A 115,343-nucleotide genomic window follows, 5' to 3' on the forward strand; every position below is an offset into this window, starting at 1 on the left:
CCGGTGACGGGTGCAGAACGATCACGGCTGCCACGATTGCGCCGATGACGACGAGAGCGCCGCCGGCGGCAAGATACTTGAGTTTCTTGGAGCTGGACGGGTTCGACGTGTGAGGTCTTTGGGTGGTGGCGTTGAGAGTGAAGGCGGGTTGCATCTGCCCGGGGGCGGGTTGGGCGTTCGGGCTTGCTCCGCTGCCAGGCGCAGCGAGCCGCGGGTTGGGGTAATCACGTCGAACCCCAGCACCGATGAGCGCGCCCTGGGCGACAACTGTTTTCGGGTCGTCGAGCGTCGCGATCGGCCCGAGGGCAGCGAGTCGTTGATGGACCAGTGGGATCCGTGACGAACCACCAGTCAGGTACAGGGCCGAGAGCTGACTCGGATGAGTGATGCCCGCATCGGTGAGTGTTTGTCGCGTCAAGGCGACTGCACGGTCGACGGCTGCGGCGATGAGGGATTCGAATTCCGGGCGGGTGATGGACAGTGTTTCCTGATGTCCGTTTCCGTTGACCGTGATCGTCGCTGACGGGCTCGAGGAGAGCAGTTCCTTGGCTCGCTGGATGGAGTCGTCGAGACTTCGGGTGACGTGCAAGGGCGCGGAGGTGCGGATGAAGTGCAGCAGGTCGGGATTGCGGTCATTGAGCATGTGATCGACCCACCCTCGTAGTACCGCGTCGAGGTTCTTTCCGCCGAGGCTGTTGTCGCCGCGGGCGGCGATGATGTCGAACGAATTGGCATCTGTTGCAGTGAGGACGGCGATGTCGAGGGTCCCGCCGCCGAAGTCGAACACCGCGATCTTCGTTCCTGCGGGCATGGTTTCGGTGCGTGAGTAGTAGTGCGCGGCGGCCCGGGGTTCGGAGACGGTACTGACGTGTCCGGATCCGTAGCCGACCCTGGCTGCAGCGTCGAGCAGCACCCCGACCTCGCGTGGTGACCAACCCTCGGGATGGGTCAGGACCAGATGGGAGGGCGCTTGGTCACGGTGGGCGGCGGTGGCGCGCCCGATCACGGTGTGCAGGACAGCAGCGACTGGCAACGAGGCGGGGATGTCGTAGCCGTTGACGTGCACCATGCCTTGGCCGACGACGCGTTTGGGGGAGGGGATGAACGCTGCTGGGTTCGTTTCGGCCCGGTTCAGGGCGACGTCGCCGACATCGATGGTCGCTGGTGATTCCACGAATACGGCCGAACTCATCAGGTTGCCTTGGTGGGTCAGAGAGAGAGTTTCCACTGCTCCGGTGACAACACCGGTGTGCGCGGCGGCGGTATTCGATGTTCCGAAGTCGACGCTCAGCATCCAACCCGACATGATGTGTCTCTTTCCTGTGATTTCTTCTGTGCCGCGCTGCGGTCAGTCTTGGCTTGTGGGTGTGGGCGTTATTGGTCGGTGACGGAACAGAACATCCACTGGCCGTCTTCGCGGACGTATTCGACCAGGACCACACCTTCGTCGGTCGTGCCATTTTTTTCTGTGATGATCCGCAGACGGACGGAGGCGTTGTCGCCGACGACGTTCGAGGAGATGAATTCCTTGACCGTGATCGTCACAGTGCCCGTTGCGGGGGCTTCGTCCGGGGTCGTTGTCACGGTGACGTAGCCGGCGCAACGCATGGATTCGACTGTGGCTTTGTCCCCGGCACTGACGGCGGCGAGGTATTCGGTGGTCCGGTCCTGGACCGCTGTGATGTCGTCAGCGGTGCCGGGCGCGGTGTTCACCGTGCGGATGGGCGAGGCGTTGTGCGTGGTGGTGTCGTTGTTCGACCAGGCCGACAGCCATACCGCTGCTCCGACAGCGCAGAGTACGACGAGCATTCCGGCACCGATGAGGACACCGCGTGAGCGGGACTTCGACGACTGCGACGCGGGGGTTACCGCGGGCTCGAATGGCGAGGACTGCGAGCTGTGCGGATTGTGAGTGGGAACGCTGCCGGTACGGGCAGATTCCCCGAACAACGGCGCTCGTGTGGGCGATTGCACACCTGCACCAGCGGAAGTGCCCGAGGAAACCGCACCGGTCGGTGCAGCAGACGATCGTGTGGTGGCGATTAGTGCACCTTGAACAACCACTGTTTTCGGATCGTCGAGAGTTGCGATCGGACCGAGCGCGGCGATCCGGCTCTGCACCAGTGGGATCCGGGATGATCCGCCGGTCAGGTACAGCGCCGTCAACCCTTGTGGTCCGCTCAGCCCTGCGTCCACCAGAGCGGCATGGGTCAAGGCGGCTGCGCGCTCGATTTCCGGAGCGATGATCGATTCGAACTCGCCGCGGGTCAGGGTGAGGGATTCGCGGCGGTCGTGCCGGCTGTCCACTACGGAGATCGTCGCGGACTCGGTGGAGGAGAGGAGTTCTTTGGCGCGGCGGATGGAGTCGTCGAGGGTCCGCAGGATGTGTGCCGGTGCGGCGGTCCGCAGAAAGTGCAGCAGCTCGGGGTTCTCGTCCTGCAGTTGAATATCGACCCAACGGCGCACGAGCGCATCGAGATTCTTTCCGCCGAGGCTGTTGTCACCGCGCGCAGCAATGACCTCGAACGTGTCGGCGCTGGTGGCGGTGAGGACGGCGACATCCAGGGTTCCACCGCCGAAGTCGAAGACCGCGATCTTCGCGCCTGGCGCGAGGTGTTCGGTGCGGGTGTAGAAGTGGGCGGCCGCACGCGGCTCGGACACTGTTACCACCGAGTCGTTCTGGTATCCCAGGGCTGCGGCCGCCTCGCGGAGAACCTCGATTTCGCGCGGCGCCCATCCTTCTGGGTGAGTCAAGACCAGCCTGGCCGGTGGTTGGCCGCGGTGTACTCCGGTCGCTCGATCGAGGGCGAACCGCAGCACTGCCGCGACGGGCAACGAGGCGGGAATGTCGTAGCCGTTGACGTGCACCGTGCCTTGGCCGACGACGCGTTTGGGGGAGGAGATGAACGCTGCTGGGTTCGTTTCGGCACGGTTCAAGGCGACGTCGCCGACATCGATTGCGGTCGGCGATTCCACGAATACGGCCGAGCTCATCAGGTTGCCCTGGTGCGTCAGGGGCAGAGTTTCCGGTGCTCCGGAGCGGATTCCGGTGTGCGCGGCAGCAGTATTGGAGGTTCCGAAGTCGACTGCCAGAACCCACCCTGGCGCCGGGGGTGGGTTGTCGTGTGGTGTGTTCATGCCTGCCTCCGCATGCTCGTGTACGTGCGAACCAGTTCCGCCAAAGCGGCGTCCTCTGCGGCGGTGCGCGTGGAAATCGCCTGCCGCTGAACGTGAACCAATCGTTCCCCGGCATAGTGGGCGAGCTGCCCGGGGCTGGTCTCGGGGTGCACACCGAGCCGTTCGGCGTCGGTCCGGCCGGAGAGTAGTCGCGTCAGTTCGTTGACGACGGGCGCGTGCGGGTCAGCGAGCAGCATCCCGCGCAGTGCTCGATACAACAGCACAGGGTGCATCGCCGGATCGTTGCGCACCCAGTCGGTGATGGTGCGGACGTGCTCGCGGGCAGGATGATTGACGGCGAGGAGATCGAGTTCGGTGAGGATCCGATCCGCGCGGTGCAGCGCCGCGAAATCCTGTAGTGCACTCTCGAGTAGGTACTTCACTTGCGTGATCCCGGAATGTTCGGTGAGCCATCGGTTCACCGCGTGCGCGCCCTGCCCCGCGACGGTGCGGGCGCCGAGGACGCCGTATTCGCCGAGGAGATCGAGTAGGCGATCGCGCATCACTGGCCCGAGCCGTTCGGGGCTTTCCGATTCGAGGACGTCCATCAACTCCAAGGTGTTCATCGATGCGAGGGTGTGCAGGGCGATTGCGTCGGCTTCGGTGACCTGCCCGGTGTGGCTGCTCTCTGCCAGAAGACCCGCGACCGGCACCACGGTGGCCACCGACTGCGCCAGGCGCTGCGCGAGCTTCTGAGCGTGAGCGTGTGCGTGTTCGATCGGGTTACGTTGCCCCAGTGCGCCTTCGCCGAAACTGTCTGCGCGGGAGAGCACACCGAGGGTGTTGAGTGGGGTGAACCCGAGTTGGCGCAGGAATTCGATCTCGTCGGCTCGCGGGGCGCTGTCGAAGAGGAACACGGCACCGTCTGCGTCGACGGACGCGGCGCGGGTTTGGGCGAACCCGTCGATCAAGGCCGCCCTGGTGCGGTTTTCGTTCGCCACGGTCAGTGTCGCGAGCCCGGGAGTATCGACGAGGGTCAGATTCGCCAGTGACTGCGTAGGCAGGTACCGGTGCACGTAGGCGATGTCCGCAGCATCGGCATCGATGCTCACGGAGGTACCGGCGGCGAGTGGGATCGGGCGGCGCTCACCGTCGAGGTCGACGAGTTCGGCACGTGAGGGTGCCCCCGCTTGGTAGACGGTAACGACGTGGGTTGCTTCCAAGGCTGCGGTTTCAGCAACCGGCGCCCCGATCAGGGCGTTGACCAGTGTCGATTTACCTGCCTTGAGGCGGCCGACGATCACCACCCGCGGCGGCGACCACAAGATCGCACCGATGCGGTTGGCGTGATCGACGAGATCCCCACCGAGTCCGGCGAGGGAGTGCAGGCCGCGGTCTAGAGCAGTGCGGACCGCTTGTTGCCGGTCGAACTGCGCGGCATTCGGCGGGTACGACGTACTCATACGGGCATCGGGTCCGTCGGCGCGATGTAGACAACGACTTCGGCGAACCGAATGATCCCAGCGGGGCCGACCCAGCCGGGCCGGACCAGGGCAGCGACGGTGCCGACCTGCTCCGGGGTGGCCGCGACCGCGCCGGAGACTGCCTTGTGGTGCGCAGAGTCGAAGAGGGCACCAGGGGCGGCGTCGAGCATGTGGACGTCTACCTGCGCGAGGTCTTCGCGGATCCGTTCACGGGCGGAGATGCCGCCGTCGAGGTCGTGGATACCGATCAGAGAGTTGACCAGGCGCCGATCCGCATCTATCGACATCCCGTGTGGGACCGCAGCAGGTGCGGGCGCGGTGACAACAAGTGGGCCATACCCGGCGCCGTTGTCATGGTCGGCGGTGGCGGGTGTTCGGGCGGTGCGCAGCATCCAGCCGGCGGCGACGCCTCCGGCACCCACCAGCACAATCAAGACGAATGCCAGCGTTGAGTTCATGAAATCGTCGCCTTCTCCGAGTCGGACACCGCTGTGGCCGGTGCGGATGCTGATGTGGGCGTGGACAGTCGGGTGATGAGGTTCTCCACTTCCGAGGACCGCGCCGTCACCACCCGCAAGTTGTTGTTGAGGCGCTTGAGCGTCGCATCACGCGTCGCGCCGTCCAGACGCGCAGCTTCCTTCGCGTCGGTCATCTGTTGCTGCACCTCGTCGATGCTGGCGCGCAGGTGCTCGCGGTAGCGGATCACAATTTCTGGCCGCGAGAGCGCCAACGCCCCCTCGAGCATCCGCGAAGTACTGACTTTCGCGGTCGCCACGGTCTCTCGCAGCCATGTCAGCAGGTTCGTCTTTCCTGCTCGCATCGCTTTGTAACCGAGGTTCACCCCGACCCACACGACGCCGGCGATCGCCCCGACTCCGATCAGAGCGCCGAGCATCGAGGTACCGATCATGCCCATTGTCAACACACTCGGGTCGAGTAGGCCTTGCTTCTTGCTACCGACCTGACCGGTCGTGAGGGGGTCGGATTGCATGGAGGCGATGACATCGACTTCGATGCTCTGCCACACGGTTTCGGAATCGAAGAGCGGCATCACGATGCCCCGCAGCTGATCGAGGAACACCTGCACCGCCGCGGTCATCGCGGCAAGGAGATCCGCTTCGATCTCACTCGTGAAGACCTGCGGGTTCTTGCGCAGTACTTCCATGCCGGAGGAGTTGATCCGGTCTGTCCACTTCGATTTCACGCCGTCGAGTTGTTCCTCGAGGCTCGTCAAGGCAGCTTGGCGGGCGAAGACGAGGTCTCGGCCGAGGTACTGCTCCCACTGCGTCGACTGCGCTTTCAGTTCGGTGAGCCGGTCCCGCTGCGCCTCCAATTCCGGTAGCGCGCCGGCGCCTTCTTCGGTGACGGCGATGTCCGCGGTGATCTTCGCGTGCACTTTCCGCAGCCCTTCGAGCGCGGTCCGCAGGCCGTCGACCTGGGCGCGGTGGTCCGAATTTAGTGAGCTCTGAATGAGGGTGCGGAGAGCGGTGATCCCGGAGGCGTCCTCGGCGGCGCCTCGGCGTATCGGATCTGCAATGTCGGCGGCCGCGAGAGCGCGCACACTCGAGACCCCGAGCACGGGGATGGTGCGGCGCAGATGAATACGAAGCAGGCGGCGGTTTTCTTCCACGATCGGCTTCCACCGGCGCAGATTCTTGTCCGTTTTCGTCACCACCACGATCACCGCTTCCACGGTCGCAGTGCAGGTTCGAACGAACTCCATCTCCGGTGCGGTCAGCGGGGAGGTGGCATCGCAGACGACCACGATGACACCGGCCTGCTGCGCCGACTGCACCGACAGTTGCGCACGGACTGCATCGAGTCCACCGGATCCGGGGGTGTCGACGACGACGAAACCTTGCAGATGAGGGGAGGAAACGGGCACGATCGCCCGGGTCGGGAGCACCTCGCCTTGTGTGTCGGCGACATGACGGCCCACGGCGCTGACCCAGTCCGCGACCTCGTCGAATCCGATGCGGCGTACCGCGCCGGGGAACACCAGATCCGCCGAACCTGGCGGATGTTCAGCACCAGCGGGCACCAGTGAGATCGTTGCAGACGTGGTGACATCGACATCGACAGGTGAGACACCCCGAACCCCGGCGAGGGCGTTGACCAGTGAACTCTTACCTCGATTGACCTCACCGACCACCACCACGGTCCGCTGATCGTGCCCGCCGGACGTTTTCGCAGCCGCGGCATCGGCTGTCGCCGTGAAGCCGTACGTGCGCAGGATTTTCGTCGCACCGGCCAAGGTGGATTCCGTCTGGCTGCTCATGTCGCTGCCAGCGTCCGCTGCGACAACCGCAGATTCGTCGGACTCCGCCACCTTCTGCCCCCTCCATCGCTCGTCCCACCCGGTGCACGACGTGTCATCGCCCAACCACCCGCCCAGGGAAGCGAGCCGTCCGCCTCGCGGACAAAACCTTATCCGAGGTGAGCGCACAGTTTGTGCGGTGCATTCACAAAGTCAGATGCGCACAACGAGCGGAAAGTTCCCCCGAAACCCGAACGAAATTCAGCAGCCACATCCAGGCGGGTGATCGCACACCTGACGAACGCGGATCACACCCGCCGCGCAGCGGATCCCCACCTTCGATTCGGAAGGCGCTGAGAAGGCCTGTGTTCGGATGGATCCTCCGCGACGGCGCCGATGGGAGATTTCTGCTGCATACTGCCCGTATGACTGATCGCTTCGATGAAGAGCTGATGATGTTGGCTGATATCCGAGCGTATCTCCGCACCGCAGAAGGCCCGGATTTCCCCATCTCGACATCTGTGATCGACCGAGTGCTCGACGAACGCAACAACGCCCGCCTCGGACGATCCGCGGAATCCGAGATCGGCCTGCCGGTCGACGAGCAGCAAGGATGAGTGCTCTCCACGAGAGACATCACTGAAGCAGATGAACAAATTTCGGGGCAGTGGGAACAAAACCCGCCGCCGTCCCATCTGATTGTCGAGGTTCCTTACCTGGTCGGTTCGGCCGGTTCAGGTCGATCACGCGGTAATGAGTGGGGACATGACAGTTCTGAGAGAGGGAAAGATGCGCCCGAAAATCTTTGCGCCGTTGGCAGCAACGGTAGCGGCAATCGTGTTGGTGACTGGATGCTCGCGCACCAGCGAAGGTCAGGCGAACGCCGAAAGTGAGAGCGGAAGCAGCGCGACCGTCGCTGCCCAGGGCGCAGCACCTGGGGAGATGGACCCCGGAACGTACCGCACCACTCCTCAAGCCGACTTCGGAACCGTGACCAGCGTCAACTCCGGCCGCTACGTCGAAGGGCAGCGGATGGCCGAATTCGTCGTCCTCCCCACCGAACTCGACCCGCTGCTGACGGGCCCAGTGGGGATGTCTACGTACGTCATCAAATCCGGCACCGCACTGAGCGTCCTGCTGACAGGTAAGTCGCCGGACATCGCCGAACGCGAAGGCATGTTGACCGGGTTCTCCACCTCCCGCTCCTACGAAGACAAGAAAGCGGACAAGTCCATCGTGCACGCTGTATTGCGGTTCCCGGACGCAGAATCAGCGCAACGTGCAGCGGCAGATATGTCCGCCGATGACGCGCTTCCCAGCGAGTACTTGCCTGGCGGGGTACCTACGAGCATCGACATCCTGCCGGACACACTGACCACCACTCGTGAGAGCTCCGACGGTACGTTCAGCTCGAATTCGTTCACCCCGCACGGGCAGTACATCATCTACACCTGGGCCAGCGCTCCGATCGCAGAAAAGGACTGGACGGCGCAGATCACCGCGAAAGCCCTCGAACAACAGGGCCCGATGATCGACAACTTCCCCGCGACCGCAGCCGATAAGTTCGCCGAACTGCCGATGGACATCGACAACGTGTTGGTGCTGACGATCCCGGAGGACGACGGCAACCGCACCACCAGCTCCGACGCCGTCTATGGGCCTCGTGGGTCGGCGCACTTCTCGACCAATCCGACACTGACGCTGGACTTCATGGACAAATCCGAGACGACGTTGATGGCACGTTCGGGAAGCAATGTCTATCGATCTGAAAGCGCTGACGGCGCAGCGACACTGTTCGATTTGTTCAAAGGAGACATCGTCGACTCCGAAGGGTTCACTCCATCCGCCAACCCACCCGGTGTCCCGAACGCGGCCTGCTTCACCAAGGACAGTCCGCAAGGAACGTACAACTACTGCATCGTCCACCAAGGACGGTACCTCGGTGAAATCAGTGCTCTCGACGACGAGACGAAGGTCCACCAGATGACCACCGCGCAGTACAAGATCCTCGAATCCGCGAAATAGTAGCTACAGCAACAATATCCGGCGTACCCCTTGGGAGGTGTACGCCGGATATTGGTTTCGAGGTGACGGGGGCACAGACCCATTTGGGGTGGTGAAGAATACGAGCCGACCTCCGCCACGACACAGCTTCAACTATTCGGGGGGTTTGCGTTGCCGCCGGGCACCATGGGTGCGGAGAACAATCTACACAGTCACAGCTGCTCCGGATGAGCCGTGATGCTGCCTCAGGAACACGGTGATGCACGCGGGGGTGTCAGCAAAAGAACTTATCGTCCTTCACATTTCGCGGCAGCAGCGATGCGGTGGTGTGCCGAAAGTGCAATGGCTTCGCGTTCAACGGTTGATCAGTGAACGAAGATAGAGGGAAACCTCATTAGTCATCGATGCTGTCGACCCATTTGTTCTTCCTAGCCAGAACACCCGAAGGGCCCGGACACAGATCGGCATGACGATCGTCGCGGTGCCGTTCACTCCGAGCTAGTCGGGTACATCCCCGACCCGGGCGCGAGGAGTCTTCGGGCAGGGACAGTCCCCTTGGCGAAATGGCGGTCAGCGGGTGGGCGCGAGCGCGGTGACGAGTTGTTTCCGGGCGCGGTTGATGCGGCTTTTCACTGTCTGGACGCCGACACCTTGATGTTCGGCGATGTCCGCATAGGAAAGTTCAGCGAATTCGCGGAGCACGATCGCGACCCTGAAATCTTCCGGAAGCTCAGCAAGGGCTGTACGGACCGCGTCGACGTCGGCGACGCGGTCTGCAGTCAGCGAGGCGGGGTCGTGCAGTTCGACGAGATCGTCCGGTGCAGTCGGGTCTGGGGTGCGCCGTCGAATTGTTGCCAAGGCTGCGTTCGCGGCGATGCGGTGCAGCCAGGTGCTGAATCTGGCGTCTCCGCGGAAGCGGTGCAGGTTCTGCCAGGCCGCGGTGATGGCGTCCTGGAATGCGTCCTCCGCGTCGTGATGGTTCCCGGTGATCTGCAGGCATACAGCCCACGCGTGGGTGCGATGTCTGCCGACTAATTCACCGAAGGCGCGGCTGTCGCCTTCGCGGCACAGCTGCAGTAGCGCAGTGTCGTCCATCGGTCCCCTCGGTTGGTCAGCGGTCAGAATATATGCCACAGGTTGCCGAGGCATGACACGGCCGATCACCTGTCCTTTTTGTGAGGATTCAGTCGGCGCGAGAGACGTCCTGGGTGGCTGACGCCGCGGGCGGCGCTGATGTCACACGCCGTCTCCGAGATCGATGTCATCGTTGATGTCCTCGTCGTCGCTGTCGTCGGGGAGATCAACGTCTCCGAAGTGCTCGAGGTCCGGGTGAGCATCGCCGCTGTCGCTGCTCACGGTGTTGTCGTCGAACGTCCCGATGTAGTCAACATCGTTTCCGGGGCGTGCGGTGTCGTCCATCGGAGGGGCGAGTGTGTCGTCGGTAGGGGCGCTGTCGGGGTCGAGCGCATGCACGAGGGCCGCGGACCACACGTCTTCGGGCGGTTCCGGCAGCAACGACTCGCGTGGAATGCCGAGTTCGTCGAACAGACTGCCTTCGTCACCGGACATTGCGGATCTCACTTTCTTTGATCATTCGGCCGCGGCGTGCGTGCGGTGAGTCATCGATGCGTCAGGGTAATGATCGCCCACGGCCTCGGAGTCAACGCAGCGACGGTCGGATCTACGGTGGAATCGGCGAGGTCAGCATCCGGAGCATCGGCAACGAGCATCTCGTGCCCGGAGTCGGACCACGCATCCTCGAACCTGTCGATGGGCACCTCGAGTTGGTTGCCGTCGGGATGGCCAGGGTCGGAGAGGATGACCACGCCACGTTCGGTGTCGATGCCGGCGACCACGAGAGCATGATCCGGGGTGTCGTCTTCGACGGTTTCCTCACCGGGATACCAGATCTCACCGGAATCGACCATCGTGACCACCCCGTACCCGTCGGACAGTTTCTCTTCCAGATCGCTGATCGAACTGCTTTCGAGATGGCACGGCACCCCTTGGTCCTCCATGAGGATTTCCATGCTCTTCGACGTCATCCCTTGCGACGGATCACCGTTCGGGAACAAACCGAGCTCGAGTGCACGATCGACGAGCTGCTGCGGGTCGCTGATGTCGAGGCCCGTGTATTCGGAAACGATCTGAGCAACAGAGGACGGGCCGCAGTATCCGTCGACCTCCTGGTAAAACCAATCCGCCGTCCATGCGGTGGGCGTTCCGTATGTTCCGTCGTCAGGGGCTGGGGTTTCGTCGGTCTCTGGCGCCGGTGCCTCGGACGGGTCGGGAAGTGAGGCATCGTCACGAGGCGGGGTCGGAGCGGGCGGCTCGGGCGAGGGTTCGATGTCTATGTCGAGTTCGGGGACAGTCATCGTAGGCATGGCTGGCATCGCATTCGGACTCGTCACCGAGTCGGGAGTGTCGTCCCACATGGTCGGCATCGCAGGCATGTCGATCCCTGCACTGTCCCCGAGGAAATCGGCCCCGTCATCCGTCGGCGTCGGGTCGCCGGCGTAATCGGTGTCGGCTAGGTCGGTGCCGAAATTCTCGTCCATGTCTTTCCCATCAGATGTCGGCACCGAAGTGCGAATAACGAATTGCCCTGCAGAACAGCGAAACCGCAATCAGACTTCAGTCAGAGATCTATCGCGTCGGGAGCTGGTGGCGCCGTGTCAGGGGTCTCGGCGGGATCAGTGAAATCGGGGACCGGATTCCACTCACCGGTCTGACCTGGATCAGTGACGAACTCGTCGGCGAAGCCGTCGCCGTCCACGTCGATGCCCGCGAAGTCGAGAATTCCGTCACCGTTGGTGTCCACGATGACGGTGTCTACTCGGCCGTCGCCATCGGAATCGAAGTCCGCTTCGTCTGCGAGACCGTCGAAGTTGGTATCGAGGACGACCCCGTCGATGCGGCCGTCGTTGTCGACGTCGATCTGGGTGATGTCGGCGTAACCGTCGCCGTTGCTGTCGATATCGATCACATCGAAACGTCCATCACCCGCAGTGGATGTTTCCACCACATCCGCCATGCCATTACCGTCGAGGTCGTGCGTGATCTGATCGATGTCACCGTCACCGTCAAGATCGATCTCGATGGTGTCGACGATGCCGTCGCCGTCGAGGTCGCGCGCTGACCCGTATCCGCTATCGACGCCGGAATTCGACGTCGGAACAGAGGATGGGGTGGCTGTATCGGCGCCGGTGAACTGGGCATCTTCCGGGTTGCCGGTGACCTGAGGGTTGATGGAGATGTCATTCGGAGTAGTCATCGCAGAAGTCCCTTTCGCCGTGGTGACACAGCGACCGTTCGCTGGTGTCGACAATCAGATGCACCACAACCCCAGAAAGTTCCCGAGGAGTGCAAACTGGTTCATTCCTCTGGCTGAGTTAGCGGGAACACGTTCGCCTTCGAACATTGATGAGACGCTTCCTTTCGGAGCTCTGCTCGGGCGAGGAGTGCCCCGGACGGTGGATTCCGCGATTCAACTTCGCCCTGAGCTGCGGCGTGAGGCCGTCGGTGGGGTCGATCGTGGAGAACCCGACGCCGAGTCCGAGGAATGCTGCGGCGTTGTCGGTCATCCGGATTGTGAGCATGTCCTCATGCTTCCAGTGACCGCGGAATTCCGCTGGCAGGTGATCCTGTGGTGCGGCGCACGTCGGGCCGAGCGCACTTGGTGAGCGTTACGGTCTGACGATGACTCCGATTGAAATCGACCTTCCGGATCCGGCTGCAGCACATCGGATGCTCGCGGGATGGGCGGCAGCGTACGCGGCAGTTTTCTCCTTCTCTGACCTCCATTCGACCTTCACCATCGAAAACAATCGAGTCACCTACCGCGACGGCGGCGGATCGCACTTCGACGTCATTTTGCTGCCGGGTGGCCGTGCTGCGATCTTCGGTTTCGATCGGCACGACCCTGATCCTGCTTTGGAGGGCGGCCGCGCCGTCTTGTGCGATCACGGTGCCGAACCCTGGTGGCTCGACACCGCAAGCAACGACGAAATCCTGAACTTCGCTTACGGATACGAGGTGGGGAGGTGGAGAGCTGTTGGCCATGATCCGACACGCGTTGTGCCTTTCGTCCTCGCACCGGGTTCGTCTGGGGAGCCGAATTCAGCGCTCTCATCCCTCGCGGATTTCCTTGAGCAGGCTTCGGAAGACCTTCTCGGGGAATCGGTACGCGGAGATGAGACAGCCCTCCGCGCGCTGTTGAATGCTGGATCGGACCTCGACGAGCTGACTCTGCGCGCAGCGCTGGTGGGGGAGTACGAGTACCTGCAGGATGGGCTCGAAGCGGCAGCTCTGTTTCGGCTCCGCGACGCTCCGCGGTGACCGTCAACTCAACGCGGTCAGACGAATGTTGCCGGTCCAGTTGTGCACCAACGGACGTGCGGTCAGACCGGCTCCAATAGTGACGGGTTGTTGTTGCGAGGGCTGTTCACCGTAGTCGAAACTTCGTAGGGCGCGAGATGCGGCTCCGAAACCGAGTTGATCATGGCCTGGACCTCGCCTATGTCGGTGAGGTTCGGATCGAGCCAGTGTCCCCAGAACGATTCGAGCAGGATCAGCGGGGATCTGTCGTGTATGTGCCCCAAGGAATCTGAGGCTGGCCGAGTCAAAACTGTGCAGGTCAATACCCACTTGTTCGGATCATCTTCGGGCAGTACAGGATCGGACCACAACTCGTACAGTCCGGCCATCGCGAGAATGTTGTCCTCGCCGTGAAGGAATAGGGAATTTTCGTCCCTGCTTCACTTTTCATTCACTCGTAGTATTCGGCGGCCGGGATGATGGCGCGCCGTTTGGAGGCACCATTTCTGAATGACGGCTTCTCCGTGACGGTTTCGCTGCGGGCGTTGATAAGCTTGGATGCCATCTTTCGATCCTTAGACCAACCGGCAACAAGCTCTATTTGACCGTCCTGAGCTGGCGCTCGGGCTCGGCGTCGGGTTCCTCGCGGGGGTTCGTTCGATGATCACACGCACGGGCTGGGTGGGTGCGACGTTGTAGGACGGTGGGAGTTCGTCGCCGACGGTGTGCATGGTGTCGAAAAACGACTGCAATTCCTTATCTGAGCTTCGGTTGGCGTAGCGCCCACACATGGCCTGACCTCCTGTTACCGGTTCCTGTCCCACTGAACAGTCCTGTACCACTGAACAGTGTGGGTCCGACTTCCACGCGCGGATGGCATGTGATGATCTCTGCAAATGCGTCAAACTCAGGGAAGGGGTAGCGCGATCAACGGTCCCCGGCCGGCACCTGCCGATGTCGCGTTGGCGGTCGCGTCCGCCACAGTTCTCGGTGTCACCGTGGGGGTTCTCCTTGCGGAGGTGGTGACCGGCGTTGTGGTCGGAGCCGGCACCGCGGTGGTCTTCCGCTTCGTACTGCGCTCGATCATCACCAGGAAATGAGCTACGGCGCTGGTCAGCGGGGCGGAATAAGTTGGCGCATCGTCTCGTTGTAGAGGTTGTCGGTGTTCGGTTCTTTGCCCCGGGTACCACCCCAGAAATGCCGCTTCGAGCGGCCACTTGCCGAGAGGCGCAAGACGGGCACCGACCCTGTGAAGCCGCTGGACGCCTTTTCGGTGCCGGCGGCTTCGTCATATCCGGTGGCGATCAGTGGCGACCGGGGAGGTCTACTGGCGGTTGTGCAGTATTCGAAACGTGCAATATTCATCAGCCCCGGGACGGACCGCTGTGAATCTGTCCACCTTGATCCGGTGTGTTCTCAGGTCGACCAGAATGGACGACATGGCGCAGTACTGGAGCGAGTATCCGTGGTCCGAGGTCGACGGTCAGGTGCCCAGTGTCCTGCCTGTGGGTCGCTACGTCAGCGTCGTTTCGAATGGACACGGAGCGCTGACTGCGTGGGTTGCGGGGCCAGGCCGGTGCTACCGGACACCGTATCCGGCATCCGCGCACCCGCCGGTACGGGTTACTCGCAGTGACCCGAGCAGAGAATCCGAGGAAGTCTGGTTCGAGCCCTTTACCGAGGAAGACCTGCGGATGGTCAACGACGACGTCAACTCCTACCTCGCTGAGGCCGGAGTTCGGTTGCAACCCCGGGGGTACAAATGGCACGTGCTGGTCCCTGAGCGCGTCCGCGATGGCGAAGCGTTGGAGCACGCTCTGCGTGAGAAGAACCAATACCTCGAACCGGCCGAAATCCTAAGAGCAATAGAGCGATTGTACGAATCGCTGGTCAGCCAGATACCGCCGACTTCCTGACTAGTCCCACCAGTCTGCGGTCTCAGCCAGACCGAATTTGTTGCACGATCACACAGCCAGTCGCGAACAGGCTGCGGAAACGGGCTCCAGTACAACCACCAATTGTCCATAGTGAACCTTCCTCAATTGTGCTGTTGCACTGACTCAGTGACGACCTGGCAGGTTGACCTCATCGGCGGTCTTGTCGTTTCGCAGCCCTCGATCGTCTCGGTGCGGACACAAGGGTTGCTAGGGTTACCCGGTCATTGGAGAGATTCCTATCGAATTGGAGACGATGTTGCATGGCTGAGAGAGTTATTCGCCAACTTATCGACGATCTCGACGGTAAGCCGATCGACGACGGGTTCGGCGAACGCATCCAATTCTCGTATCAGGGGTCGGACTACCTGATCGATTTGCGGCCGACGAACGTCGACAAGTTCAACGCCGCCCTCGAGCCTTTCGTGAAGGTCGCCGAGAAAGTCGGAAAGGCACGCCGCGGCAGTAAAGCTGATGTGACGGCGAAGGATACCGGTTCCGGGCGCTCGAAAGAGCAGCTGCAGGCAGTGCGGGACTGGGCAGTCAAGAACGGCTACGACGTGGCGCCACGGGGGCGGATCAAAGCGGAGATCCTCGACGCCTTCGACGCTGCGCACTGATTCGATCCGATTGATACGGCACGACATTCAAAGCTGATGCGCAATCGGGTGTGAGGGGAACCGTTTCCTCGCACACCCGTATCTTCCTAACCCGGCGTAGATTCCGCCACCGGCCGTCAGCTGTTGCGAACTGCGGGTGTTTCCAACAGAAAACACCCACGAATTACTCGTTTTCCGCAGTGAAGGACGTCGAAGCGCATCGCCGTCTGCGCTCGGCCGCCGACTGCCACTGCGAACAGCAGAGATTAGACGCAGTCATCTCCGGGTACAGTTCCGCAAGCAGCCTGCGGAGTGCGCGCATACACAATCCAGTCGGTCCACCGTCGACGTCTTGCGCTCATTCTGCAGGCTGCACCCGCAACCGTCAGTCCAGATCATTCCCCGAGTTCCCTTGCAGACGAGTAGGCCCGGCAACGGAAGCATCGTCGACGGCCTCACACAGTTCACTCCTCGTTGAGCCAGACACCTTCTGCGGCTTGAATCTTGCGGATCATCGAGGGACCTGCGGTCTATCGAACCTGCTGATCGCCAGCACTATCGGCGACGGCTCAGGCGGAATAGAGCGACTGGAACGTAGTCACGAAGCCGTCGATGGTTTCGTGCACTTCGGCCTCGTCTTGCGGTGCGCGGCTCGGGTCATCGTGTCGTAGAGCGTTCATGATTTCGATCTGCCCCCATGCCCAGCGTAGGTCTTCGTGGCGATCGTGTTGTTCGTGCTCGTACGTGTCGACGATCGATTCGTAGACGGTTACCAAGGCGTGCAGGGAAGTTCGGCCGTGATCGTAGTCGTCGGCTACCTCGAGGATCAGAGTGTGAAGATCTGGTGATTCGGGTGAAGGATCGTGCGGGTTGTCCGAAGTCATGAGTCTTGTCCTCGCGATTGACGGCCGGGGAAGGTTCCGGCGGGGATGAAGTGTGCGACAAGTTTGTGGTCTCGGGAGTAGCGCTCGGGCGTCGGTCCCGGTATTCATGGAGAGCCATGTCAGTCGGTGCTGGGCCAGTTCCACGCTGCGATCGTGCCGCCAGGTGTCGAGACGACGAGCACGTTCCCGGGCGCGGAGACGTTCCAACTTTCGAAATCCGGCGACGGTGGCACCGACAGTACGGTGCCGGTGTCGAACAGTACGACGAGTGATCCGTCTGCGGTGCAGGTGCTGAGTTCGATTGTCGCGCCGGTCAGTTCCGCTGCGATGTCTGTTCCGGATGCAGGTGCCGGAAGGCTGATGGTGACTTCGGTGTCGTCAGGAAGGGTGAGGACAGGGTTCTCCTCGACGAAGTATCGAACGTGCGCGTCAGTTTCGAACTGTAGGGCGTGACCGACCTCGGTGCGGACAACCCGCTGTCCGGCACCTGGAAGTTTCATCGCGTTCACGTCAGAAGGATATGACGGCACTCTCGGCAACACCGCCCCGACGGTCAGCGGCAGGCATACTTAGGTGCCATGAGCTACAACCTGGCGTTCTGGGCCGGAGGCGATGATCTCGACCCCGGCAGCGTCTACACGCGTCTGAACGACGAGCAACACGTCGACAGCGTCGACATGGTGGACCGCGACCGTGTCTTGCGGTTGTTTGCGGAGGATCTCCCAGGCTGGACGTGGGACGGGCAGTTCCTGCGCCCGCCCGGGTCTGACCCCGAAGGAACACCGGCCTACGACGTATCCATCGGTGAGCAGTTGGTCGAGTTCATCGGCTACAAATTCCGAGGAGAGCATGCAAACGAGATCATCGGCGCGATGCACTCACTCGGCCACCGCCTCTACGACCCGCAGATCCTCGAACGATTCGCCTGAGTCCCGACGGGAGAGATTGAAGTTCAGCCTTCGCAGGTCGCCGTGTTGTTGTGGCACGCGGCCGCATGAGCGGCGAAACAACAGCTCGCTTGGGGGACTGCGAGCGTCAGGGCACACCGACTACACCAGGCTCTCTTGGCGGCGGCCGACGTTCTGGAGGCGCCCACAATGGCGATCTCACCTTCGTACGGAGATGGCGCCGACAAGGGCGCCTGACCCTCAACCCGGATGTCGACGTCAGCTGCATGGACACAATTGAAGCGTGGAGCCTGCATTTCTGTCACGAAAATTGCGGACGAGCTAGACGGAGAAGAACCGGAAGTACACCGGAAAATTGGGGGAGCGAAACCTCCAGCCCTCCTTGTGGATCCGGGGTAACGCGACGAGGCGAGGAATGAGCATCGAATACGGCGAGGAGCGATGCTGATCACCATGACCGACAAGATTCCACCGAACGGCCCGTACTATCGGATCGATATCGAAAATTCTGCCCCAGGCGTGCGGGCTGGACAGATGCACTTGCAGGACGATCGCGGTGGGAAGTACTACTACAACTTCAACACCCAAGAATTCGAAGGCGCACCCCAGTCTTTGATCAAGAAGATCCAGGGCGACAACGCCTACCAGAACGCGTTGAACAAAGGCGCACGCTTCCTAGGAGCGAACTGATGTTGGTCGAAAGCAAGCCCTGGCCGAGTATGCCTGCCTTCGACCTGGAAGTTCACGCGCCTCGGCTGGTCACGGGGCAGGAGATTCGTGTCATTGGAGTTTCCTTCGGCTCAGAAGGTGATTCCCTTGTCATCAATGCCCTTCTATGTGGTGCGCCCAGAATCTTGTTCAACGTGGCGTCGATGCCGTTGGCAGTGGTGTCCAAGGAATCGGATGGGCATCCGATCGTCTATGGCGTCGACGGAATGCTCCCCGACGGCGGTATCGGCGAAATCCCCCTATTGCCGGGGCTTCTCGACGGGCCGATGTCCTTGTACTGCGCTGGGCTGGTGTTGAGCGGCGACTTCCGCGTCCAAGCCCAGACCCACCGTGTGGTGGACGGGATCGTGTACTTCTCGCTGCACTGCCGCACCGAGAACGGGGCGCTGGTGGACTACGACGTCGCCTCCGTCGCGGTCGATCTCATCCGCCGCCGTCTCGACGGCGCCCTCGACATCGACGTCGACGACACCACCGACGCCGGAGACACCCACGCGCAATAGTACCAGATTGGCCCCCGAAAACTGTTGCAACGGAGCATTTTCGATGCTCACTTGAGGCGAACGGAATGCTGATTTTCGGAACAAACACGAAAACAACCTTCATCGCGGCACTGTTCTTCGCCCCCCAGTTGTGCCGGGTCACCGCAGCGCAGCGCCTGCACCGTCGCCGCACCTGGTTCACCCTGTTCTTCCTTTGGATTCGTGTTCGTTGTGCCGCAATAGTGCGTCGGCGTCCCGCATCGACGATGCCGCGGTACCGTCGACCGTCCGCAGGCTAGTTCCATCCGAGTGCGAGGCGGACGACGCATCTGTAGAAAAGTTGCGTCTATGGGGTGAAACCGCACCGCGGCCCCCGAAGACCCCAAACCACCACGGTCGGCCACACCGAAACGCGAACATGACCTCGGCAGAGACTGAAAACCTTCGGACAAAAAGCGCACCGAGTGTTGTATGCGGGCGTGGCAGTTCGCGATTGTGCTCACGCTGCCGCCGCTCGCGCCCCGTTGCGCTCAGGCAGATGGTGGGACGGTCGATGGACGCCGTCAACTGCCGTAGCCCGTCCCTCTGTTACCGTCTAACTGTTACCGTCTAATCAATTAAGACGGTAACAATGAAGGGGTGCTCCATGAGTGATTGGTCGCTCCCCGAGTGGTTCGACGTTGGCGACGGCACGGTGCGATGGAACTCGGTCGGCGACGGACCAGCGCTCGTCCTGATGCACGGCACACCCTTCTCGTCGTACATCTGGCGGGACATCGCCCCGGTGCTCGCTCGTGATCACCGGGTCTACGTCTGGGACATGCTCGGATTCGGACAGTCGACCCGCACCGCGCCAGATGTGAGCCTCCGTCAGCAGGCGACGATCTTCGTCGATCTCCTCGAGCACTGGGGAGTATCCGTGCCTCGGGTCGTGGCGCACGATGTCGGCGGCGCGGTCGCGCTGCGGGCGACGCTCCTGCACGGCGTGGCCTTCGAGTCGCTCACGCTCATCGATGCCGCCACGGTAAGCGGGTGGGGCGCCGGCGGGTTCTTCCAGACCGTCCACCAGCACCCCGAGGTCTTCGAGGCGCTCCCCGACTGGGCGAGCGCTGCCCTGATCGATGCCAAGATCCGGTCCGGCAGCCACGTGGGTCTGCGCGCGGAGGCCCTGGCTTCGTACACGGGCCAGTGGACAGGCACTGATGGGGCACGGGCGTTCTACCGGCAGTACGCCCAGGGCGGCGAGGACAACACCGACGAGCTGCAGGGCCGACTCCGGTTGCTGGACATACCGATTCACGTGATCTGGGGTGCGGACGATGCGTGGCTCGGTGTCGACTACGCTCAGCGGCTCGTCACGGCACTTCCGGATCACGCGCGGTTCTCGATCATCGACGGAGCCGGGCACATGGTGCCGGAGGATCGGCCCGGCGAACTCCTCAGACTGCTGAGCGCGTGAGCGCCGCCCAGTCCGCCGTGCCCGAAGAGCTGCGTGTCGTCGAAAAGTTCTGCAACAGCGCCACGCTGCTGCACGGCATTGACGCATTGGCGACCATCCGTGGCGGGCGGGAGTGGCTCGTCCGGCACGGATGGGGCGGGGAACCCACGCTCGAGCATCTCGACTCGTTGCGTGGCGCGCGCGAGGTCATTCGCGCCTTCCTGGCCGACCGCACTGATACGGCAGCGCGGTCCGCCCTGAACCGGCTCGCGCAGGAGCACTGGGCGGGGCCCCACGTCGACGACGACGGTCGGCTCGCGCTGATCCCGTCGGGTGCGCAGCCGGTCTCGCCCGCAGGAGCGGCGGTCGGGGCGCTCCTGCTCCACGGCCTGACCGGGTCGGGGCTGCGGCTCAGGACCTGCGCGTCGGATGCGTGCCGGTGGGTGTTCTACGACAGTTCACGGTCCCGGACGCGGACCTGGTGCGACATGAACACGTGCGGTTCGCGGAGCAAGATGCGCCAGTACCGCGATCGGCTCGCATGAATCTGAGCCAACCCGACGGGTTTGGCTTGCAGGGCTGGCCACCTCCGAAGGCAGGGTAAGGGTCTCGAACGCGGCAGCCTCAATGCTCGGTGTGAGCTGGTCTGCCGTCAGCCGAGAACACCTTGATGCGGACGCGAGACCGCACCCCCTTTGAGTGTCAACCAGATCCGATCATAGAGAGTGCTTTCCGGCAGAAGTCCGGGGCGGCCACTGCAACGCAATCGGACGCCGCTTAGTGGAAGTATTGCAGCAATCTCCTCGTGCAGATTCAACGAAACGTGTTTGGGTAGTCGATCTTTCGAGCGCAGTGTGGATGTGTTAGATGCTGTGAACGGCTGACGCCGGAGGGTCATTCGCGCTAAAGTTGGCGGGTACGCTGAGATGGGCACTCAACTTGAGTCTTCATGTTCGCAACGAACCCCAATGTTCTAGGAATCTAGAACGCGGGGGTTCGCTGTTTGGTAGGTGTCGGGCGTTCTGATCGACCGAACATGCACGGCGTCATGCCGGCCGACTTGCGGTTTGTCTCGTTTCGAGAGCTGTCTAGTTGGGGAAATCTGTTGAACGTGAAAGGGTTTCGTTAGCGCGGATGTCCGCCAGTGCCCCCTCTAGCGTGTCGGTCACGGCGTCAAAACCGCCGTTGCCTAGGACCAGTCGTCGGGGTGGTGGGTCCTGAGCCATCGCCGCGATCACTGCACGGGCACCGCGGCGCGGATCGCCGGGTTGCGCACCGTCCATGCCCACGAATGTTGCGCGGACCTGCTTGAGCATCTCGTGGTATTCCGGGATCGGCTCTGACACTGGTTCGTGAGCGAAGCCGGCGTAGGCGTTGGTGCGGGTCGCTCCTGGCTGGACTGCCAGTACGGAGATGCCCTGTGCGGCGACCTCATCGCGTAGCGTCTCGGTGACCGCTTCGACGGCGAACTTCGTCGCGCTGTAGTAGCCGAATCCGGGTGCCGCCACGAGCCCGGCGACCGAGGACACGTTGACGATCCACCCGTCGCCGCGGGCGCGCATCCCGGGCAGTACCGCGCGTGTCACCGACAGCACGGCGAAGAAGTTCAGCTCGAACATTGCCCGCATCGAGGTATCGTTCATGCCCTCGATCGATCCGAACCAGCCGCGGCCGGCGCTGTTGACCAGCACGTCGATCCCGCCGAACTGCTCTTCGGCCGCACGCACCGCGCGCTGTACCTGCGCGGTATTAGTGACATCGAGCGACACGACCAGAACGCGGTCACCGTACTGCTCGGCCCACGCCGCCAACTCATGGGGACGCCGGGAGGTAAGCACTACGCGGTCCCCCGTCTCCAGTGCGGCCTCGGCAAACGCGACCCCGAAACCGCCGGGCGTGCCTCCTGTGATGAACCATCGTCGCGTCACGGCTCGATCACCAACTGGCTGATCAGCGCGCCGTCCAACGTGAAGCGGTAGTGCAGGTCGGCGACTCCGCCGGGGAAGTTGCCGTCCAGGTGCTGCTCGACATCGACAGTGGTGGCGGTCGTGGTGGCGCCGGTGAATTCGGATGTATAGGTGTACTCACTGCCGCTCACAGAGGCGGCCAGCCAGGCTCCGATCTCGTCGCGGCCCGTGTAGCCGCGGCCGTCGTCGGTCACGACCGCATCGGCGGTGAAGGTGGCCAGCGCTCGAGCGTCCTCTCGGTCGTTGAGGGCGGTCATAAACGTCTTTACTGTGTTCGGGAGTCCATCCCATGCTGTTGTCATGACCCCACGATGGAACTTCCCGTAAGGGGAATGTCAACCCAGGGTGCGATCTCGCATGCCTGGCTGCAAGTGGGATCGGTTCGGTCTCGAACGGGACCTCTCGGACTTGCCCTGCAGTGTTGACCTTGCTCTAGGGGGAGACTGCAGGATGCCCCTACAGCCCGCCAGCGCGCAGAGGAGGATGCCATGAGTGCACAGGTCTCGATCGGTGACTTCGCAGTGATGACCAGCCTGAGCAGGAAAGCGCTCCGGCATTACCACGACATCGGCATTCTCGAACCAGCCCATATCGATTCCCGCACGGGCTACCGCTTCTACGACACCAGCCAGGTCGATCATGCACACATCATCCGACGGTTCCGATCGCTGGGCATGTCCATTCCCGACATCAAAGCGCTGCTGAGCACCAACGACGCCGAAACTCGCACCGAGATCATCACGACTCATCTCGAACAGATGGAAGTGCGGCTGCAACAGACCCGCGACACCGTGAGCGCGCTGCGCGAGTTGCTGTCTCCAGTGCAGACCCCCGCCTTCGTGGCGGTGCGCCATGAAGCTGCGCTCGCCGTGTGGTCAATCGGCGCTATCCTCGAGGTTTCCGAGATCGACACCTGGTTCGCGGCGACGCTGAAGACTTTGCTGGACGCAGTTGCCGCTGTAGCAGGCGCACCATCCGCAGTGGTGCCTGGTGGTCTCTACGAGCGAGCGCTCTTCCTCGAATCGCGCGGTAAAGCAACTCTCTTTGTCCCCGCGCTGCACTCCATCGAACCTCCGGAAGGCGTCCGTGCCGAGGTCTTACCTCAGGCTGAGTTCGCGGTGCTCACCCACTCCGGCGGACACGAAGGCATCGACCGCAGTTACGCGGCCCTGGGCACATACGTCAACGAGCAACTAATCAGCCGACAGGGGCCAATCCGCGAACACTACTTCGGCGGCACGCCCTCAGCTCCCACAATGTTCACCGCTACAGAAATCTGCTGGCCGATCTTCAACACCACCCCACCGTCACCATGACAACAGCCCGTGGCCGAAATAGCCCCCCGGGGGGCGGGGCCCGTAGCCTCCAAGCGGCGCCATGGTCGAGAACCGGTGTCAGGGCCCCGGCGATCATCGTCTCAGTGCCAGCAGCACGCCTAGACCTCGCCGCCGCAGTGGTCGCAGCCATCGTCAAAACCATCCTCGGGTCGCCACCGACGCCGAACGCCGAACGAGTCGTCCCGACTCGTCGAGACCGCACATCAACGCACGGCCACCTGGCCGGCATTCGCCTAAACAATCGCAGCAGACGACGTGCTGCAAAGCCGACCACTGAGGATCGGCCAATCGACGGGCGATTGACACTGATCACCACGTGATAGTGGATGAGATAATTTGCAACACAAATGATTGCACCTGGTAATGAATGTTACGTATTCGGTCGATGAAATACGTTGTGATGTAACGAAATATGTTCGCCGTGCATGTGCATCGAGGATGCCGCCCTTAAGCGTGGGCGTCAAAATGGACCGCTTGCCGCCTTCAGTTCCAGGTGAGTAAATGCCTGTCACTCAACCCGGTCGGTCGGATCTGCCACTGCATCCGCCTGTCCGGCGACGTTGCCACCTGCGGTGTCCTCCGAAGAGAACTCCGCTTCGCTCCGAGGGCGCGGACGCGACCAAGTTCTATAATCCGTCGATTTACCTCGGTTGATCGTGAAAGGGCCGTGACGCCGACGTGCGCCCTTTGCTCAGTCATTCCAAGCTTCCTGACCCGAGAAAGTCGCGAATGTCCTTGATGTCTCGGCGCGTATCTGTTCACAGGGGCATGATCGTCACGGGCGGTCTTCGTAGCGATCTGGGCGCGCCGGGCTGGTCTTACAGTCGGCACAGGGTCTTTCCGATGTTATGGCCGTTGAGCATTCCGACGAGCGCGGCGGGGGCTTGTTCGAGCCCCTCGAATACCGTCTCCTGGCAGGTCAGCCTTCTCGCGTTGAGGTGTCCGCCGACTTCCGAACGGAAGTCAGTGTAGAGCTCGTCATAGGTTCCTGCGCGAAAACCCTTTATTTGCAGGCTCTTTGCGGTGACTTGAAAGAGATTGGCAGGCCCGGGTACGGGGGAGTCGGTGTCGTAGGTCGAGACGGCGCCACACATTGCGACGCGTCCCCCTGGCCGTAGGTGATCCAAGGCCGCCCCCAGGTGATCTCCGCCGACGTTGTCGAAGTAGGCGTCGATACCGTCGGGGACGAACTCGGTCAGTTGCTTTTTCAGGTCGTCGGCGCGATAGTCGATCGCGTGCGAAGCCCCGAGCGTATTCCTGAGGTACTCGACTTTTTCCGGGCCTCCCGCCGAGGCGACAACCGTGTTGCCTCGCAAAGTTGCCAATTGCACCGCAATACTCCCGACGGCGCCAGCCGCTGCCGAAACCCACAGCACGTCTTCGGGTTTGAGCTCGAGGATCTCGAAAATCCCTACGTAAGCGGTCAGCCCTGCACTGCCCAACGGACCTAGGTACCATTCCGGGGCGAACTCGCCTGGGTCGATCCTCGTCAATCCGCCGGCACCACCGAGAGTTTCACCGCCTGCGGTGACCACTGCATAGTCGCGGTAGCCGAACATGTGCGAGACCAGCTCACCGGCAGCGAATTCTGGACTTCGCGATTCGATGACGGTACCGAGCGCCAGACCGACCAATGGATCTCCGGGGGTCAGCGGTGGTAGGTATCCCGGTGTTGTTGCTGCATTGAGTCGCAGTCGGATCGACGGGTCGATTGACAGCCACGTGTTTCGGATCAAAACCTCGCCTGGCGCCAACGGGGGCACTTCGGCATGGACGATCGCGAGATTGTCCGGCACCAGACGGCCAGCCGGGCGCGAGGAGAGACACACAACTCGATTGTGAATGGTGATGACAGAGGCCTTTCGCGCAGATGGGAACTACCGCAGTCCGGGTGATGCCAGTTCGATGACGATGCCGAAACTAGCACGAATTTCGCCTAACTGAATTAAGTTTAGGTTATTGTTCATTGATCGAGAGGGGCATCATGGATTGCGGTCGGTCAGTGAGCATCTTTGCGCCACTGCGCATTGGGCGACTCCGCATGATGCTTGGCTTCCAACTGTGCGTAAGCGTCGGGGTATGGATTCTGGTACTTGCGGTGCAGTGGACGTTCACCGAAGCCGGGGAGTCTGCGACGACGGTATCGATGGTTCAGTTCGCCGCCAGCTTGCCGTTCTTCGTGTTGGCGTTGCCGATCGGCGCGATGGCCGAGTTCGTCAGCCATCGTCTACTGCTTGTCGGTACCGCAATGGTGTTGACTGGGTCGACGATCGTGCTGGCGGTACTGCAGCAGTTGGGTTTGGCGAAAACTCCGATTTTGATGCTTGCGGTCTTCGTCGGCGGCGCAGGTCTGGCGTCCGTCGCTATCGTCTGGCAGGCGTTGCTGCCCAACATAGTCAGCCGCGAGATGATGGCGGTGGTTCCTGCGATCGACGGTGCCGTCTTCAATGGTGCGCGCGCGATCGGGCCGGTTATCGGTGGTGCCGTTCTCGCCGGCTGGGGATCGACTTCGGCTTTCGCCTTGACTGCCGCTCTGTTCGCCGTCTGCGTCTTCGTCGCGGCGCGGACGGTACCCGCATCGACCGGGCGGGTCGAAGTGCACAATTCGATAGGCCAGGCGGTGGCAGGAAGCGTGCGCTTCATTCGCCATTCCCGCTGGACCAGGCGATTGCTGCTGCGACTGACCATGTTCGGGATCCCGGCGAGTTGTCTGTGGGGGCTTCTGCCGCTGGTCGCGCATGATCGGTTGCAGGTGAGCACGTCCGGGTTCGGAATCCTCTCTGGCGCAATCGGAATCGGCGCTGTGCTCGGTACGATCCTGCTGATGCCGCTGCGCGCGCGGATGAGTTGGAATCACTTCGTGGCGCTAGGCTCGGGTGCATATGCGCTCGCTCTGGTCGGTTTGGTCGTGATCCCGTGGGTCAGCGCGATGTTTGCCGTTCTTGTAGTGGTTGGCGCCGCGTGGGTCGGGGTTCAGAGCACCTGGATGATCGCCGCTCATGCCGTGGTTCCCCGATGGATCAAGGCGCGTCTTATCGCCTTCGTCATGTTGATGTTTCAGGGGAGCCAGGCGATCGGCGCCCTGTTATGGGGCGTCCTTGCCGACTCGCTCGGCCTCGTTCCCGCCGTGCTACTGGCCGCACTGTTGATGTTCGTCTCGGTGTTCGAGACACTTCGCCGCGGGATCATGCCGAGTGAGGCGATTGCCCCCGAACTGACCGGGGCACCGGATCCCTTGGCCCCTAATGCCGAATACTCCGGTCTGCGCGTGATCGTCGAGACCACCTATCACGTGCTCCCTGGCCGTACGGAAGAATTTCTCGACAACGTGCACGAACTCAAACTCTCCCGGCGGCGTCTTGGTGCACTGCGCTGGAGCGTGTCGCGATCGGCAAACGAGCCCGACATCTACGTTGAACACTGCACGTTCCGTGATTGGTCTGAGTACCTCGCTCAGGAGACCGAGCGACTGACCGTTCCGGAGAACCGGGTGCGGACGAAATTGGCCAAATATCTTGTCTTAGCGCCGCAAACCCGAGTACTCGTCGAGCCGAAGCTATTTTGACAAAGCACGATGCCCGGTTTTGCACGTCTTCGGAAGACGTGCAAAACCGGGCATTACTACGGAACTGACCCCGATCAGACGGTGAATCTACCACCGTTGCTCAGTAGTACGGCCCCGACGACGTTGGCGGCACCCGGCGACGCCAGGTACAGGATGTTATCTGCCAATTCCTCGGCGGTTGCGTAACCGCGGAATCCGTCCTGTGTCATCGCAGCGCGAAGGTTGGCCGGAGTGCGACTGGCCATCCCTGTGTCGACCGGTCCCGGAGCGATCGTGTTAACCCGGATGCCAAAGGGTGCAACCTCTTTAGCTACAGCCTGGCTTACCGCATGAACTCCGGCCTTCGAAGCTGAGTAGTGTGGGTAGCCGACAAGCGTGTCGAACGCCGAGGACGAGCCGACCGTCACGATGGCGCCGCTGCGGGCTGGTTTCATCGCCCGGACTGCTTCGCGGAGTATGAAGAACGTACCGTCGAGGTTGATCGACATGACGCGTCGCCAATCTTCGTCTTCGAGGCGAGTGAGAACGTCAACCGGTTCACTACGCTCAGCTGCCTCGTAGATGCGCTGTTTACTCTTCGGGTCGTCGACGCCGGCGGCATGGACGACGATGTCAACCCGCCCCTGCTCGGCGATCACTCTCGTGAAAGCCTGGGTCACCTGCGCCGAATTGCCGACATCCAAACCGATGGCCTGGCCACCGACCACAGACGCTGCTACCTCGGTTACCGCGGCTTCGTTGACGTCGCACAGATACACCGCCACGGCGCCCCGGTCAGCGAGCAGACGCGCTGTGGCAGCGCCGATTCCGGAACCTGCTCCGGTTACCACTGCGACCTGGCCCTCGAACTGCCGATCAGACATCGAATACACCTTTCAGTCCCGTCGATCCGCTTGGCGGCCGCGGGTATTACGAGTAGAACACGTGCACGTGGAACGGTTGTCAAGCAGTTCAGTTGAACAGGGCTTGGAGGTCGTCGCGGTAACGCGCGGCGCCGTCACCCGTGGTCACCTCGGTGTTCTGATCGGGAACCTCTTGAGCATTCGCGATCGAACCTTCGATGTCGGGCAACACCGAGCTGTAACCGACCGACGTGGCCTCCTGGCCGGGTCGGGTGACCATGAAGTCGGCCAATACCTGCGCGGCATTGGGATGCGGTGACGAGCCGAGAGTCAGGCCGTACCAACGCGCTCCCCAGATATGTTCTCCGGCAGACCATTCAACCGGTGCCCCGGACTCCTTGGATGCCAACATCGGATCGGCCATCAAGCCGGCGGCGATCTCACCGGAAGCGAGTGCCTGAGCGAGCGGCTGATTGCTCGGATAGATGCGTGGGTTCTGGTCGGCAAGCTTCTCCAGATACTCCCTGCCGCCGTAGTATTTCTCGATGTGGGAGTAGAAGTCCAGGTATGTCGGTGACGTTGACGGACTGACGATTCCGACCTTGCCCTTGAGCGCAGGAGCGAGAAGATCTGCCGGGGAAGAGACACCGCCGGGCAGCTGGTCGGTGTTCCAGCCGAATCCCAGGATCACTGCCCCTTCGAGGAAGTACTTGTCCGAGACGATGCTTGTATCCCGGCGATAGTCCGGGTTGTCGAAACTCGGGCCGATCGGCTTGGTCGCCTTGCCTGTATCCTTGACAGTATTCATCCACGACACGTCGGTGATCACCGCGAGGTCTCCGATTCCCTTGCCGGACTTGCTTTCGGCATCGATCTTGGAAAGCAGATCCGAATCGACTCCGCGGACTACCTCGAGATCGATTGCGGGGTAGGCCTTTTCGAAGGCAGTTTCCAGGGCTGCGAGTCGGGGCGCCGCCTGGGTCGAGTAAATCGTGACCTTTCCCTCGTCATTGGCCGCAGCAACGACGTCGTCCCACGAACCTGAAACCGGCTCTGACGGGGCAGCGGGAGCGTTGCTACACGCCGTCAACGCGAGCGCCACCGCGGCGAGTGCCACGGTTGTTCTGAAAACCTGAGGGATCATGCGAACTGCTCCGTTTCTGGTACCTGCCGACGCAGAATCAAACCTAATTCAGTTCATATTAGAGTGACTCAGCCCACAGTGCAACCGTCATGACGGCAGTGACATCGATTGACTCACTCCTCGCTGCGCTTCTACTGTAATCAAATTGAGGTCAGTTCAATTTGAACGGGAGGCGCTCACCGGCGCCGGACAATTGGAGTGAATTTGAGTAGCAATGAATACGATCTGCTGGTAATCGGGGCTGGAATGGCCGGATTGACTGCTGGGGCAAAAGCTTCCGCAGCAGGCAGGCGAGTGTGTGTGATCGAGATCAGCTCCGATGTCGGAGGTTCTGCGCGATTCGCTGGATACGCCTGGACTGCACCGAATCACGACGTCATGGCCCAACAGAATCCGAGGGGCGACGAATCTCTCAAGCGCCACCTCGTCGACAGCTTCGATGGCGGGGTCGAGTGGATCCGCTCGATTGGCATTGATGTCGACCCGGCGCAGCCCATTCTTAGCTTCGGCCGCGGGCACAGATTCGACACCAATCACTATGTCGACACCTGCAAGCGAATCGTGCTCGACGCCGGTGGATCGGTCGTGTTCAATACCGCGACCGAAGGGCTCCTGTTCGAGGACGGTGCCGTCCGCGGCGCCGTGGTGCGTACGGATGCCGAGCCTGCGCGCGAGATTCGGGCCGGCCAGATCCTCCTGGCAACCGGCGGATTCCAAGGCAACAAGGAGTTGCTCGCTCAGTACGTCCACCCGGACGCGGGCCGGATGGCTTTGCGCTCGAATCCCTACAGTTGCGGCGAAGGTTACCGCCTTGCGGTCGAGGTCGGCGCGTCGACCGGGGTCGAGGATGCAGGCTTCTACGGGCATCTGATTCCGAGCGGTGTGGAACTTGCCGATCCCGCGGACTTCGTCGACATGTCGCTGTACTACAGCGAGCACGCTCTTCTCTTCAGTCTTGACAACGAACGGTTCGTCGACGAAACGCTCGGGGATCACCTCACCACGATGGCTCTTCTCGAACAGCCGCAGGGCCGAGGCCTGCTGATTGCCGACGCGCGCGTGCACCGCGACTGGATGGTCGCGTCGTATGTCGAAGGTGCTGTGGCCGTTGACAAATTCGAACTTGCCAGCAGGCGTGGCGGCAGGGTCGGCCTCGCCGAGGACCTCGAGGAACTCGAGTATTTGCCGGAGGAATGGGGATACGACGGAGCGGCGATCGCTGCGGCGATCAGGAAGTTCAACGAGGCGGCCTCCCAGGGTGCAGAACTGGTTCCAGGCCGTAAACTCGATCGCGCTCCCGTACTCGAGGGGCCCTACTACGTGATCGAAACGGTTCCCGCGGTCACCTTCCCGTTTCACGGGATTCGGATCGACACGCAAGCCCGAGTTCTGGGCGCCGCCGGACTGCCCATCCCCGGACTGTTTGCGGCCGGCTCCGACACCGGCGGATTGTGGAACCGGGCGTACGCCGGTGGCCTCGCCTCGGCTCTGGTGTTCGGTCTGTCCGCAGCCTCCGCTGCCGTCGGCTGACTCGTTCCGTTGACGGTGTCGAGCCGTCGCCCGGTTTCTTCGAAGCAATTTCGACGTCCGCGAACTTCGTGATTGACATCACAAGCTACGGGCACTACCTTCGAACTGACATCAGTTCAGTTTAAGCGGGTGGCTCTCGATTCGGCAGCCTCCGCCCGAGACCAGGCGCGATGACACACCGCGCAGGGTCAGCTTCAGAAATGCCGACGCGAGAACATCTCTCACTGGAGTGCCCACGACATGTCGATACATCGACGTCCGACGGCATGCCCGAAAGGAAGCCATGAAGTCATTCGTCCGCACCCTGGTGGCGTTGAGCGCCGCCGCAGCCATGGTCGGCATCTCGGGATGTGGCAGTAGTGAACCCGCGTCTGCTGCCGTCGACGGCAGCTGGGAAGATGTGGTCGCCGCAGCGAACGAAGAGGGCAAGGTGATGCTCTATTCGAGCCAGAAGCCGGCCAACCTCGATGCGCTCAAGGTCGCATTCCACGCTGAGTACCCGCAAATCGAATTGGAATACGTTCGCGGTACCGATCCGGATATCAATCCCCGGGTCGAGACCGAACACAAGATCGGTAAGGGTACCGCCGACGTCCACATGCTCACCGACTCGGCGTGGATCCAGAACGCCGCCAAGTCCGGTACCTATTCCGCCGAATTGGTCGGGCCCGCACTCGAAGCCCCCGAATTCGATCCAGCGGCGAGCGTGCTCGACAACCGGTTCTTCCTCACCAGCGCGGCCGTCTTTGCGCTCGGCTGGAATACCGATGCGGTACCGAACGGACTGAAGACGCCGCAGGACATCCTCAATCCGGCCTACCGCGGCAAGATCGGCATCGTCAACCCTGTGGGGATCGCTTCGTACGTTGACATGTACCGGCACTTCGCGAACACATACGGGGAGGACTACTGGAACAAGCTTGCGGAGCTGCAACCCCGCATCTACCCGAGCGCGCTCGGTGTGGCCCAGGCCCTGACGTCCGGCGAGATCGTCGTCAGCCCCTCGGTGCAGCCGCTGGTGACCGAAATGAACTCAGGCGCGCCTGTCGACTGGGTGCTGCCGCAGCAGCCGTGGGGAACCCCGTGGTACTCCCACGTTTTGAACACGGCGCCGCATCCGAACGCCGCCCAGGTGTTGGCCAACTTCCTGGTAACTGTCGCAGGTCAGACCGCCCTCAACGACGGATACGCTGCTGCACTCCCGAATATCCCTGGGGCTGTCGCCCGGGCTCAGGACATCGCGCTGCCCAATCCCGAAGACTTGACACCGGAAAAGGTCGAGCAGTACTCCCAGCAGTGGCAAAAGCTCTTCCAGTAACACCGAAACATGGCTCCGCAGAACATAAGCGCCGATCAACAAGTGGAAGGCTGACCTTGAACCACCTCACGGATTCGATGCGGGGAACGAATGTTCTTGTCACGGGAGCATCCGGCGGTATTGGCGGGGCCTGCGCCGAACTGTTCGCCGCGCACGGCGCAACCGTGTACCTTACCGATGTCGACGACGACGCCGGAAGCGCGTTCACTGCGACGTTGGGCGCAAACGCGTATTACCGCCATCTCGACGTGACGAGCGAGACTGACTGGGCCGACGCAACAGCGGCGATGGCGGCGGCCGGCCACGACATGACGGTGCTGGTCAACAGTGCCGGAGCTGCGATGAAGGCTACTCTGGCAGATACGTCACTCGACCAGTTTCGTCGGATGATCGACCTGAATCTTGTTGGCACATTCCTGGGGCTGAAGGCCGCAGCCGCGTCAATGGCAGATGGTGGGTGCGTCATCAATCTCGCATCATTGCGTGGCGTGCTCGCGACCGCCGAGTTGGGTGCGTACGGCGCAGCGAAATTCGGGGTCCGAGCCCTGACCAAGGTGGCCGCACTCGAGCTTGCCGACCGCGGTATCCGAGTCAATTCCGTCTGCCCGGGCAGCATCGAAACCGAAATCACGTCGGTATCGGACTTCTCCAACGACGACGTCGAAGCGTATGTGCGCAGCATTCCGATGCAACGGCGCGGCGCGCCGAGCGAGGTCGCGAGGGTCATTCGTTTCCTGGCCACTGACGACAGCAGCTACGTAACCGGAACCGACATCCTCGTAGACGGTGGCCAGGCCGCCGGTGTTCGTACCCCCAAAATCTCGAACGAGAAAGTATAGAAATGGCATCACAATTCGCAGTTTCAGGTCTCACGAAGACTTACGGATCGAACGTGGTGGTCGATCAACTCGATCTCGAAATCGAGCAGGGCGAGTTCCTTGTCCTGCTCGGTCCGAGTGGTTGCGGCAAGACCACAACGCTGCGGTGCCTGGCGGGATTGGAAACACCTCAGGGCGGCTCGATCTCGTTCGGCGGTAGGCACGTTTTCGATGCCTCCACCAAAACCGATGTCCCCGCACACAAGCGGAACATCGGCATGGTGTTCCAGTCGTATGCGCTCTGGCCGCACATGACGGTCCGGGACAACATCCGATACCCGCTCAAGGTCCGCAAGCTCAAACAGGCCATCGCCGACGGTGCGGTGGAGAAGGCTGCCGAGATGGTCGATTGCGGCGCACTGCTCGATCGGTACCCGTCGCAACTCAGTGGTGGGCAGCAACAGCGAGTTGCGGTGGCCCGTGGACTCGTTGCGCAACCGGATCTGGTCTTGTTCGACGAACCCCTGAGCAACTTGGATGCACGCCTCCGCGACCAGGTGCGCTCCCAGATCCATCAGCTGCATCAAAGCCTGGGCTTTACCGCAGTTTTCGTCACGCACGATCAGGCCGAGGCTTTCGCTCTTGCCGACCGGATCGCAATCATGAAGTCCGGCAGAATCGAACAGTACGACGCGCCGGAGCACGTGTTCGAGAATCCGGTGTCCGAGTATGTCGCCGCTTTCATCGGCATGGGCAATCGACTGGAGCTGCGCCGCGCCCACGACGGTTGGAACACGAGCGCGAACGACGTCATCGATCTCAGCAACGCCAGCGTGCGGGACCGCGCTGACGAGGGCACCGCCGCGGTGGCGCGGTTCCGACCGGACGACGTGCAGATGCATGCCTCGATGGACGACGTTCCGGCCGGAAACGTTGCACTGCACGCCGAACTGGTGACATACGAGTATGCCGGACGACACTTCGACGTATTGGTCAAGACGGGTACCGAACAACTGGCATTGCGTGCCAGTGCCGCCGAACACAGTGCCACACTGCGCGCCAGTGATCCGGGTACGCCCATGGTGATCAGCTTCTCTCCGTCCAGTCTGCGGGTATACGCCGATCCGGACTCCACTGCGGTGACCGTTCCCGAACTGGTCGCACCGGGTGTAGGAGACCGATCCTGATGGCAACCGCAACCGCAACGGCCGGCGGATCCGTCAAGTCGTTCTCGATTTCACGGCAGTGGCAGGCCCGCATCGGCTACGCGATTCTGATCGCCGTTCTTGCGTATCTCGTAGTGCTGCCGATGATTCGGCTGCAGATGCTGGCGTTCGAGGACGGCGGCGCGGGTTACCGTACGCAGTACGGCCGCTACGATGTGGCCGAGGCGATCTGGACGACGATCGCCCTGGCACTCGGCTCGCTCGTGATCGCGATGGTCCTCGGTACCGTACTTGCGTTCGCCGCCAGCCGACTCCCGGAGAAACTGGGATGGCTTCGCATCGTCCCCATCCTCCCGATCGTCATGCCCGCCGTCGCAAACATCGTCGGCTGGGCATTCCTGCTCTCGCCCGGTCCCGGCTACCTCAACGTGCTCCTGCGCAAGCTCCCCTGGTGGAGCGGGACCGACACCGGACCCATCGACGTGTACACCATCCCGTGGATCGTGATCCTCACAGGTTTCGGCCTCACGTCGTTCGTCTACTTGTTCGTCAGCTCCGGCATGCAGAACATCAGTTCGGAACACCTCGAAGCCGCTCAGGTGAGCGGATCGTCAACGGTCGGAATCTTCTTCAAGATCGTGCTGCCCTTGCTGCGGCCTTCACTCATCTACGGCGGCGGAATCGCATTGCTACTCGGTCTGGGACAGTTCACCGGTCCGCTACTGCTGGGCCAGAATTCGGGCGTCAAGGTCCTGACCACGGAGATGTACCGCCGAGTGTCCGAGTCCCCTTCGGATTTCGCGGCCGCGGCAGCTGCCGGTTCACCACTGGTGATCTTCGGTTTAGTGCTCGTCCTGGTGCAAAAGGTGCTGCTGGGCAACCAGACTCGGTTTGTCACGCACGGAGGCAAGGCGTTTGCCTCGTCCACCGGCCGGGCTACCTGGGCGACGGCCACCGTGGTGATCTTCTCGATGTTCGCACTGGTCATTCCGCTGATCGGGCTGATCATCGTCTCGCTGACGCCGTATTGGTCAGGATCGCTGTCGTGGGGTTTACTGACCCTGGACAACTTCCGGGAGCTCTGGTCGACTAGTGCGATCACCGAATCCGTTGTCACCAGCGTACTTACCTCTCTGGGAGCGGTGATCATCTGCATTCCGATCGGGTACGCGCTGGCCAACCTCCTGGTCCGCGGGCGCCGCTTCAAGATACTGGCGCTGCTGGCCGATCTGATGACCGCCCTGCCGCTCGGCATCCCCGCAGTGATCTTCGGCGTCGGCTTCCTGCTGACCTACACCGAACCGCCGTTCATCCTGTACGGCACCCGCACAGTCATCATCCTCGTCTACATCGTTCTGATGTTGCCGTTCGCCACACGAATGCAGATGACAGCCATGCTTGCGCTCGGAAACACATACAACGAGGCCTCGGCCACCAGCGGTGCATCCCCCTTCGTCACGACGCTGCGAATCATGTTGCCGCTCATGCGTCCGACGGTTCTCAGTGCCGTCGCGCTGATGTTCATCTTGCTCACTCACGAGTTCGCCGCGTCGCTCCTGGTACGCGCTTCCACAACTCAGGTGATGGGAACGCTGCTGTTCGACATGTGGCAGAACGGTTCGTATCCGATGGTGGCCGCCATGGCGCTGCTGATGACCGCGGTGACCACGATCGGCGTTGCCATCGCCATGCTGGTCGGCGGGCGTAACGTCCTGAGCAAGCTGTGACAGAAAGTGAAGCTGAAACGATGTCGGTAGGCAATACTCGTTTGCGTGAGAAAGTGGTACTGGTTACCGGAGCCACCGGCGGTATCGGCGTCGAAATCGTCGGCCGCCTTGCATCCGAGGGTGCTTCGGTGATCGTGACTGATATCAGTGGTGACGCGTGCGCCGAAGTGGTCGCGAAGCAGGATCAGCCCGACCGCCATCAGGCTCTCGCACTCGACATCGCTCGCGAAGAGCAATGGCAGAGGGTCATAGAGGCTGTCACCGAGCGGTATTCCCGACTCGACGCCGTGGTGAACAACGGTGCGATCGGTAGTTTGGCTTCCGTCGTCGACGAAGACGTCGATCGGTACAACAAAGTCATCGAGGTCAGTCAGACCGGAACGTGGCTCGGCATGAAACACGCCGGGGCCTATATCGAAAGCACTGGCGGCGGTTCGGTCGTCAACATCTGCTCGATCCTCGGCACGGTCGGCGGATTGGGTAACAGCTTCGCCTACGCGGCCGCCAAGGGTGCGGTCCGCACGATGACAAAGAACGCCGCATTGCACTGGGCCACGAAGGGTGTGCGCGTGAATTCGGTGCATCCGGGATTTATCGAGACCCAGCAACTGCTGCGGCGTTACGAGGGTAGTGAGCGGCACCGGGCGATGATTGCGAATACGCCGATGGGCCGACTCGGCACGGCTTCAGAAGTTGCTGCCGCCGTAGCTTTTCTGGCTGGCGATGACTCGACGTTCGTCACCGGTATCGAACTCTATGTCGACGGCGGATGGACCTGCGCCTGAGGGGGTCGGTAAACGGGGTGGATCTCTTCAGTTCGAACTGAAGAGATCCACCCCGTTCCTGTTTTGCACGGACAACTGCCCACGTTCGACAAGCACGTCGAGGTGGGCAAGCGTCTCGCAGGTGGCCACCATCTGGTTGAAGGTATCGAGAGAATCGAAGCCGCGTTCGCGCCGGGTCCAGGTCAACACCTGCGCCACTTGCAGCCCTGAGACCTCGCCCAATTCGGCTACCGCAGAAGCAGTCTGACCTAGACGGTGATCGTGGTGCGCCAACAACTCCCGGCATCGCGCGTGCAGACCCGCACCGGTGCCGCCGTGCGCCGGCATCACGATCCGGTCCCGGTCGTCGAGCATCATCTCCAGCGAGCGGAGGTACGCTCCGAGTGGCAGCTCCCAATCGCCGAGTTCGAATCCGATCGACGGCGTGATCGTCGGCAACACGTGGTCTCCGGTGAAAGAGACGTCGCGTTCGAGGTCATGAAAAACCATGTGCCCCTTGGTGTGTCCGGGAGTGTGTACCGCGGACAAGCGATGGCCTGGAATATCGAGAGCGCCGGGGGAGAGCCAGTGATCGGGAGCCTCCCAGTCCGAGGGCTCGAAGGGTTCGTCGATCGAGTCTCGAGAGACCTGCTCGGCGATTGTCGCTGCGCCGGATCGGTGCAGCTGAAGAATTGAGCTCTCCGGAACATTGTTGCCCAGCTTGGCGATTGCGGCGATGCCGGGAGATTCGGCTGCGCCGAGGTGGATTCGAGAGCCATGCCGTCGACGCAGTTCAACGGCAAACGTGTAGTGGTCACGGTGGACATGCGTGACATAGATGTCGTGAATCTCCGCCGGGTTGCGACCGATCAGCGCTAGGGCGTCGGACAGTTCGGCGTGCGTGCTGTTGCGATGCCAACCGCCGTCGACCAGCGCCAGTCCGTCCGTGGTCTCGAGCGCGTAGACGTTGATTGCACGCAGGCCGTCCTGCGGCATCTGCAATGGGATCCGGAAAACGCCGTCGGCGACGCGATAGCAACCGGGCCGATCCCAAGAGTCGGTCATTTTCCGCTGTCGGCGAGCGGCACCATGGTCTTTTCGTCGCCGTACCACATCATCCGGCGGCCACCCATGGTTCCGACGTGATCAACGGCGGCCTGCCACTGCGGACTCGCCAGCGCGGCTTCGAGTGCCTCCCACGATTCGAAACTCAAGACGGACAAGCCATCCCACCCCTCCGACTTGCTGCCAAAAGCTTCGAGCAATTCGGTGTGCTGCCATCGCAGAAGGCCGGGAAGGGGATAGGTGACCTCCGCGTGTTCGCCGCGCCACCAAGTGATGAACTGCTGATGGGTCCAGTCGGTGGGGCGGGATGCGACGAGAACAAGATTGTACATTTCAACTCCTAATTGAATTCACTTTAGTTTAAGAGGGCAGTCAAAGTTGATACTCGCCGTGCGCGGAGTGATCTACGCGCACACCATCCGCAGGGCCGCATCGGTCACTCGTTCGGCGATCTCTGTCAGGCTGAGTTTGCCGTCCGGTCGGTACCAGCGCCAAACACTGATCACGAGGGCCAAGACGAGTCGGCCCATCAAACGAGGATCGGAATCAGCGAAGACGCCTTCCTTGATTCCGTTCGCGATCAGTGCGGTCCACTTTTCTTCGATCGCTTGGACGAGTTCACGGGACTTCAGTCGTTCGGACTCCTCTTTTTCCGACTGTCGTTCCGCAGCAAGAAGATCCATGTGGCTCTGAAGAATGCGGCGCTGCAGAGCATCCCTCGGTGAAGCCTTGAGTGATACGACGATTGCCGCCCTGAGTGCCGTTGTGGGATCCGAGTCGACCTCGGTTGCAACAGTGACTCGCTCCAACGAATCGGCCAACTCCAGCCGCATGATTGTCAGCAGGCAATGTGCTTTCGACTCGAAATAGTGATAGAGCGCCGTCTGTCCGATACCGACCTCGTCGGCGATCGACGCCCACTTGGTGTGCTCGTAACCCAGTTCGCCGAACTGGTCGATCGCCGTGGCAAGAATGAGAGTTCGTTTGGAGCGCGGACTCTCCCGGCGCAACGCGGTCTCTGCTGTCATGTGGCTCCCCCGGAGGTGCGTGGATGATTAGTTCGACCTTACCCCTTTTTGAGATGAACTCGTGTCAACTTCAGAGGCCAGGCCTGAGGCGAGCGCGACCGCATCGGTCCTGGAAAGTTTGCCGACTCGGTTCTGCGGAAGGTCTTCGACGGAGAAGAGAAACTCCGGCCACTTGAACTTTGGAAAGCCCCTCGCGGCAAGCTGGGTGGTCGCCTCCGCCAGCGTCAGCGGTTGACCACCGGTGACGACGAGGGCTGCCGCGCGCTCGCCGAGGAGGTCGTCCGGCACCGGCACAACGCAGACCTGAACCACTGCGGGTAGCGACGCGATCGCCGATTCCATTTCGTTGATGTCGATATTGCGGCCGCCGCGGATGATGATTTGTTTCTGGCGTCCCATGACGCAGATAGACCCGTCTTCGCCGACTTCGACCAGATCGCCCGTCGGCAGGAAGCCGTCCGCGGTGAGCTCGGGCAGTACCGGAGCACCGCCGCGCGCATAACCGACGAACAGCGACGGTCCCTTCACCTGAGCATCCCCGATCTCACCTGCAGTGAGCAATGCCCCGGCGGCGTCGACCGCGCGAACGACGGTGCCAGGGAACGGGCGGCCGTCCCGCCCCAGCCTGATGGCCGGCGGATCATCCAGACGCGGGGTCGTGTGGCCCAGGCATTCGGACATGCCGAATACTCGAAGGAAGGTGGTACCCAGGACGGTTTCGGCGTTCCCGAGTGTGCGCTCGTTCATCGGACCGCCACCAACCGTCAGGGCGCGCATCGCCGAGAGCTTACCGTCAGCTCTTTCGGTAACCGAGAGCTGTAGGGCCATGGTCGGCACCAACATCGTCCAGGCGACCCGATGCTGCGCCATTGCCTCCAGTGCTACCGCAGGCGACCACTTGGCGATCGAAACCATCTGTCCGCCAAGGAAGGCAGGTAGATACATCCCGAAACAGAAAGCTGCGACCGACGACAGCGGCACAAAAGCGCCGACCGCCTCACCCTGTTGCAATCCGACGGTATCGATGGTGCTCCGGCACGCGTAGCGGATTGCCTCTTCGGACTGGACGACACACTTCGGGCGACCGGTCGAACCGGAGGTCATTGCGATCGCGGTGCCGCCGCGCCAGCGCTCGATCGGGGCGAAAACGCCCTGCCGAGACCTGAGCACTCGCGTGCCGAAAGCCGTTAGGGAACCGGCAAACTGGTCGTCCTTGATGCCCCAGTGGGTCAGTGCATCGGCATCGGCAACCACGAGATCCGGGTCGATGTCGTCGATCGCCATCTCGAATTCGGATTCGGTGGCGTGTGGGCTGAAGACCGCCACTACGCCGCCGCGAAGTCCGATCGCGAGGGCGGTAGCCACCGTCTGCCACGTATTGTCGGCTTGAATGAGTGCAGTGGGCGCTCCGCTGTCGAGCGAAGCGATGGTATCGGCCAGCGAGCGAGCCGCCTCGACGATCGAACCGATTGTGTGAGAACCTAACTCGTCGATCACCGCAATCTCTGCCGGATTGCCTTCCGCCCGGGCGAGCATCTCCTGTGCCAGCAACTTCACTGCGGCGTCCCTCTTCCGTCTTCGAGTTCGATTGTGTGTTGGATGGTTACAGCGATGAAGGGGCTGCGGGCACCAGTACGGCGCGGCCGGACAGATCGCCTGAACGCAGGCGATCGTAGGCCTCCAGCGCGCTGTCGAACGGGAACGTGGTCACCTCGGCATGCAGCTTTCCTGCACTGGCGAGTTCGACCACCTGACGCAGGTCCTCGATGGTGCCCCAGAACGGCGCCCGAACTTGCCAGCCGTTGACCAAACCCAAGCTCTTGCCGACGGTCAGTTGCCCGCCCGCACTTCCCACGACGACAACTCGGCCGCCGGGAGCGAGAAGCTCCGGAGCGGGTTCGACCGTCGCCTGAGCCCCGACAAAGTCGAAGACCACGTCGGCACCGCCGAGGCTCGCCACAGCCTCTGTCGCTTCCGCGAGCGTCGCAAAACACGCGTGTGCTCCCGATTCGAGCGCGAGAGCGTGTGTCTGCGTTCTTGTCTCGACGGCGATGATGTCTGTGACGCCGAAAGAGCGCAGGATCTGCACCGCCAGATGGCCGAGACCGCCGATTCCTATCACCAAAGCCACAGTGTCCGAGTCGATGAGGTCGCTGTTGGTCCGGATCGCATGATATGCGGTCAGGCCGGCGTCGGCGAGCGGAGCGGCCTGCTGGGGGCTCAGCGAACCGACGCGAACGAGAACAGCTTCCGAGGGCACCAGCAGGTATTCCGCCAGCCCGCCCGGATGGCCCAACCCGTTTCCGATCGGACTGAGTCGGCCGTCCCCACGCGGAACTTTCTCCAAGCAGTAGTTCTCGCGCTCGCGCCGGCAATTGCGGCACCGGCCACATGGCCAAACACCATGAATGACAACATTTTCACCGATCCACGCGTGATCGGCCAGCGGCCCCGCGCCGACGACGGTACCGGCAACCTCATGACCGAGTGTGAGAGGCAACGGGTAATCGAAACGTCCGGCGGGCGAATCCATGACGTGCAGATCCGAGCGGCACAGACCAGCGGCGCCGACTTTGATCAACAGTTGTCCCTCAGCGGGCTCGGGTACGGGGACCTCACGCACCTGCGGAGGCTGACCCCACGCCGTCAGCTGGACTGCCAACATCAGCGCGCCGTCCAACCACCGTCGACAACCAGCGCCTGGCCGGTCATGTACGAGGAGGCATCCGAGGCCAGGAACAGCACTGCGCCGTTTATCTCACCTTCGACCCCGCCGCGGCCGAGCATGGTGTTCTTACGCACCCACCCCGCCGATTTGTCATTGCTGAACAGTCCGTCGGTCATCTCCGTATCGAACCACCCAGGCACGACGGAGTTCACGCGGATCCCCCTGCGTCCCCACTGACCGGCCAATTCCCGGGTCAAGCCGAGTGCTCCGGCCTTGGAGGCCGCATAGCTCGCGCCGCCGATCGGGGCCGTGGACACCAGCCCGATCACCGAGGAGATGTTGATGTACGACGCGCGTTCGTTCTCCGGAAGTCGGGTCGAGGCGTACGTCGCCAGGTGAAAGCCTGATACCAGATTGAGCTCGAGTACCGAATTGAATCCCGCGATGGTTTCGTCCTCGGCGTTCGGAGGTCCGGGAATGCCGGCATTGTTGACGAGTACGTCCAGACGTCCGAACTGTTCGTAACACCCGTCGATCAGGGCGCGCCGATCGGCGTCGTCAGTGATGTCGCAACGAACCGGAACGATCCCCGGTACCTCGGCTGCCAAGTCCTGCAAGCGGTCGAGCCGGCGGGCCGCGGCGTACACCGTGGCCCCGGCACTGGCCAGTGTGCGCGCAAACCCCATTCCGAGACCAGACGACGCACCCGTCACGATCGCTACCCGCCCGGCCAGCCCGAACATCTCGGTCAGCATCTGTCCACCCTCGAATCCGTTGTCTGTCATGGCTTTACTGCGATACCAGGACATCGCAGCGTCAGTACACGGCGGTTCGGCCGCCGTCGACCGGGATGAGCGCGCCGGTCGTGTAGCCGGCCGCATCCGAGGCCAGGTGCGTTACCAGACCGGCGATCTCCTCCGGCCGGCCCAGTCGCCCGGCAGGCAGACGGTCCACGATCTTTCCGATGAACTCGTCGTCCCAGTTCTCGGCCATGTCGGTAGCGAAACCACCCGGCATCACACAGTTGACCCGCACCGTCGGCGCGTACTCTTGCGCAAACGCCCGGGTGAGCGCATTGAGGCCGTTCTTGGCCGCGGCGTACATCGCTTCCGGAGGGCTCGGGCGCTCCGCTCCGATACTGGAGATGTTGATGATCGAGCCGCCGCCGGCCGCCCGCATCCGGTCTCCCGCGACGGCCATCAGCCGGAAAGGTCCCTTGACGTTCACCTCGATAGTTTTGTCCCACAGTCCTTCCGAGGCGGCGAGCAAGTTGTCGGCCAGCGGTGCGATGCCGGCATTGTTGATAACGATGTCGAGGCTGCCGAATTCGGCAATGATCTTCTCGACCGCGGGCTCGATACTGTCCCAGTGCCCCACGTGCAGGGCGAACGGGTGAGCGGTTCCCGGACCGGTGTCACCGAGCGACGCCACCGCTTCGCGGCAGGATTCGAGCTTTCGACTGGAGACGATCACGGTCGCGCCCGCGTCCCGGAGTCCGCGCGCGATGGCCAGTCCCAAACCGCGGCTCGCGCCGGTCACGAGTGCGACCTTACCGGTCAATTCTGGTGTACTCATTTGTGCTTCTTCACCTCGAGGCGGGCAATGGTGCGCAGATGGACCTCGCTGGGTCCGTCTGCAATCTGCAGGGCGCGGGTAATCGCATACAGCCGAGCCAGGATCGTGTCATTGCTGACTCCGGCGGCGCCGTAAGTCTGCACCGCGCGGTCGACAACCTTGTGCGCAACTTCCATTGCTGCCACCTTGATAGCGGCCACTTCCGAGCGCGCAGACGCGCTGCCCTGGGTATCCATCAACCAAGCCGACTTGAGTACGAGCAACCTGATTTGGTCGATCTCGATGCGGCTGCGGGCAATCCATTCACGCACTACGCCGCGGTCGGCAAGGGGGCCTCCGAACGCTTCCCTTTCGAGCGCGCGCTTACACATCATGTCCAGTGCCCGTTCTGCCATACCGACGGCGCGCATCGCGTAGTGCATCCGGCCGGGGCCCAGGCGTCCCTGTGCGATGGCAAATCCGTCGCCCTCGGTGCCGAGCATGTTTGCAGCCGGTACCCGAACATCGGTGAATTGAACTTCGCCGTGGCCGAGGCGGTCTTGGAAGCCGAACATCGGCAGATCCCGAATGACCTCAACGCCGGGCGCGTCGGCCGGTACCAGGATCATGCTCTGCTGTCGGTAGGTCGGGCCTTCGGGATCCGACTTGCCCATGAAGATCATGAGCTTGCAGTCAGGATCGAGGATGCCGGAGGTGTACCACTTACGGCCGTTGAGCACGTATTCGTCACCATCACGTTGGATAGTCGATCGAATGTTTGTCGCATCCGAACTTGCCACGGCCGGTTCGGTCATCGCAAAAGCCGAACGAATACTGCAGTCCAGCAACGGCTTCAACCACTGCGTCTTCTGTTCGTCGGTGCCGAACATGGCGAGGATCTCCATGTTTCCGGTATCGGGAGCCGAGCAGTTGATCGCCTCGTTACCGATGATGGAGCGGCCGACGATCTCAGCCAGCGGAGCGTATTCGAGATTGGTGAGCCCGGCACCGAGTCCGTCGTGCGTCATGAACAGATTCCACAGACCCAATTCGCGTGCCTTCGCCTGCAGATCGCGCATGATCTGGGGCTGTTCGTGCGGGTCGTCGTTCGCAGCGACCTGGGCGTCGTACACCGATTCCGCCGGATAGACGTAATCGGCCATGAAAGATTCGAGCTTGCCGAGCAGCTCCTCGGTCCGCGGGGAATAGGCGAAATCCACGGTAGGTCTCCTTAGGTGATTATCAAGCGACGCAAAAGACCAGCGGCCTGGAAGAACTAGGGACGCAGGAGAGCGGTACCGGTCTCGATCAACCGGTTGATGGTGTCGGGCAGCTTCTCCTGATCCGGATCATGATGGCGACCCTCGCGGTGCCGACGCAGGTTGTGGCCCATGATCGCCGCCATCTTCAACCGGCCGAGTGCGTCGAACCAGTTGAGTTCGGGGAGTGCGGGACCCGCTCCGGTGTACAGCGCGACCAACTCTTCGGCGCTCGGCAGTCCGGTGACTTCCCGACCGACACCGGGGAAGTTCGAACCGTCGGCGAATACCAGGAACCAGCCCAATTCGACTCGGGGATCTCCGGTCGACCAGATTTCCCAGTCGATGAGTGCAACTGGCTCCAGTCCATCGGAGATGATGTTGCCGAGACGGTAATCACCGTGCACCAGTGTGGGTTCGATAGGTTCGGGAATGTCGGAGCGCAACAGTTCCAACAGACGATCGGCGCCGACAACCAATTCCGGTGGCACTGCGCCCAGCGTCTTGGCCCAGCGCTCGAGCTCGTCTGCCGGTGTCAGGGGATCTGCGAGCCCTGCAATGGTGGCCAGGTCCACCTCATGCAGTCGCGGTAGGACTGCAGCGGCACGACGCATTCGATTGGCAGCGAGCACCGGATCGACGGCCGGGTCGTCGAGCACGGGCTCGAGTGACTCGCCTGCAACAAATTCCATGGCAAACCACGCGGGCTCGATCTCGTCGACGACAACTACGCGCGGCACCGGAACTTCGGTGCCGGCCAGCGCCTGCAGAATATGCGCCTGTCGCAGCATGTCGTGCCTGCCGATGGATCGCTGGCCTTCCGGCACCGCCTTGATCACCACGTCACCGGTCGAGGTGGTGGCGCGGTACGTCAGTCCGGAGTGTCCACCGAGTAGCGGCTGGAAGTCGGTTAACGTCGCGCCGCAGTCCGCCAGTAGTTTGGCGGCGACCCGTTCTTGCAGAGACGAACTGGTCACGGTCGCGGCTCCCTTGGTAGACCGAGCACGCGCTCGGAGATGATGTTGTGCTGAATCTCGTCGGTGCCGCCCGCAATTCGGTATCCGGGGGCGCCGAGTGCGTGTTCGGACCACGCGAACGTTCCCCATCGACCGGAATCGGCGGTAAGTTCACGGCCGAGCAGCAAACGGGCAACTTCGGACGTTCTGGCCATGGTGTCGGTAGCCAACAACTTTCCGAGTGAGGCTTCAGGACCCGGCTCGTTGCCGGCAAGCATCGCCCCGGCCACCCGCATATTGCTCACGCGCTGTAGATAGCTCCTGGCGACCAGGTCGGCCACCTTGTCCTTCTCGATCTCGGTCAGCTCGCGTCCGAGGTTCTGTGCGAGGGCAATTGCCTGATCTGCGTTGGCCAGACCGAGATTTCCGCCGTCCAGACGTTCGGCCGCCAGCACGGTGAGAGCAACCTGCCAACCCTTGCCGACCGGACCGAGTCGATACGTGTCTTCGAGTTCGACGCCGTCGAGGTACACCTCGTTGAACGAGCTGCCGCCGGTCATCTGCCGGATCGGGCGTATGGTCACGCCAGGTGCGTTCATCGGGACCAGGAACATGGTGAGCCCGGCATGTTTCGCAACGGTGGCGTCGGTACGGCACACCGCAACTCCGTAGTCCGCCACCAGCGCGCCGGAGGTCCATACCTTGTGCCCGTCGAGAGTCCACGTGCCGGCTTCGCTGCGCAGCGCCTTGGTGCGGACGGCAGCCAGGTCCGATCCGGCCTCGGTCTCGGAGAACAGTTGGCAGGCAATGATGTCCGTGCGAAGCATCGCGCGCACGTAGCGCTCCTTCTGCTCGTCGGTGCCCCACTGCTCGATGGTCGGCGCGATCAATTGCTGTGTCACCGAAAACATCTCGGTCCGCCGCGGCACGTCGAACGATTCCTCGGCCCGGCGGAAAGCCAACACGTATGACAGCGGCAGGCTGCGACCGCCGCGTTCGGGCGGCCAACTCAGTGCTCCCCAGCCGGCATCGAATTTCGCCTGCTCGTAGCGCGAGATTTCGTCGGTGTGCTCACGTTCTTGCTCGGCGGTCCAATTCTCGAATACCGCCACCGAATCCGAACCAACGCCCCACACCGATTCGGTGCGAGGTGCGGCGACGCCACGCAACCAGGCGATGGCTTCCTCGGTGAACGCGTCGAGACCTGGAATCGTTTGTGGTGTCACTGATCTGCCCTCAGTCGTCTTCGCAAACTCATACGGACAATACGGTGCAGGCACTGATGCCTGGTGCGCCGTATACGTGGGTGAACCCGATCCGGGGAGTACCGGGAACCTGACGGGCACCCGCCTCACCACGAAGTTGGATGACTATCTCGTGCACCTGCCGCAGGCCCGATGCGCCGATCGGCTCACCGTTGGCGATGCATCCACCGTCGGTGTTGATCGGAATGCGGCCGCCAATCTCTGTCTCGCCGGCCGCAATCATCGATTCCTGTTCGCCGGGTTCACAGAAGCCGCACTCGGCCATGTGCATAATTTCGGCACCGCTCTCGGTGTCCTGCAGCTGAGCCACGTCGACTTCGCCGGGGGAGATGCCTGCCTGCTCGAAGGCTGCCCGCGCGGCGTCCGCACTGACACTGGTCGGTTCACCGTTACCTTGCACGGCCGGGCTGAAAACCTCGAAGGAGCCGAACCTTCGGGTGCGATGGGTGATTGCCCGAAGTGTGACCGCTCGCGCGGCGAGCGCTTTGGTTGCTCTCTCGCTGGCAACCACGATCGCGGCGGCGCCTTCTCCAGGTGAGCAGAACATGTAACGGGTGAGCGGGTCGTTGACCATGTCGGCTGTCGCGATGGTCTCGGCGGACATCGCCTCCCGGCGCCAGGCGTTCGGATTGAGAACGCCGTTTCGATAAGCCTTCTCGGCCACGCGGGCCAGGGTGTCGGCCGAAATGTTGTGCTGGCGCATATAGCGCGAGATCTTGGCTCCGAAGAATTGTGTGGTGACCATCAGACCGGCCTCGCCGTATCCGTCCGGCAGGCCCCATTCTTCCGGTCGGGGATCGAATGCCCCGCGTGGGTGCTTGTCGAAGCCGACCGCCAGTGCGATCTCGGCTGCACCCGAGCGAACTGCATTGACTGCCGAGAAGAGTGCGCTACCGCCGGTTGCGCAACCGTTCTTGACGTTGGTGAAAGGTATTCCGGTGAAACCGAGTTCGGCCACCAAGGTGTCGGCCAGCCCGGATCCGTCACTGCCGCCGAAGGCGACCTGGACGTCGGGCCATGAAAGTCCGGCATCATCGAGCGCGGCGCCGATCGCGGTGACGGCCATGGCACGCCCACTCACTCCCGGTTGGCGGCCGAACTTCGAAAGTCCGGCTCCGACGATCGAAATAGGCTGCGTCACTTGGTTGCTCCTTGCTTCGCGTCACGATCGACGGCGAACCGGGGCACCGGTGAGGTGGCGACCAACGTCACCGGTGCCTGATCCAGTCCGTCGAAGTCTTCACAGTCGATGATTGCTTCGACCTTGATTCCTTCAGGGAGTTCGATGTAACCGACCGCGAAAGGAGTGAACCCTCCGGCGGGCGGTACATACGGCGGCGATTTCGGAGGAAAACGTTGAATCGTATACGCCCACAGCACACCTCGGGTACTCAAATCGAGAGGTGCTGCCGTTGGCGTTGCGCACTTGCTGCACATGACGCCGGCCGGAAAGGCCACGGTGGCGCACACCGTGCACCGGCTGCCTTCGAGCACGATTGCTGTCTTCTCTGCCATGCCTATCCCTTCAGGTCTCGGGGTGAATCAGATCAGCGGCCGACCCACACCGGATTACGCTTCTCGAGGAATGCGGTGACGCCTTCCTTGCCGTCCTCCGACTGCAGTGCGTTGCCGACGGCCAAGTGCTCCATGACCATGAGCGACTGGATGTCGGCGTCGAGGCCCTTGTCGATGCACATCTTGGTGAGCTTCATCATGAACGGGCTCTTGTCGGTCAGGGTCGCGGCGAAGTCTGCCACGGTCTGATCGAGCTGATCGGCCGGTGCCGAAGCATTGATCAGGTCGAATGCAGCGGCCTCGGTGCCCGAGAGGAGCTTGCCGGTGAGCATGAGCTCCTTGGTCTTACGGACCCCGATCATGCGGGGAAGGCGGTAGATCGGGCCGGCGCCACCGAAGAGTGCACGACGGATGTGGAAGTCGCCGATCTTGGCGTCATCCGATGCGATCGCGAAGTCGCACGAAATCATCAGTTCGAAACCACCTGCGGTGACATAGCCTTCGAGGACTGCGATCGAGGGTGTGTTCATCGAGTAGAGACGGTCGCAGACCTTGGCCGAAAGCACGGCGACGTCCATCGCTGTGGTACTGCCGATGAAGTCGGAGAGCAGCTCGTCCAGGTCGAAACCTGAGCAGAACGTGTTGTTGACGCCACGTAGCACCAGAACCTTGAGGTTCGGATCGTTGTCGACCTCGACAATGATCTCGTCGAGGCGGTGCAGCAGTTCAACGGTGACCGCGTTCTTCTTGTGCGGGCGGTTGAGCCAAACCCGTGCGATGTCTCCGTCTTTCTCCAACAGGATGTGGTCGGTCTCGATCATCATGAGCCTTTCGTGTGGATATAAATTGAACTGGATTCACTTCAGTATGCAGATCGGGTGACGCCGCGTCAATACGCGGCGTCGACGACTTTTCGAACAGTCAAACGCCGATCAGTTCGGCGATTCGTGCGCGATGAGTGCGCGAATCGCCCTGTACTGCTTCGTTTCCCAATGCGCGGCGGAAATAGGAGTGTGCCGGGTGTTCCCACGTGAAGCCGACGCCGCCATGCAATTGCACGGCCTCGGCCGCGGCGTCTATGGCCGCGTCGGCGCAGACGGCGCCGGCCACCGCGATCGCCAATCGGGCAGTGTCCGGGGCCTCGTCATATACGGCTGCGGCATATCTGCTTGCCGATCGAGCGCGCTCGAGCAGCACGAGTACGTCGGCCAGTCGGTGCTTGACGGCTTGAAACGAGCCGATCGGGCGCCCGAATTGGTGTCGGGTTTTCACGTATTCGACGGTCATCTCGAGCAGGGCGTCGACAAGTCCGGTGTTCTCGAAAGCGATTGCGAGCGTCCGTAAATCATGAATCCGAGTACAGACCCGGGCATAATCGTCGGCACCGACCACGGGAACTGCCGGCACTTCCGCTACGGTCAGGTCGGCCTGTCTGCGGGTGGGGTCGACGACTTCACGCTCGCGCCAGTGCACCTGACCGGCCGTCTTGATTGCGAATATCTGCCGTCCGGCGGCAGTGTCAGCGGAGACGATGACGATGTCGGCAGCAGCACCACCTACGACGGCCGAGACCTCTCCGCTGAGCAGCCAGGAGGATTCACTTTCGATACCGCTGAGTCGATCGGTCGCGGCAGTCAGTGGACTGACGCTTGTCACCGAGGATCCATCGAGGGTGTCGACCAGCAGTTCGTCGACGGGATATGTGGCCGCCAATAGTGCTTGGACGCCCAGGGTTGCCGAGGAAAGCACGGGCTCACAGGCCAGGCTCCGTCCGCACTCTTCGAGAATGATGCCGAGTTCGACCATGCCGTAACCCAGCCCGCCGCGATCTTCTGGTGCAGCGAGTGAAGTGACCGACATATTCGCGATCAATTGCTGCCAGAGGTCCGGCGAGTATCCCTCGGCCGTGTGCGAAGCCGACCGAGCCTGCTCTACGCCGCCGTGTTTCCCGAGTAGCGATCGAATCGCATCGCGAAGCTCCAATTGTTCGGGGCCGGGATTGAGGGCCGCGGGCTCGGAGAGTGGCCAGGGGGGCTCTATCGGGGAAGTAGACGATTTCATATCACTCCACTTGACTTGAGTTCAGTTTGGTTATGAATCGAGAGTAGCGCCTCAGGGCCTCGACAAGAAGGGATGAACCGAACTAAGTTCATCTCATGAGCTCAGTGATCGAAACCTATTACGCGACCGTCGACAGTGGTCGACTCGAAGATGCTGTGGCCTTGTTGGCCGAGAACGTGGAGTTCGCCATGGTTTTGCCCACCGGGGCTAACTACGGGAGTGGTCGTGCGTCGATGCTCGACTACCTGTCGGGTCGCCCTCCGGTAGATCGCAAACACAAGGTCCTGCGCGTCGCAGCCGATGGAGATCTGCACTTCCTGCACGGGTCGGTGACTGAGAACGGGACCAAGACCACAGGCTATTTCGTCGGTGTCATGCACGTCGATGCCTCCGGTTTTGTCGATCGCTATCAGGTGACCTTCGATGCAGAGTTCAGTTTGATTCCCTCCGATTCGTCCGCCGAAGGAGTTCGCTGATGAGCGAGACAAACCAGACGCCCGTGCTCACCCAGTGGTTCGAGTACATGGATTCCGACGATCCGGAGCGCGTGCTGACGATGATCAGCAAAGACTTCGTCATGTCCGTTCAGTTCTCGAAGGGCGATGGTCAGTCTGCCGAGTTCGTCGGCGATCGCAACGGTCTCGTCGCGTACCTGGCGCAACGCGAGAAGAGCGTTCTGATCCACCACGTCGACGCCGGGGCATTCGTCGACGGCGTCGAGTTGTCACTCGGCCGCACCACCCGAGGCGGCGAGTTCGAGGCTTCGTTCAACGCCACCGCGCAGCTCGACAGCGAGGGCAAGGTGCGGCGCCTACTGATCGCCCGCACCCCCGAACTGTCCTTCTCCTGATTCCAGCTCCATCCAGGCCGACCTCGGGTACCGCGCAGCCTTCCCGCGCTACCCGGGGACGCCGTATATCTCCCGCGATCTCGCACTCCTTCGCGATCTCTATCGCAGGCGCGCGCCGCCACTGCGGCAGGCGGCCCTCCCTCTCGTCCGGCCGAAACAACTGAGCCGTCATGACCAAAAGGAATCCCTGTGAGTGAACAAGCATTTATCTACGAGGCCATTCGCACGCCGAGAGGCAAACTGCGAAAAGGCTCGTTGAACAGCGTCAAGCCCGTCGACCTTGTAGTCGGGCTGATTCAGGAACTCGGAACACGTTTTACCGCAATGGATCCCGCAGAAATCGACGACGTAGTGCTCGGCGTCGTCTCCCCGGTGGGCGAGCAGGGTGCCGTCATCGCGCGCACCGCGGCCCTGCTCGCGGGATTGCCGGATTCGGTGCCAGGCACGCAGGTCAACCGTTTCTGTGCGTCCGGTCTCGAGGCCACAAACCTGGCGGCGCAGAAAGTTGCGTCCGGCTGGGACGACCTGGTGATCGCCGGCGGCGTCGAGTCGATGTCGCGCGTCCCGATGGGTAGCGACGGCGGCGCCATCTTCACCGACCCGGCGACCGCATATGATCTGTACATCGCCCCGCAGGGAATCGGCGCCGACCTCATCGCCACGGTCGAAGGATTCACCCGCGAGGACATCGACGGTTACGCCGCACAGTCACAGCGGCGCGCGGAAAATGCTTGGAGTGCAGGCTATTTCTCCAAATCCGTGGTTCCGGTGCGGGACTTCAACGGGGTCGTCCTGCTCGATCACGACGAGCATCGCCGTCCGGGAAGCACCGTCGAGAGTCTGGGCAAGCTCACACCGGCGTTCGAAAAACTCGCGGCTACAACCGGTTTCGACGAGGTTGCGCTGCAGAAGTACGTCAACATAGAAAAGATTAACCACATCCATACCGGCGGTAACTCTTCGGGCATCGTCGACGGTGCCGCACTGGTACTCGTCGGCAGCGAAGCCGCGGGTAAGCGCGGCGGCCTGACGCCGCGCGGCCGCGTCGTGGCCACCGCCCAAACCGGTAGTGAACCGACGATCATGCTGACCGGACCTACTTCCGCCACCGAACTCGCTCTGAAGCGGGCCGGACTGACCGTGGACGACATCGACGTCTTCGAACTCAACGAGGCCTTTGCCTCCGTGGTCATGAAGTGGATGCAGGATCTGAAGATCCCGCACGAGAAGACCAACGTCAACGGCGGGGCCATCGCGATGGGCCACCCACTCGGCGCTACCGGAGCCATGCTGGTCGGCACCGTGCTCGACGAACTCGAACGTACCGGCGGACGCTACGGCCTGATCACGCTGTGCATCGGCGGCGGCATGGGTATAGCCACCGTCATCGAACGCGTCTGAGTTTGCACCCCCGATCCGCTCCTGCCTCTGTTGAAGAGAAAGAACATACAGAATCAATGACTGACAACATGATCGGCTGGGCGCTCGATACTGATGGCGTCCTCGTGCTCACGATGGACGACCCGAATCAGGGCGCCAACACGATGAACGCCCTGTACACGTCGTCAATGGCCGCGACAGTCGACCGACTCGAAGCCGAGAAGGACAGTTTCGTCGGCGTCGTGCTCACCTCGGCAAAGCGAACATTCTTTGCCGGTGGTGACCTCAGGGACATGCAGGCTTGGGGACCGCAGGCGAAGAACCCGGTTTCTGCCACCGCGGTCACCACCCACCTCAACGAACTCAAGAAGGTGCTGCGGCGACTCGAGGTGCTGGGCAAGCCCGTAGTGTCCGCCATCAACGGCGCCGCGCTCGGTGGCGGGATGGAAATCGTGCTGCACACCCACCACCGCATCGCGGCCGACGTCAAGGGCAACCAACTCGGCTTACCCGAGGTCACCCTGGGTCTGTTGCCCGGCGGCGGCGGAATCTCCCGTGTCGTACGGCTGCTCGGCATCCAGGGGGCGCTGGCAAACGTGCTGCTGCAGGGCCCGCGTTTGAGCCCGACACGCGCGCTGGAGTTGGGCCTGATCGACCAGGTCGTTGGTTCGGTGGCGGAATTGCTACCGGCGGCCAAGGCTTGGATTCACGACCACGCCGATGCCATACAGCCTTGGGACACCAGGGGATTCAAGATTCCCGGCGGCGGGCCGGCTGACGTGAAGATGGCCCAGGTCCTACCGGTTATCCCGAGTCTCCTCCGTAAGCAACTCAAGGGTGCACCGATGCCGGCGCCACGCGCGATCATGGCTGCCGCGATCGAAGGCGCGTACGTCGACATCGACACTGCCGACGAGATCGAGACCCGCTACTTCGTCTCGTTGGTGACCGGCCAAGTGGCCCAGAACATGATCAACGCCTTCTTCTTCGACCTGCAGGCGATCAACGGTGGAGCGTCAAGGCCTGAAGGCTACGACAAGTTCACCGCAAAGAAGGTGGGCGTCATCGGAGCCGGAATGATGGGTGCAGCAATCGCGTACGTCTCCGCCCAAGCCGGAATCGACGTGGTACTCAAGGACATCTCGCTCGACGCTGCGGCGAAAGGCAAGCAGTACGCGGTAGCGCTGGAGGCCAAAGCGCTCGCCCGCGGCAAGACCACGGCGGAGAAGTCCGAACAACTCCTCGCCCGAATCACACCGACCACCTATGCCGCCGATTTCGCGGGCGTCGACCTGGTAATCGAAGCCGCATTCGAATCGGTCGAAGTCAAACACCAGGTATTCCAAGAAATCGAGAACATCGTCGAACCCGACGCGGTGCTCGGCTCCAACACCTCCACCCTGCCGATCACCATCCTGGCCGAAGGTGTCGCGCGCTCGGAAGACTTCATCGGAATCCACTTTTTCTCCCCGGTGGACAAGATGCCCCTGGTCGAGATCATCAAAGGCCCCAAGACGTCGGATGCTGTGTTGGCCAAGGTCATCGACTACACCCAGCAGATCCGCAAGACCCCCATTGTGGTCAATGACAGTCGTGGCTTCTTCACCTCGCGCGTCATCGGCAAGTTCCTCGACGAGGCGATGGCCGCCGTCGGCGAGGGCGTAAACCCTACGTTCATCGAGCAAGCAGGCGCACAGGCCGGATACCCGGCACCGCCACTGCAGCTCATGGACGAACTGACACTCACACTGCCGCAGAAGATCCGCAAGGAAACCGAGCGGGCACTGCTCGCCGCAGGCGAGACCGTTCCATTCCACGGTTCCAACGCCGTCATGGATCGGATGGTCGGTGAACTCGAGCGCACCGGACGATCCGGCGGCGGCGGTTTCTACTCGTACGACGAGAGCGGCAAGCGCGTCGGCATCTGGCCAGGTCTGCGTGAAGCGTTCAAGTCCGGGTCCAGGGAAATTCCGTTCGAGGACATGAAGGAACGAATGCTGTTCGCTGAAGCGCTCGAGACCGTGCGCTGCTTCGACGAAGGTGTGCTGGTATCGGTCGCGGACGCTAACATCGGCTCGATCTTCGGTATCGGCTTTCCAGCCTGGACCGGCGGCGTGATCCAGTACATCAACCAGTACGACGGCGGGCTGCCAGGTTTCGTCGACCGCGCCCGAGATCTGGCGTCGAAGTACGGCAGTCATTTCCAACCACCGCAGTCGTTGGTCGAGAAGGCCGAGGTGGGTGAAAAGTACTGAAGTAGTAAAGCACTGAGGTGGCCCGCCTCGATTCGAGGCGGGCCAGATCGCACCACTAACGTTGAAAGCTCCGCTCCCATTTTTCTTGGAACTTGCCGGTCAGCTCGGGAGTGAGCGCAGCGGTGTCCGGTAGAGGGATATCCTGCGCATGTCCGACCGAACCCGAGATGTCCGGCAGAGCACTACCGTATCCGTACGAGAGTGCCTTCTGCCCTGCTTCTGTGACCATGAAGTTGGCCAGTACCTGCGCGGCATTCGGATGCGGCGCGGACGCAAGTACCAAGGAATACCACGGCGTTCCCCAAGCCGGCTCCGGCAGTACCCAGTCCACCGGGGCACCTGTCGCCATCTCCCTCACCAGCGGCTGCACCATCGGGGTTGCGGCAATCTCACCCGAGCTCAATGCTTGGGCGATACCCAGCGAACTCGGGTAGATCCGAGGATTCAGGGCCGCCAGCTTTTCGTTGAAATCGCCGTTGCCCCAATTTTTTTCGAAGAACTGGTACTCGTCGACCACGGCCGCGAATCCGCCGGGGTTCACGACCCCAACCTTCCCCTTCAGTGCTGGGTCGAGCAGGTCGTCCGGTGATCGAAGCCCCTGGGGCAGAGCGTCGGTGTTCCAGCCGAGCGCGAATATCGCCGCGCTGGTCAGAAAGAACCGGTCGTCGATCACACTTCGGTCGCGCTCGTACGCCGGATCGTCGAAGGCTGGACCCACAATCGGGGTGGAGAAGGCGCCGGAGGCGGCAGCATTTTTGATCCAGGACGGATCCGACGACATGTGAACGTCGCCTACGCCCTTGCCTGTTCGATTCTCCGTCTCGATCCGAGGGTTCATCTCGACATCCGTCCCTCGGGTGACTTCCAGGGTGATCTGCGGGTACTGCGCCGTGAACGCAATTCGCAGTGCCTCCAGATTCGCGGGATGTTGGGTCGAGTAAAGGCGCACGGAACCTTCGGCATTGGCTGCAGCGACGATGTCGTCCCAGTTGCCGGAAACCGTGCTTGTCGGAGTGTCGTTACTGCCACACGCTGCTGCCATGATCAGCGTGGCGACCGCAGTCACCGCTATGGCCGACCGAGGGAGAATCTTCATGAACATGCCCTTCTGGCGCGAGTTTGTTGCCCGTGGTCCTCATCGAGCTTCAGGGTGAATCTCGAAAAATGTTAGAGAGTAAGCGAATTCAGATTCCGCCGATAAATAACCTGAATTCGGTTTAGCTTGCGACGGCAGCATATAGTCATGTGGCTCGGGTCACAACAGGGATGATCGCAGGGCTGTTCCGCGCCGGTTCGATCAGCTAAACTGAATTCAATACAGGAAAGTATGGAGTGCCATGTCAGTAGGCGCGAGCAAGGAAAGAGAGCGTTGATGGGTAACGATTTTCCCCACCTATTTTCACCGTTCACGCTCGGCGGGATGACCCTGAAGAATCGATTGGTGGCATTGCCTGCCGGTACGAGTATGGCCGAAAACGGTGTGCCGACACACGGGGACACCGAGCATTTCGAGCGGCTCGCGGCCGGTGGAGTGGGAATGATCATCGGTGGCGCAACCGTGGTACACCCGACCACGACGCTGCGCTCACGAAAGCTCGTCGAGGCGTACATCGACGAATTCGTTCCCGCCACAGCCGCGAAAGTCGAAGTGATACATCGCCACGGTGCGAAGTTCATCGGTCAGTTGTGTCACCTCGGTCGCGAGTTCATCGGCGGCGAATCGGATGCGCCGCCATCTGCCCCGTCCCCGATAAAGACAGCGCGCGATGCGTACCCGCCTCACGAACTCACGATTGCCGAGATCGAGGACATCGTCGAAGGTTGGCGGATCTCGACCGCGAATTTGGTCAAGGCAGGCGTAGACGGCGCCGAAATCCATGCCGCGCACGGTTATCTGCCTGCTCAATTCATGTCCCCGTTGACCAACCAGCGAACCGACAGCTTCGGTGGATCGTTCGAGAACCGAATGCGGTTTCCTCGCTTGGTGATCGAGGCAATGCGCTCCGTCATGCCGGCCGGATTCGTTCTCGGCGTGCGATTGAGCGGTGAAGAGGAGATCCCCGGCGGTATGCAGATCGACGACTGCGTGCGCATCGCGGAAAACATGTCCGAACTCGGTGTCGATTACTTCTCCATCACACACGGCACCCGCGGGAAATATGTCAAGGACTCCACCAACGAGGACGCTGTCGCAATTCCGTCCGCGTCAAAGGTGCGAGCTGCCACCGGCATTCCCACTCTCGTTGGCCAGCGTATTCGCGACGCCGCCACCGCCGATCACGCGATCAAGTCCGGTTACGTCGACATGGTGGGGATGGCGCGGGCGCTCATCGCCGATCCTGACTTACCCATCAAGTCGCAGACCGGCCGCATCGACGAGATCCGTGGCTGTCTCGGCATCAATCAGGACTGCCGTGCCTTCGACCCGCATCTGCATTGCGCGGTCAACGCCGAAGCCGGGCGCGGTCGGCATCCGGGTGTCGGTGTCATCTCCCCGCGCACCAAGGAAGTATTTGTCATCGGCGGCGGGCCGGCCGGACTCGAGGCAGCGCGCGTCGCCGCAGGGCGCGGGCACCGTGTCACACTGTTCGAGCGGGACACCGTTCTCGGCGGCGCTGTCCGCGTGGCCGCGGCTGCGCCGCATCGCGCCACCTTGGTCGATATCATCGATTACCTTGGGCGAGAACTCAAAAGGCTCAAAGTCGATGTCAACCTCGGTGCCGAAATCGACGCCGACGACCTTGCCGATATCCACTCGTCAGCTGACCACGTCATCGTGGCCACCGGATCACGGCCGGCCGAACTACCGATCCAATTGTCAGGCCGAGCAGCAGCCACGGTCGACGACGTCTTGTCCGGTCGAGTAACGGAGGTGGCGAGTCGACGCGCAGTGGTATTCGACGAGGGTGACGGATTCTGGCCCGCATACAGCGCCGCCGAAGCGCTCGCAGGCCGGGGTTGGCACGTCGCCTTCGCCACCCCGCTTTCTGCGTTGGTCTCGCGGATTCCGGCCGAGAGTGCAGGCCCACTTCTCGGTCGGCTCGGTGACGGCGGCGTGGAGTTCAAGATTTGCCACACCCTCGTGGTTCCGGAAGATTCCGCATTGCCACTGATTCTGCGGCCCGTGTTCGGCGGTGGTGACGTAACGGTCGACGACGCGTTGGCCGTCTGGCATCAACCACGGGTTCCGATGTCGAATCTTGGTGTCGTTGCTGGAGAGTCCGTCAGCGTCATCGGTGACTGCGTCGCGCCCCGTCGGATCAGCCATGCTGTCGCAGAGGGATATCGTGTCGGCGCAGAACTATAGAAAGTCCAGAGGTTGTCGACCGGACCTACCTCCCACATGTCGATACGCGGATCCACGCACCTGGTTGAATGGAATCATCTGATCAATCGCCGCAGCCAGTCGAAGTCGCTGCTCGAATTCAGTGTTGCACGCTGGGCCATGAAGCAGTCTGATGCCGAAATCGATTTCACCTAGCCGAGATTGGTGTACGGAGTGGGCGCGTCGATAGTCCGCGGCTGCATGCTCAGTCCAACCCTCGGGATGGGTGCAGAACCGGCGCCATGCTCGTTTTGTCGTTCGACGCCGTCGGCACCACGAGGCTGACGGGATTTCCGAGAGTCGCCTCAGCCGAGTCCACGTGTCACCCATGTCGGAGCGGTAACGAATCCAACACGGTGCAGATTCGCTTGTGGAAGTGGAATACGGTCCGAACGCATTCACTCACACTGACCGCCGACCGAGGGACTTGTTAACATATTCCGCCGAGGAAAGAGTGGCTGGACTTGATGCGCTGGTAGTGAGCTATGTGCGGTGCTGGTCGATTATTCTGAGAACACGCTCAACCTCTTCCCGGTTGCCGCTGTGAACGTAAATCGCGCGTGGCCACATCCTATTTTCACGCATCCAATTGAGGACCGCACGAGTGGCGTCTTTGTCGCTCAGGTCGAAACCTAGAGAGAGTTGCCGGACCATGCCGAAACAGAGTGCGTCGATGGCTCCTGAGCTGGACTTCGCCCACGTCCACCCATCTGGTGGTGTCCGCAGGCTGTCCACCCATAGATTCATTCTTCGGCCGATTCGGTAAGCGGTTGCATTCGCTAACCATCTCCCCACATGTGGCGAAAGTCCAGCAGCTCATCGGGCGAGTCGCAAGTGCCATCCGTCCTGAGATTGAGGTGGCCTTAGTCGGCGAAGGTGAGCCACGGCCACTCGTTACCTGGGTGCAGCTGCGCCTTGCCAACCCACCCGCGAAGCGTCACTCACGATAGGTAGATTCTTTGCGGCAGTGGGCCTCAGCAGTTGGGCCGACTTCCGCGGTCCGGTCGCCTTCCATGGCTGATAACCCCAACCGCGGTGGGAGAAAGTGAAGAAGATTGTGGCGTCGAACGTCTTCCCCAACGACGGACCGTGAGGAAATGCGTAACTGTGGGATCACTTGGCGGTCGCCGCGGTTCAAGTAGCAGTGACTTTCGGAACAATCGCGATTGCAGTGTGATTTCGGGACACGAACTGTCGTAACGCTTTTGCGTCGCTGAGTGCAAAGAGCTCGAGATTTGTTCGCGCATCGGGCACACGGGATGGCCTACCGGGCGATTGAACAGCGGCGAAGTCCGTGCGAGTCCGATCAATGGTCCAGTCGCTACCGGTAGCGATGTCCGATCTGTCACCCGGCACTGCTTCATCGGACCCGCACTGTCGTCGAATTCGATTACAACCTGAATAGGCCTGTGTGCGGATAGAAACACATGGAGGGATTAGTTCTGGTTTATGCTGCGACAGCACACTCCTCGGCGATCATCGTTCACTCGGCGCCGTCGACAAAGTCGATTGAATCGGGATCCCGATGACCGGAAGCTCGTTGGAAGCAGATGCCGACGGTGTAGAGCAGGCCGTTCACACCGGTGTGCTTCCGGGGTGGCATCAGGTCGAGACCGATGTCGTGGATGCGTACGAACGATATCGGTCGCGAACGTCGGGTGTCGTTGCCGATTACATACCTGCGTTGGCGGCGGCGGATCCGGAATTGTTCGCAGTTTCGGTCGCCGAAGTCGGGGGTGCCGTCCATGTGGCTGGAGAGGTGGAGGTCGAGTTCTCGATCCAGTCGATCTCGCAAGCGTTCGTCTATGCGATGGTGTGTGAGGAACTCGGCCATCATCTTGTGCGAGAGCGTGTGGGTGTCAACAACACTGGGCTGTCGTTCAATTCTGTCATTGCGATCGAACTGAACGACGGTCACCCGATGAACCCGATGGTCAACGCAGGCGCACTCGCCACGACCGCACTCGTTCCTGGAGCGACACCTGCGGAGCAGTGGGAGAGGATCCGCACCGGGCTCTCCCGATTCGCTGGACGCGAACTCGCGCTCGACGGCGAGATCTATCACTCCGAGATGCTCACCAATCAGCGCAATCAAGCCATCGCCCGATTGCTCGAGAGCTACGGCCGCATCGACATCGATCCTCTCGAGGTGGTGGACACCTATACGCGGCAGTGCTCTTTGAACGTGAGCGCTCGAGATATCGCGGTCATGGGAGCGACACTGGCTGACGGCGGAGTCAATCCGGTGACGGGTGATCACGTCGTCTCGCCGCACGTGTGTCGGGACACTCTTTCCGTGTTGGCAGCGACCGGAATGTACGAGCGTTCTGGCGAATGGCTCTTCGAGATCGGACTCCCCGCGAAATCGGGGGTGTCCGGTGGAATCGTGGCGATCGCACCGGGAAAAGGCGCGATCGGTACCTTCTCACCGCGTCTGGACTTTGCCGGAAACAGCGTCCGTGGGCAGCGCGTTACCGCGTATCTCTCGCGGACCCTGGGACTGAACCTGTTCGCTTCTACTGCCCACCGCACCGACGAGGGAGATTCTCGTGACAACTGACCGAACTGCACCCTCGACCGACGAAGACCGGCAATCCTGGCTACCGATGGTCGGACTTTTCTTCGCCCAGATTCTGATGTCCTTCAACGTCGCCGCGCTTCCCGTCTCGCTCGGCGGCATGGTCGAAGACTTCGGCGTCGCTCCCACCGTCGCTAGCACCACGATCGTTGTCTACGGCCTAGCCGTAGCCGCGTTGGTGATGGTCGGTGCGAAACTCGGTCAACGGGTCGGATGGGTCCTGATCTTCCGCTTCGTCGTCGCCACTTTCGGCTGCTCGGCCCTGATGATGATCCTCGCGCCGTCGATCGGATGGGCCATTGCAGGTCAAGCCGTGGCCGGCGCCTCGGCCGCGATCATCGTTCCGTCACTCGTCGCATTGATCGCCGAAAACTACCGAGGGGCACAACAAGCCACCGCTATCGGATCGCTGGGCTCGGCACGGGCAGTATCGGGATTGAGTGCATTCTTCATCGGAGGCGCCCTCGGCACACTGGTCGGATGGCGTCCGGTTTTCGGGATCGTCCTCGCCTTCGCCGTCGTAGTCTTCGCGCTCAGCTTCACCCTTCGCTCCGACCGCGGGCACGCCGGTATCAAGATCGACCTCGTCGCGGCAGCCCTCATCGGCGGCGGCGTCGTCTTGCTCACTCTGGGCTTCAACAACCTCAACGGATGGGGAGTCTTCCTCGCCTCCCCGGACGCCCCGTTCGACCTACTCGGACTCTCGCCAGCTCCGCTACTGATCCTCGTGGGAGTGGTGCTCGGACAAGCATTCTTCACCTGGACCCGACGCAGAATCCGTGAGGGCAAAGTGCCCCTCGTCGATCTCTCGGTACTGGGAAGCTCACGCGAGCGCGCCGCGGTGTATGCAATGTTCATAGTCGTAGCTCTCGAGGCTGCGCTGAACTTCACTGTGCCCTTGTATATCCAGATCGTGCAGGGCCGGACACCGTTCGACACAGCCCTGGCGATGATGCCGTTCAATCTGACCGTCTTCGTCACCGCGACACTGGTTGTCCGCTTCTACAAGCGGTACAGCCCCCGCACCATCGGAGTCTTCTCGTTCACCCTCACCACTGTCGCACTTGTCTGGCTTGCCTACGTCGTGACGAACAACTGGGAAACCGTCCCCACCATCGCCGGCCTGATCGTATTCGGAATCGGTCAAGGCGCGCTGGTTACCCTCGTGTTCAACGTCCTCGTCACCGCCGCGCCCAAAGAACTGGCGGGAGATGTCGGGTCCATCCGCGGCACAACTCAGAATCTCGCATCCGCAGTCGGCACAGCATTGGCAGGAGCGCTTCTCGTCACGATCTTGAGCTTCAGTGTCGGTCAAGCCGTAATCGACAACGTCGATCTACCCGAATCCCTCATCGCACAAGTCGATCTCGACAACGTCAACTTCGTCGGCAATGACCAACTCCGTGAACTCCTCGACGACACCGATGCAACGGTCGAGCAAATCGACGCCGCCGTTGCCGTCAACGAGGACGCCCGACTCGGAACCCTCAAGTTGGGCTTCCTCATCCTCGCCGCCATCAGCGCAACGGCGATCATCCCCGCCACCCGCCTCCCCAACTACCGCCCACACGAGATCCCAGACCCAACAGACGACGAAGCAGTAGTCCGCGCCCGGCAATAGGCCAGGGGTGTGCTTAGCGGCACAAGTATGCGTAGGAAGCGGAAGGGATGCGACGCGTCGTCGACTACCTGTCCTAAGACGTCAAACCGAATGATGTTTCCCGTGGTCTGCGACCTTGCCGACCACGGATTCCCGTCATAGTGGCAGGCCGTGTGCTCGGCTTCACGACGCAAGGCTTCTGCACATGGAAGTGAAGTCCAGTTATGCAACGTGATTGGGATGATGCGCATCTAATCAACGCTAACTACGACATTCATGCCGAGGACCCAGCTTTCGGATATCAGTTCATCGCCGACGAATCGCCGAACCGAGGCGTCATCGCCGGCGAGAACCGCGTCGCTCGGTGGCGCTGGTGGCAACGTATCTGGCCGATGTGCGCGAAGAAGCGAGAACTGAACAAGCAGTCGAGCCCACCCATCCATGACGATCTCGTAATCCGGAAACACAGCCACAGAAGCCGAACCAGTTGTGGCACGGCGACACCTCCGCGAACACCGGACTGATACCGGAAAAGCTATACCTGTGCGCGATCAAGGACGTGAACGCGAACAAGCATAGTCGGGTACTCGATCGACTTCCGGATCAAAGCGGCGCTGACGGTGAACGCGCTGACCAATGCCTTCAGTCGACGCGACGCTGCCGGAACGATCGTGCACTCCGATTGGGGTAGTCAAGATCGGTCGAAATCGTATTAATGCATTGTCCGACAATGGTTTACGGTAATCCGCGGGCCGGGTCGGGGATTTGGTCGACACGCGCGGCCATGGAATGCATGGTTCTCACTGTTGCAGAAGAACGTCCGCGACCGACAACGGTGGTCAACTCAGGAAGAATTACGATTGGCCATCGTGACCTGGATCGAGAAGACCTGCCATCGCAAACGTCGGTAACGACGCCTCAGGAAGCTCACGCCGATCGAGTTTGAGACGATCAACGAACCGCATGTGCGGTCTGAAGCTATCAACCGCACGCGTCAACTGAAGTGGGTGCACCCCCTCTACGTATGGGCGGGCACCCTTCGCACCCACGACACCGGCGCCGCCGGTACGGACCTCCGACACTCCACACTGCCGACCCGAACACATCGAAAACCAGACAGCGTTCATCTTTCGCAGAATCGCCAAAGGCGTCTTCCCTCAAGCACTCCCGAAAGGCCACGTCGTCGACCGACTCGCCCACCACTCGGGCGAAACCACCGTCATGCACCCGTTCGGTCGCCAAACTCCGCCGGAGGGGAGTCGTCCAAGGTCAGGAACGGAACTAGATAAAAAACGGTGTTGACCGAGGCCAGAGGCCACGTTTCAATCGAGGTCTCCGGAGATAGGGAGGGGATGCTCGAGCCGCAGATCGCCCATGAAACGCCAAACGACGATTGAACCGGGTCGACGAGATCGTGTTGTCGCGCAACGCCAAGGGGTTGACGACAGGTGAGATCAGTGACTCGGAGACAGTGTCTGGCGATAGAGACCTTCGTCGGAAGGCGGGGTGCTAGAGCGGCGAAGACACTTCACGCTTGACCCATATCTCGGCTTACTGGTTCGAACTTGGCGTGATAGTCCAATTCGCACGGCGCGCCCGTCCAAGTTTTTCGGCTCTGGAAGGCCCACTATTGGGGTCCCGGCAGCGAATTGTGCTGGGTATCACAGTAGGTTCGAGTGTGGAGGATCTGAGCATCATGGCTATCGATTTCGACTTGAGCGCCGATCAAGCAGCATTGCAGAAGGCAGCGCGATCGTTCGCGCAGGAAAGGCTGAGCCGGGTAGAGGATGTGATCGCTCCTTACCCTCGGCCGGAGCAGCGGTTTGCTGCAATCAAACCCTTCTACCAGGACATGGTGGACGCGGGTTTCGTGAAAGCGCTATTGCCGGTTGACTGCGGCGGCACCGCAATGTCCTCCGTCGACTTCGCCCTCGCTGCCGAGGAGATGACGGTTGCTGACGTCAACGTGCCAAGCGCTCTTCTTGCTACGGGCCTAGGGCTCAAACCGATCATCAATTTCGGTACAGCGGACCAGAAAGCCCGGTTCCTGACTCCCTTCGCCGGTGACAAGCCCCTGCTCGCGGCCTGGGCCTTCACCGAGACGCACGGTGGAGCGAACCTCGACTCCGCCGACCCCTCGGTGGGTATCCAGACCTTCGCGAGGTTGGAGGGCAATGAATGGGTAATTAACGGAGACAAGCACTTCACCACCAACGGTTCAGGCTGGGACGGCAACGGCGCCGATCTGATCAGTGTCCTGTGTCGCACCGACCCGAATCTGCCTCCACAGGAGTCCGCCGCCGTAATTGTTGTGCCCGGTAACTCTGCGGGCATCAAGGTCGAGTCCTACATCGACACAATGGGACATCGGGCCACGGTGTCGCCACGCATTACATTCACCAACGTTCGGGTTCCGGCCGAGAACATCATTGGCGCCCCTGGCGACGCGCTCGAGATCGTCCGCAAGACCCTTAACTGGACCTCATCACTGATCGGGGCAGCGTGCGTGGGGCGAATGCGCGCAGCTTTTGAATACGCCCTCAAGTTCTGCAAGACCGATCAGCGTTCGGGCCCCGTGCCGATCATCGATTACCAGAACGTCGGCTACATGCTGGTTGATATCAAGACACGAATCGAGGCTGCCCGCTACTTCACGTGGAAGGCATGCGACCTGTACGACAAGACCACCGGAGACGACGAGGAACTTGCTCACATGGTCAAGGTCTTCGCATCAGAGTTGTCAGTGCAGACGGTGTACGACGCCATGAGGGTCGTTGGTGTGAACGCGTACGGCGACCAGACACCGATTGCGGGGATCATGGAGGACGTTCTGTGCTTCCCCGTGTACGACGGAGGCAACATGGGCGTTCGCCGACGGCAGCTTCATGAATTGCTCAGGCGCGACGACTACGACCCGATGCAATCCGCCGCAGGGATAGTGTCGTAGTAGCCAGTCCGTTCGCTGCTGAGCTCACCCGGAGCGATTTGTTTCACGGAACTGCGACGGTGTGCAGCCGAGGTTACGTTGGAAAGTGCGGGTCAGATGAGAACTGTCACAAAATCCCCAACGAGCGGCGATCTCACTCAATGTGACATGGCTCGGCGCAATTTTCAGATCACTCGTCGCTCCCAGGAGGCGTTCGTCTCGGACGCAATCGGCGAAGGTCGTCCCCGCCACTTGGAACGCACGATGCAAGGTCCTGACCGAGACCGATGCCTGCCGCGCCGCCGCCTCCGCAGTCACCCGCCCCAGCGGAATCGCCTCGCGTACATAGTGGCGCACGACTCGCCGAACAGCGGCGTCGCTTCGCTCGTTCCCACTCGGCGCGCCTTGCCCCTGATTTGTGGAAGTGACCGCCGTGAGGACGTCGGAGAACGCATTTTCGATGCGCCGCAGAGTCTCGAGGTCAAGTGTTGGGCGTTCGGCCCACACGGTATTCATCATCGTTCCGACGATTCGGCCTGGTCCTGCATCCGTATCGATTGCACGAGCCACCGCACCGTTGCCCGCCGCTGCCTCCCACTGATCCTGGGGAACACGGAAGGAAAGCACCCGCCAGCTGTCTTGTTGCGGAGGCTCATGGAACTCGAGCTTGTAAGGGCGGGTGGTATCGAAGACAGCGAAACTGCCCGGACCGATCACACATCGTCGGTCATCTTGTTCGCCATAGCAGGTCCCAGCGATCTGGAGATTGACGAAGAATGCGTCGAGCGGAGCGCGCCGAACCTCTGCGGGTCCGTGCGTTAACAGTTGGGTACAGGACGCGATCTCCGCGACATTGGTGTGGACCAGTGATTCGGACCGAACCCATCCGGGGACGCCCTCGGGCGTAGCACTGCGATCGACCTGCGCTGGTCCACGCCGAGGAGTGAGCGGCGTGAATGCCTCGCAGATGACATCCCCCCAGTAACTGACCTGTTCCTTGATGTCCAAGCCAGAAGTGGACCAGTAGGGCACGGCAATCCTCCGGAAACAAGCTTCGTCGGGCTCAAATTAGCCCGTCTAGAGCCAAGATTCGACGTCGACCCTCAAGTTTGTCAAGGCCACACGGACAGATTGACCACGACAGATCATCCGCATGGAGAAAACGATGCGGGGACGCGGAACACGTCGATGCAGAAACCGAAAATCAGGCTTCATGCCGCCATCAGAACACTTAGGAGAAATCATGACTGTGAACAATGCACTCCCGTCTCCGGCCCAGATGCCGAAGGTGTCGTCCTTCCTGGCCAGTCCAGTACTCAACCTGATAGATGGCCGACAGGAAGAGTCCGCATCCGGGGACTTCTTCACCACTTTCAATCCTTCCGACGGCACCCCGCTCGCCCAGATCACCCTCGGATCGGTCAGCGATGTGGATCGAGCAGTCAAGGCCGCACGGCGTGCACTCGACGGGCTGTGGGGTCGGCTCACCCCGGTGCAGCGAAGCAAGATCTTGTGGAAGGTGGCTGACCTTATCGAAGAACGTCTCGAAGAGTTCGCAATTCTTGAAGCGCTCGACAGCGGGAAACCTGCTACCTACGCACGATTGGTCGACCTCCCTTTGACCGTCGACTGGTTCCGGTACTTTGCGGGCTGGCCTACCAAGCTTGAAGGAACCACCATCCCCATCTCCGCTGTCGCGACGCCCGGTGATTACTTCGCGTACACCGTCCGCGAACCTGTCGGTGTGGTGGCTGCGATCGTCGCGTGGAACTTCCCACTCATGCTGGCAGCCTGGAAGCTCGCACCTGCTCTGGCCACAGGCAACACCGTCATCCTCAAGCCCGCGGAGCAGACACCACTCACGGCGGCTCTGCTCGGTGAAGTGCTCCTCGAAGCCGGTGTTCCCGACGGAGTGGTGAACGTCGTGCAGGGATACGGCGATCAAGTTGGTGCCGCGCTCACCGCCCACCCCGGTGTGGACAAGGTCTCGTTCACCGGGTCCACGGAAGTGGGTAAGAAGATCATTACCGCAGCTCAAGGTAACCTCAAAAAGGTCACTCTCGAGCTCGGCGGCAAATCACCGAACGTGATCTTCGCTGATGCCGACATCGACGCAGCGATCGCCGGCGCCGCGAACGCGATCTTCTTCAATCAGGGAGAAGCATGCGAAGCCGGTTCCCGCCTCTTCGTGGAGTCATCGGTATACGACAGAGTGGTCAGTGGACTCGCGGAAGCTGCGAATCAACTCAAAGTCGGAGACAGCCTGGACCCCGAGACACAGGTCGGCCCGGTTGTTTCTCAGGAGCAACTCGACCGCGTGCTCGGCTACCTCGACATCGGGCGCAGTGAGGGTGCCACTTCTGTTGCAGGAGGTGGCCGCAAGGGCGATACGGGCTACTTCGTCGAACCCACTGTGTTGGTCGACACGAAGCCCACGATGCGCGTGGTCAAGGAGGAGATCTTCGGCCCTGTCGTGACGGTCTCGCGATTCGACGATGCCGACGACCTGATAAGAGCCGCTAACGACACGGATTACGGTCTCGCAGCAGCCGTTTGGACGTCAGACGTCGCGAAAGCGCACAACATCGCTGCCAAGTTCCGGGCTGGAACAGTGTGGATCAACAGTTACCACGTCCTCGACCCAGCGCTGCCCTTCGGAGGCTACAGGCAGTCCGGGTGGGGTCGGGAGCACGGCGCACCAGTCCTCGACGCGTACACAGAAACCAAGACAGTCATTCTGAAGAAGGGCTAGCAGTCACTCCAGAGACAGGGGTGACAGTTCACTCCTGTCTCTGGCTCCTGCGCAAACACATGTCCACATCTCATGATCGTCGTTCGACCTGGCGCCCGAAGGCAGTTGGACCGGCTCCCGTACAGGCGAACTCGCATCGAAGCCCGATCGAGGATGATCGGATCGTCTGTCTTGCTGTCAACTGGCTTCCTTACGGAGGCCCACCCATCGAGACTGTCTGGGGCAGTTTCGGTTTGACGGAGCAACAGTACTGACGCCGTGTCCATGATCTCGCGCCTGAGATGGCGTGGCGTGGATCGTACGATGCCCAGCCCTTCGAACTTCTTCGGACATCTGCTATCCAGCATCTTCGCCGTCTCGAGAACGATTGACCACCCCTGCTGTGAAGGAAATAAGATCCTCAGTGACACAATCGCTCCCATTTATGCGACCTCGCGACAGTGACGCACTACGCAAGGAGCTGCGCGCTGTAGCCACCAGCGGGATAGTGGCTTTCGCCGGCGAGGTCCGTAACGATGTTTTGTATCTGAGCGAGTTCATCGGAACCCGAGCTCACGCACTTCGTGGATTGGAGGTACTGCCTTCGACAGGTCTCGGTGGCCACGTGGTGTCGAGTAGAAAGCCGGCGTTGGTCACTGATTTCCGCAACTCCGAACAAATCACCCACCACTACGACTGACCCGTCGCTGCCGAAAGTCTACGTACTATTCTCGCGGCACCGGTGGTTGTCCAGCGAAAAACCCGTGCTGTCCTCTATATCGCCAACCGCGACAATGCCCGGCTCGATGCGTTACTCGAACGGGAGACCCTCAATGCAGCTCACCGGCTCAGCATCGAGATCGCTGTCCGTGACGAGGTCGATCGGAGACTGAAACTGATTGATAATTCCGAACTCCCGGGATGTACCGAAGCAGATATCGAAGTGCTTCGCGAGATCCACGCCGAACTGCGATCGCTCACCCAGCGGATCTCGGATCCGACTGTACGGACCCGTCTACGCCAGATATCTCTGAATCTCGCTTCAGTGTGGAGAGGTCAAGTAGCGGTAGACCCCGCAGTACGCCTGACTCCTCGCGAGATCGACGTGCTTTCGAATGTGGCACTCGGCTGCAGTAACAAGGACACAGCACGCCGCCTATCTCTCGCACCGGAGACGGTTAAAAGCTATCTGCGAAGCGCCATGAGCAAGCTCGACGCCCAGACTCGTTACGAGGCTGTCGTCACCGCTCGAAAGCTCAGAATTCTCCTTTGAAGCCGAACCTCAGGTCGAGTCGGTAGGGGAAGTCGACTCCTTCGTTATTCGTTTCGGTGGAGTACCGACGGGACGACATACAGATTCCCTGAGTTCATCGGCGCCCCATCTTTGTTCGTGTATTCGTGATGTATGCGGGTCTCGATGATGATGCGACCGGTAGATGCCAGGTGATCCGGCTTGGCTGACGCAGATTTCAGACAGTGCCGCAACACTGCTTGTGATAACGAGCGAACATGCGAAAGAAACTCGGGCTGACGCCGCTGGCACGCGTACATTCCGCCACCGTGATCGGCGACGATCCGGTCACTATGTTGGCCGGCCCGATTCCGGTGACTGTCGGGATTCTCCATCTGATCACTCACATTCAGGCATTCAGCGATCACCGGAACCGCCCCGCCCGCGAGATCCGTCAGAAGGAATCAGAAATGATGCTCGCCCGATGCGGCCGCTGATCGCCTCCATGAAGGTGCCCGAAATCGGCTGGAAGATCCGGTTATTCCGGCACGCACCCATCATTTAATGTGACTCGATGAACTACAGGGGAATTATGGTCAGCTAACGCCGATCACTGATGCGCAGGGCCGATACCGGATCCCCGGATTCAACGACCCGGCCGAACTACGGTGGCGACGCCGAAAGACGCTGCGGCTGATCTGGGTGGGCATCGGGGCGATTACGACCGGTGCCCGTCTTCCGCGATCCCTCTTCCGCTCTGGATGCGGCCACCGAGGACTTCTGGTCCCCGAACCCTTGTGGAGGGTTCGGGGACACCCGTGTCGATCGGGGCGATCGCCGGAGGCTGGTTCGGTGGTAATCCCGGCCTCTCGCCGTGGCACGCGCTCGGGACTTTCCGCGTGCGGGAAAATCAAGCACGGATGGTGGTGGCAGGAGCCAAGTCGATCCGACGGGCCGGATTTACGGCAGCGGCATTGTGATGATGCAGAGCACTCACTCTGCGGACTACCTGTCGACCCCGATCGCCGAGATACCGGCGAATCTCGCGAACCCCTTCACCGCGAGAGGTCCACAACGGATGCGACGGCGGCGGCTGGCGAGCACATCGAGTTCCAGCATGAGGAGGGCGTCGCGCTGTATGCGCTTGCTCGGAATGGTCGTTGTCTTTCGCGGTCTTAGCTGGCGAGCTCGTCGATCCAGCTCGATCGCATCCGCAAGGCACGTTCGGTGCTACCGACGACGGCTCCGATCCCGAAGAGCAAGCTTACTGGAAGGGGAAGTTGCACAGGAGATGTGAAGGTTCCGATCGTGTTGGCGACAGGTGGGATCCGGGAGATTGCTTCGACGATCTGTGGCACCGTGACGCACAAGCCGGCGAGGACGAGCGCGGTCGAGACGAGGCCGACGATACGACTCAAACTCGGGTGACTACGGTGCATTCGGGCCCGGCGTCCTTCTGCGGATGCGGGATCGGGGTTCAGTTGCCGCTCGGTGCCGCCTGGATGCACGTAGTGGCACCGTTTGAGCCCGAAGCCGTTGATGGCGACCTCGATGTGACCGCCCGGGACCGAAAACCGGACCGGCATCCTTGCGAATGAGTGCAACGATCCATCCACATAAAGTCGTGCGCGTATCTCTCCGTCAGTCATGTCGCCAGCGTGGCGAACGTCGACTGTGTAGACGGACGTCGTGCCGTCAGAAGAGGGAAGCGAGATTGCCCTGAGGGATCTGCCGAACATCTGCCACCAACGGTAACGACTCAGCGGCTCACCGGATCCAGCACGCACACGCCGGAACCGCCAATTTTCAATCATCATCTTTTCCCCGTTAGTTCTGCAATTAGTACAGTGTGATAGAAATGTGGAGCTAGGCTAGCACGCTGTGATATACGATGATGACGAAAGGGTGCTCATGGACGCTGAGTCGAACGGAAGAGGTGCGTACGACAAGATCCTGATTACTGCCGCTGTGATCGGTCTATGCCTGCTCCCTGCCTGTGGTCGGACCGTGTCGAGCACGTCGGACGCCATCGACGCGACATCGGCTCCGGAAACCGGCGTCGCCGATTCGGTGTTCGCTGCGCTAGAGGAGCGCTTCGATGCGCGCCTGGGTGTGTATGCAGTCGACACCGGTACGGGGCGCGAGATCGAATGGAGGGGTGACGAAAGGTTTGCCTACGCTTCGACGATCAAGGCGCTAGCCGCCGCAGCGCTGCTCGACGACGTGGGCCCAACGGGTCTTGCCAAGACCGTGGAGGTCGGCGCCTCGGACATCATCAAGCATTCCCCCGTGACCGAGACCAGGGTGGGGCAGACGATGACCCTTGACGAAATCTGTGAGGCCGCATTGACCCGGAGTGACAATGCAGCTGCGAACTTCATCTTCGCCGAGCTCGGCGGACCGCAGGCCTTCGACGCACAGCTCGATGAACTCGGCGACACCGGGACTATGGTCTCGCGTATCGAGCCGGACCTCAACGAAGCGCTCCCCGGGGACCCACGTGACACCACCACCCCACGGGCGTCCGCGAACAACGTGCGCGAGTACGTCTTCGGTGATGCGCTCGATGACGAGGAGAAGACCATGCTGACCGACTGGATGAAGGACTCGCGGACTGGAGGCAACTTGGTGCGCGTTCAACTACCTGAGGATTGGACGGTCGGGGACAAGTCCGGAGGAGGAATGTACGGATCGCGCGGAGACTTGGCCGTGGTGTGGCCCACCGACGGACCGCCTATCGTCATCTCGGTGCTGTCCTCACGTGATGAACGGGAAGCGGACTACGACGACCGTCTGATCGCCGGGGCAGCGGCGGCCGCTGCAGACCAGCTCCGCTAGGTTCCTGGTGCATACCTCCGTGGACAGCCATCGTTCGGGCATCTAGGCGCCGCCGTCTCTCCTGCGCCGATGTTGTTGCAGTCCACTGGGTGAGTGTTCTCTCCAATGCGGCTGCGGCGGAATGTTATCCACGGAGTTCGCCGAGGCCACGCCATTCGCTCACTTCCTGTCGACCGCCTGTTCTGTCACGGCACTGTGCAGATCGACTTCACTCAACTAGCACACTGTGATAAATCAGCTTCAGGAGGCACGAAACCATGAATGGCCGTTCAACACAGCGAGATACACGCGATCGAATTCTGATCGCGGCTGCGACAATGCTCGGCGAAGACCCCACGGCTCGGCTGAGCGTCCGCGCCGTCGCAGCACGAGCCGGCGTGAGCACGGGGTCGCTTCGTCACTTCTTTCCGACGCAACGAGAGCTCGTCGAGACCGTTGTGGCAGGGCTTTACGACATCGAGATCCCCGACGACCCGATCTATGACACCGAGCGAACACCCGCGGACCGCCTCGTCGCATGTTTGCGGCTACTGCTCTCGGAATTCGGGGCCGGCGATCGCGCGCGTAAGCAGTGGCGCGCGATGTACGAGTCGTACATCGCCTCCGGCCCAAGCGAAGAGGAGTCCGCCGTGTACCTCGCGCTCGAACGGTTGGGGCTCCGCCGAATCGAGCGTTGGTTGACCGTCCTCATCGACGAAGGCGCAATCCCCGCAGGTAAGGCGGAGCGACGTGCACGATTCCTGACCACCGTCCTCAACGGACTCGCCACAGAACGCGCGCTCCCGGCCAACGCTATGCGATTTGCATCCGAGACCGAGACCCTCCAACTGGCCGTTGCCGCCGTCATCGGCGACACACCGGCGACGGGGCAGTCGGACTCCTGACTTGTCCGAACCGGCATGTTGCAGACGCGTTCGGCCTTGACGGAGTTCCGCCTACTGCGGACGCGGTTTCCAGAGGTAAAGACTGGCCGGATTGCGCTGAGTTGATGTCGTACTGGACCACTCGTGGTGTCGAAGTGCCCGTCGAGTTCAACGATGTGCTGGACGGAAGGGTGGACGTCGATGCCCGCGAGCGGGTGCTGGGGGTCGGCGAGGCTACGCCGATCCTGATCGACTCGGTCGGTCGGATCGATCCGCGACTGGCGAGGTTCGTCCGTCGGTCACGGTTCACGTTTCTCGCCGAGGGCACACGGCAGTCGTATGTGAAGGACCACCGTCGGTTCTTCAGCTTCCTGTGGCGCCGCGGAAAGTACTGGGATCAGCCGATTACGACGACATCGGCGGCTACGAAGCGTGGCGACGACGGTCGATGGACTCCATGGGCGCGGCGGACGGCCCGGTGAGGATGGGGCCGTGACTACAAACGGTGCAGGCAGGTCGACGGCGGGCTGATCGGGTTCGCAATGCTGACAATGGTGATTACTGGTCAGCTGCCCGGACGGCCCGGATCCAGGTACAGCCAATCCACGGCGAGGTCAGCGCGTTGATGCGCGGCGTCGGGCGAGTGGTGGGCTCGCGCCCGCACGCCGGGCAGATACGCAGGGTAGAACCGGCGGCGGAGGTTCCGGCGGTGCCGTGGGCTCCGATCGGAGCTCCGTTCCCTTACACAGATCCCCCTACACCGTGGTCTGCGACATTTTCAGTCCGTCTGCGATCTGCGCGACGGTGTGCTCGCCCGCGTCGTAGTGGCGTGGGGAGCGCGGTCTGGTCCAGGCTGTGCTCAAGGGCCGGCCGCCCTTGCGGCCGCGGGCTCGTGCAGGGGCCAGTCTGTCGCGAGTGAGGGGCCGCGATCAGCTCGCGCTGGAACTCGGCCAGAACCGACAGCATCTCGAACATGGCAGCTTCCCGACAAGGGGCATCCCGAACGTGGTGCCGATGCCGATGCCGATGCCGATGCCCTGCTCGTGATCGGCATCGTGCCAATAACGGCGGCAAAAACCTGCCAGATAGTGCCGGGAGCCACAGATTTTGCCGCTCGGTGGCGCTGCTCTGTAACCATTCAATGGCCGGTGCGGCTCGCTCGGTGACCAAACCTTTGCGTTCGCTCAGTTCCACACGGATGTGACTCCTGAGGGTGTGGCAAAAAGGGCTTGCTCGCTCCACGAACGAATCGCGTTGACCCGCTCGCCGGTCAGACGATCGAAGAAGGTGTCACCGACGATCTCCTCGTGCACTCGAAGCGCCGCCTTCCGTCCTGGTCAGCAGGCGAGCCTGTCAGCCCTGAACGGTTGGGCGGATGACGAGCTCGCCGATCTCGACGTCCCACGGCTGGTCGATGGCGAATTCGACGCTGCGAGCGACGGCGTCGGGGTCGATGGAGATGTTTGCCATGCCTGATTGGATGCCTGCTAAGACGGCCTCGTCGGTGATCGTCGATGCGAAATCGGTCCGGATGTACCCGGGTGAGATAGCGGTCGTTTTGATGGTCCCGTCGGTGGACTCCTGCCGAAGCCCTTCAAGGATGGTGCGGACGGCATTCTTCGTTCCGGCGTACACCGCCATGGTGGGCAGGATCTTGATCCCGGCTGTCGAGACTATGGTGACGAAGTGCCCGTGCCCTTGGTTCTCGAAGACGGGCATCGCCGCGTCGATGCCGTGCAGGACCCCGCGCACGTTGACATCGATCATCGCGTTCCACTCCGCCGTCTTGCGAGAGCGCATTGGGGAAATGGGGCCGATTCCGGCGTTGCTGACGAGCACGTCGAGCCTGCCGTAAGTCTCGACCGCGACCGAGACTAGGCGCTCGACGTCCTCGGGCTTGGTGACGTCTACGACAGTGGCGACAGCCCGGCCGCCGTCCGACTCGATCTCGGAGACGAGTGCGTCGAGAAGTTCCAGGCGGCGTGCCCCGAGTACGACGGCGGCCCCCGAACGTGCAAGCCTCCGAGCGGTCGCAGCACCGATCCCGCCGCTGGCTCCAGTTATTGCTATGACTTGCTCCACGAGATACCTTCGTTCTTAAGCGGACAACCTGTCCGCTTGAGTGAAGCGGACAAACTGTCCGATAGCAAGCCGGGGAGCTGTGATGCGTCAGGATGCAAGTCGGAACCGTGCGGCGATCCTCGCTGCTGCCCGTGAGATCTTGAGCGGCTTCGACGATCTGCGACTGTCGACGGTCGCCCAGCGGGCAGGCACCGGACAGGCGACCCTCTATCGGCACTTCTCGACACGGGATGCGCTTCTCGCTGCCGTCTACGAGACCGAGATCAGTGAGCTCGTCATCGCGGCCGATCAGCTCGTGGCGGAGAAGCCGCCCATAGAAGCGCTCCGATCCTGGTTTGCCCGTCTGGCCGAGTACGTCCGCGTCAAGCGCGGCATCCTCGAGGTCGTAGAGATTTCCGTTTGGAAGGACATGTCCGCGTCGACCATGGGCAAGCTCGGCAGCGCGCTGGGCACGTTGCTGAGCGCTGGTGCGTCATCGGAAGAGTTCCGAATCGACATAGACCCGCGTGACGTCATCCTGTTGTCCTGGTTCATGTCCCACGTCACAGCTGAGGAGTGGGACGATCGCGTCCCACGGCTACTCGACGTCCTCGTCACAGGACTCCAGATCAAGCCCCACGAATAGCCTCGTCGTCATAGCTGCCCCGGCGGACTAGCTTGCGAGCGCCACCGTCGCTCGAACCTTGTGCACAAGATGCCCGCCGGCTAACTCGTTTTTCCGGCGACGGATCCGCTATCGGTGTCCGCGGGCTCGCTGGATCCACTGCGTGAATCCAGTGCTTTATCTACGCGCTGAGCCGATTCTGCTGGTCGCGCCCGGGGGGATTGCGACTCGTCCAACTCGCGCCGACACAACACCCCTACTTTCTGACTGCTCGCCGCTCACACAGTCGATGGCCGGGGTCGATGGGCCGACACCGCGTAGGTCGAATCCCGCGATATCGAAGCTGTCGACGATGTCGGTGCCCTTCAACCCCCTCCGTCGCCGCGAATGCCTGCAGTGCGCCCGGGCGCACTCAGTCCGATCGATGACAGCGAAGATCTGGTCAGCGAGGGCGGTGCCTATCCCTGGCATGATCCGAAATCGAGACTCTGGGTACGGAGCTGCTCGATATCTGCCGCGTCGGACCTGGTGCCGGGAGCCGGGTCGGGTCCCGTGGACGTGTAGGCCGCCGCCAGTAGCGCAGCCGGCAGCATTGTGGCGATGCCGATCACGCGTGGTTGACGGTCTGTTCTGTTGCTGTTCGAGCGACAGCGAAAGTTTACGGGCATCTATGCCTCCGTTTCGTGATGAAAGTTCGTCTTGAGAAGTGGGCAGTTCAGGCGGGGCCTCATATCGATATCCGTGGCCGGGTGATGCTGCCGGATCGGACCTCCATCGTCGCTCGGTCCGTGCCTGGTGTTGACGGTGACCATGCCGGGCTCAGTAGGTCGTACGCCACAAGCGATCAGACGCGCGCGATTTCAGCTGGTCTCGATGTCCTCCTTCGCGGCACCTCTGCCATCCACTTTGACACACTGTACTAGTACAGTGTGCTAGCGTCTGGACATCGAGTTTGGTAGTGCGGCGTGTCGGTCCATCACTCGACGTCGCCGTATGGATCGACCTGCTGCGGCAGGCCCGCATCTCGCCGGCTGTGGTGCGCAGATCGCGGATTTGCAGCCTGTCTGGATGCGACCGAACTGGTCGACGAACTCGCTAGCTGAAACCCACGAGAGGAAGACTGTGCCGAACAGCACGCCGATGCGTAGCCGATGGAAAGACGACGAACGTAGGCGATGGACCAAGAGGGGCCGGGTGGTGGTCGCCGGGGCTTCGCTGCTGCTGCTCGCCGGCTGCGCCGGCGCCGCACCGGCTGACCGCGAAAAATCGAGCAATACAGGACTCGAACAGTTCATGGAGCAGGAACTCGAGTTCGGGCCGTGCGACCCCACGATTGTGAGCTCCCAAGCCCCCGTTCCTGAGGTTGTCGAAGCGGCCCAGGGAGCTGAGTGCGCCACACTCACGGTGCCGATGGACTATGAAGACCTCGACGGCGAGACTCTCGAGATCGCCGTCACGCGAAATGCCGCCACCGGCGCCGACCGTATCGGCTCAGTCGTGCTGAATCCAGGCGGCCCCGGCATTCAGTCGACGACGTTCGGCCCGCTGGTCGCCGCGCTGTGGACCGGCGGGCCCCTCACCGAGCGCTTCGACATCGTCGGCTTCGATCCGCGTGGAGTCGGTCTCAGCCGTCCGGCGGTCGATTGCTACACCGACGAAGAGCGTGACGCCGACGCGCCCCTCTCGGCGCTTGGAGAATGGACGGAAGAGTCCGCACGAGCGATCGTGGACAAGTGCGCAGACGGCTCGGGAAGTAAAGAGCTGCTCGCACATCTCGGAACGCGGGATGCCGTGCGCGACATGGACGTACTCCGTTCCGCGCTCGGTGATGACAAGCTCACCTTCGCCGGTGTGAGCTACGGCACGCGCCTCGGAGCGGTGTATGCCGAGATGTTTCCCCAGAGTGTCCGGGCCCTCGTTCTCGACGGCGCGATGGATCCTCTCATGAACACCGCGGATCGCAGGATCCAGCTCAGTGAGGGGCTTCAAAAGTCGTTCCAGCGCTTCGCCGACTATTGCATGACCCAGGCTGCGTGCCCGCTCGGTACCGACCCGGCACAGGCGACCACGGCGGCGCAGGAGCTCCTCCGACCACTCGTAGATGAACCGCTGATCGCCGCTGACGGGCGGGAGGTCGGCTTCCTCGCTGCGGTCGAGGGGATCGTCGTCGGCCTGTATGCCGAAGCGAGCTGGCCTGCCATCAGCGCGGGGCTCTCGGAGATGCAAGTGGGCCGGCCCGATGCTCTCCTCGCGCTGCGAGACGGGTACTACGGTCGATCTGGAAGCGGTGTGTACGCGAATGCGTACGAAGCGCTGTTTGCCATCAACTGCCTCGACGAAGAACGGTTCACCGCGGTGGAGATGGCTCAGCTCGGCGGCGAGTTGAACGAAGCAGCGCCGTTCCTGGACCCGGGAACCAGTCCCGCAACTCAAGACGGGTGCGAATTCTGGCCTGCTGAACCGACACTCGGCTACCCCTACGCCACGGATATCGACGGGCTTCCGGGGGTGCTCGTGGTCTCGGCAACCGGGGACCCGGTGACGCCTCACGAAGGCGGTATCAGCTTGGCCGAGGTCCTCGGGGCACGGCTACTCACTGTCGATGGCAACCAGCACGGGACAGTCATCTCTCGCAACGAATGTATCGATGGGATTGTCGCCGATTATCTGGTCAACCTCGAGCTGCCGGACGAGGGTGCGCGCTGTCGTCTAGGAACCTGACCTGCGGCCCGATTGCGGTGCGTGCTTCCGTTCGTCGGCACTGAACCGACCGTGCACAACGGGATTGAGGTGTGCCGCCGCCTTCCGGGTCAGGTTCGATGGATAGCTGAGCTGAGAGCGCTCAGAGCAAATCGAGATCGTCTGCGGTGAGGGCGTTTCCGGTCCCGCGAATCTCGGAAGGATCGAACAGGCCCTGAGCACACCCGCACCGGCGCCTCCAGCGAGGTGAGCGCCCCGGAGGCGACATTCTCGTCGCAGTATCCGGCAGCGTCGCCGGCTCGCGGGAGAGTCTGCCACCGGATACCCGCACCGTGCCCCGGCATTCCACCTCCGGACGCCGGGGCACTCCTCATATCCGCGGGATTGTCTGCACGGGATCGGGGTCACTCCAGGATTTGTCACACCCCGTGCGACCCAATCAGGAATGGGTGCGACGCCACGGCGCAGGCTGAATTCCACCAAAGGCCTCCTCGCCGACATGAGTACCCACATGAGATGGTGTGCGGGCTCAGTCTCTGGGCGCAAGACCACCTGCATCTGGTCCCCGCTCACAGCGGGCGCGAAGTCTGATCAGGGCGGCGTTGTTGCCACTGAGTCGACTCCTCACGTTGCCCCCAGAGACTGCCGTGAGAATCGGCCCATATCCATCCGTTGCCCTCACTGCCCTCGGGTCGACGGGTTGCACAATCCGTCGTGCAGGATCGAGGCAATCCGTTCCGCGTCTTCTTTCCACCCTTCTGTGCGGATCCCGCAGATGCCTCCCAGGGCACGCAGAACGATGCGCCCGTCGACGTCGGCGCGGATGAGACCAGCAGCGGCCCCGGCAGCGAGTAGTTCGTCGAGGGCGAGGGCCATCTCGTTGCGTGCGTTCTCGAAGACGGGGGAGTCGGTAGCCATGATGCTCTCGAGGGCTTCCCCCATTCCCCTCCCGACTGCCGCGTGCTCCACGAGCGAGAGGAGGAACACGCGTAGGGCGTCGTCCGGGGCGTGCTGTTCGAGAAGCTGTCCAGGGGTTGCGCAGAGCGTCTCGACTTCCTGACGGTATACCTCCGCTACGAGTGCCTCGCGTGTGTCGAAGTGCCGGTACAACGTGCCGATGGACACACCGGCTCGGCGGGCGATCTCGTCGACGTGGGCGGTGTCGTCGCCGAGGAAGGCCTGCCGCGCTGCGGTCAGGAGTGCTTCGCGGTTGCGGCGAGCATCGGCACGAGGCGGGCGTGGTGACGGCAAGATCGATTCCTCCAAAGGTGAGTCAGACTCCGTTTACGTGTACGGTTTCCGGAGTCGGGTTCACATTACTGAAGGAGTGCGTCAATGGCGATCGCGAACGACGAGTTCGGCGGCCTCCGGGTGCTGGTGACGGGCGGCAGTCGGGGCCTGGGGGAGGCGACGGCTCGGCACTTCGCCTCTGCCGGAGCCACGGTGCTGACCGCCTCCCGAACTCCGCCTCCGGACGACCTACCCGCGACCTTCATCCGTGCCGACCTGCGGTCGGAGGAGGGGGTGGCCGAACTTGGCCGGCAAGTGGTGGACAGCGTCGGAGGTGTCGACATCTTGGTCAACAACGCGGGAGCGGCCACCGGGCCGATGCCGACCCTGGGGCGGTCCGATGCCTCCTGGCTGGCTGATCTGGAGATGAACCTGCTCAGCGCAGTGCGCCTCGACCGGGCACTGGTTCCCGGGATGATCGAACGCGGCTCGGGTGTCGTCGTGCACGTGTCCTCGATAGCGAGCCATCTGCCCCAGCCAGCTGAGGCCTCCTACGCCGCGTCCAAGGCGGCACTCAATGCCTACAGCCGCGAGTTGGCAACGGCAGTGGGCGAGCACGGCGTACGCGTGGTGTGCGTTCTGCCGGGCTTCATCGTCACCGAGGGTGCGCGCCAACACCTCCAACAGATGGCCGACAGTCAGGGTGCCGATATCGACGGCATCACCCAGCAGATTGTGGATCACCTGAATGTGCCGATGGGGCGCCCCGGTGAACCCGAGGACATCGCAGAGATGATCGCATTCCTTGCGTCGAGCCGCGGCAAGTGGCTCACCGGCGCCCAATTCCGCGTCGATGGCGGCATCATCCCCACGGTCTGAGCCGCATCATCCCGCAAACAACGAGGAGAAACATCATGAACTTTTCCCTGGCGTCACTGGTTGTGGATTCCGGCGATCTGGAGAGCGAAAGCGCGTTCTGGCACAGCTTGCTCGGCGGATCGATCACCAGAGCGGAAACACATCATTTTCTGCAGGCCGATGGACTCCCGGTGATCGTGGTCCAGCATGCACCGCGGCATGTTCCGCCGCAATGGCCTGACGGGACGCCTCAACAAATCCACTTCGACCTCGGCACGGATGACGCGCTGGCCGCGGACGCGTGCGTGCTCGCGGCCGGCGGTCGACGGCTGCGGCCGACAGACGATCCCGTCGCCCCCGCGCAGAGAGGTTCGCGTGTGTATGCCAGCCCGGCCGGGCACCCGTTCTGCATTCGTGCGGTGTGAAGCCGAAACCTCAGGGCCCAGAAGGCTCGGTTCCACGGAGAACCTACTTGCGCTGAGGGCCGTTTCGGCAGGAGTGGCGCTGTCACAATGGCCGGGAGCTCCGGCTTCTGTTGGATGCGCTCGACGGCAGCTGGATCCCCGTCAGCTTCATCGCCGACGACGACTGCACCCAGTGCGGACGCGCCTCGTGAATAGCTGTTGCGCGGCGGCTCGTCCCGCACGGGCGCAGCGGTCCTGTGCTGCTTCCTGCACACGAGTGGACGATCTGACTACCAGGGCGTTAACCGCCCGTGGCGATTTATTGGGTGACCACGTCCACGTCCATTGCCTCCCCGAGGGGGCCGAGCGGCCAGCCGAAGAATCCGTAGTCGAGCATCACCGAGCCTCCTATTAGGGGCAGTAGCCGCGGAGCCAGCAGGGGGCGTTCTCAACGACCCACTGTCGGACCTCCGGCGGGAACAGAATGGCTGGCATCAGCCAGTAGATCAGCGGGAAGTGCATCGCGGTCCCTCTCCTCAGGTAGAGCACGTAGCCGAACGGCGCGCGCAAGTTTTCTGTGCCAGGGCTGCGTGATGGCTGTTCAGCAGGGCACGGGGACCTGGAGCGCACCGATCCCCGGCGATATACCGCCGCACCACTACTGGGAGAGCGCCCCGATCGTCGTCGGTGACCGTCCGAAAACGGCCGCGGACTACTGGCGCGACACTCATGCCGGCGCGCCAGCTGACTGGAGAAGGCGCCGACGGGAGGAATCCTGCGGGTTTTCGTCCGAGCCGTTCGTGCAGGAGCACCGTCCCGGGCAGTAGCGCTCCCAAGTAAAAGTGCTGGTAAAGCGAGTTCCCGGCCGTTCGGAGCGCTTGAGTAGGTCTGTGAGTCAGGCGCCGTGCACGCTGACTTCGTGGACCGCCGTGACGGTGCTGGCGAGGAGTCGGGCACGTCGCCGCAGAGTGACCATCGCGGCCTCAGTTTGTGTGGACAGATCGGCTCGGGTTCGATGGAACCGGTGTGAACGATCGGTTCACTTGGAGAGGATCTCAATGACCGCGACCATCGCAACCGCAAATCCCGTCGCTCATACGGCCCTGCTGGGACTCGGCGTGTACCGACCCCGACGGGTCGTACCCAACGCGGAGATCGTCGACCGGATCGACTCCTCCGATGAGTGGATTCGCACCCGCTCCGGCATCACGGCCCGCGGCTGGGCTGAGCCGGACGAGACCATCGTCTCGATGAGTGTCGCGGCCGCCAGGGACGCGCTCGCCGCCGCCGGGCTCGCAGCGGACCAGGTCGACGCCGTCGTGCTGGCGACGTCCTCGCAGATGGTGCTCGGCCCGTCAGCCGGCGCGGTGGTGGCCACCGAGCTGGGAATGGACGACACCGCGGCCTTCGACATCTCCGCTGGCTGTGCGGGCTTCTGCTACGCGCTCGGTAACGCCGCGAGCCTCGTGCGCGCCGGCCAGGCACGGCACGTGCTGGTGATCGGTGTGGAGCGCCTGTCGGACCTGCTCGACAAGACCGACCGCACTTGCGCGTTCATCTTCGCTGACGGTGCCGGCGCTGTCGTGGTGGGACCCGACGATGCAGAGGGCATCGGCCCCGTCGCGTGGGGCTCGGATGGCAGCCAGACCGCGGCGATCAAGCAGGACAAGGACTTCACCCAGTATTTCGGCGAGGTGGCGGAGAAGGGTGCCGACGCGGAGCGGCCGTACATTCGGATGAACGGCCAGGCCGTGTTCCGGTGGGCCGTGACGTTCCTCGAGAAGGCGTGCCGCGCCGCGCTGGACAAAGCCGGAGTCACCGCCGACGACCTGGACGCGTTCGTGCCGCATCAGGCCAACAGCCGCATCACTGACGCCCTGATCCGGACCCTCGGTCTGCCCGACACCGTCGCCGTGGCCCGCGACATCGTCGAGACCGGGAACACCTCTGCTGCGTCGATACCGATGGCGATGGAACAGCTCCTCCGGTCCGGCGAAGCGAAGCCCGGCGACACCACGCTGCTGCTTGGCTTCGGCGCCGGCCTGGCCTACGCGGGTCAGGTCGTCCGCCTACCCGCGATCGTCTCGGGTCAGTAGAAGGCTCAGAAGCCGCGACGAAGTGCCTGGGCGCGGTCGCGAGTGGTGAATATCTGCCCTCGCACTCATTTCGGGTGCGGGGGCATTTTACTGCTCTTACCAGGCAATATGACACGTCCCGCCGATTTCGTATAGGGGTGATCGTGATTGGTCTCCCCCCGGATCTGTACTGCGGGATCCGCTGGAATCGGGCGTGTGGCCAGGGGTTCGCAGATGGAACCTCTTCGCTGCCTGGTGGAATCAGTTCTGAGGCCGTTCAGTATGCGCCGAATTCGGCAAATCGGGGGAAGTGGCGGTAGTCGATGTCGTTGACGCCGCGATCGCGAGAATAGTCGGCGAACAGCAGTGGCCGGGCGGTGGATTCGCCTCCGACGAGTGCGGGGCCGCGCCCGGACATGTGTATCGAGCGGAGACCGGTGATCGGGACCCGATGTGCCGTCAGCTTTCGGCTCAGGAGGGCGTGCTGTTTTCGGAATGTCGATGGCGGAGTGTGTATGTCAGGTTGAGAATTCCTGACAGTAGTAGTCCGCCGCCGATGTAGCCGATGAAGACAGGCAAGAAGTTTTTGTTGTCCAGGCGGCGGCTGTTCCACCATAAGAGCCTGAAAACTGCTGCGGCCAAACCCAATACGTTCTTATCCAGGGTTGACGGGCCATCCACAACGGGTCTGCAATGCATCGCAGCGTCGCAGATCCGGCAAGGACCTGCCAGACTTGAACGTCACCGCTCTCATCGGGGGTGAAGCCCGACCGACCGTTGTCCTATCGGCTGGAGGCGCGGCCGATTGGGATACCGGAGAACCGGCCGGTCGGGTCTACGTCGTGTTTCACCGAGTGCAGCCGGGAGAGGTTGTCGCCAAAGGTTGCCGCGGCACGCTCGCCATCACTGTGCTGCAACAGGTTCGGATACGCTGCAGGCAGACCGAGCGGCTCCAGTTGACTCAGCAGCTCGTCCGCCCATGCAACCTGCTCGTCGTGACCATTGGCGTCCGTGGTTGTCGCGATCATCTCCACCATGAGGTGTGGCTGCCGAAATGCCCAGGGTGAGACGCCAGATTCGGTGCGAGTGGCGGCACCGTGGAAGTGATGGATGTTCACAGCGCTCAACTGTGACGTACGGCCTCGCTCTCCGTCCTCCAAAGCGTCGATTGCTGCAGGGGTCAGACCGGGCAACGACACCGTCCGAACCGTGTAGTGCTGTCCCGCGGGAAACATCCCGTCGAGGGCGTGCAGCGCCTGAGCGGGCGTGGCCGCGTGTACCTCGGACATCAGCGGCGTTCCGAGCTTCTCCGCAGCCTGCACCCACGGCGCCCCCTCCCGGGGATCACCGTTCCACTGCACCGCCATGAGCAACGCAGGGTTGCCGTCGGGGCCGCTCGTGATCGCGGGTCGCAGTGCGAGCTCGTCCGGAACGCTGGGAAGCAGCTGATCGAACCCGGTGAGGACTTCTCGGATCTCGGTCGTACTGAAGGCGATGACACCTGCAAGAACGTCAGGCAGTTCGGTGAGGCGAATCTCGAGCGACGTGACGACACCGAAGTTTCCGCCTCCGCCCCGAAGCGCCCACAACAGGTCCGCGTTCTCGTTCGCCGATGCCCTCGTGATCGATCCGTCAGCGAGCACGACGTCTGCGGAGATGATGTTGTCGGCGGCAAGACCGAGGGTGCCAAGGTAGGGCCCGTAGCCCCCGCCCAGTGTGAGCCCGCTGACGCCAACCTCATTGACCGTCCCGACCGCTGCAGCCAGACCGTGCTCGCCGGCAGCGTCCATCAAATCATCCAGCCGTGCACCGCCTTCCACACGAGCGACCCGGGCGCCGACGTCAATCTGAACGCCACGCATCTGCGACAGGTCGATAGTGATCCCACCCTCGGCGTGAGCACTGCCCGCCCAATCGTGCCCGCGACCGCGGATGCCGACGGGTGCTGTCTGAGGGGTCGCCTACAGAACGCGCTGCACATCCGGGGCACCGGCCACTCGTGCAATGAGTGCGGGACGGCGCGGCGGGCGTGCGCTCCACAGAGCAGCACTTCCCTCGAACGCTTCATCAGCGGGCGCAATGATCTGCCCATCAATGGATGCGCTCAGCGATGCTGCCAGCTGGTCCCAGTCATGTTCTGCTTGCATTGTCTCTCCTGTCATCCTTGCGCCGCGGCGGTCGCGGCGCCGGTCGAATCGTGTGACGAGGGGCGTCACAGACTGCACTTTGCCTGCTCCGGAGGCGACTTGAGGTCAACGAGATAGTCGGCGACTATGTCGTCAACACATTCGTTGGTTCCGTCGGCAGCGATGGTGTGCTGTTCACCGTCGACGGTGAGCAGGCTGCCGCCCAGGGTGTCGGCAAGGTTCACGCCGCCGTCGTAGGGCGTGCTCGGATCACCGGTGATCGAGATGGTGAGTGTGTCGGGTAATCCACTGATACCAGTGGCGTAGGGGTAGTCCAGATCTGGTTCAGCGGGCCACGATTCGCAGGCATCACGCGCGCCGCCGGCGCCGATTCCGGCATCAGTGAACGGCGCCACTTCCTGGATTTTGCGTTTGAGTTCGACTTCCTGTTCGGGCGTGTGGCGCTGCTCGTCCATACAGTTGATCGCGAAATTTGCTTCGGAAGAATTGGGGTAAACGCCGTCCTCTCCGCGTCCGCCGAACACGTCGCTGATCTGCAGCAGCGTCTCCGGTGATCCGTTGCGCAGTTCACCGATTCCCTTGGTGATGACAGGCCACACCCTGGAGTCGAACAGGCCCGCGGTCACCGCGCCGTAGGCGGCGTCGAAATTCATCCGCCGGCCGTCAGCCGTCACAATCGGATTCTCGATCAGTGGGCGCGTGATGCTGTGGAAGACCTCGACGGCTCGGCTCGGGTCTGTTCCGAGCGCACAACCCGCCGTCGACGCGCAGTCGACCGCCATGTCGTCGAAAGCCTTTTGGAACTGCTGAAATTGCGCCACTCGGCGTTCGGCCGTGCCCAGATGCGGGTCGATGCCGCCGTCAAACACCATCGCCCTGACGTTGGCCGGGAACATCTCGGCGTACACCGCGCCCAGCCTGGTGCCGTAACTACGTCCTAGGAAGGTCAGCCGATCGTCACCGAGCACTGCGCGAAGGACGTCCATATCGCGGGCAGCGTTGCGGGTTCCGACCGCAGAGAGGACGTCGTCTCCGCCGGACCGCTGCGAGCACCGTTCCACGATCGTCCGGGTGTCCGCTTCGGTCCAGGACCCGGATCCGGTCAACACTGTCGTAGTGCCCTGTCCCGCATCGATTTCCGCGTCCGTGAAGCATTCGATCGCAGGTGCGGACGCCGCGACCCCGCGAGGATCGAAACCGACCAGGTCAAATTTCTCCGTCACTTGGCTCTGGCTCAGCGACCCCGCTGCGAGCGCGGCCATGCTCATGCCCGCTCCTCCAGCGAGCCGACGCGTACTGCACCCGGCGTCAGAGCACTCGACCGGATTGCGGTGATGTTCACCTCTGGCACGACCTCGGAGCCCAAAGGTGTGGTCCTGACCCAGGCTGCCTACGCGCAGGTGGCGAGGACCATGTCGAGGACCATCCAGCTCGCGTCGGGGGATCGGTGGTTTGTGACGCTGCCCCTGTTTCACGCCAACGCGCAGTACTACTGTTTGGCCCCGGCCATCGAGGTCGGGGCGAGTGTGGCTATGACAGCGAGCTTTTCCGCCTCTCGATGGATCTCGCAGGCGCGCGAGCTAGATGTGACCCACGCGAGTCTCTTTGCTGCCCCGATCAGAATGATCCTGGCACGAAGCCAGGAAGAAGAAACGCCGTTGTCGCTCAAACACGTGTGGTTCGCCCAGAGTTTAGGTAAGGAGCATCATGCCGCGTTCGGGAGGCTCGTCGGGGTCTTACCACGTCAGTTGTACGGAATGACCGAGACCGTGGCGATCGTGACGGCTGACAACCGCGAGCCGCCCGTTCATGACCTAATCGGGCCTGCGGCGGCATCCCGGCAGATCAGGGTGATCGATCCTCGAACCGCGCAGTTAGCCGTCCCTGGCCAAGCGGGCGAACTTCAGGTATTCGGCCACCGCGGCTGGGATCTGTTTGCCGAATACCTCGATGCCCCCGGCATCAACGCCAGGGTCTTTTTGGATGACGAAGACAGCGGCGCGGGCGGGAGTTGGTTTCGTACAGGCGATCTGGTCGTGATAGAGCCCGACGGGAATTCACTCCGTTTCGCAGGCAGGATCGACGATGTCATCAAAGTCGCCGGAGAGAACGTCAGTCTGACTGAGGTGGAAGCCGTTATCGCTCAGGCTCCCGGTGTTCTGGAGGCCGCCGTTGTAGCGCAAGTGGATCCAGTTCGCGACCAAGTACCAGTGGCCTATGTTGTCCTGAAAGACAAGGCGAACCGACCGCTGGTCGAGGAATTGGACCGATTCGCCGTCCGGAGTCTGGCACCCGCCGCTCGGCCACGCGAATGGCACTTCATCGATCAGCTTCCTCGCACCAGTGTGGGAAAGATCCAACGGTTCCGTATCAGGACCGACGGGTAGGCAACCGATGGCCGACCGGACTCTGCAGGAAGGTGCAGCCGCCATTCCTCGGCGACGATAAAGGGCCCCTGGCGTTTTGGGGGACGGATCACGCTCCAGACAAGCGCATACTTGAGCCATGAATCTTCAGGAGCTGGGCGCCTTTCTGCGCTCGCGTCGCGACCGCGTGAGTCCCGATGAGGTGCAGATCCCCACGGGTACTCGCCGCCGGGTTGCAGGGTTACGTCGCGATGAGGTCGCCGAACTCGCCCACGTATCTGTCGACTACTACATCGAAATTGAGAGGGGTACGGCGCAGCCTTCGGCCGGGGTACTGGATGCCCTCACCGCGGCGTTGCGAATGAGTGAAGACGAGCGAGCACATGCGTTCACGCTCGCCGGTCGTCGCCCACCTCGGCATGACTCGACGACCGAGCTGTTGCCGGCGATGCGCGATCTGCTGGGGCGGTTCGGCGACGTTCCGGCCTACGTGACCACTGATCTGCAGCTTGTTCTTGCTCAGAATAGTGCGGCCACCGCGCTGCATGGGCCGATCCCTGAATCATCTGACCTGACGGAGAGCTATGTCTATCGGTGGTTCACCAACCCGGCCGTGCGCGCCCAATTCGATGACGCATACCACGACGCCGAGGCCCGCGCGCTGGTCGCAGACCTTCGCGTGGGTGTCGCCAGGCGAGGGCCGTTAGACCTGGAGGCAGCGGAGCTCATCGGGGCCCTCGCCGAGCGAAGTCCGTGGTTCGCGCGGCTCTGGTCTCAGCAGGATGTCGGGATCCGGCGGGCAGAGAGCAAGAGACTGAACCACCCCGGGCGAGGGTCGATCAAGTACGACTGTTATGCGCTGCTTAGCGACGATGCCCGTCAGCGCGTGGTGTGGTATGTCCCCACCATTGAGTCTTCACTGGTGTCGTCGTTCGACGCGGCTGGCGGCAAGGGGTAGTCCGCCGCTTCTGTCGCGGCCGAGACATGATCGAGCGAACTCGGCCGTACGTTGATCAGGTTTGCACAGTGGGTTACGTAACGATCTCGTTGTCGCGCTGTGTCACAGAACATTCTCGTTAATGTGACAATCCCTTCGATAGTTCCCTGGCTAGACGGATCTTTGGCGGCAAGCATCTCGGATCCGGTCTGCCAGGATGAAGTCCTTGTCAGTCCAAATCGCCGGACTCTATCCGGGCCACGAGGTTGACATGCTCGTCACGAACTTCTTTTGCCACGGCTACGAATGCCTCGACCAGCGGGGTGGGGCGCCCGCGCCATCCGATGCACAGCTCCGAACCCGGTACCTGTTCGAGCCTTCGGTACACCAGTGATGCCCGGCGTGCGAACCGGTTCATGCTGGACACAGATACCGACAAGGTTAGTCCGGCCGCGACATTGTCCAGTTCTTCGTCCATGGTTGCGGTTTCCCGACCGATTCTGGGCAGGCTATCCTCGTCGACCCCGAGGTCGCGCAGTGTCCAGAACGCGCGCCAACGTGCGTCGTCGGTGTTTGGTGCAGAAATCACCTGATCTTGCAGATCGGACAAACACACGGAACTCTGTGCGGCGAGAGGATGGGAAGTCGTCATTCCTACTACGAGTGGTTCTGTGAACAAGACTTCAGTGTTCAAATCGGTCAGCTCGATAGGCAGCCGCAAAAATGCCACATCTGTCTCCCCGGACCGCAGACCGCAGGATGGATCTGTGAGGTCGTAGCTTTCGATTCGAGGACTGACGGAGGGGTGGTGAGCCCTGAACTCCGAGATGATCAAGGGGGTCAATTCCAGTGCTGACGCCGCAAAAAAGCCGATCCGCAAAACACCGGACATTTTGGAGTGAGCGCGGCGCGCGTCCTCTACGCCCGAGTCGAGGGCTGCCAGTGCTTGACGTGCTGCTCGGAGAAAGGCCGTTCCGGCGTCGGTCAGTTCGACTGCTCTCGTTGTCCTCGTGAAGAGCGGCACACCTACGTCGTGTTCGAGTTCGGTGATGCTGCGACTCAAGCCCTGTTGGGACACGTACAGTTTCTCGGCCGCACGCGTGAAGTGAAGGGTTTCGGCGAGAGCGATGAAGTGTCGAAGTCGACGCGTGTGAACATCCATCTGACTCGCTCTCGGTATTTGAGTTGTGACGCAGACCCATCTTGGGCTATCGGACCCCGATTCACAACAGGGCAGAGTTAATTGGCTCAAAACTGTTGTTTCCCTCGTCGGAAGCGCATCAGGCACACTCACAGGACGAAATGTGACGTGCATCTCGACTGGTTTCGAAGTTGCCTGTCCCGCGCGAGGGGCCTGATTTCACCTGCTGTGCCGGACAACATCTGGAGACCTGGCATGCCCTGGCCCGGCGGGAAGGCACATATCGCCGACTCCTAACGCTGTCGGAAGTCGAGTGGGGCGCGACTATCCGGATCAATCAATAGCTGAATCACTCAACCGCTCCTAGTAGGCGGATCCAATGTTACGAATGGAGGAAAGACCGTGTTTTCTCTGGAAAATCGAGTTGCCGTAGTCACAGGGGCGGCGTCTGGAGTCGGCTTGGCCATCGTCCGCCGGTTCATCGCAGCAGGTGCACAGGTAGCGATGTTCGACCGCTCGGATGCGTCGACCATCGCCGAGCAAATCGGCGGGACGTTTCACTTGGTTGACGTCGCAGACGACGCCTCTGTTGGTGCTGCATGCGATGCCGTAGCTGAGTTGCACGGGCGCATAGACGTGATGGTCAACAATGCCGGAGTCTTCGACATCGCAACCATTGAATCCTCGTCCGACGACGATTGGACTCGGCAATACCGCATAAACACCCTTGGTCCGCTTCACGGAATAAAACACGCGGCCCGGCACATGCCCGCAGGCGGATCGATCATCAATACGTCCTCTGTCGCCGCGCTCATGGGCTTTCCCGGGTACGGCGGTTACTCGACCTCCAAGTCGGGCGTCGTTGCTCTGACGAAGGTCGCGGCACTCGAATACGGCTCCCGCGGCATCCGGGTCAATTGCATTTGTCCCGGGTCGGTCGAGACGCCGATGCTCGCTTCGCAGGACAACGCCGCCGACGAAATCGGTTTGGTGACCGTGGCGTCGGCGACGGGTCGCATTGTGATGCCCGAAGAGGTCGCAGCCCTGGTCCACTTCCTAGCCTCGAACGAGTGTGGCTCGATTACCGGCGCCGCCATCCCGATCGAAGGCGGACTTACGAGCGGTTTCACTCCAGCCCTGGCTGAAGCAGCGAGCGCCAGCTCTCAGAGGGCCGAGTAGGCGTTCCTTAAACCACCTCGTTCGAAACCATCGGCGAGATCCCCCATCTCAGTCAGGTAGGCATGCCATGTCTCATCAATCCTCCACGGCGCCCTCCGGTTCCGTCGCCGGAACCGAAACCAGTCCGACGCCTGCCCCTGTGGGAAAGGGCATCGGCGTGCGAGGTGTCGTATTCCTGGTAGCTGCCGGCGCCGCCCCGCTCGCCGCTGCGGTAGCGGTGTTTCCCGTTGTAGTCAGTTCCAGCGAAAGTCCGGTTTCGCCCCTGTTTTTTGTCGTTGCTGCACTTGCGCTCGCAGTGTTTGCCGTCGGATTCACTCGCATGGCTCACGAAGTCAGGGACGCCGGCGCCTTCTACGACTTCGTTCGTGCCGGATTGGGTCAGGCGTTCGGGCGTGGAGCAGCCACGTTGGCGTTGGTGTCGTATGCGTTGCTGTTTGTCGCGCTCGTCGCATATCTGGGGGCTTCGACCGGAGCTGCTGTCGAGTTCTTCGCCGGCGTCGTCATCCCATGGTGGGTGTGGAGCACCGGGTGGCTGACAATTACCGGCGTATTGGCATACCGCGACATTGCTCTGAGCACGAAGATTCTCGGTGTTTCGTTGATATTCGAAGTCGCGATCATGCTCGCGCTCGATGTCGTCATGGTGTTCCGCGGTGGACCCGAAGGAACCGATGCGTCGTCCCTGAATCCGCTGCATTTCACGGAGGGCACACCCTCGCTCGGCCTGATGTTCGCATTTTTTGGGTTTGTGGGATTTGAGGCCACCGTCATCTTTCGAAGTGAAGCACGCGATGCGCAGCGAACCATCCCGCGAGCGACCTACATATCGATCGTCTCAATCGGGTTGTTCTATGCGTTCAGTTTGTTCGCCATCGCCGTCGGCGCAGGCCCCGACAGTCTCGTCGCTAAGGCGACCGAAAGCCCTCAGAGCCTGATCATGGATCTCGCGTTGACGTTCCTAGGGGTCTTCGGTCGGAATGCCATTCAAATTCTCGTATTAGTAAGCCTATTCGGCTGTTTTCTAACATTCCACAACGTGCTCGCCCGCTTCACATTCAACTTCGGTGCGGCGGGCTTGCTTCCCGTAGGACTAGGTCGAGCGCATCCACGTCACCGCGCACCCTCTCGTGCGTCGGTGGTGGTAACGGTGTTCGGGATGCTTGCAATCGCCGGGTCCGTCATGCTCGGCTTGGACCCAGTGCTCGACGTGTACACGTGGTTCTCCGGGGCAGCCACCCTGGGAATTATTGTGCTGATGGCTTTTACCTCGTTGGCGGTGATGGCATACTTCCGCGGACACGAACGCGGATCCTGGCTGACCACGTTCATAGCGCCAGCAGTTTCGTTGATGGCGTTCGCAGGACTGATCTTCCTGGTGGTGAAGAATTTCCCGCTATTGGTCGGTGGCAACGGTGTCGCGGTCGTCTTGATTTCACTACTGACTATTGCGCTGGTTGGGGGAGCCGGCAGCTCCGTGCTCGGCAAATCATCGGCGGCGAGCATCTAACCGACCGGATCCGTTTGGAGACGTTCGCTCCATTTTCATCGTCCACCGCGGGTGCAGAATTTGCATGGTGCCGACCCTTGAATGTATCTCTCCGACAGAATGATCCGTCAAAATTTGAGTCGAAATCGCCGCAATATTCGAATGCGCGTCACCCCTACCTCCCGCACGCCGAACGGCGGATTGCGGTCGTTTACAGAAAGCGAAGCATCATGACTGGCCAGTTGGAGAACAGAAGTATCGTCATCACAGGCGTCGCCGATCCACAGGGAATCGGCTTCGGGACGGCGCGAGTGCTCGCGCAGAAAGGGGCGCGGCTGACCCTCGTGGATATCTCTGAGCAGGTGCACGACCGACGCGACGACCTACTGCATGAAGGATTCGATGTCCGCGCTGCCACTGTCGATTTGACGGTGCATTCAGATGTTTCCGAGATGATCGACCAAACCCAAAGGGACGCCGGTGCTATCGACGGCTTGGTAAACCTCGCGGGTATTGCAGCACGCGCCAAGAAGGGCGACGATGTCGACTTCGATGTGCCACTCCTTGCCACGACATCGATCGACTCGTGGGAGCGCACGATCGCGATCAACCTCACGACTCAATTCAACTGTGTGCGTGCTGTTCTGCCGCACATGATTGAGAGAAGGTACGGCCGCATCGTCAATTTCTCCTCCGTCACCGGACCGGTCGGCGCTATCGCGGGACTCGGCGCCTACGCAGCGGCCAAGGCAGGTGTAGTGGGTCTCACCAAGTCGATCGCACTCGAGAACGGTCAGTTCGGTATCACTGCAAACGCGATTGCGCCTGGGTACATCAACACCGCCGCACTCACGCCCGGCATGCATATTGGGGGAGAGAACACCCCGCTCCGGCGAAGTGGTGAGCCATACGAGATCGGCGCGCTCGTCGGATTTCTTGCCGCAGAGGAGTCTTCGTACGTCACAGGTCAGCTGATCACCATCGACGGAGGAAACATGATTCAGGAGTACAAGGGCCCCGGCGAACTCGTTCTGTAGCAGGCAGACCTGTAGCAGAGGCGGAAGAGATAGTCATTCGCCTCTCCGCCGTCCTTACCTCCTAAACGTTCACCGAATCTACTTGGACTTCAGTTCCAGAGAGGAGCCAGTCGTGCGCAGGTCCCTCACCGCCGATGGTGGTATCACGACACCGACGCTCGGATTCCTCGTCAACCCTGTCGCTGGGATGGGCGGTAGCGTCGGACTGAAAGGAACCGACGGGCCCGGCATACTCCGCGAAGCGAAACTCCGCGGCGCCATGCCTGGCGCTGAGACACGCGCCGTTCGCGCATTGAAGCGACTGTCGACGACGACGTCGTCCTTTCGAGTGCTCGCTGGCCCGGGGGAAATGGGGGCGACCGCCGCGCGCGTCGCGGGCTTGAAACCGGAAACATTGGGCCGGTTGAACTCTGGCGACTCAACCGCAGCGGATACACAAACGACGGCACGCGCCATGGCCGAACGGAATGTTGATCTGATTTTGTTCGTCGGCGGTGACGGTACTGCACGAGATGTACTCGCCGCGGTCGGAGACCGCGTTCCCTTACTCGGTGTACCCGCCGGCGTGAAAATGCAATCTGCGGTGTTCGGCACCAGTCCGGAGAACGCCGGCTATCTGGCAGGGCTGTTCCTGGCTCGAAGCCCGGCGGCCAAACTCCGTGAAGCCGAGGTGATGGATCTCGACGAGGGGGCAATTCGTGAGGACAGGTTGTCGGCGCGACTCTACGGCTACGCGGTCAGCCCCTTCGAACGCCACCTCGTTCAAAACGCGAAGTCTGGATCGCGAGCGGGAAGCGAGAGGGATCTTGACGCGGCTGCCCGGCAACTGGCAAACACCATGCAGGCAGGCTGTCTCTATATTCTGGGACCGGGCACAACCACCCGACGCGTAGCTGACGCCTTGGGTTTGCCTTCGACGCTATTGGGTGTTGACGTCATCCTGGATGGGCAACTGATAGGGGCCGATGTCGACGAACATGCGCTGCTTCATCTCGTGGGAAATCACGAAGCACGCATTGTCGTCAGTATTCTGGGTGGGCAGGGCAGCCTCTTCGGCCGCGGAAATCAGCAAATCAGTTCGAAAGTTATCGAGAAGGCCGGACTCGACAACATCTTGGTGCTTGCATCCCTGGACAAGTTGATCGCCCTCCACAATTCACCGATACGGGTCGATACCGGTGATTCCGAACTCGACACCCGTCTCGCCGGCTATATCCGTGTTCGCACAGGAGATGACCGCAGCACGATTCTCAGAATCGCCTAGTTGCCACCAATCTTTGTACCAAACAATGAAACTGAGGAAACTTCATGAGTAGACCCACAGCCCATCCGTACATGGCCAATTCGGTGCCCGCCGTTCAAACGGAGATGCTCGAAGCGATAGGCGTCACGGACATTGCGGAACTGTTCGAACAGATTCCTCTCGACCATCGCACCACCCGGCCGCTCGACTTGCCACCAGCACTCAGCGAAGGCGAACTCCGGCGTCACCTTCTGAGCACTCTCGCGAAGAACCGTACGTGCGAACAGAACTTGAGCTTTCTCGGCGCCGGTCTGTGGCAGCATCATGTCCCCGCAGCGTGCGACGAGGTGGTCCGCCGGAACGAGTGGCTAACATCTGTCTTCGGAGAGCCCAGCTCAGATCACGGCCGCAATCAGGCCTGGTTCGAGTTCTGCAGCCAACTTGGCGAGCTGCTCAAACTTGATCTGGTCGGATTGCCCGTTCGCAGTTGGGGTTCCGCTGCAGGACATGCCATAAGGATGGCGGCTCGTATTACACAACGAACTGAAGTAGCGATTGTTCGCGCGATCGATCCCGAACGGTTGTCCGTCATTCGCAACTACTGCGAGCCGGTCGAAATGGAAAGCCATATCGCAGTCCGTCTAGTTGACTACGATCCGGCCACCGGGCTGATGAATTTGGATGACCTCCGCGCCGTAGTGGGCGAGCAGACTGCGGCGGTGTACTTCGAAACGCCTTCTTATCTCGGCGTGATCGAGCAGCAGGGAGCGGAGATCGCAGCCATCGCGCGTGCTGCGGGCGCGGAAACCATTGTGGGCGTCGATCCGATCTCGCTTGGCGTTCTTTCATCACCAGTAGATTTCGGCGCGGACATCGTCGTTGGCACGGTTCAGCCGCTCGGTATCCACATGCATACCGGTGGCGGGGTCGGAGGTTTCATAGCCTCGCGCGACGAGGATCGTTACGCCCATCAGTACCCCACGTTGTTCATCAGCATCGCCGAGACAATCAAGGCCGGCGAGTACGGGTTTGGTCTCAGCCTGTTCGAGCAGTCCTCTTATGGTCTGCGAGACAAGGGAAATGACTGGACTGGCCATTCGGTATATATGTGGGCGATCGCCGCCACCACGTACATGGCAATGATGGGGCCGCAAGGGTTCGAAGATGTCGGCGGACTCATTCTGCAGCGTGCACACTACGCCGCACAACTATTGTCCGACCTCGACGGTATCCACGTCACCTTTCCGTCCGGTTTCTTCAAGGAATTCGTCGTCAACTTCGACGGCACCGACAAGAGCGTCGACGAGATCAACGCAGCACTGCGGGATCTTCAGATTTTTGGGGGCAAGGACCTATCTCGGGATTTTCCTGAACTGGGTGCCAGCGCGCTGTACTGCGTCACAGAAGTTCACACAATGGCCGACATAGAGCGCCTCGTTGGCGCTGTCAGGAAGGCGACCGCGAAATGAGCGTCAAGATAGAAGAGATCCAGGCGCCGGTCTGGAACGAGCCGGTGATCATGGAAATGGGTTACCCCGGCCGTCGTGGCGCGTTGTTTTCGCCAACCGAGGAAGCGATCGAGGCGCGCGTTGGTGCTGCAGTCGACCTGGTTCCCGCCGCTATGCGCCGTCGCGACCGCCCCGCGTTGCCAGAACTGTCTGAGCCGGAGGTGCTGTACCACTATTTGCGATTGTCACAGCAAACACTGGGGATGATGGGTACTAGCCTATTCGGCACCTGCACGATGAAATACAACCCGCAGATCAACGAGGCAATTGCCTGGCGCCCGGAAGTCACTGAGGTACATCCACTTCAGCACGAAGACACGCTGCAAGGGACCCTGGAAATTGTGCACGGTATGGATCGCATTCTGCGTGAGCTCTCAGGAATGGACCAGTTCGTCTTCCAAGCTGGCGGAGGCGCCGAGGCTGCCTTCGTTCACGCCGCCGTGACACGCGCCTATCACGCGTCCCGTGGCGAGTTGGAGCAGCGCAACGAAATCATCACAACTATTCAAACCCACCCCTGCAACGCGGCGACAGCTGCCGCCGCCGGGTTCAAAGTCATCACGCTCATGCTCGACGAGAACGGTTACCCGTCGCTCGACGCGCTCAAGGCCGCGGTTTCCGACCGAACGGCAGCCTTGATGGTCGGAAACCCCGACGATATGGGTGTCTACAACCCCGACATGAAAGAGTGGGTACGAATTGTTCACGAAGCAGGCGGCCTCTGCTTCTACGACAGTGCTAACTTCAACGGAACGATGTCGAAGATTCGTCCGCGCGAAATCGGATTCGATGCGTGTATGTTCATGCTTCACAAGACCTTTGGAGCACCCAAGAGTGGCGTCGGCGGGCCTGCCACTGGAGCCTACGGATGCTCGGCAGCGCTCGCACCGTTCCTGCCGGCGCCAATCGTCACGGTTGATGGCGATCATTACAGTCTTGATCACGACCGCCCGCAAAGCGTCGGAAAGATACGCGAATTCTGGGGTAATGTTCCTGTGATTCTCAAGGCTTACGCGTGGGTGCGCGCCATGGGGGCCGACGGAATTGCGCAAGCGTCGGACATCTCCGTGCTCGGGAACAACTATATGGAGAAGGGGCTCCTCGCAATTCGAGGCGTGACTCGCTCGCACCCGGAGAGTAAGAGCCCTCGCCTCGAAATGACGCGATACAGCATGCAGACTCTCAAAGATGAGACCGGCGTCGATGTGCACGACGTACAAAACCGCATGACTGATTTCGGTATCGACGCAATGTGGACCAGCCATGAACCGTGGCTGATTCCTGAACCCTTTACGCCTGAGGCCGGCGAAATGTACGGCAAGGAGGCTTTGGATCGCTGGGTCGCGGTACTCGCGCGCATTTCGGATGAGGCGTACTCAAACCCCGATATCGTCAAGACTGCACCTCACAACCAGGCCATTCACCGATTGAAGCCTGGCGTCACCGACGATCCGCGTACCCGGGCTACGACGTGGCGCGCGTTCCAACGAAAGCTCACCGAGAGCCGTACGTAGGTCGACGTACTTGTGTGCAATTCACCGTCTGACTCTCTCGATCCATGTTTATCAATTCTCATGACATAAATCTTTTATGGGTGCACACATCAGCACAAGGGTCGTAGCAAACTTTTAAATTGCTTTCTCGGCCAAGCTTATGCGCGATTATCAACAAGGAGCCTTCATGGCGGGACTGGATACCCCGGTAACACCCCTAAAATTTCTCGAGCGCACAGCTGAGGTTCATCCGAATAGGATTGCGGTGATAGACGGAGATCGGAGGATTTCGTATTCCGGCTTCGCCTCAGTCGTCACACGCCTCGCCCACGGTCTTCGTCAGTCCGGGGTTCGGCCCGGAGACCGAGTCGCCTACCTGGCAACCAACTCAGCTGAACTACTTGCCGCCCACTACGCAGTTCCGCTGATCGGTGCAGTTCTAGTTGCGATCAATACGCGACTTTCACCAGCGGAAATCGAATACATCTGTAATCACTCCCAAACCGTCATTTTGCTTGGCGATCCCAATCTGCTTGGACAGCTACACAACTCACCGTTGCGGACGGTGCGCGAGACGGTCCAACTACCGCAGCAGGACGGTACCTATCCAGACGTCGGGTCATCACTGATCAACTACGAAACGCTCATGGCTCGCGGATCGGACGAGCCGTTGCCATGGGAGATCGACGACGAGACCCGAACTATCTCAATCAATTACACCTCCGGTACGACGGGACGCCCGAAGGGTGTGATGTATACCCACAGGGGTGCTTACCTCAACTCCCTGAGTCAAATACATCACCAAGGTTTCGACGCAAATACCCGATACCTGTGGACATTGCCCATGTTTCACTGCAACGGGTGGTGTGGTCCCTGGGCGATAACTGCGGCATCCGGAACTCACGTGTGTATCCGTGCAGTCCGCGGTGACGCGATGTGGTCACTGATCGACAACGAGAAGATCGACCATATGAGCGGTGCTCCGACGGTGCTCACCACGCTGGCCGCAGCCGAATCGGCGCATCCACTCAAGCACAATCTGACCATCACTACCGCGGGAGCCCCGCCAAGCCCAACCACAATCCAGGCGGTCAGGGCACTCGGAGCCGACCTAGTGCACGTCTATGGACTGACCGAAACTTACGGGCCGTGTGCGGTCTGCGAACCTCAGGCAGCGTGGTCCGCTCTCGACGAAGAAACACTCGCAAACTTGCTGGCGCGTCAAGGAGTTGGGATGCTCGCATCCGGTCCGGTGCGGGTCGTGCGCACCCAACAGCAGCCTGGTGGCGAACTCGTCGATGTCGTGAGAGACGGCACCGAGATAGGCGAGATCGTCATGCGCGGAAACATCGTCATGAAGGGCTACTTCGAGGACGAACAGGCCACCGCAGAGGCTTTCTCCGGCGGCTGGTTCCATTCCGGAGATCTGGGGGTCATGCACCCCGATGGTTACGTTCAGCTCGTGGATCGTGCTAAAGACATTGTCATATCCGGAGGAGAGAACATCTCGACGGTCGAAATCGAGCAAGTGCTTATGAGTCACCCGTCAGTATCGGACGTCGCGGTGATCGGCGTTCCGGACTCGAAATGGGGAGAGCGGCCGAAGGCATTTGTGGTTGTCGAATCGGGCTCCAAAACTTCCGATTTTGATTTGACACAGTTCGTACGAGAGCGCATCGCGGCTTTCAAGGCGCCGCGCGAGATCGTATTTCTCACCGAACTGCCGAAGACATCAACTGGAAAGACACGCAAGAACGAGCTGCGAGATAGCGAATGGAATGGAAAGCGCGAGCGAATCCGCGGGTGAGTGCATATAGACGAAAAATCACACATCCTCGCGCTGAGTTAAGGTGGTCGGCCGATTTGAATAGGCTCACTTTTGGCTGACTGTATGAGAATTGCATCAATCTCGAAAGGACGCTGACATGACAGAAGACGCAGCTCGCCGGGTACTCGCCGAAATCGAGGAATCACGTGAAAGAATCATCCAAGACGTAAAATGTCTAGTTGAGGTACCCAGCGTGAATCCGAATTATCCAGGAGTCCGGTCCGAGGAATACCTCGGCCAAGAGTCTGAGGCGAATCTCTTGCTTCGGGATCGGTTTGGATATCTTTTCGACCGCTCCCAACTCGTCAAGAGTCAAGAGCGACGGGAAAACTTCGCCGGGGTCGTGAATGGAAGTGGTACGGGTCGATCGCTCCTACTCAACGGACACATTGACGTCGTGCCAGCAGGGAATCCCGATAAGTGGGAAACTGACCCCTTCATCGCCAGCGAAGTCTCCGGGAGAATCCACGGCCGAGGCGCAAGTGACATGAAAAGTGGCGTGATAGCGGCATTCAGTGCGATCGAAGCGATTCGTAGGTCAGGTATCCAGCTTACTGGCGACTTGGTTGTCCATTCAGTTGCAGGCGAGGAACTGGGCGAGCACGAAGTCGGCACAGGATGCGTGCTTCAGAACGGCTACACGGCGGACGCAGCCATCGTTGTCGAGCCTTCAGCTAGCTTCGACTCGCCGCTGACCATTAATCCGACTGCTGCCGGCCTGTTGTGGGGCAGAGTCCGGGTTGAGGGATTAGCCGGGCACCCAGGGCTTCGACGCGAGTTGGTGCGCGCAGGTGGAGTCGGTACACGCGCAGGCGTGAACGCAATCGACAAGGGGTACCTGGTTTTGCAAGCGCTGTACCGAATGGAAGAACAGTGGGGAATGAGCAAACAGCGACCACTTTTCAAGCCAGGGCAATTCGTCGTCATGCCGGGTACGATTCACGGTCGGGGGAAAGACATCGATATCCCGTTCGTATTCGCTGAATATTGCGAGATAGATTTCATTGTCTGGTATCCACCGGAGGAGGACTCAGATTCGGTAAAGCTTGAAATAGAAAACTTCGTCAACTGGTCAGTCTCTTTGGATCCATGGCTAGCAGAAAAACTGCCCACCTATGAGTGGCCGGTTGAGTTCCCAGGTTTCAGTACCCCGGCTGATCACGAGATTGTGCGTACTCTCGGGAAAAGTCACGAGCGCGCAAACGGAATCTCGGCAATCGTCGAGGCGTTTCCAGCCGCCTGCGATGCCACATGGATTGCGAAAACTGATATCCCGGTCGTGAATTACGGCCCCGGTCATTTAGCAAATGCGCACAAGCCGAACGAGTATTGCGATGTCGGCGAAATATTCGCGGCGACCAGGAGTTTGGCGCTCACTGCTCTTGAGTGGTGCGGTGTGAAATGAATACTCTGTATTAGGTGTGGCACTGCCAAGTTGTTGCGATCCGCTAATCTGAGATGATCCGGTGATGTCGTCGACGTATAGGGTTCCGATTCCCGCGCGAGATCATCCCACATTGTGTGGCTCTACCATCGGTTCACTCTCTCGTTCGCGACGTCGAGTTACTGATGTCCTCACGGCGGGTTCGGTAGTTTTGGCGACTGCGAGGACCTGTCCGAGTTCGCGCCGGCAGAGTGCACGAGGACAAGTGCGTCATGCAAGTGACGAACGCCTGAGTGTCGGCTATTGGGAACGGTGTGCCACCGGTTCGCACTGCGGACCGGCGGCATTCCGTGTGGTTCGAACACTGCCCATCCGAAGGTTCGAATATGTTGCTGTACAACAGATTTACTCCAGAAATTGATTGATCGAGATGACATTTTCCCGTAGTGTGACGTGTGCAACATCGCGCACTTCGGCGCACATTCACCTAACACTCTCCAGGAGACTGCCATGGGTTCATCCGACACCGATCTCAAACTACTCGACAGTGTCATCAGTGTCGCAGGTGCGTTGGCGGCAATATTCGGCGGAGTTGCCGGTGTTGCCGGGCTCGCGACATTCCTCGGGACCGGCGGCGGATCGTAGGCGGCTTACGTTCGGTCTCACCGATGGGGATGAAAGCTCGATCTCGACGATCAGATCCGCGTGCGAGCAGACTGCCTTGAGCGCGTTGGTATTCGGGTAATCGACCGCTCGTACCCACTCTGCAGCCGCCCGGAACGTTTTCCGGAGCGGCTGTGGCGATTCTCTGGACGCTCCGAGTGAACGACCGCGGGAACTTCGACCTATCAGGTCGGGTCGCCCTTCTCCTATCCGACTCCGGCTTTCGATTCACTTATCGTGAAAGCGGCCGGCCAGGATCGTGAAGGTCACAGCTCCGGAAGGCTGCGACCGGTCCAAACGCCGTGCGGCCCGGAAGGTTGTTGGTTGCGCGCGGTAGTGGAATGCCGAGAACGACGGTGTGAACGTCCCGCGTCGACCGGCTTGGGGTGCTTGGGCGGCGAGATGCCGGGGAGGAATGTGGCGGCGTCGGTGGGTGTTGGTGGGTAAGGGGTTGGTGGTGGGGCGGTCTTCGAATGAGCTGTGCGCAGCCGATTCGGCTGTGGCGTTGGAGAGTGCTTCGCGGGTGTGGCGGCCGGTTGTCGGATCCTCGTGTACTTATACGCCTTCCGATGACCAGCGCGAGGTGAGGATGGCGTTCGGCGAAAAGGCCAGACGACGACTCCGCGGGGTGTCGTAGAACAAATCCCCTCGACTGCATCTTCCCTCTCAGCATCCACATATGGTGGTGCCTGTCGCGTATTTTCGGCGCTGGGTATTCCGATTGCCTGACAGTCACCGGCTGCTCAGAACGGCGTCGACCGTTCTCATCATGTTCTCTCCAAAGGCCTTCCGTGAGAAGCCTTCGGCCCATGCGCGGATTGCCTTCGCATTGAAATCGTTTGGATCGAATGTCTCCATTGCTTCTGCGAGACCTCCAACTACCTTCGCGTCGTCGCCAGGGGCCACGAGAAGACCGGACTTGCCTGGGATAACTGTGTCGAGGGCACCGCCTTCGCCCAAAGCGATCACTGGGGCCCCGGTGGCCATCGCCTCGACCGGGACGATGCCGAAGTCCTCGACGCCGGGCATCAGCAGGGCTCGGGCTCGTCGGTAAAGATCCAGAAGCTGATCGTGGGGGACTCGCCCGACAAAGACCGTGTCTTCGGCGGCCAACTCCTTGCATACGTCCATCCATCGGCCATCGCCCACAACGACGAGTTTCTTGCCCGCCTGCCGTGCGGCTCTAATCGCAAGGTCTGGACGTTTGTAAGGCACCAAGCGGCCGGCAAGAAGGAAGAAATCTTCCCGTTCGATCGAGAAATCAGGGGTGAATCCATGGGTGTCTACAGGGGGGTGCACCACCACTGCTTTTCTGCCCCACCAGCGTTCAATCCGGTCGGCAACTTCGGTCGAGTTCGCGACTACCTGGTCGAGTCGGCGCACAGCTTTCAGCTCGCCGCGTCGCGCGACTTGCGCCAATGCTGCGAGCACGGCAGCGCCAGCTACGCCTCCCGACTCTTGCGCGCGAAAGGCGGGATCCCAGGCCCAGCGCGCCGGACTGTGTACGTATGCGATCACCGGGGCGTCGGTGGCGAAGGCCGCTTGTGTGGCGAATGCATGGTGGCTCACCACCACCGCATCGACCTCTCCCAGTTTCATGCCGCGAAAAGCGCTGGGTAGCAGCGGCATCAGCGGTGCGTAAGAAGACCTTCCCAGCATCCGGTAGGCGCCGTCGACCCAGGTGGTCACAGGAGGGGACGAAAGTCCTGAAGGTATGCCGGCAGGTCGTGCAAGAGGCACATGGACAGTGGCTTGCGGCCAAGTCAGGGATAATTGCTCGACTACATGTTCAGAACCTGCGATCTCGGTGAATCGCTCGTGCACTATCGCTAATTTGGGTTCGTTCATGTTTGCTTCGAGACTCCCTCGGCGTGTGACAGTTTTTCGATACGTGCTCTTTGGATCGGGCGATTCGGCCGATTGAGCGTTGTTGATAACCAGCCAGATTCAGCTTCGGTGCCGCGGATGCAACTGAAACGACCGATGGTCCGGCAAGACCAGTACGTTCGTGCCGAAGATACCATTTCATCGGCGAAATCGGACATTTGACACGGCAGCATTGTCTCCATCAAATTGACGGACCTGCAACAATTCACCTATGGACACTCCCAGTACAGGTCAGGCGAGCCGCGATGGCGAGTTGGTTGATCTGTTGTTCGATGCCCGACATATCCGTCAGAGTGGTATCGGCACCTACATCAGGACCCAAATTCCTATACTCGAGCAGGTACTCAACGAGCGCGGATTCAAGCTGGCCATCCTCGCCGACCGAAACGCGGAACCGCACACCAGCAAAGGAACTCGTGTTATTTTCGCGGATCCCGCGGGTGTCCGAATGTACTCAATGGGTGAACAGCGCGTGTGGCGTCGCGCATTGTCGGCAACCCACCCACGGGCACTGTGGGTTCCGCACTACCCCTTTCCTTTTGCACTAACGTCTCCTCGCAATCGGGACCTTCGATACTTCTCTACGGTGCATGACACGCTCCATATCGAAGACAAGAAGCTGAGCGACCAGAATCGCGCAAAGAACGCGTACGCGTGGACGATGCTGAAACTTAGTGCGCTGAGGGCTGCAACGATTTTCACCCCGTCTCAGGCCACCGCTCGTTCTATGGCTGCCATCGCACCCTCAACTGAGGTACTGGTGACACCGATACCGGTAGACGACGTGTGGTTCTCTGAAGCTGACTCGGCATCGTCGCCAATTCAGCGGCCATACATTTTGTATGTCGGCAATATCAAGCGGCACAAGAACTTACCGGTACTTCTGGACGCATTTGCGAAAATCTCAGATTCCATCCCACACACACTGGTGATAGCCGGTGGCGATGAGTCACTCAGGACACTCGACGACCGAATCAACCAGCTTGTGGCAAGCCTGGGTGAACGTGTGCAGTTGACTGGCCGACTTCCGTTCGACAGTTTGCGTGCTCTGGTGGCTCAGGCGGATTTGTTGGTGATGCCTTCACTTTTCGAAGGCGCTGGTCTTCCGCCGCTGGAGGCAATGGCGTCGCGTACCGCTGTTCTGGCGTCTGACATCGCAGTGTTGAGGGAAACATGCGGCGACGGAGCAGAGTATTTCGATCCGCACGATTCCGCAGCCTTGGCCGAACTCGTGAAAACGTACTGTGACAACGAAGACGCCAGGGCATCGTTGAGTCACCGTGGAGAGTTGCACGTCAAGCAGCGCCAGTCCGAGATCGTGTCAACAGCTACTGCCGAGAAGATTTGTTCCTTCCTGAGTGAGGCACCCATTGGCTAATCGGTCGTCGGCGCTGTCGCGTCGCAAATTTCTCGGAATGGTTCCGGCAGCGCTGGCACTCCCTGCCGCTCTGCCAGAACCCTTCAACGCCGTTCGCCGCGCAGTGAATGGTGGTGACATCATCGATGTCCGCGACTTCGGTGCCGTAGGTGACGGCACACAAGATGACTCGACTGCTATCGGCAACGCCATCGCCGAACTGAAATCTGGAGACGTCTTACTTTTTCCTCCAGGTCAGTACCGCTTTGCCCAGCGTCATCCAGCAAGCGGGGCGGCGATCTCGATAGTGGGGATCTCCGATGTTTCGATCGACTTCGACACCGGTGCCGAACTTCTGATGGACAACCTGGACGACAACGGTGCCGGCACGAGTCACGGCATCGTGCTGCGTGGTCCGCTGGAGCGCGTATCTCTTCGCAACGTCGCAGTGCGGTGGGCAAGCCAGCCGGCGCTGCGGTCGATGGGCGACGGTATCAGGGTCGTGGGTTATGCATCGGACACGTCGGCAGTCCCCGATGGTTGGACCGGCTCGGGCAGGCCTGTTGATTGGGTGACTTTGAGCGACTGCAGAGTCGAGTCGAGCCCGCAGGCAGGTGTGATCATGATGGGCGTTTCCGACATCACTGTTGACGGACTTCACGTCGAGAACACCATGGCCGACGGACTCCATTTCAACGCGTGCCGACGCGGAACCGTCGAACGGTATTCAGCAACGAACACTGGTGACGACGGTTTGGCACTGGTCACCTACTATTCTCCAGAAGCCCAGTTCGACAGCGCTTCCGAGACCTTTTCCTTCCCTACGTTGACAGAGTGGTCGAACACCGACTTCGATGTCACCGATGTCCACGTGTCGGGCGGTGCGGCAAACGGAGTGCGTTTGGCGGGGGTCAATCGATCAACGGTAGCTGCAGTAGTGGTCGATGGGATATCGAACGGCGCAGGTGTCATGGTTGACTCGGCATCGCCGGACTCGGGCGCCGGGTGGCACTATGTGGCATCGCGCGGCGTGCGGCTGGATGGGATCACCGTTGAGGATTCTCATACAGGGCTGCACGTACTGGCAAGACCGAACGGGTCGACTGGCGACGCTTTCAGCCGGTTCGACCTAGAGGTAGCGGGCGTTGCCGTTAACAACTGTCGTTACTGGTCGGTTCTCGTGGAATCTATTGCAACCCCGCCTGTTACCGGCATTTCCCTGATCGATTGCACGGTGATCGACACCGAAATAGGTCCAGGTACCGGAGCTGTCGGGCTGCAGAGGACCGAAGGTGTTTCACTGGGAATCGTCTCCATCACGACGGCGAAGTCTGCGGTGGCGTTCTCAGCCGACAACTCGGCACAGTTCACGATCGATCAGCTCAATGTGACCGTGACGGGTCCGCAGCTCGGTTCCGAAGCCGGCGGACCATTCGCCGTGTTCCAGGGCTCATCCGGGACAGTGGTTGCTGCGGATTTGGTTTGGGAGCAAGCACCCTCGTCGTGGCTACCTGTTTTGATCTTCAGTGACAGTTGTGTCGGTGGCACGCCTACGAACCCGGAAGTGAGCGTGGGTACCGTGACAACCACCCCGCCGAAGGGAGAGCCGGTCTTCGTCGCCTGCCGATGACGAATTCGATGCCGATCGGTTTTCTGTCAGACGTTTGTTTTGATCGGGCGGGACTCGCGCGCGAGCAGCGTTGCCGCTGACAATCGTGCGCCGCGTTTGCGTGCTCTGCGTGCCAGTGGCCTCGGGGAGTCATTGAGTACAACGCCCCAGACTCGTAATTCGGCCAACGACAAACATTCGATGACAGCCCCCAGTTCGGCGTATCTCGTATGGTCAGATCGCGCCACGAGCAGGACACCGTCGGCCCAGCGTCCCAGCACAAGGGCGTCTGATCGGTCAGCCATCGGTGCGGTATCGACGATGACGTAGTTTGCGCGAGCAGCAAGACCTGCGAGTCCGTTGCGCATCCGAGTGCTCCCGAGTAGTTCGGACATGCCGGGAGCATCGCGTCCCGCCGGGATGAACGAGAGCTTCGGATGCCAACTCGCAGAGATGTATCGGTCGATGTCGTCACCATTGAGTAGGTAATCGATCAGACCGGCTGGTGATGCGTTCTTTTCATGATCAGAACCGTGGCGTCCGGAGCGCGCATTCGCTTCTTTTCTTCCTGCGGCATCGACGAATACGACCTCATTGCCGCTCTCAGCGAGAGCGATTGCGAGGTTCAGCGCGACCGCTGTCTTACCGTCGCCGGTGACTGCACTCGAAACGATGATGGTTCGACATTCGCCCCGACCGGGTTCGTGATCGGCGATCACGGTGCGGAGACGGCGGAATGCCTCCGCGGCAGGGCTCTCTCTCGAGAAGTCGACAACACCGGTTTCCAACGCTGTGTCCGCAGGAATGCCGGCCAGGACTGGCCCGGACAGAAACTTGCCGAGTGCGGCAACATCTTGAACTTTCCGGCTCATCTGATTGCGCAGATATGCGTAGAGCAACCCCACCAAAAGCCCGGCGATCACGCCGAGTGCGGTATTGCGCGCATACTGCGGTCCGCCCTCAGCGTCGTCGGGTACCGCCGGGCTGATGACCGACAATCGCACTGGGTCCGGAACCACGGTTTCCGACTGATCTGGTGCCGGTTGTGCAGGTGTGCTCCCGTCCAAAACAGCGACGGCACCGGGAAGTGCTTGCGCTAGAGCATTGGCGAGCTTCGCCGAGGTATCGCCGTCGTCCGCGCGCACGGTCACCGTCAGGATCGCGCTTCCGACATTGGCACTGGCCGTGGTCATTTCGCGCACGTCAGAGTTCGACATCTCCAATCCAGTGTTCGCCAGTGCGGTTTCGATGAGGAAGTCGGAGCTCAGCAACTTCGTGTACGCCTCGGTACGCTGACGACTTGTACCGTCGGTGTCGCCGAAGTGAGGCGTCTGGTAGATCACCGCGGAAGATTCGTAGCTCGGCGACTGCACACTGGTCAAGATCGCTCCCAGGAAGCCCCCGAACAGTGCGCACACAAGCAGGATGATCCAACGATTGCGAACTGCGCCAACCGCTGAGCGGAGCCATTCGTTGCCCACATTGCCCGGCCGATATGTTGTCCCTGCAAACTTGTCAGTCACTTGACTTCACATTTCCTCTCGAAACCATGTCTTCCAGTTTGGTGGGAGACTGCCCTCGTGCCGCCACGAACACGCAGACGAGCGTCAGGAGGACCAGGAAAACGGTAATTCCTTGCGTAAGAAGCTGAATCCGCCATACCTCGGCAAAACAGTAGGCGATAACTCCTGCCGATCCGGCGATCACTGGACCATATGTCAGGAACCGACCGAAAACGTAACCGGCCAGCGGGAACAGCAGGAGCGTGTATAGCCACCCCCACGCTCCGAAATCCGTATAGATGTCAGCGAATTCAGAGTTGGTTGTGAAATTCGGTGCAAACGAGACCGAAAAATCGTAGGAGTCTGCGCCGAGCGACTCCTTTGCTCTGACCTCATGTGCCGGAACCAGAAAGCTGGGCAGCGCCGCCGATACGGACGCGACGACACTCCCTGGCTTGTCAAAAGTGCCGCGCATGATCGCATCTGACACGCCCATGGACACCTGAGCCGGCACGGCGAGATAGGCGCCGGACTGATAGAGATTCATCGCGATCGGGTTCGAGACTCCCGCATCGCGGTAGTAGTTGCCGTTCCGGACGTAGTTGAGTGCCGTGAGCATCAGGAACATGATCGCTACAGCGGTGATGATGTGCCAAGGCCGCAGAGATTTACGGTCCGCGCTCACGGATTTGCGGGGCACCGCTATCTGTAAGACGACGTACACCACGACCGCCATCACCAGCGAGAGGCGGGAGGCGACCATCGAGTTTGCCACCAGGAGAAGAACGGCCCACAGTACGAATCCAGGATGGAGCACCTTTTTTCGCCAGAGGTAAACGCTGATGGGTGCCGCCAGGATGGTCGCGTATCGAAGCGTCGCGATTCCGGCCGAGTCGGGTAGTGCCTCCGTGAAGGCGTTCCCGGTCTGGGTGGTCAGGGCGTCGATAATGGATGTCGCCGCAGTAATTCGGTAGTACGCATACGCCACGCCGATCGTGGACACTGCGAGGATGAGGAAAAAGTAGCGCCGTTCGAAGTTCGTACTGGTCGTTCGCTCGACGAACTCCCGTGTCGGCGTTGTGCCCAGTCCCAATCTCCAACCGATCGTTGCGAGCACCACAACCATGCCGTACCAAACCGCAAGCAACGTCACGCCGGCAATGGTGAAAGGGGCAGGTTCTAGAAATCCGCGCAAATTCAGCAGTGAGCCGGCCGGACACTTACCAGCCGCACACCAACCGATCAGGGATACCCACGCGGTGAACGATCCCAGGACTGGTAAAAGAATTATGACGGCCGGGGCCAGCCACCATGTCGGTGTATTGCGTTGTGGCGGATCCTCGCCGGCCGCTCTTGGCGAGAAATCAGAATGCATGTGTGTCTTGGTGCTTCGTAGCGCAGTTATTCCGCGGCCCGACGGGAATGAAACTTCGACGAGTGGGAAAGGATCTCGAATCACACATCGCTGAGCTCCCTCTTCGTAAGTGGCTCGATCTCAGCGAGCACGGCAGCCGATCCGTGGCATACACTACTACAGGTGGAGTGTGCATTACGGGACGGAAGTGCGGATACGCACTGGCCACCGGGAATCGACCTGATCCAATTGGATGCCAACGTGATTGATGTTGGGGTGCCGCGCTACGGAGCAGTTATCGCCGTCAATTTCGAAGAATCCACGATGTGTGCCGTGCCTGTAGAGGCAGGGGAGTGACGCGCGTTCAGTCAGTGCTGAACGTGAAGCGCGTTGAGCCACTGGTGCAAATTGTCGCGGGGTTGGCACTTAATGCGTTCCCGGCAATTTTCATCGCTGTTTTCGCACGCGTTGCACCCATCGAACAGCAAGGCCTCCTTGCTGTTTCGCTGGCGATCGGAACATACGTGGCGCAGTTGCTGTCAGCGTTCGTGGTCGAGTCCCGCCTTGCCACTCCAGAAGCGGATCACAAAGTATCGATGCCCTGGTGGATTGCATTGCTGAGCTTGGCATCCGGGACTCTCCTCATCGTGAGTCCAGCGGTACCTCCGACGCCCATCACGCTGATCGGAGTTCTGGGACTGTCGTCGGGCTTGCTGATGGCCCGGACGATCGGGGTGGTGCGGGGTCGATGGAAGCTGGAATCGGTTGCCGCTTCGGTCCTTATGGTTGGTTGCCTGTGCGCATTGATCCTTGCTGTGTACGAGAACGCCAATTGTGTCAGGGTTCTTGCAGCGGGAGCTCTCGTAGCCATCCTCATCAGATGTTGGCCGTTGCCTTCTCGCCGTGATCTAGGCCTGCCGCCTGACCTGGCCAAGGCTGCGTGGGTCACCGGCGAGACTGCGACAGTCGGTATGGTCCAGCCGGCATTGGCATCTTTCATCCTGGCTGTCCTCGGACCGTCAGCTGCTGTCGGATTCCGGGTTGTATCAACCATTTCAGGGATCCTCGAACCGATTCTCGCCTACGGCCGAGTGCGTCAACTCGCCCACGGACACAAAGGTGAGGTCGCCAACGTGGCGATAATTATCGTGGTCGGAACAGCGGTGATCTTTGCCAGTGCCTACCTGGGTGTGTGGAGCCTGATTTTCGGTCCCGCCTGGAACAGTTCACTGTATGTTGCTCTGGCGGTTGCCTGTGTGTGGAAGCTGTGCATGCTGGTGACAACCATCCCCTTTGCCGCGCTACGACGGGCAGGCCGCACGCAAATGGTGTTCTGGCTCAGGGCCGCGAACACCGCGCTCTATGTGGTGCTCGGACTGACCTTCTTGTTCGGTTTCCATTCCGGCGCTGCAGTATTTCTGTCCTTTGTGATCACCGAGGTGCTCATGTTCGTGCCCTATCACGTGGCAGCCTCGAGGTTGGCGCCGGAATACAACTCGGTCTTCCTCAGCGGGATGCGAGCGAACAGACTCGCGTCCGAGAAAGCATGAAGACTGCGCCGCGCGTCATTCGGCCTGTTTGAAAACTGCCAGCACGGTCAGCATCAAAATCTTGATGTCCAGCCACAGAGACCAGTTCTCGATGTAGTAGTTGTCCCATTCGGCGCGGTCCGCGATGGAAGTCTGTCCGCGCAAGCCGTTGACCTGAGCCCAACCCGTGACGCCCGCCTTGACTCGGTGTCGCTCGCCGTAGCGGCGGATCTGCGCCTCGAAAAGGGTTACGAACTCTGGACGTTCGGGTCGGGGTCCGACCAGACTCATGTCACCCCGGAGGACATTGAGCAGTTGGGGGAGTTCGTCCATCGACGTCGACCGCATGAGCTTTCCGATCCGGGTTCGTCGATCGGTTCCCTCGACGCCACCCGGTGCGCTACCGAACTTCGGAACAAACGTCACGTGGTCGGGATCGGGTAGCCGCATCGAACGAAACTTCAGGCAGCCGAAGATCTGGCCGTTACGCCCCACTCGCTCTTGGGCAAAGAATATCGGTCCGGGCGAGCTCCATCGCACCATGAGCATGAGGGTGAGGAAGAGGGGGGACAGCACGAGAAGGATGCAGCCGGCGACGATTCTGTCGCTGATGTGTTTGACCCGGAACTGCCAGCCTCGGGGATTGGTGTGAGGCACTGACAACAAGGGCATGCCGCCGATGTGGTCGATGAGGCTCTTCGAGCCGATCACCTCATACATGCGTGGCACTACCCATACGCGAAGTCCGTGGCGGTGGGCGATGCGCACTGCTCCGGTCAGTAGTTCACCGTGAACTTTTGTGAATGCGATGACCAGGCGTTCGGCCTGGGTTTCGGCGATGACGGACTCTAGGCGATCGACAGTGCCCAGGTGCGGCACCTGGGCGGCATTAGTCCCCTGGTCACCGTGTATGGGGGATTCGTCCGACAGCACCCCGACTGGGTTCATACCGTGTTCAGGAGCAGCGATCATGCGAGCAATCACGTGTTGGGTGAGCTGTCCGGATCCGATGACCAACGTGGGGGACACGAGATGGGATTTCCGTTGCAGGCGTCGTTGGACCACCACGCGAACCAGACGGCCAAATGGAATAAGTACGCTCGCGCACACCCATAGTTTGGTCACGGCAGCACCGGGGCGATCGGTGATTCCGAACAGGACCAGCGCACACAGCAGCAGCATTGCCGCGATCGAGCCAGAGGACAGGATCCCGTAGAACTCGTCGAGGAATCGGCGGTTGAGCGATCGGCGATACAACGACCGCGCGCCCATGACGATGACGACCAGGGGAACGAAGAGCGCGAAGCACCACAAGGGTGGATGAAGCAAAACTGATGTGAGCGCCCACCACCATGCGAGCGCCGCCGCAATTGTCGCCGACAACGCATCGATGGAAACACTGATGATGGTGCTCAGCGGATCGGTCCGGATGCGCTGCCCGAATGTTTTACGAGAATTCGAGGAGGTAGGTGGGAGGCCTCCAGGGGCGGTCGAAGTCTCGACCTCCAACAATTGCGGCAATTCTCACTCCATCCACGACAATCCCGAATTAATCAGACAATTCGTACATTCACCATTGGCCGCATTCTATAGGGAAACTAACAATATTCGCCGTAGCAACTCGCACATGGTTTGAATGCGACTCGGCGTCACAGTCAACAATCGAAAGTTGCGCGGCAATGGTCTTCTATTTGTCGAATACTACGTTTTGGATCACGTCGGCAAGGTCCGTCATGATCTGGACCTCACCACTCGACCAATGATGCGGTTGCGTGTCCCACGCGCACAGTGTCCCTACGGGGTGACCTGCGTTGTCGATGATCGGTATGCCGATGTAAGCGCCCACTACGCCGCTCTTTGCCGCCGAGTGATCCCTGAGTATCGGGTGGTCGGCGATGTCGTCGATTACGAGTGGAGAGCCACTCACGACTGTGTATACGCAGAGCGAGTCGGAGAGAGGGTGGGTCCGTTGGTCCCCGATGTCGTTTGAGCGGGAGGCGATGCCGACGTTGATTTGTTCGACGTCGGTGATTATGTTCAGTGCAGCGTTTGGGATCCCGACTGCGTCGATGGTCAACTCGACTATCTGATCGACTTCAGGATGTGGTCCAGGCCGGAGTAGTCCTGTTTCGTGGAGGGCGCGTAACCGTGCGCTGTCGTTGAGCGCCGACCATGCGTGCGACTGTCCGTCGGCGATGGTCGCACGCAGTCCCTCGAAGATGGCCACGAGTGCGGGGTCCGTGTACGTCTCGTCGATCGCAGCGAACGGGTCGAGAGTGGCGCGTTCGGCAGGATCTGAGATCGCTTTCTTGCGTAGACCTGTGGCATCGTCGCCTGCATTATCGGAACCTGTTGCGTCTGTCGGACTCGGTGGTGTCATATCTCTTTCCTGGTGAATAGATAGCAACGTGCTGTATGACTGCGATTGGTCCGCGCGGCGCCGCATCTCCAATATCCATACCTCATGCTGCTGTGTTTATGAATACTCGTGATGTGGACTGAAGTAGCCGGATCTGCCTAAGTGCCAAAATGGGCATTTTGGCATTGCATTATAGGGCCAAAAGTCCTGCCTCATGGCTCACCGTAATCTCTCGTAAGACGTGTAGGGAAGATATTGCCGGATTGGGCGTCGCGAAGGCTCTCGATTTCTAATGTGGTGTGAGAGTGGATTTGAGTCTGACACGAATAACACAGATCCGGGTTGCGATAGTGCGTATCGCGGACCGATGAACGGTAGGTATCGGCCAGCTTTCGGACTGCCGCCCGATCGTCGACATGTAGTGGCACCTTCAAATCTCGGGCTTCGCCCTCTGCAACCCGCGTGAGTTCCCGGCCTTCGGCGGTCAGATCATCCCAGTATTTCTGGTTCATCTCGGTATCGGTTCTCTTCCACGTCAGGTTTGCCAACGTAAGTGGTCGCTCAGATTATCCAATCCCTTGAGCAGTGGCTGGTCGTTCACAACATGTGACCGGCCGGTGGGGTGGCGGGGATCTTGACAGCGTACTTGCATTTTGCAAGTGTTGTCGTATGAGCCTGTTCATCACCTGTCCGGTCGAGAACGTCGAACGTGCGACCACCTTCTACACCGCTCTCGGCTGGACCCTCAATGCCGAGATGTCCGATCACAACGTCTCGTGCTTCGCGATCGCTCCCGAGCAGTACGTCATGCTCGGCAGCCGCGAAATGTATGCGAGTGTCGGTGGCGCCGAGGGGTTGGTCGGCGGACCTGATACCCCGTCGAAGGTCACGGTCTCATTCGACCTCTGCAGTCGCGAGGCGGTCGACGAACTCGTCGAGCGTGCCGGCGCCGCCGGTGGGCGGATCGGTGACACTGACGACTATCCCTTCATGTACCAGCGCCAGTTCGACGACCCTGACGGTTACCACTACTCGCCGTTCTGGATGAAGCCGGAACCCACCCCGGCCGCGTGAGTGACCTTGCTGCGGCCCTCGACATCGTCGGAGCGCGGTGGGCCCTGCTCATCGTGGAGCGGTTGCTCGACGGGCCGCAGCGCTATGGCGATTTGCAGCGCGACCTCGGAGTACCAACCAATATGCTCGCGACCCGCCTGCGTGAATTGGAATCGGCCGGCGTTCTGGCCCGTCTGCCATTGCGGCACAACTCTCGTGCCTACGCGTTGACCGATCGCGGGCGTGCGTTGCGAGAGGCGATCGTCGCGCTCCAGCACTGGGGCCGCGAAGGAAAGCCGCATGTGTCACAGGGGTCGTGATGCGCTCTGACGAACTTCTCCGTGGCGGGCTTGGCTGCAGGAACCTGCGGGAGCCGTTGACCGTCGAGGCATATCGTTGGATCCGCCTGGCTCGATGCGTCGAAGAGGAAGCCCGGCGGCAGTGACGGATCCGGCGACCGTCCGTAAAGGTCGGCGTCTACCGGATTGTGGGCGCAAAGTAATTGTGCAGCAACGTATTGTATATTCTGCCCATGAAATATGTTGCGCTGCAATGAAATATGTTCACAGTGAATATGCATTCATAAGTGTGTCGAGTGGCAGCTTCGCTACCGGAGTGAGAGTGGACGTCCTGCAGCCTCGGCCGCGGAGATACGTTCTTCGATGACGCCGCTTCCTGCGATCTGTTCGATCCCGGCACGGATGGCGGCGGCGGCACGGGTGCGGCCCGTCAGCGTGTGCTGTGTGATGGTGCAGAAGTTGGCGATGTCAGTGGACGGGAAACTGACACTGGCATGCCGTGCCGGTTTCCTCTTCGCTCGCGAGGGCCTCGTGCGGCTGCGCGGAGGCCCGCACGAGCAGTGCTCCCGCAGCGACGGCGATCGCGGCGTAGTAGGCGAGCATGATCCGCTCGCGACCCCGAGGCGGTGTGTCGACCTGCGGACGTGGGAGTTCGGGTTCGGAGGCGACGTCGCGGCGGGTAGCGAAAGGCACGGCCGCGCTGCAATTTTCGGTCTCTGGTGGGTCTTGGTTCTGAGCGCCATGCACAGTGTAGGCAGGAGCAAGTTGTCAGGGCTGTGTTGCGAATCGGGGCGTGGCATTCACGCTGGGCGATTCATTCAGCTCAGGACAGTCATGAGTGCCTGTCGGAGGGCATTGCCTGGTAGTGGACACGACGTTTGCACGGTCCGACTCGGTTCGGGAGGCTGCACGATGACGGTTCACGGCATTCGACTCGACAGCGGCCAGCGCTTCAAATTGAAAGTTGCGGTATTCGCGGGTGTAGGGCTGGCGATCGGGTTGCCGGGCGTATTCGCGAGCAGGGTGGGTGGTTTGAGCTGGGATTATGCTCACACCGCGGTAGGGCAGCCGTGGTTCCAGCGTTACAGCTTCATCGCGGGAATTATCATTGTTTCCGCGTGGATCGTGGCTGTGGGGACGGCGTTGTTCGTTTGGCTCGCGAATGCGATTGGCAAGGTCGCCACGACCAGGAGAATGGGCAACGACCGCTAGCTGATCCAGACTCCGAGCGGGCTCGTTGGTTTACCTGCAGCGATCGGTGCGGGGTACTCGACTGATGTTGGGCGACAGCGAGGAAGCTCACCTTCCGCGTTCGGTGCGGTTCGTGGGCGCCGTGCAACTGTACTGGGCAGATCCTCTGAAGCGGGTTGTGATGATCGTGTTCGGTGTGTTGGTGGCGTCGATCGGGGTGGCTATCTGTGGTTCGCGTCCAACTAGCATTCGCTGACCTGGCTATTTCACACACCGGGACGGATCAGCATGCCCGGGCGTGACTACCGCGCGACCTTTTCGCCGCTGGACGAAGTTCCGGAACCTGATCGGCAGTCGGAGATCAACACGATGATGCCCTTCGGTTACCCGATCATCGGTTACACCAGCTACGAGACCAGCACCGTCATTTATCTGCGCTCCGGTCGGTGGATTGGCGCCGGTAGCGCAGACCTCGACGCACACGGACATAAAACAGACGTTTTTGACGGCTGAGGTCGGTCGCACTACGTCGGGGGCAGTGACGAATCCCCGTGGTGAC

Annotated in this window: 104 protein-coding genes and 5 pseudogenes (1 of these 109 only partly in view); 61 read left to right on the top strand and 48 right to left on the bottom strand. The window is 61.3% G+C overall.

The annotated features are described in order from the left end of the window. The 5 genes from ACN50D_RS11985 to ACN50D_RS12005 all read right to left on the bottom strand — a co-directional run. Positions 1-1,306, bottom strand: partial view of an Hsp70 family protein gene (locus ACN50D_RS11985; RefSeq protein WP_211921994.1) — the 5' portion only. It extends 479 nt beyond the left edge of the window; the window shows 1,306 of its 1,785 coding nt (coding positions 1-1,306); its start codon is at positions 1,304-1,306; its stop codon lies beyond the left edge, outside the window. Between the two features lie 68 nt (positions 1,307-1,374). Then, positions 1,375-3,138 (bottom strand): Hsp70 family protein, encoded by a 1,764-nt coding sequence (locus ACN50D_RS11990; protein ID WP_211921996.1) that lies wholly within the window; start codon positions 3,136-3,138, stop codon positions 1,375-1,377. Further along, positions 3,135-4,580: a GTPase gene (locus ACN50D_RS11995; RefSeq protein ID WP_211921998.1), complete on the bottom strand. Its 1,446-nt coding sequence runs from the start codon at positions 4,578-4,580 to the stop codon at positions 3,135-3,137. Before ACN50D_RS11995 ends, ACN50D_RS11990 begins: the two co-directional genes overlap by 4 nt. After that, complete coding sequence (locus ACN50D_RS12000) at positions 4,577-5,059, bottom strand: hypothetical protein (protein WP_211922000.1); 483 nt, start codon at positions 5,057-5,059, stop codon at positions 4,577-4,579. Before ACN50D_RS12000 ends, ACN50D_RS11995 begins: the two co-directional genes overlap by 4 nt. After that, positions 5,056-6,930: a dynamin family protein gene (locus tag ACN50D_RS12005; RefSeq protein WP_211922002.1), complete on the bottom strand. Its 1,875-nt coding sequence runs from the start codon at positions 6,928-6,930 to the stop codon at positions 5,056-5,058. Before ACN50D_RS12005 ends, ACN50D_RS12000 begins: the two co-directional genes overlap by 4 nt. A 353-nt stretch (positions 6,931-7,283) precedes the next feature. Here ACN50D_RS12005 and ACN50D_RS12010 point away from each other — a divergent pair, with 353 nt between their 5' ends. Further along, positions 7,284-7,475 (top strand): hypothetical protein, encoded by a 192-nt coding sequence (locus ACN50D_RS12010; protein WP_211922004.1) that lies wholly within the window; start codon positions 7,284-7,286, stop codon positions 7,473-7,475. 148 nt (positions 7,476-7,623) lie between these two features. Then, positions 7,624-8,883: a DUF7373 family lipoprotein gene (locus ACN50D_RS12015; RefSeq protein WP_211922006.1), complete on the top strand. Its 1,260-nt coding sequence runs from the start codon at positions 7,624-7,626 to the stop codon at positions 8,881-8,883. Between the two features lie 549 nt (positions 8,884-9,432). On the opposite strand, the gene ACN50D_RS12020 is transcribed toward ACN50D_RS12015, so the two are convergent. From ACN50D_RS12020 to ACN50D_RS12035, 4 genes are all read right to left on the bottom strand, one after another. Then, complete coding sequence (locus ACN50D_RS12020) at positions 9,433-9,957, bottom strand: RNA polymerase sigma factor (protein ID WP_211922009.1); 525 nt, start codon at positions 9,955-9,957, stop codon at positions 9,433-9,435. Positions 9,958-10,098: 141 nt separating this feature from the next. Continuing rightward, positions 10,099-10,431, bottom strand: a complete 333-nt coding sequence (locus tag ACN50D_RS12025; protein WP_211922011.1) for a hypothetical protein — start codon at positions 10,429-10,431, stop codon at positions 10,099-10,101. Positions 10,432-10,481: 50 nt separating this feature from the next. Beyond that, complete coding sequence (locus tag ACN50D_RS12030; protein ID WP_249343085.1) at positions 10,482-11,420, bottom strand: C39 family peptidase; 939 nt, start codon at positions 11,418-11,420, stop codon at positions 10,482-10,484. A gap of 80 nt (positions 11,421-11,500) precedes the next feature. Continuing rightward, on the bottom strand, positions 11,501-12,136 hold the full coding sequence (locus tag ACN50D_RS12035; RefSeq protein WP_211922013.1) for a hypothetical protein: 636 nt from the start codon (positions 12,134-12,136) through the stop codon (positions 11,501-11,503). A 199-nt stretch (positions 12,137-12,335) separates the two neighbouring features. Between ACN50D_RS12035 and ACN50D_RS12040 the strand changes: the two genes are divergently transcribed. Together ACN50D_RS12040 and ACN50D_RS12045 are read left to right on the top strand one after the other, a co-directional pair. Then, a complete protein-coding gene (locus ACN50D_RS12040; protein ID WP_211922015.1) occupies positions 12,336-12,545 on the top strand; it encodes a hypothetical protein in 210 nt (69 codons plus the stop codon). Between the two features lie 16 nt (positions 12,546-12,561). Further along, positions 12,562-13,200: a hypothetical protein gene (locus ACN50D_RS12045; protein WP_211922016.1), complete on the top strand. Its 639-nt coding sequence runs from the start codon at positions 12,562-12,564 to the stop codon at positions 13,198-13,200. Positions 13,201-13,262: 62 nt separating this feature from the next. Here ACN50D_RS12045 and ACN50D_RS12050 read toward each other — a convergent pair. Next, positions 13,263-13,970, bottom strand: a pseudogene (locus ACN50D_RS12050) (SOS response-associated peptidase). A gap of 105 nt (positions 13,971-14,075) precedes the next feature. On the opposite strand from ACN50D_RS12050, the gene ACN50D_RS12055 reads away from it, so the two are divergent. From ACN50D_RS12055 to ACN50D_RS12065, 3 genes are all read left to right on the top strand, one after another. Further along, positions 14,076-14,279, top strand: a complete 204-nt coding sequence (locus tag ACN50D_RS12055; protein WP_064688423.1) for a hypothetical protein — start codon at positions 14,076-14,078, stop codon at positions 14,277-14,279. Between the two features lie 339 nt (positions 14,280-14,618). Then, positions 14,619-15,095, top strand: coding sequence for a DUF5956 family protein (locus ACN50D_RS12060; RefSeq protein WP_211922018.1), 477 nt, complete (start codon positions 14,619-14,621; stop codon positions 15,093-15,095). A gap of 281 nt (positions 15,096-15,376) precedes the next feature. Continuing rightward, complete coding sequence (locus tag ACN50D_RS12065) at positions 15,377-15,733, top strand: histone-like nucleoid-structuring protein Lsr2 (RefSeq protein WP_064688425.1); 357 nt, start codon at positions 15,377-15,379, stop codon at positions 15,731-15,733. Between the two features lie 548 nt (positions 15,734-16,281). On the opposite strand, the gene ACN50D_RS12070 is transcribed toward ACN50D_RS12065, so the two are convergent. Continuing rightward, positions 16,282-16,596, bottom strand: coding sequence for a hypothetical protein (locus tag ACN50D_RS12070; protein ID WP_064688426.1), 315 nt, complete (start codon positions 16,594-16,596; stop codon positions 16,282-16,284). Positions 16,597-16,715: 119 nt separating this feature from the next. After that, on the bottom strand, positions 16,716-17,096 hold the full coding sequence (locus ACN50D_RS12075; RefSeq protein WP_249343124.1) for a DUF6188 family protein: 381 nt from the start codon (positions 17,094-17,096) through the stop codon (positions 16,716-16,718). Positions 17,097-17,174: 78 nt separating this feature from the next. Between ACN50D_RS12075 and ACN50D_RS12080 the strand changes: the two genes are divergently transcribed. The 5 genes from ACN50D_RS12080 (at position 17,175) to ACN50D_RS12100 (ending at position 20,698) form a co-directional block, all read left to right on the top strand. Next, the gene (locus ACN50D_RS12080; protein WP_211922022.1) at positions 17,175-17,525 is read left to right on the top strand and encodes a hypothetical protein; all 351 of its coding nucleotides are present in this window, start codon (positions 17,175-17,177) and stop codon (positions 17,523-17,525) included. Positions 17,526-17,945: 420 nt separating this feature from the next. Beyond that, on the top strand, positions 17,946-18,194 hold the full coding sequence (locus ACN50D_RS12085; RefSeq protein WP_211922024.1) for a hypothetical protein: 249 nt from the start codon (positions 17,946-17,948) through the stop codon (positions 18,192-18,194). Next, on the top strand, positions 18,194-18,736 hold the full coding sequence (locus ACN50D_RS12090) for a hypothetical protein (protein WP_211922026.1): 543 nt from the start codon (positions 18,194-18,196) through the stop codon (positions 18,734-18,736). The genes ACN50D_RS12085 and ACN50D_RS12090 overlap by 1 nt, the downstream gene beginning before the upstream one ends. Positions 18,737-19,361: 625 nt before the next feature. Next, entirely contained in the window at positions 19,362-20,174 is an 813-nt protein-coding gene (locus tag ACN50D_RS12095; RefSeq protein WP_211922027.1) for an alpha/beta fold hydrolase, read from the top strand. Then, positions 20,171-20,698 carry a CGNR zinc finger domain-containing protein gene (locus tag ACN50D_RS12100; RefSeq protein WP_211922028.1) on the top strand — a complete coding sequence of 176 codons (528 nt, stop codon included), beginning with the start codon at positions 20,171-20,173 and terminating at the stop codon, positions 20,696-20,698. The genes ACN50D_RS12095 and ACN50D_RS12100 overlap by 4 nt, the downstream gene beginning before the upstream one ends. 543 nt (positions 20,699-21,241) lie before the next feature. On the opposite strand, the gene ACN50D_RS12105 is transcribed toward ACN50D_RS12100, so the two are convergent. Together ACN50D_RS12105 and ACN50D_RS12110 are read right to left on the bottom strand one after the other, a co-directional pair. Next, on the bottom strand, positions 21,242-22,081 hold the full coding sequence (locus tag ACN50D_RS12105) for an SDR family NAD(P)-dependent oxidoreductase (RefSeq protein WP_211922029.1): 840 nt from the start codon (positions 22,079-22,081) through the stop codon (positions 21,242-21,244). Further along, positions 22,078-22,377: a nuclear transport factor 2 family protein gene (locus ACN50D_RS12110; protein WP_249343086.1), complete on the bottom strand. Its 300-nt coding sequence runs from the start codon at positions 22,375-22,377 to the stop codon at positions 22,078-22,080. The genes ACN50D_RS12105 and ACN50D_RS12110 overlap by 4 nt, the downstream gene beginning before the upstream one ends. Before the next feature lie 231 nt (positions 22,378-22,608). Between ACN50D_RS12110 and ACN50D_RS12115 the strand changes: the two genes are divergently transcribed. Further along, positions 22,609-23,436, top strand: a complete 828-nt coding sequence (locus tag ACN50D_RS12115) for a MerR family transcriptional regulator (RefSeq protein ID WP_211922031.1) — start codon at positions 22,609-22,611, stop codon at positions 23,434-23,436. Positions 23,437-24,275: 839 nt separating this feature from the next. On the opposite strand, the gene ACN50D_RS12120 is transcribed toward ACN50D_RS12115, so the two are convergent. Then, positions 24,276-25,286 carry an NADP-dependent oxidoreductase gene (locus ACN50D_RS12120; protein ID WP_307850519.1) on the bottom strand — a complete coding sequence of 337 codons (1,011 nt, stop codon included), beginning with the start codon at positions 25,284-25,286 and terminating at the stop codon, positions 24,276-24,278. A gap of 155 nt (positions 25,287-25,441) precedes the next feature. Here ACN50D_RS12120 and ACN50D_RS12125 point away from each other — a divergent pair, with 155 nt between their 5' ends. After that, positions 25,442-27,022 (top strand): MFS transporter, encoded by a 1,581-nt coding sequence (locus tag ACN50D_RS12125; RefSeq protein ID WP_283245757.1) that lies wholly within the window; start codon positions 25,442-25,444, stop codon positions 27,020-27,022. A 74-nt stretch (positions 27,023-27,096) separates the two neighbouring features. Here the strand turns inward: ACN50D_RS12125 and ACN50D_RS12130 are convergent, their stop codons facing one another. Further along, complete coding sequence (locus tag ACN50D_RS12130; protein ID WP_211922033.1) at positions 27,097-27,885, bottom strand: SDR family NAD(P)-dependent oxidoreductase; 789 nt, start codon at positions 27,883-27,885, stop codon at positions 27,097-27,099. 88 nt (positions 27,886-27,973) lie between these two features. Continuing rightward, positions 27,974-29,008, bottom strand: a complete 1,035-nt coding sequence (locus ACN50D_RS12135; protein WP_211922034.1) for an ABC transporter substrate-binding protein — start codon at positions 29,006-29,008, stop codon at positions 27,974-27,976. Positions 29,009-29,212: 204 nt separating this feature from the next. Between ACN50D_RS12135 and ACN50D_RS12140 the strand changes: the two genes are divergently transcribed. From ACN50D_RS12140 to ACN50D_RS12165, 6 genes are all read left to right on the top strand, one after another. Next, a complete protein-coding gene (locus tag ACN50D_RS12140; protein WP_211922035.1) occupies positions 29,213-30,538 on the top strand; it encodes an FAD-binding protein in 1,326 nt (441 codons plus the stop codon). A gap of 283 nt (positions 30,539-30,821) precedes the next feature. Beyond that, positions 30,822-31,856 (top strand): ABC transporter substrate-binding protein, encoded by a 1,035-nt coding sequence (locus tag ACN50D_RS12145; RefSeq protein WP_211922036.1) that lies wholly within the window; start codon positions 30,822-30,824, stop codon positions 31,854-31,856. A gap of 77 nt (positions 31,857-31,933) precedes the next feature. After that, positions 31,934-32,695: an SDR family NAD(P)-dependent oxidoreductase gene (locus ACN50D_RS12150; RefSeq protein WP_081559429.1), complete on the top strand. Its 762-nt coding sequence runs from the start codon at positions 31,934-31,936 to the stop codon at positions 32,693-32,695. A 2-nt stretch (positions 32,696-32,697) separates the two neighbouring features. Continuing rightward, on the top strand, positions 32,698-33,861 hold the full coding sequence (locus tag ACN50D_RS12155; protein ID WP_211922037.1) for an ABC transporter ATP-binding protein: 1,164 nt from the start codon (positions 32,698-32,700) through the stop codon (positions 33,859-33,861). Then, entirely contained in the window at positions 33,861-35,567 is a 1,707-nt protein-coding gene (locus tag ACN50D_RS12160; protein ID WP_081559433.1) for an ABC transporter permease, read from the top strand. The genes ACN50D_RS12155 and ACN50D_RS12160 overlap by 1 nt, the downstream gene beginning before the upstream one ends. A 20-nt stretch (positions 35,568-35,587) precedes the next feature. Next, positions 35,588-36,352, top strand: coding sequence for an SDR family NAD(P)-dependent oxidoreductase (locus ACN50D_RS12165; RefSeq protein ID WP_081559668.1), 765 nt, complete (start codon positions 35,588-35,590; stop codon positions 36,350-36,352). A gap of 27 nt (positions 36,353-36,379) precedes the next feature. Here the strand turns inward: ACN50D_RS12165 and ACN50D_RS12170 are convergent, their stop codons facing one another. From ACN50D_RS12170 to ACN50D_RS12235, 14 genes are all read right to left on the bottom strand, one after another. Then, entirely contained in the window at positions 36,380-37,396 is a 1,017-nt protein-coding gene (locus tag ACN50D_RS12170) for an MBL fold metallo-hydrolase (RefSeq protein ID WP_081559435.1), read from the bottom strand. Continuing rightward, positions 37,393-37,728 carry an EthD family reductase gene (locus ACN50D_RS12175; protein WP_211922038.1) on the bottom strand — a complete coding sequence of 112 codons (336 nt, stop codon included), beginning with the start codon at positions 37,726-37,728 and terminating at the stop codon, positions 37,393-37,395. Before ACN50D_RS12175 ends, ACN50D_RS12170 begins: the two co-directional genes overlap by 4 nt. A 72-nt stretch (positions 37,729-37,800) precedes the next feature. Then, positions 37,801-38,424: a TetR family transcriptional regulator gene (locus ACN50D_RS12180; RefSeq protein ID WP_081559439.1), complete on the bottom strand. Its 624-nt coding sequence runs from the start codon at positions 38,422-38,424 to the stop codon at positions 37,801-37,803. A 27-nt stretch (positions 38,425-38,451) separates the two neighbouring features. Continuing rightward, on the bottom strand, positions 38,452-39,960 hold the full coding sequence (locus ACN50D_RS12185) for a class I adenylate-forming enzyme family protein (RefSeq protein ID WP_081559670.1): 1,509 nt from the start codon (positions 39,958-39,960) through the stop codon (positions 38,452-38,454). 67 nt (positions 39,961-40,027) lie between these two features. Then, positions 40,028-41,089, bottom strand: a complete 1,062-nt coding sequence (locus ACN50D_RS12190; RefSeq protein WP_211922039.1) for an NAD(P)-dependent alcohol dehydrogenase — start codon at positions 41,087-41,089, stop codon at positions 40,028-40,030. Continuing rightward, on the bottom strand, positions 41,089-41,877 hold the full coding sequence (locus tag ACN50D_RS12195) for an SDR family NAD(P)-dependent oxidoreductase (RefSeq protein WP_081559443.1): 789 nt from the start codon (positions 41,875-41,877) through the stop codon (positions 41,089-41,091). The genes ACN50D_RS12190 and ACN50D_RS12195 overlap by 1 nt, the downstream gene beginning before the upstream one ends. A gap of 31 nt (positions 41,878-41,908) precedes the next feature. After that, the gene (locus ACN50D_RS12200) at positions 41,909-42,667 is read right to left on the bottom strand and encodes an SDR family NAD(P)-dependent oxidoreductase (protein WP_081559445.1); all 759 of its coding nucleotides are present in this window, start codon (positions 42,665-42,667) and stop codon (positions 41,909-41,911) included. Next, the gene (locus ACN50D_RS12205; RefSeq protein WP_211922040.1) at positions 42,664-43,866 is read right to left on the bottom strand and encodes an acyl-CoA dehydrogenase family protein; all 1,203 of its coding nucleotides are present in this window, start codon (positions 43,864-43,866) and stop codon (positions 42,664-42,666) included. Before ACN50D_RS12205 ends, ACN50D_RS12200 begins: the two co-directional genes overlap by 4 nt. 56 nt (positions 43,867-43,922) lie before the next feature. After that, a complete protein-coding gene (locus tag ACN50D_RS12210; RefSeq protein ID WP_211922041.1) occupies positions 43,923-44,882 on the bottom strand; it encodes a phosphotransferase family protein in 960 nt (319 codons plus the stop codon). Next, entirely contained in the window at positions 44,879-46,072 is a 1,194-nt protein-coding gene (locus ACN50D_RS12215) for an acyl-CoA dehydrogenase family protein (RefSeq protein WP_212633805.1), read from the bottom strand. The genes ACN50D_RS12210 and ACN50D_RS12215 overlap by 4 nt, the downstream gene beginning before the upstream one ends. Before the next feature lie 43 nt (positions 46,073-46,115). Beyond that, positions 46,116-47,267 (bottom strand): thiolase family protein, encoded by a 1,152-nt coding sequence (locus ACN50D_RS12220; RefSeq protein ID WP_211922042.1) that lies wholly within the window; start codon positions 47,265-47,267, stop codon positions 46,116-46,118. Then, the gene (locus tag ACN50D_RS12225; protein WP_045064295.1) at positions 47,264-47,641 is read right to left on the bottom strand and encodes a Zn-ribbon domain-containing OB-fold protein; all 378 of its coding nucleotides are present in this window, start codon (positions 47,639-47,641) and stop codon (positions 47,264-47,266) included. The genes ACN50D_RS12220 and ACN50D_RS12225 overlap by 4 nt, the downstream gene beginning before the upstream one ends. 32 nt (positions 47,642-47,673) lie before the next feature. Further along, entirely contained in the window at positions 47,674-48,462 is a 789-nt protein-coding gene (locus ACN50D_RS12230) for an enoyl-CoA hydratase/isomerase family protein (RefSeq protein ID WP_212633806.1), read from the bottom strand. Positions 48,463-48,562: 100 nt separating this feature from the next. Next, positions 48,563-49,702: an acyl-CoA dehydrogenase family protein gene (locus ACN50D_RS12235; protein ID WP_211922043.1), complete on the bottom strand. Its 1,140-nt coding sequence runs from the start codon at positions 49,700-49,702 to the stop codon at positions 48,563-48,565. Between the two features lie 95 nt (positions 49,703-49,797). On the opposite strand from ACN50D_RS12235, the gene ACN50D_RS12240 reads away from it, so the two are divergent. From ACN50D_RS12240 to ACN50D_RS12255, 4 genes are all read left to right on the top strand, one after another. After that, positions 49,798-50,178 (top strand): nuclear transport factor 2 family protein, encoded by a 381-nt coding sequence (locus tag ACN50D_RS12240; protein ID WP_211922044.1) that lies wholly within the window; start codon positions 49,798-49,800, stop codon positions 50,176-50,178. Continuing rightward, complete coding sequence (locus ACN50D_RS12245) at positions 50,178-50,552, top strand: hypothetical protein (protein WP_081559459.1); 375 nt, start codon at positions 50,178-50,180, stop codon at positions 50,550-50,552. The genes ACN50D_RS12240 and ACN50D_RS12245 overlap by 1 nt, the downstream gene beginning before the upstream one ends. Positions 50,553-50,741: 189 nt before the next feature. After that, positions 50,742-51,953 (top strand): acetyl-CoA C-acetyltransferase, encoded by a 1,212-nt coding sequence (locus ACN50D_RS12250; RefSeq protein ID WP_212633639.1) that lies wholly within the window; start codon positions 50,742-50,744, stop codon positions 51,951-51,953. A 56-nt stretch (positions 51,954-52,009) separates the two neighbouring features. Next, positions 52,010-54,187, top strand: a complete 2,178-nt coding sequence (locus tag ACN50D_RS12255) for a 3-hydroxyacyl-CoA dehydrogenase NAD-binding domain-containing protein (protein ID WP_212633640.1) — start codon at positions 52,010-52,012, stop codon at positions 54,185-54,187. Between the two features lie 55 nt (positions 54,188-54,242). On the opposite strand, the gene ACN50D_RS12260 is transcribed toward ACN50D_RS12255, so the two are convergent. Then, the gene (locus ACN50D_RS12260; RefSeq protein ID WP_212633641.1) at positions 54,243-55,283 is read right to left on the bottom strand and encodes an ABC transporter substrate-binding protein; all 1,041 of its coding nucleotides are present in this window, start codon (positions 55,281-55,283) and stop codon (positions 54,243-54,245) included. Positions 55,284-55,559: 276 nt separating this feature from the next. On the opposite strand from ACN50D_RS12260, the gene ACN50D_RS12265 reads away from it, so the two are divergent. Then, positions 55,560-57,494: an FAD-dependent oxidoreductase gene (locus ACN50D_RS12265; protein ID WP_212633642.1), complete on the top strand. Its 1,935-nt coding sequence runs from the start codon at positions 55,560-55,562 to the stop codon at positions 57,492-57,494. A gap of 501 nt (positions 57,495-57,995) precedes the next feature. Here the strand turns inward: ACN50D_RS12265 and ACN50D_RS12270 are convergent. Further along, positions 57,996-58,259: a cyclic-phosphate processing receiver domain-containing protein gene (locus tag ACN50D_RS12270; RefSeq protein ID WP_306665687.1), complete on the bottom strand. Its 264-nt coding sequence runs from the start codon at positions 58,257-58,259 to the stop codon at positions 57,996-57,998. Between the two features lie 778 nt (positions 58,260-59,037). Between ACN50D_RS12270 and glsA the strand changes: the two genes are divergently transcribed. The 5 genes and pseudogenes from glsA (at position 59,038) to ACN50D_RS12295 (ending at position 64,637) form a co-directional block, all read left to right on the top strand. Then, complete coding sequence (gene glsA / locus ACN50D_RS12275; RefSeq protein WP_212633643.1) at positions 59,038-60,072, top strand: glutaminase A; 1,035 nt, start codon at positions 59,038-59,040, stop codon at positions 60,070-60,072. Next, positions 60,062-61,711 (top strand): MFS transporter, encoded by a 1,650-nt coding sequence (locus ACN50D_RS12280; RefSeq protein WP_307850523.1) that lies wholly within the window; start codon positions 60,062-60,064, stop codon positions 61,709-61,711. Before glsA ends, ACN50D_RS12280 begins: the two co-directional genes overlap by 11 nt. A gap of 35 nt (positions 61,712-61,746) precedes the next feature. Further along, positions 61,747-62,598 (top strand): annotated as a pseudogene (locus ACN50D_RS12285) (transposase); the annotation flags it as partial. 348 nt (positions 62,599-62,946) lie between these two features. Then, positions 62,947-63,149 (top strand): annotated as a pseudogene (locus tag ACN50D_RS12290) (transposase); the annotation flags it as partial. A gap of 237 nt (positions 63,150-63,386) precedes the next feature. Beyond that, positions 63,387-64,637: an acyl-CoA dehydrogenase family protein gene (locus ACN50D_RS12295; RefSeq protein ID WP_212633644.1), complete on the top strand. Its 1,251-nt coding sequence runs from the start codon at positions 63,387-63,389 to the stop codon at positions 64,635-64,637. 24 nt (positions 64,638-64,661) lie between these two features. On the opposite strand, the gene ACN50D_RS12300 is transcribed toward ACN50D_RS12295, so the two are convergent. Then, the gene (locus ACN50D_RS12300) at positions 64,662-65,624 is read right to left on the bottom strand and encodes a helix-turn-helix domain-containing protein (RefSeq protein ID WP_249343089.1); all 963 of its coding nucleotides are present in this window, start codon (positions 65,622-65,624) and stop codon (positions 64,662-64,664) included. A 235-nt stretch (positions 65,625-65,859) separates the two neighbouring features. Between ACN50D_RS12300 and ACN50D_RS12305 the strand changes: the two genes are divergently transcribed. The 5 genes and pseudogenes from ACN50D_RS12305 (at position 65,860) to ACN50D_RS12325 (ending at position 69,558) form a co-directional block, all read left to right on the top strand. After that, the gene (locus tag ACN50D_RS12305) at positions 65,860-67,368 is read left to right on the top strand and encodes an aldehyde dehydrogenase family protein (protein ID WP_212633645.1); all 1,509 of its coding nucleotides are present in this window, start codon (positions 65,860-65,862) and stop codon (positions 67,366-67,368) included. 403 nt (positions 67,369-67,771) lie between these two features. Further along, positions 67,772-68,047: a hypothetical protein gene (locus ACN50D_RS12310; protein WP_306665688.1), complete on the top strand. Its 276-nt coding sequence runs from the start codon at positions 67,772-67,774 to the stop codon at positions 68,045-68,047. A gap of 42 nt (positions 68,048-68,089) precedes the next feature. Then, positions 68,090-68,620 (top strand): helix-turn-helix transcriptional regulator, encoded by a 531-nt coding sequence (locus ACN50D_RS12315; protein WP_307850524.1) that lies wholly within the window; start codon positions 68,090-68,092, stop codon positions 68,618-68,620. Between the two features lie 187 nt (positions 68,621-68,807). Beyond that, positions 68,808-68,958, top strand: a pseudogene (locus ACN50D_RS12320) (acetyl-CoA C-acetyltransferase); the annotation flags it as partial. A gap of 438 nt (positions 68,959-69,396) precedes the next feature. Further along, on the top strand, positions 69,397-69,558 hold the full coding sequence (locus tag ACN50D_RS12325; protein WP_212633646.1) for a hypothetical protein: 162 nt from the start codon (positions 69,397-69,399) through the stop codon (positions 69,556-69,558). Positions 69,559-69,753: 195 nt separating this feature from the next. Here the strand turns inward: ACN50D_RS12325 and ACN50D_RS12330 are convergent, their stop codons facing one another. After that, on the bottom strand, positions 69,754-70,227 hold the full coding sequence (locus ACN50D_RS12330) for a hypothetical protein (RefSeq protein ID WP_212633647.1): 474 nt from the start codon (positions 70,225-70,227) through the stop codon (positions 69,754-69,756). 358 nt (positions 70,228-70,585) lie between these two features. On the opposite strand from ACN50D_RS12330, the gene bla reads away from it, so the two are divergent. From bla to ACN50D_RS12345, 3 genes are all read left to right on the top strand, one after another. Beyond that, complete coding sequence (gene bla / locus ACN50D_RS12335; RefSeq protein WP_212633648.1) at positions 70,586-71,416, top strand: class A beta-lactamase; 831 nt, start codon at positions 70,586-70,588, stop codon at positions 71,414-71,416. A 257-nt stretch (positions 71,417-71,673) separates the two neighbouring features. Then, the gene (locus ACN50D_RS12340) at positions 71,674-72,300 is read left to right on the top strand and encodes a TetR/AcrR family transcriptional regulator (RefSeq protein WP_212633649.1); all 627 of its coding nucleotides are present in this window, start codon (positions 71,674-71,676) and stop codon (positions 72,298-72,300) included. Positions 72,301-72,404: 104 nt separating this feature from the next. After that, positions 72,405-72,761: a hypothetical protein gene (locus ACN50D_RS12345; RefSeq protein ID WP_212633650.1), complete on the top strand. Its 357-nt coding sequence runs from the start codon at positions 72,405-72,407 to the stop codon at positions 72,759-72,761. Between the two features lie 871 nt (positions 72,762-73,632). Here the strand turns inward: ACN50D_RS12345 and ACN50D_RS12350 are convergent. Next, positions 73,633-74,361 carry an SDR family oxidoreductase gene (locus ACN50D_RS12350; protein ID WP_212633651.1) on the bottom strand — a complete coding sequence of 243 codons (729 nt, stop codon included), beginning with the start codon at positions 74,359-74,361 and terminating at the stop codon, positions 73,633-73,635. Positions 74,362-74,443: 82 nt separating this feature from the next. On the opposite strand from ACN50D_RS12350, the gene ACN50D_RS12355 reads away from it, so the two are divergent. Beyond that, positions 74,444-74,986 (top strand): TetR/AcrR family transcriptional regulator, encoded by a 543-nt coding sequence (locus tag ACN50D_RS12355; RefSeq protein WP_212633652.1) that lies wholly within the window; start codon positions 74,444-74,446, stop codon positions 74,984-74,986. A 1,101-nt stretch (positions 74,987-76,087) separates the two neighbouring features. Next, on the top strand, positions 76,088-77,686 hold the full coding sequence (locus ACN50D_RS12360; RefSeq protein WP_212633653.1) for an alpha/beta hydrolase: 1,599 nt from the start codon (positions 76,088-76,090) through the stop codon (positions 77,684-77,686). A gap of 657 nt (positions 77,687-78,343) precedes the next feature. On the opposite strand, the gene ACN50D_RS12365 is transcribed toward ACN50D_RS12360, so the two are convergent. Next, positions 78,344-78,916, bottom strand: coding sequence for a TetR/AcrR family transcriptional regulator (locus ACN50D_RS12365; protein ID WP_212633654.1), 573 nt, complete (start codon positions 78,914-78,916; stop codon positions 78,344-78,346). 84 nt (positions 78,917-79,000) lie between these two features. Here ACN50D_RS12365 and ACN50D_RS12370 point away from each other — a divergent pair, with 84 nt between their 5' ends. From ACN50D_RS12370 to ACN50D_RS12380, 3 genes are all read left to right on the top strand, one after another. Further along, positions 79,001-79,774 carry an SDR family oxidoreductase gene (locus ACN50D_RS12370; protein WP_212633655.1) on the top strand — a complete coding sequence of 258 codons (774 nt, stop codon included), beginning with the start codon at positions 79,001-79,003 and terminating at the stop codon, positions 79,772-79,774. 35 nt (positions 79,775-79,809) lie between these two features. Next, a complete protein-coding gene (locus tag ACN50D_RS12375; RefSeq protein ID WP_212633656.1) occupies positions 79,810-80,178 on the top strand; it encodes a VOC family protein in 369 nt (122 codons plus the stop codon). Between the two features lie 1,037 nt (positions 80,179-81,215). Beyond that, positions 81,216-82,253 (top strand): beta-ketoacyl-ACP synthase III, encoded by a 1,038-nt coding sequence (locus ACN50D_RS12380; protein ID WP_212633808.1) that lies wholly within the window; start codon positions 81,216-81,218, stop codon positions 82,251-82,253. A 256-nt stretch (positions 82,254-82,509) separates the two neighbouring features. Here the strand turns inward: ACN50D_RS12380 and ACN50D_RS12385 are convergent, their stop codons facing one another. From ACN50D_RS12385 to ACN50D_RS12400, 4 genes and pseudogenes are all read right to left on the bottom strand, one after another. After that, entirely contained in the window at positions 82,510-82,650 is a 141-nt protein-coding gene (locus ACN50D_RS12385) for a hypothetical protein (protein WP_212633657.1), read from the bottom strand. A 364-nt stretch (positions 82,651-83,014) separates the two neighbouring features. Beyond that, positions 83,015-84,169 (bottom strand): annotated as a pseudogene (locus ACN50D_RS12390) (FAD-binding oxidoreductase); the annotation flags it as partial. A gap of 24 nt (positions 84,170-84,193) precedes the next feature. After that, positions 84,194-84,379, bottom strand: coding sequence for a hypothetical protein (locus tag ACN50D_RS12395; protein WP_212633658.1), 186 nt, complete (start codon positions 84,377-84,379; stop codon positions 84,194-84,196). A gap of 65 nt (positions 84,380-84,444) precedes the next feature. After that, entirely contained in the window at positions 84,445-85,647 is a 1,203-nt protein-coding gene (locus tag ACN50D_RS12400; protein WP_212633659.1) for an alpha/beta fold hydrolase, read from the bottom strand. A 66-nt stretch (positions 85,648-85,713) separates the two neighbouring features. Between ACN50D_RS12400 and ACN50D_RS12405 the strand changes: the two genes are divergently transcribed. Next, positions 85,714-86,766 carry a class I adenylate-forming enzyme family protein gene (locus ACN50D_RS12405; protein WP_372450140.1) on the top strand — a complete coding sequence of 351 codons (1,053 nt, stop codon included), beginning with the start codon at positions 85,714-85,716 and terminating at the stop codon, positions 86,764-86,766. Between the two features lie 118 nt (positions 86,767-86,884). After that, positions 86,885-87,703, top strand: coding sequence for a helix-turn-helix domain-containing protein (locus ACN50D_RS12410; RefSeq protein ID WP_212633660.1), 819 nt, complete (start codon positions 86,885-86,887; stop codon positions 87,701-87,703). Between the two features lie 208 nt (positions 87,704-87,911). Here ACN50D_RS12410 and ACN50D_RS12415 read toward each other — a convergent pair whose 3' ends face one another. After that, a complete protein-coding gene (locus ACN50D_RS12415; protein WP_064689708.1) occupies positions 87,912-88,844 on the bottom strand; it encodes a LysR substrate-binding domain-containing protein in 933 nt (310 codons plus the stop codon). A gap of 381 nt (positions 88,845-89,225) precedes the next feature. On the opposite strand from ACN50D_RS12415, the gene ACN50D_RS12420 reads away from it, so the two are divergent. From ACN50D_RS12420 to ACN50D_RS12460, 9 genes are all read left to right on the top strand, one after another. Further along, positions 89,226-90,002 (top strand): SDR family NAD(P)-dependent oxidoreductase, encoded by a 777-nt coding sequence (locus ACN50D_RS12420; RefSeq protein ID WP_212633661.1) that lies wholly within the window; start codon positions 89,226-89,228, stop codon positions 90,000-90,002. Positions 90,003-90,069: 67 nt separating this feature from the next. Beyond that, positions 90,070-91,509: an APC family permease gene (locus tag ACN50D_RS12425; RefSeq protein WP_212633662.1), complete on the top strand. Its 1,440-nt coding sequence runs from the start codon at positions 90,070-90,072 to the stop codon at positions 91,507-91,509. Between the two features lie 209 nt (positions 91,510-91,718). After that, a complete protein-coding gene (locus ACN50D_RS12430; RefSeq protein ID WP_197941440.1) occupies positions 91,719-92,525 on the top strand; it encodes an SDR family oxidoreductase in 807 nt (268 codons plus the stop codon). 112 nt (positions 92,526-92,637) lie between these two features. After that, on the top strand, positions 92,638-93,789 hold the full coding sequence (locus tag ACN50D_RS12435; protein ID WP_212633663.1) for an ATP-NAD kinase family protein: 1,152 nt from the start codon (positions 92,638-92,640) through the stop codon (positions 93,787-93,789). 44 nt (positions 93,790-93,833) lie between these two features. Then, positions 93,834-95,237 (top strand): aminomethyl-transferring glycine dehydrogenase subunit GcvPA, encoded by a 1,404-nt coding sequence (gene gcvPA, locus ACN50D_RS12440; protein ID WP_212633664.1) that lies wholly within the window; start codon positions 93,834-93,836, stop codon positions 95,235-95,237. Beyond that, on the top strand, positions 95,234-96,790 hold the full coding sequence (gene gcvPB / locus ACN50D_RS12445) for an aminomethyl-transferring glycine dehydrogenase subunit GcvPB (protein WP_064689703.1): 1,557 nt from the start codon (positions 95,234-95,236) through the stop codon (positions 96,788-96,790). Before gcvPA ends, gcvPB begins: the two co-directional genes overlap by 4 nt. A 166-nt stretch (positions 96,791-96,956) precedes the next feature. Further along, positions 96,957-98,576: an AMP-binding protein gene (locus ACN50D_RS12450; protein WP_212633665.1), complete on the top strand. Its 1,620-nt coding sequence runs from the start codon at positions 96,957-96,959 to the stop codon at positions 98,574-98,576. 118 nt (positions 98,577-98,694) lie between these two features. Beyond that, on the top strand, positions 98,695-100,002 hold the full coding sequence (locus tag ACN50D_RS12455) for an ArgE/DapE family deacylase (protein ID WP_212633666.1): 1,308 nt from the start codon (positions 98,695-98,697) through the stop codon (positions 100,000-100,002). A 489-nt stretch (positions 100,003-100,491) separates the two neighbouring features. After that, positions 100,492-100,626 carry a hypothetical protein gene (locus ACN50D_RS12460; RefSeq protein ID WP_257217608.1) on the top strand — a complete coding sequence of 45 codons (135 nt, stop codon included), beginning with the start codon at positions 100,492-100,494 and terminating at the stop codon, positions 100,624-100,626. Between the two features lie 750 nt (positions 100,627-101,376). On the opposite strand, the gene ACN50D_RS12465 is transcribed toward ACN50D_RS12460, so the two are convergent. Beyond that, a complete protein-coding gene (locus ACN50D_RS12465) occupies positions 101,377-102,492 on the bottom strand; it encodes a glycosyltransferase (protein WP_212633667.1) in 1,116 nt (371 codons plus the stop codon). 250 nt (positions 102,493-102,742) lie between these two features. On the opposite strand from ACN50D_RS12465, the gene ACN50D_RS12470 reads away from it, so the two are divergent. Together ACN50D_RS12470 and ACN50D_RS12475 are read left to right on the top strand one after the other, a co-directional pair. Further along, positions 102,743-103,909 carry a glycosyltransferase family 4 protein gene (locus ACN50D_RS12470; RefSeq protein WP_212633668.1) on the top strand — a complete coding sequence of 389 codons (1,167 nt, stop codon included), beginning with the start codon at positions 102,743-102,745 and terminating at the stop codon, positions 103,907-103,909. After that, positions 103,902-105,518 (top strand): glycosyl hydrolase family 28-related protein, encoded by a 1,617-nt coding sequence (locus tag ACN50D_RS12475; RefSeq protein ID WP_212633669.1) that lies wholly within the window; start codon positions 103,902-103,904, stop codon positions 105,516-105,518. Before ACN50D_RS12470 ends, ACN50D_RS12475 begins: the two co-directional genes overlap by 8 nt. Before the next feature lie 26 nt (positions 105,519-105,544). Here ACN50D_RS12475 and ACN50D_RS12480 read toward each other — a convergent pair whose 3' ends face one another. Together ACN50D_RS12480 and ACN50D_RS12485 are read right to left on the bottom strand one after the other, a co-directional pair. Next, positions 105,545-107,020: a polysaccharide biosynthesis tyrosine autokinase gene (locus tag ACN50D_RS12480; RefSeq protein WP_212633670.1), complete on the bottom strand. Its 1,476-nt coding sequence runs from the start codon at positions 107,018-107,020 to the stop codon at positions 105,545-105,547. Further along, positions 107,013-108,152 carry a hypothetical protein gene (locus ACN50D_RS12485; protein ID WP_212633671.1) on the bottom strand — a complete coding sequence of 380 codons (1,140 nt, stop codon included), beginning with the start codon at positions 108,150-108,152 and terminating at the stop codon, positions 107,013-107,015. The genes ACN50D_RS12480 and ACN50D_RS12485 overlap by 8 nt, the downstream gene beginning before the upstream one ends. A gap of 602 nt (positions 108,153-108,754) precedes the next feature. Between ACN50D_RS12485 and ACN50D_RS12490 the strand changes: the two genes are divergently transcribed. Then, positions 108,755-109,903 (top strand): hypothetical protein, encoded by a 1,149-nt coding sequence (locus ACN50D_RS12490; protein ID WP_307850527.1) that lies wholly within the window; start codon positions 108,755-108,757, stop codon positions 109,901-109,903. A 15-nt stretch (positions 109,904-109,918) separates the two neighbouring features. On the opposite strand, the gene ACN50D_RS12495 is transcribed toward ACN50D_RS12490, so the two are convergent. Together ACN50D_RS12495 and ACN50D_RS12500 are read right to left on the bottom strand one after the other, a co-directional pair. Then, positions 109,919-111,403 carry a sugar transferase gene (locus ACN50D_RS12495; RefSeq protein WP_249343092.1) on the bottom strand — a complete coding sequence of 495 codons (1,485 nt, stop codon included), beginning with the start codon at positions 111,401-111,403 and terminating at the stop codon, positions 109,919-109,921. A gap of 166 nt (positions 111,404-111,569) precedes the next feature. Then, positions 111,570-112,262, bottom strand: coding sequence for a GAF domain-containing protein (locus tag ACN50D_RS12500; protein ID WP_212633673.1), 693 nt, complete (start codon positions 112,260-112,262; stop codon positions 111,570-111,572). Between the two features lie 648 nt (positions 112,263-112,910). On the opposite strand from ACN50D_RS12500, the gene ACN50D_RS12505 reads away from it, so the two are divergent. Both ACN50D_RS12505 and ACN50D_RS12510 read left to right on the top strand, forming a co-directional pair. After that, entirely contained in the window at positions 112,911-113,315 is a 405-nt protein-coding gene (locus tag ACN50D_RS12505) for a VOC family protein (protein WP_212633674.1), read from the top strand. Then, positions 113,312-113,614: a winged helix-turn-helix transcriptional regulator gene (locus tag ACN50D_RS12510; protein ID WP_165639439.1), complete on the top strand. Its 303-nt coding sequence runs from the start codon at positions 113,312-113,314 to the stop codon at positions 113,612-113,614. Before ACN50D_RS12505 ends, ACN50D_RS12510 begins: the two co-directional genes overlap by 4 nt. 447 nt (positions 113,615-114,061) lie before the next feature. On the opposite strand, the gene ACN50D_RS12515 is transcribed toward ACN50D_RS12510, so the two are convergent. Then, on the bottom strand, positions 114,062-114,286 hold the full coding sequence (locus tag ACN50D_RS12515; protein WP_212633675.1) for a hypothetical protein: 225 nt from the start codon (positions 114,284-114,286) through the stop codon (positions 114,062-114,064). A 219-nt stretch (positions 114,287-114,505) separates the two neighbouring features. On the opposite strand from ACN50D_RS12515, the gene ACN50D_RS12520 reads away from it, so the two are divergent. Both ACN50D_RS12520 and ACN50D_RS12525 read left to right on the top strand, forming a co-directional pair. Beyond that, complete coding sequence (locus ACN50D_RS12520; RefSeq protein WP_212633676.1) at positions 114,506-114,805, top strand: hypothetical protein; 300 nt, start codon at positions 114,506-114,508, stop codon at positions 114,803-114,805. 267 nt (positions 114,806-115,072) lie between these two features. Then, positions 115,073-115,297 (top strand): hypothetical protein, encoded by a 225-nt coding sequence (locus tag ACN50D_RS12525; RefSeq protein WP_212633677.1) that lies wholly within the window; start codon positions 115,073-115,075, stop codon positions 115,295-115,297. Positions 115,298-115,343: the final 46 nt, after the last annotated feature.

Origin of the sequence: Rhodococcus sp. SB1D (assembly GCF_048573875.1) — a bacterium.
Classification (GTDB): Bacteria; Actinomycetota; Actinomycetes; order Mycobacteriales; family Mycobacteriaceae; genus Rhodococcus_F; species Rhodococcus_F qingshengii.

Excerpts from the sequence above, each read along its gene's own strand:
- ACN50D_RS12410 (WP_212633660.1), top strand. The coding sequence starts at position 86,885 with ATGAATCTTCAGGAGCTGGGCGCCTTTCTGCGCTCGCGTCGCGACCGC.
- ACN50D_RS12060 (WP_211922018.1), top strand. The coding sequence starts at position 14,619 with ATGGCGCAGTACTGGAGCGAGTATCCGTGGTCCGAGGTCGACGGTCAG.
- ACN50D_RS12460 (WP_257217608.1), top strand. The coding sequence starts at position 100,492 with ATGGGTTCATCCGACACCGATCTCAAACTACTCGACAGTGTCATCAGT.
- ACN50D_RS12405 (WP_372450140.1), top strand. The coding sequence starts at position 85,714 with ATGTTCACCTCTGGCACGACCTCGGAGCCCAAAGGTGTGGTCCTGACC.
- ACN50D_RS12380 (WP_212633808.1), top strand. The coding sequence starts at position 81,216 with ATGACCGCGACCATCGCAACCGCAAATCCCGTCGCTCATACGGCCCTG.
- ACN50D_RS12175 (WP_211922038.1), bottom strand. The coding sequence starts at position 37,728 with ATGTACAATCTTGTTCTCGTCGCATCCCGCCCCACCGACTGGACCCAT.
- ACN50D_RS12125 (WP_283245757.1), top strand. The coding sequence starts at position 25,442 with ATGGATTGCGGTCGGTCAGTGAGCATCTTTGCGCCACTGCGCATTGGG.
- glsA (WP_212633643.1), top strand. The coding sequence starts at position 59,038 with ATGACCGGAAGCTCGTTGGAAGCAGATGCCGACGGTGTAGAGCAGGCC.
- ACN50D_RS12270 (WP_306665687.1), bottom strand. The coding sequence starts at position 58,259 with ATGAATCTATGGGTGGACAGCCTGCGGACACCACCAGATGGGTGGACG.
- ACN50D_RS12375 (WP_212633656.1), top strand. The coding sequence starts at position 79,810 with ATGAACTTTTCCCTGGCGTCACTGGTTGTGGATTCCGGCGATCTGGAG.
- ACN50D_RS12525 (WP_212633677.1), top strand. The coding sequence starts at position 115,073 with ATGCCCGGGCGTGACTACCGCGCGACCTTTTCGCCGCTGGACGAAGTT.
- ACN50D_RS12245 (WP_081559459.1), top strand. The coding sequence starts at position 50,178 with ATGAGCGAGACAAACCAGACGCCCGTGCTCACCCAGTGGTTCGAGTAC.
- ACN50D_RS12195 (WP_081559443.1), bottom strand. The coding sequence starts at position 41,877 with ATGACAGACAACGGATTCGAGGGTGGACAGATGCTGACCGAGATGTTC.
- ACN50D_RS12235 (WP_211922043.1), bottom strand. The coding sequence starts at position 49,702 with ATGAAATCGTCTACTTCCCCGATAGAGCCCCCCTGGCCACTCTCCGAG.
- ACN50D_RS12200 (WP_081559445.1), bottom strand. The coding sequence starts at position 42,667 with ATGAGTACACCAGAATTGACCGGTAAGGTCGCACTCGTGACCGGCGCG.
- ACN50D_RS12035 (WP_211922013.1), bottom strand. The coding sequence starts at position 12,136 with ATGACTACTCCGAATGACATCTCCATCAACCCTCAGGTCACCGGCAAC.
- gcvPB (WP_064689703.1), top strand. The coding sequence starts at position 95,234 with ATGAGCGTCAAGATAGAAGAGATCCAGGCGCCGGTCTGGAACGAGCCG.
- ACN50D_RS12425 (WP_212633662.1), top strand. The coding sequence starts at position 90,070 with ATGTCTCATCAATCCTCCACGGCGCCCTCCGGTTCCGTCGCCGGAACC.
- ACN50D_RS12470 (WP_212633668.1), top strand. The coding sequence starts at position 102,743 with ATGGACACTCCCAGTACAGGTCAGGCGAGCCGCGATGGCGAGTTGGTT.
- ACN50D_RS12430 (WP_197941440.1), top strand. The coding sequence starts at position 91,719 with ATGACTGGCCAGTTGGAGAACAGAAGTATCGTCATCACAGGCGTCGCC.
- ACN50D_RS12450 (WP_212633665.1), top strand. The coding sequence starts at position 96,957 with ATGGCGGGACTGGATACCCCGGTAACACCCCTAAAATTTCTCGAGCGC.
- ACN50D_RS12090 (WP_211922026.1), top strand. The coding sequence starts at position 18,194 with ATGTTGGTCGAAAGCAAGCCCTGGCCGAGTATGCCTGCCTTCGACCTG.
- ACN50D_RS12465 (WP_212633667.1), bottom strand. The coding sequence starts at position 102,492 with ATGAACGAACCCAAATTAGCGATAGTGCACGAGCGATTCACCGAGATC.
- ACN50D_RS12135 (WP_211922034.1), bottom strand. The coding sequence starts at position 29,008 with ATGATCCCTCAGGTTTTCAGAACAACCGTGGCACTCGCCGCGGTGGCG.
- ACN50D_RS12025 (WP_211922011.1), bottom strand. The coding sequence starts at position 10,431 with ATGTCCGGTGACGAAGGCAGTCTGTTCGACGAACTCGGCATTCCACGC.
- ACN50D_RS12130 (WP_211922033.1), bottom strand. The coding sequence starts at position 27,885 with ATGTCTGATCGGCAGTTCGAGGGCCAGGTCGCAGTGGTAACCGGAGCA.
- ACN50D_RS12500 (WP_212633673.1), bottom strand. The coding sequence starts at position 112,262 with ATGACACCACCGAGTCCGACAGACGCAACAGGTTCCGATAATGCAGGC.
- ACN50D_RS12305 (WP_212633645.1), top strand. The coding sequence starts at position 65,860 with ATGACTGTGAACAATGCACTCCCGTCTCCGGCCCAGATGCCGAAGGTG.
- ACN50D_RS12150 (WP_081559429.1), top strand. The coding sequence starts at position 31,934 with ATGCGGGGAACGAATGTTCTTGTCACGGGAGCATCCGGCGGTATTGGC.
- ACN50D_RS12180 (WP_081559439.1), bottom strand. The coding sequence starts at position 38,424 with ATGACAGCAGAGACCGCGTTGCGCCGGGAGAGTCCGCGCTCCAAACGA.
- ACN50D_RS12065 (WP_064688425.1), top strand. The coding sequence starts at position 15,377 with ATGGCTGAGAGAGTTATTCGCCAACTTATCGACGATCTCGACGGTAAG.
- ACN50D_RS12345 (WP_212633650.1), top strand. The coding sequence starts at position 72,405 with ATGTCGTACTGGACCACTCGTGGTGTCGAAGTGCCCGTCGAGTTCAAC.
- ACN50D_RS12340 (WP_212633649.1), top strand. The coding sequence starts at position 71,674 with ATGAATGGCCGTTCAACACAGCGAGATACACGCGATCGAATTCTGATC.
- ACN50D_RS12185 (WP_081559670.1), bottom strand. The coding sequence starts at position 39,960 with ATGCTCGCCCGGGCGGAAGGCAATCCGGCAGAGATTGCGGTGATCGAC.
- ACN50D_RS12370 (WP_212633655.1), top strand. The coding sequence starts at position 79,001 with ATGGCGATCGCGAACGACGAGTTCGGCGGCCTCCGGGTGCTGGTGACG.
- ACN50D_RS12075 (WP_249343124.1), bottom strand. The coding sequence starts at position 17,096 with ATGAAACTTCCAGGTGCCGGACAGCGGGTTGTCCGCACCGAGGTCGGT.
- ACN50D_RS12085 (WP_211922024.1), top strand. The coding sequence starts at position 17,946 with ATGCTGATCACCATGACCGACAAGATTCCACCGAACGGCCCGTACTAT.
- ACN50D_RS12110 (WP_249343086.1), bottom strand. The coding sequence starts at position 22,377 with ATGACCGCCCTCAACGACCGAGAGGACGCTCGAGCGCTGGCCACCTTC.
- ACN50D_RS12170 (WP_081559435.1), bottom strand. The coding sequence starts at position 37,396 with ATGACCGACTCTTGGGATCGGCCCGGTTGCTATCGCGTCGCCGACGGC.
- ACN50D_RS12455 (WP_212633666.1), top strand. The coding sequence starts at position 98,695 with ATGACAGAAGACGCAGCTCGCCGGGTACTCGCCGAAATCGAGGAATCA.
- ACN50D_RS12190 (WP_211922039.1), bottom strand. The coding sequence starts at position 41,089 with ATGTTGGCAGTCCAGCTGACGGCGTGGGGTCAGCCTCCGCAGGTGCGT.
- ACN50D_RS12395 (WP_212633658.1), bottom strand. The coding sequence starts at position 84,379 with ATGCAAGCAGAACATGACTGGGACCAGCTGGCAGCATCGCTGAGCGCA.
- ACN50D_RS12225 (WP_045064295.1), bottom strand. The coding sequence starts at position 47,641 with ATGGCAGAGAAGACAGCAATCGTGCTCGAAGGCAGCCGGTGCACGGTG.
- ACN50D_RS12260 (WP_212633641.1), bottom strand. The coding sequence starts at position 55,283 with ATGAAGATTCTCCCTCGGTCGGCCATAGCGGTGACTGCGGTCGCCACG.
- ACN50D_RS12240 (WP_211922044.1), top strand. The coding sequence starts at position 49,798 with ATGAGCTCAGTGATCGAAACCTATTACGCGACCGTCGACAGTGGTCGA.
- ACN50D_RS12000 (WP_211922000.1), bottom strand. The coding sequence starts at position 5,059 with ATGAACTCAACGCTGGCATTCGTCTTGATTGTGCTGGTGGGTGCCGGA.
- ACN50D_RS12030 (WP_249343085.1), bottom strand. The coding sequence starts at position 11,420 with ATGGACGAGAATTTCGGCACCGACCTAGCCGACACCGATTACGCCGGC.
- ACN50D_RS12415 (WP_064689708.1), bottom strand. The coding sequence starts at position 88,844 with ATGGATGTTCACACGCGTCGACTTCGACACTTCATCGCTCTCGCCGAA.
- ACN50D_RS12145 (WP_211922036.1), top strand. The coding sequence starts at position 30,822 with ATGAAGTCATTCGTCCGCACCCTGGTGGCGTTGAGCGCCGCCGCAGCC.
- ACN50D_RS12010 (WP_211922004.1), top strand. The coding sequence starts at position 7,284 with ATGACTGATCGCTTCGATGAAGAGCTGATGATGTTGGCTGATATCCGA.
- ACN50D_RS12400 (WP_212633659.1), bottom strand. The coding sequence starts at position 85,647 with ATGAGCATGGCCGCGCTCGCAGCGGGGTCGCTGAGCCAGAGCCAAGTG.
- ACN50D_RS12520 (WP_212633676.1), top strand. The coding sequence starts at position 114,506 with ATGACGGTTCACGGCATTCGACTCGACAGCGGCCAGCGCTTCAAATTG.
- ACN50D_RS11995 (WP_211921998.1), bottom strand. The coding sequence starts at position 4,580 with ATGAGTACGTCGTACCCGCCGAATGCCGCGCAGTTCGACCGGCAACAA.
- ACN50D_RS12080 (WP_211922022.1), top strand. The coding sequence starts at position 17,175 with ATGAGCTACAACCTGGCGTTCTGGGCCGGAGGCGATGATCTCGACCCC.
- ACN50D_RS12020 (WP_211922009.1), bottom strand. The coding sequence starts at position 9,957 with ATGGACGACACTGCGCTACTGCAGCTGTGCCGCGAAGGCGACAGCCGC.
- ACN50D_RS12355 (WP_212633652.1), top strand. The coding sequence starts at position 74,444 with ATGCGTCAGGATGCAAGTCGGAACCGTGCGGCGATCCTCGCTGCTGCC.
- ACN50D_RS12230 (WP_212633806.1), bottom strand. The coding sequence starts at position 48,462 with ATGATCGAGACCGACCACATCCTGTTGGAGAAAGACGGAGACATCGCA.
- ACN50D_RS12505 (WP_212633674.1), top strand. The coding sequence starts at position 112,911 with ATGAGCCTGTTCATCACCTGTCCGGTCGAGAACGTCGAACGTGCGACC.
- ACN50D_RS12055 (WP_064688423.1), top strand. The coding sequence starts at position 14,076 with ATGCGTCAAACTCAGGGAAGGGGTAGCGCGATCAACGGTCCCCGGCCG.
- ACN50D_RS12295 (WP_212633644.1), top strand. The coding sequence starts at position 63,387 with ATGGCTATCGATTTCGACTTGAGCGCCGATCAAGCAGCATTGCAGAAG.
- gcvPA (WP_212633664.1), top strand. The coding sequence starts at position 93,834 with ATGAGTAGACCCACAGCCCATCCGTACATGGCCAATTCGGTGCCCGCC.
- ACN50D_RS12070 (WP_064688426.1), bottom strand. The coding sequence starts at position 16,596 with ATGACTTCGGACAACCCGCACGATCCTTCACCCGAATCACCAGATCTT.
- ACN50D_RS12155 (WP_211922037.1), top strand. The coding sequence starts at position 32,698 with ATGGCATCACAATTCGCAGTTTCAGGTCTCACGAAGACTTACGGATCG.
- ACN50D_RS12385 (WP_212633657.1), bottom strand. The coding sequence starts at position 82,650 with ATGTCCGGGCGCGGCCCCGCACTCGTCGGAGGCGAATCCACCGCCCGG.
- ACN50D_RS12015 (WP_211922006.1), top strand. The coding sequence starts at position 7,624 with ATGACAGTTCTGAGAGAGGGAAAGATGCGCCCGAAAATCTTTGCGCCG.
- ACN50D_RS12115 (WP_211922031.1), top strand. The coding sequence starts at position 22,609 with ATGAGTGCACAGGTCTCGATCGGTGACTTCGCAGTGATGACCAGCCTG.
- ACN50D_RS12045 (WP_211922016.1), top strand. The coding sequence starts at position 12,562 with ATGACTCCGATTGAAATCGACCTTCCGGATCCGGCTGCAGCACATCGG.
- ACN50D_RS11990 (WP_211921996.1), bottom strand. The coding sequence starts at position 3,138 with ATGAACACACCACACGACAACCCACCCCCGGCGCCAGGGTGGGTTCTG.
- ACN50D_RS12095 (WP_211922027.1), top strand. The coding sequence starts at position 19,362 with ATGAGTGATTGGTCGCTCCCCGAGTGGTTCGACGTTGGCGACGGCACG.
- ACN50D_RS12255 (WP_212633640.1), top strand. The coding sequence starts at position 52,010 with ATGACTGACAACATGATCGGCTGGGCGCTCGATACTGATGGCGTCCTC.
- ACN50D_RS12160 (WP_081559433.1), top strand. The coding sequence starts at position 33,861 with ATGGCAACCGCAACCGCAACGGCCGGCGGATCCGTCAAGTCGTTCTCG.
- ACN50D_RS12165 (WP_081559668.1), top strand. The coding sequence starts at position 35,588 with ATGTCGGTAGGCAATACTCGTTTGCGTGAGAAAGTGGTACTGGTTACC.
- ACN50D_RS12265 (WP_212633642.1), top strand. The coding sequence starts at position 55,560 with ATGGGTAACGATTTTCCCCACCTATTTTCACCGTTCACGCTCGGCGGG.
- ACN50D_RS12330 (WP_212633647.1), bottom strand. The coding sequence starts at position 70,227 with ATGACTGACGGAGAGATACGCGCACGACTTTATGTGGATGGATCGTTG.